At 62.3% G+C, this 115,343-nt stretch carries 80 protein-coding genes, 1 tRNA gene and 2 pseudogenes (1 of these 83 running past the window's edge); 40 read left to right on the forward strand and 43 right to left on the reverse strand.

The features are described from left to right. Positions 1-68: 68 nt before the first annotated feature. Entirely contained in the window at positions 69-425 is a 357-nt protein-coding gene (queD, locus tag ACSAMW_RS00005) for a 6-carboxytetrahydropterin synthase QueD (RefSeq protein WP_500592092.1), read from the reverse strand. Positions 426-583: 158 nt separating this feature from the next. On the opposite strand from queD, the gene ACSAMW_RS00010 reads away from it, so the two are divergent. The 8 genes from ACSAMW_RS00010 to ACSAMW_RS00045 all read left to right on the forward strand — a co-directional run bounded on the left by ACSAMW_RS00010 (position 584) and on the right by ACSAMW_RS00045 (position 8,920). Continuing rightward, a complete protein-coding gene (locus ACSAMW_RS00010) occupies positions 584-889 on the forward strand; it encodes a PepSY domain-containing protein (RefSeq protein ID WP_500592093.1) in 306 nt (101 codons plus the stop codon). Further along, on the forward strand, positions 890-1,558 hold the full coding sequence (locus ACSAMW_RS00015; protein ID WP_500592094.1) for a response regulator transcription factor: 669 nt from the start codon (positions 890-892) through the stop codon (positions 1,556-1,558). Beyond that, positions 1,555-2,895 carry an ATP-binding protein gene (locus ACSAMW_RS00020; RefSeq protein ID WP_500592095.1) on the forward strand — a complete coding sequence of 447 codons (1,341 nt, stop codon included), beginning with the start codon at positions 1,555-1,557 and terminating at the stop codon, positions 2,893-2,895. The genes ACSAMW_RS00015 and ACSAMW_RS00020 overlap by 4 nt, the downstream gene beginning before the upstream one ends. Positions 2,896-2,930: 35 nt before the next feature. Further along, entirely contained in the window at positions 2,931-4,610 is a 1,680-nt protein-coding gene (gene ctpM, locus ACSAMW_RS00025; protein ID WP_500592096.1) for a methyl-accepting chemotaxis protein CtpM, read from the forward strand. A 95-nt stretch (positions 4,611-4,705) separates the two neighbouring features. Further along, a complete protein-coding gene (locus ACSAMW_RS00030) occupies positions 4,706-5,782 on the forward strand; it encodes an AI-2E family transporter (RefSeq protein ID WP_500592097.1) in 1,077 nt (358 codons plus the stop codon). Between the two features lie 69 nt (positions 5,783-5,851). Then, positions 5,852-7,744: a penicillin-binding protein 2 gene (gene mrdA, locus ACSAMW_RS00035; protein WP_500592098.1), complete on the forward strand. Its 1,893-nt coding sequence runs from the start codon at positions 5,852-5,854 to the stop codon at positions 7,742-7,744. A gap of 140 nt (positions 7,745-7,884) precedes the next feature. Next, entirely contained in the window at positions 7,885-8,484 is a 600-nt protein-coding gene (gene wrbA, locus ACSAMW_RS00040) for an NAD(P)H:quinone oxidoreductase (protein ID WP_500592099.1), read from the forward strand. A 37-nt stretch (positions 8,485-8,521) separates the two neighbouring features. Next, on the forward strand, positions 8,522-8,920 hold the full coding sequence (locus tag ACSAMW_RS00045; protein ID WP_500592100.1) for a VOC family protein: 399 nt from the start codon (positions 8,522-8,524) through the stop codon (positions 8,918-8,920). An 83-nt stretch (positions 8,921-9,003) separates the two neighbouring features. On the opposite strand, the gene nuoN is transcribed toward ACSAMW_RS00045, so the two are convergent. The 24 genes from nuoN to cspD form a co-directional block, all read right to left on the reverse strand. After that, positions 9,004-10,473 carry an NADH-quinone oxidoreductase subunit NuoN gene (gene nuoN / locus ACSAMW_RS00050; RefSeq protein ID WP_500592101.1) on the reverse strand — a complete coding sequence of 490 codons (1,470 nt, stop codon included), beginning with the start codon at positions 10,471-10,473 and terminating at the stop codon, positions 9,004-9,006. A 6-nt stretch (positions 10,474-10,479) separates the two neighbouring features. Then, complete coding sequence (nuoM, locus tag ACSAMW_RS00055; RefSeq protein WP_500592102.1) at positions 10,480-12,012, reverse strand: NADH-quinone oxidoreductase subunit M; 1,533 nt, start codon at positions 12,010-12,012, stop codon at positions 10,480-10,482. Positions 12,013-12,052: 40 nt separating this feature from the next. Continuing rightward, positions 12,053-13,903 carry an NADH-quinone oxidoreductase subunit L gene (gene nuoL / locus ACSAMW_RS00060; RefSeq protein ID WP_500592103.1) on the reverse strand — a complete coding sequence of 617 codons (1,851 nt, stop codon included), beginning with the start codon at positions 13,901-13,903 and terminating at the stop codon, positions 12,053-12,055. Next, positions 13,900-14,208 carry an NADH-quinone oxidoreductase subunit NuoK gene (nuoK, locus tag ACSAMW_RS00065; RefSeq protein WP_181117782.1) on the reverse strand — a complete coding sequence of 103 codons (309 nt, stop codon included), beginning with the start codon at positions 14,206-14,208 and terminating at the stop codon, positions 13,900-13,902. The genes nuoL and nuoK overlap by 4 nt, the downstream gene beginning before the upstream one ends. 3 nt (positions 14,209-14,211) lie before the next feature. Next, positions 14,212-14,712 carry an NADH-quinone oxidoreductase subunit J gene (gene nuoJ, locus ACSAMW_RS00070; RefSeq protein ID WP_500592104.1) on the reverse strand — a complete coding sequence of 167 codons (501 nt, stop codon included), beginning with the start codon at positions 14,710-14,712 and terminating at the stop codon, positions 14,212-14,214. 9 nt (positions 14,713-14,721) lie between these two features. After that, positions 14,722-15,270 (reverse strand): NADH-quinone oxidoreductase subunit NuoI, encoded by a 549-nt coding sequence (nuoI, locus tag ACSAMW_RS00075; protein ID WP_168080283.1) that lies wholly within the window; start codon positions 15,268-15,270, stop codon positions 14,722-14,724. Between the two features lie 11 nt (positions 15,271-15,281). Further along, positions 15,282-16,283 carry an NADH-quinone oxidoreductase subunit NuoH gene (gene nuoH / locus ACSAMW_RS00080; RefSeq protein WP_168080285.1) on the reverse strand — a complete coding sequence of 334 codons (1,002 nt, stop codon included), beginning with the start codon at positions 16,281-16,283 and terminating at the stop codon, positions 15,282-15,284. Beyond that, the gene (gene nuoG / locus ACSAMW_RS00085; RefSeq protein ID WP_500592105.1) at positions 16,280-18,997 is read right to left on the reverse strand and encodes an NADH-quinone oxidoreductase subunit NuoG; all 2,718 of its coding nucleotides are present in this window, start codon (positions 18,995-18,997) and stop codon (positions 16,280-16,282) included. Before nuoG ends, nuoH begins: the two co-directional genes overlap by 4 nt. 104 nt (positions 18,998-19,101) lie before the next feature. Continuing rightward, on the reverse strand, positions 19,102-20,469 hold the full coding sequence (gene nuoF / locus ACSAMW_RS00090; RefSeq protein WP_168080289.1) for an NADH-quinone oxidoreductase subunit NuoF: 1,368 nt from the start codon (positions 20,467-20,469) through the stop codon (positions 19,102-19,104). After that, positions 20,466-20,963, reverse strand: a complete 498-nt coding sequence (gene nuoE / locus ACSAMW_RS00095; protein WP_168080291.1) for an NADH-quinone oxidoreductase subunit NuoE — start codon at positions 20,961-20,963, stop codon at positions 20,466-20,468. The genes nuoF and nuoE overlap by 4 nt, the downstream gene beginning before the upstream one ends. Before the next feature lie 2 nt (positions 20,964-20,965). Continuing rightward, the gene (gene nuoC / locus ACSAMW_RS00100) at positions 20,966-22,750 is read right to left on the reverse strand and encodes an NADH-quinone oxidoreductase subunit C/D (RefSeq protein WP_500592106.1); all 1,785 of its coding nucleotides are present in this window, start codon (positions 22,748-22,750) and stop codon (positions 20,966-20,968) included. 85 nt (positions 22,751-22,835) lie between these two features. Beyond that, positions 22,836-23,522 carry an NADH-quinone oxidoreductase subunit B gene (locus tag ACSAMW_RS00105; protein WP_168080295.1) on the reverse strand — a complete coding sequence of 229 codons (687 nt, stop codon included), beginning with the start codon at positions 23,520-23,522 and terminating at the stop codon, positions 22,836-22,838. A gap of 10 nt (positions 23,523-23,532) precedes the next feature. Then, a complete protein-coding gene (locus ACSAMW_RS00110) occupies positions 23,533-23,946 on the reverse strand; it encodes an NADH-quinone oxidoreductase subunit A (protein WP_168080297.1) in 414 nt (137 codons plus the stop codon). Between the two features lie 495 nt (positions 23,947-24,441). Continuing rightward, on the reverse strand, positions 24,442-26,517 hold the full coding sequence (locus tag ACSAMW_RS00115; RefSeq protein WP_500592107.1) for a M10 family metallopeptidase C-terminal domain-containing protein: 2,076 nt from the start codon (positions 26,515-26,517) through the stop codon (positions 24,442-24,444). Positions 26,518-26,820: 303 nt separating this feature from the next. After that, positions 26,821-28,146: an isocitrate lyase gene (gene aceA, locus ACSAMW_RS00120; protein WP_168080301.1), complete on the reverse strand. Its 1,326-nt coding sequence runs from the start codon at positions 28,144-28,146 to the stop codon at positions 26,821-26,823. Positions 28,147-28,623: 477 nt separating this feature from the next. Further along, positions 28,624-29,364, reverse strand: a complete 741-nt coding sequence (locus tag ACSAMW_RS00125) for a secretin N-terminal domain-containing protein (RefSeq protein ID WP_500592108.1) — start codon at positions 29,362-29,364, stop codon at positions 28,624-28,626. 83 nt (positions 29,365-29,447) lie between these two features. Beyond that, on the reverse strand, positions 29,448-29,873 hold the full coding sequence (locus tag ACSAMW_RS00130) for a GNAT family N-acetyltransferase (protein ID WP_500592109.1): 426 nt from the start codon (positions 29,871-29,873) through the stop codon (positions 29,448-29,450). After that, complete coding sequence (locus tag ACSAMW_RS00135) at positions 29,866-31,032, reverse strand: ribosomal protein uL16 3-hydroxylase (RefSeq protein ID WP_500592110.1); 1,167 nt, start codon at positions 31,030-31,032, stop codon at positions 29,866-29,868. The genes ACSAMW_RS00130 and ACSAMW_RS00135 overlap by 8 nt, the downstream gene beginning before the upstream one ends. A 76-nt stretch (positions 31,033-31,108) precedes the next feature. Then, positions 31,109-32,479: an adenylosuccinate lyase gene (gene purB, locus ACSAMW_RS00140; RefSeq protein ID WP_500592111.1), complete on the reverse strand. Its 1,371-nt coding sequence runs from the start codon at positions 32,477-32,479 to the stop codon at positions 31,109-31,111. 103 nt (positions 32,480-32,582) lie between these two features. Further along, positions 32,583-33,209, reverse strand: a complete 627-nt coding sequence (hflD, locus tag ACSAMW_RS00145; protein WP_500592112.1) for a high frequency lysogenization protein HflD — start codon at positions 33,207-33,209, stop codon at positions 32,583-32,585. Next, complete coding sequence (gene mnmA, locus ACSAMW_RS00150; RefSeq protein WP_500592113.1) at positions 33,206-34,351, reverse strand: tRNA 2-thiouridine(34) synthase MnmA; 1,146 nt, start codon at positions 34,349-34,351, stop codon at positions 33,206-33,208. The genes hflD and mnmA overlap by 4 nt, the downstream gene beginning before the upstream one ends. A gap of 68 nt (positions 34,352-34,419) precedes the next feature. Then, positions 34,420-34,860: an NUDIX hydrolase gene (locus ACSAMW_RS00155; protein WP_500592114.1), complete on the reverse strand. Its 441-nt coding sequence runs from the start codon at positions 34,858-34,860 to the stop codon at positions 34,420-34,422. Positions 34,861-34,920: 60 nt separating this feature from the next. Next, positions 34,921-37,146: an NADP-dependent isocitrate dehydrogenase gene (locus tag ACSAMW_RS00160; protein ID WP_500592115.1), complete on the reverse strand. Its 2,226-nt coding sequence runs from the start codon at positions 37,144-37,146 to the stop codon at positions 34,921-34,923. 357 nt (positions 37,147-37,503) lie between these two features. Continuing rightward, positions 37,504-37,755, reverse strand: coding sequence for a cold shock domain-containing protein CspD (gene cspD / locus ACSAMW_RS00165; protein WP_500592116.1), 252 nt, complete (start codon positions 37,753-37,755; stop codon positions 37,504-37,506). 225 nt (positions 37,756-37,980) lie between these two features. Between cspD and clpS the strand changes: the two genes are divergently transcribed. Both clpS and clpA read left to right on the forward strand, forming a co-directional pair. Then, positions 37,981-38,388, forward strand: a complete 408-nt coding sequence (gene clpS, locus ACSAMW_RS00170; protein WP_168080321.1) for an ATP-dependent Clp protease adapter ClpS — start codon at positions 37,981-37,983, stop codon at positions 38,386-38,388. A 31-nt stretch (positions 38,389-38,419) separates the two neighbouring features. Next, positions 38,420-40,690 carry an ATP-dependent Clp protease ATP-binding subunit ClpA gene (clpA, locus tag ACSAMW_RS00175; protein ID WP_168080323.1) on the forward strand — a complete coding sequence of 757 codons (2,271 nt, stop codon included), beginning with the start codon at positions 38,420-38,422 and terminating at the stop codon, positions 40,688-40,690. 98 nt (positions 40,691-40,788) lie between these two features. On the opposite strand, the gene infA is transcribed toward clpA, so the two are convergent. The 3 genes from infA to aat form a co-directional block, all read right to left on the reverse strand. Continuing rightward, positions 40,789-41,007, reverse strand: a complete 219-nt coding sequence (gene infA, locus ACSAMW_RS00180) for a translation initiation factor IF-1 (protein ID WP_002553999.1) — start codon at positions 41,005-41,007, stop codon at positions 40,789-40,791. A 99-nt stretch (positions 41,008-41,106) separates the two neighbouring features. Beyond that, positions 41,107-41,814: an arginyltransferase gene (locus ACSAMW_RS00185; protein WP_500592117.1), complete on the reverse strand. Its 708-nt coding sequence runs from the start codon at positions 41,812-41,814 to the stop codon at positions 41,107-41,109. A gap of 57 nt (positions 41,815-41,871) precedes the next feature. Further along, the gene (gene aat / locus ACSAMW_RS00190) at positions 41,872-42,552 is read right to left on the reverse strand and encodes a leucyl/phenylalanyl-tRNA--protein transferase (RefSeq protein ID WP_500592118.1); all 681 of its coding nucleotides are present in this window, start codon (positions 42,550-42,552) and stop codon (positions 41,872-41,874) included. A gap of 421 nt (positions 42,553-42,973) precedes the next feature. Here aat and ACSAMW_RS00195 point away from each other — a divergent pair, with 421 nt between their 5' ends. From ACSAMW_RS00195 to cysG, 6 genes are read left to right on the forward strand one after another with little or no spacing between them, the layout of a single operon-like run. Continuing rightward, on the forward strand, positions 42,974-45,769 hold the full coding sequence (locus ACSAMW_RS00195) for a DNA translocase FtsK (RefSeq protein WP_500592119.1): 2,796 nt from the start codon (positions 42,974-42,976) through the stop codon (positions 45,767-45,769). A 51-nt stretch (positions 45,770-45,820) separates the two neighbouring features. Then, positions 45,821-46,444 carry an outer membrane lipoprotein periplasmic chaperone LolA gene (lolA, locus tag ACSAMW_RS00200; RefSeq protein WP_500592120.1) on the forward strand — a complete coding sequence of 208 codons (624 nt, stop codon included), beginning with the start codon at positions 45,821-45,823 and terminating at the stop codon, positions 46,442-46,444. A gap of 15 nt (positions 46,445-46,459) precedes the next feature. After that, complete coding sequence (locus ACSAMW_RS00205) at positions 46,460-47,785, forward strand: replication-associated recombination protein A (protein WP_500592121.1); 1,326 nt, start codon at positions 46,460-46,462, stop codon at positions 47,783-47,785. Further along, complete coding sequence (crcB, locus tag ACSAMW_RS00210; protein WP_500592122.1) at positions 47,782-48,156, forward strand: fluoride efflux transporter CrcB; 375 nt, start codon at positions 47,782-47,784, stop codon at positions 48,154-48,156. Before ACSAMW_RS00205 ends, crcB begins: the two co-directional genes overlap by 4 nt. A 16-nt stretch (positions 48,157-48,172) precedes the next feature. Next, positions 48,173-49,453, forward strand: a complete 1,281-nt coding sequence (serS, locus tag ACSAMW_RS00215; protein WP_500592123.1) for a serine--tRNA ligase — start codon at positions 48,173-48,175, stop codon at positions 49,451-49,453. Continuing rightward, positions 49,454-50,839 carry a siroheme synthase CysG gene (cysG, locus tag ACSAMW_RS00220; protein WP_500592124.1) on the forward strand — a complete coding sequence of 462 codons (1,386 nt, stop codon included), beginning with the start codon at positions 49,454-49,456 and terminating at the stop codon, positions 50,837-50,839. Here cysG and ACSAMW_RS00225 read toward each other — a convergent pair. The 6 genes from ACSAMW_RS00225 to ACSAMW_RS00250 form a co-directional block, all read right to left on the reverse strand. Continuing rightward, a complete protein-coding gene (locus ACSAMW_RS00225; RefSeq protein WP_500592125.1) occupies positions 50,836-51,837 on the reverse strand; it encodes a glycosyl transferase family protein in 1,002 nt (333 codons plus the stop codon). The genes cysG and ACSAMW_RS00225 overlap by 4 nt on opposite strands. Next, the gene (locus tag ACSAMW_RS00230) at positions 51,834-52,169 is read right to left on the reverse strand and encodes a TusE/DsrC/DsvC family sulfur relay protein (RefSeq protein WP_500594105.1); all 336 of its coding nucleotides are present in this window, start codon (positions 52,167-52,169) and stop codon (positions 51,834-51,836) included. The genes ACSAMW_RS00225 and ACSAMW_RS00230 overlap by 4 nt, the downstream gene beginning before the upstream one ends. After that, positions 52,166-52,459, reverse strand: coding sequence for a sulfurtransferase complex subunit TusB (gene tusB, locus ACSAMW_RS00235; protein ID WP_500592126.1), 294 nt, complete (start codon positions 52,457-52,459; stop codon positions 52,166-52,168). Before tusB ends, ACSAMW_RS00230 begins: the two co-directional genes overlap by 4 nt. Then, the gene (tusC, locus tag ACSAMW_RS00240; RefSeq protein WP_168080344.1) at positions 52,459-52,818 is read right to left on the reverse strand and encodes a sulfurtransferase complex subunit TusC; all 360 of its coding nucleotides are present in this window, start codon (positions 52,816-52,818) and stop codon (positions 52,459-52,461) included. The genes tusB and tusC overlap by 1 nt, the downstream gene beginning before the upstream one ends. A gap of 1 nt (position 52,819) precedes the next feature. Continuing rightward, the gene (tusD, locus tag ACSAMW_RS00245) at positions 52,820-53,212 is read right to left on the reverse strand and encodes a sulfurtransferase complex subunit TusD (protein WP_168080346.1); all 393 of its coding nucleotides are present in this window, start codon (positions 53,210-53,212) and stop codon (positions 52,820-52,822) included. A 134-nt stretch (positions 53,213-53,346) separates the two neighbouring features. Continuing rightward, on the reverse strand, positions 53,347-54,018 hold the full coding sequence (locus ACSAMW_RS00250; RefSeq protein WP_168080348.1) for a Bax inhibitor-1/YccA family protein: 672 nt from the start codon (positions 54,016-54,018) through the stop codon (positions 53,347-53,349). 233 nt (positions 54,019-54,251) lie between these two features. On the opposite strand from ACSAMW_RS00250, the gene ACSAMW_RS00255 reads away from it, so the two are divergent. Next, positions 54,252-54,342 (forward strand) — tRNA-Ser (locus ACSAMW_RS00255). A gap of 314 nt (positions 54,343-54,656) precedes the next feature. Here ACSAMW_RS00255 and ACSAMW_RS00260 read toward each other — a convergent pair. After that, positions 54,657-56,744 carry a M10 family metallopeptidase C-terminal domain-containing protein gene (locus ACSAMW_RS00260; protein WP_500592127.1) on the reverse strand — a complete coding sequence of 696 codons (2,088 nt, stop codon included), beginning with the start codon at positions 56,742-56,744 and terminating at the stop codon, positions 54,657-54,659. A gap of 101 nt (positions 56,745-56,845) precedes the next feature. On the opposite strand from ACSAMW_RS00260, the pseudogene ACSAMW_RS00265 reads away from it, so the two are divergent. Beyond that, positions 56,846-57,100 (forward strand): annotated as a pseudogene (locus ACSAMW_RS00265) (DNA polymerase V subunit UmuC); the annotation flags it as partial. Positions 57,101-57,179: 79 nt separating this feature from the next. Here the strand turns inward: ACSAMW_RS00265 and ACSAMW_RS00270 are convergent. Beyond that, positions 57,180-59,306 carry an ATP-binding protein gene (locus ACSAMW_RS00270; protein WP_500592128.1) on the reverse strand — a complete coding sequence of 709 codons (2,127 nt, stop codon included), beginning with the start codon at positions 59,304-59,306 and terminating at the stop codon, positions 57,180-57,182. A gap of 221 nt (positions 59,307-59,527) precedes the next feature. Next, complete coding sequence (locus tag ACSAMW_RS00275; protein WP_500592129.1) at positions 59,528-61,195, reverse strand: cyclic peptide export ABC transporter; 1,668 nt, start codon at positions 61,193-61,195, stop codon at positions 59,528-59,530. A 196-nt stretch (positions 61,196-61,391) separates the two neighbouring features. On the opposite strand from ACSAMW_RS00275, the gene ACSAMW_RS00280 reads away from it, so the two are divergent. From ACSAMW_RS00280 to ACSAMW_RS00350, 15 genes and pseudogenes are all read left to right on the forward strand, one after another. Then, positions 61,392-63,293 carry an amino acid adenylation domain-containing protein gene (locus tag ACSAMW_RS00280; RefSeq protein WP_500592130.1) on the forward strand — a complete coding sequence of 634 codons (1,902 nt, stop codon included), beginning with the start codon at positions 61,392-61,394 and terminating at the stop codon, positions 63,291-63,293. After that, positions 63,277-71,169, forward strand: coding sequence for an amino acid adenylation domain-containing protein (locus ACSAMW_RS00285; protein ID WP_500592131.1), 7,893 nt, complete (start codon positions 63,277-63,279; stop codon positions 71,167-71,169). Before ACSAMW_RS00280 ends, ACSAMW_RS00285 begins: the two co-directional genes overlap by 17 nt. 170 nt (positions 71,170-71,339) lie before the next feature. Next, the gene (locus ACSAMW_RS00290; RefSeq protein WP_500592132.1) at positions 71,340-73,514 is read left to right on the forward strand and encodes a TonB-dependent siderophore receptor; all 2,175 of its coding nucleotides are present in this window, start codon (positions 71,340-71,342) and stop codon (positions 73,512-73,514) included. Beyond that, the gene (locus ACSAMW_RS00295; RefSeq protein WP_500592133.1) at positions 73,511-74,305 is read left to right on the forward strand and encodes an ABC transporter ATP-binding protein; all 795 of its coding nucleotides are present in this window, start codon (positions 73,511-73,513) and stop codon (positions 74,303-74,305) included. Before ACSAMW_RS00290 ends, ACSAMW_RS00295 begins: the two co-directional genes overlap by 4 nt. Beyond that, complete coding sequence (locus ACSAMW_RS00300) at positions 74,281-76,323, forward strand: iron ABC transporter permease (RefSeq protein WP_500592134.1); 2,043 nt, start codon at positions 74,281-74,283, stop codon at positions 76,321-76,323. The genes ACSAMW_RS00295 and ACSAMW_RS00300 overlap by 25 nt, the downstream gene beginning before the upstream one ends. Beyond that, a complete protein-coding gene (locus tag ACSAMW_RS00305; RefSeq protein ID WP_500592135.1) occupies positions 76,323-77,210 on the forward strand; it encodes a (2Fe-2S)-binding protein in 888 nt (295 codons plus the stop codon). The genes ACSAMW_RS00300 and ACSAMW_RS00305 overlap by 1 nt, the downstream gene beginning before the upstream one ends. After that, on the forward strand, positions 77,179-78,141 hold the full coding sequence (locus ACSAMW_RS00310; protein WP_500592136.1) for an ABC transporter substrate-binding protein: 963 nt from the start codon (positions 77,179-77,181) through the stop codon (positions 78,139-78,141). The genes ACSAMW_RS00305 and ACSAMW_RS00310 overlap by 32 nt, the downstream gene beginning before the upstream one ends. Before the next feature lie 128 nt (positions 78,142-78,269). Next, positions 78,270-78,724 (forward strand): annotated as a pseudogene (locus ACSAMW_RS00315) (REP-associated tyrosine transposase). Between the two features lie 703 nt (positions 78,725-79,427). Beyond that, on the forward strand, positions 79,428-87,365 hold the full coding sequence (locus ACSAMW_RS00320) for an amino acid adenylation domain-containing protein (RefSeq protein ID WP_500592137.1): 7,938 nt from the start codon (positions 79,428-79,430) through the stop codon (positions 87,363-87,365). 47 nt (positions 87,366-87,412) lie between these two features. Further along, positions 87,413-95,860: an amino acid adenylation domain-containing protein gene (locus tag ACSAMW_RS00325; protein WP_500592138.1), complete on the forward strand. Its 8,448-nt coding sequence runs from the start codon at positions 87,413-87,415 to the stop codon at positions 95,858-95,860. Between the two features lie 2 nt (positions 95,861-95,862). Next, the gene (locus ACSAMW_RS00330) at positions 95,863-97,215 is read left to right on the forward strand and encodes a lysine N(6)-hydroxylase/L-ornithine N(5)-oxygenase family protein (RefSeq protein WP_500592139.1); all 1,353 of its coding nucleotides are present in this window, start codon (positions 95,863-95,865) and stop codon (positions 97,213-97,215) included. 2 nt (positions 97,216-97,217) lie between these two features. Then, the gene (locus ACSAMW_RS00335) at positions 97,218-98,291 is read left to right on the forward strand and encodes a GNAT family N-acetyltransferase (RefSeq protein ID WP_500592140.1); all 1,074 of its coding nucleotides are present in this window, start codon (positions 97,218-97,220) and stop codon (positions 98,289-98,291) included. Between the two features lie 8 nt (positions 98,292-98,299). Beyond that, positions 98,300-99,052: a thioesterase II family protein gene (locus ACSAMW_RS00340; protein ID WP_500592141.1), complete on the forward strand. Its 753-nt coding sequence runs from the start codon at positions 98,300-98,302 to the stop codon at positions 99,050-99,052. Between the two features lie 2 nt (positions 99,053-99,054). Next, the gene (locus ACSAMW_RS00345; protein ID WP_500592142.1) at positions 99,055-100,068 is read left to right on the forward strand and encodes a TauD/TfdA family dioxygenase; all 1,014 of its coding nucleotides are present in this window, start codon (positions 99,055-99,057) and stop codon (positions 100,066-100,068) included. A 223-nt stretch (positions 100,069-100,291) separates the two neighbouring features. Then, a complete protein-coding gene (locus ACSAMW_RS00350; protein WP_168080380.1) occupies positions 100,292-100,498 on the forward strand; it encodes an MbtH family protein in 207 nt (68 codons plus the stop codon). Between the two features lie 7 nt (positions 100,499-100,505). Here ACSAMW_RS00350 and ACSAMW_RS00355 read toward each other — a convergent pair whose 3' ends face one another. Then, on the reverse strand, positions 100,506-101,039 hold the full coding sequence (locus ACSAMW_RS00355; RefSeq protein WP_500592143.1) for an RNA polymerase factor sigma-70: 534 nt from the start codon (positions 101,037-101,039) through the stop codon (positions 100,506-100,508). Between the two features lie 238 nt (positions 101,040-101,277). Here ACSAMW_RS00355 and ACSAMW_RS00360 point away from each other — a divergent pair, with 238 nt between their 5' ends. Beyond that, complete coding sequence (locus tag ACSAMW_RS00360; RefSeq protein WP_500592144.1) at positions 101,278-103,686, forward strand: glucose/quinate/shikimate family membrane-bound PQQ-dependent dehydrogenase; 2,409 nt, start codon at positions 101,278-101,280, stop codon at positions 103,684-103,686. A gap of 113 nt (positions 103,687-103,799) precedes the next feature. Here ACSAMW_RS00360 and ACSAMW_RS00365 read toward each other — a convergent pair whose 3' ends face one another. From ACSAMW_RS00365 to ACSAMW_RS00375, 3 genes are all read right to left on the reverse strand, one after another. Next, positions 103,800-104,615 carry a DeoR/GlpR family DNA-binding transcription regulator gene (locus tag ACSAMW_RS00365; RefSeq protein ID WP_500592145.1) on the reverse strand — a complete coding sequence of 272 codons (816 nt, stop codon included), beginning with the start codon at positions 104,613-104,615 and terminating at the stop codon, positions 103,800-103,802. Positions 104,616-104,660: 45 nt separating this feature from the next. Then, positions 104,661-106,010, reverse strand: coding sequence for a GntT/GntP/DsdX family permease (locus tag ACSAMW_RS00370; protein WP_500592146.1), 1,350 nt, complete (start codon positions 106,008-106,010; stop codon positions 104,661-104,663). A gap of 67 nt (positions 106,011-106,077) precedes the next feature. Then, a complete protein-coding gene (locus tag ACSAMW_RS00375; protein ID WP_500592148.1) occupies positions 106,078-107,451 on the reverse strand; it encodes a hypothetical protein in 1,374 nt (457 codons plus the stop codon). Between the two features lie 216 nt (positions 107,452-107,667). On the opposite strand from ACSAMW_RS00375, the gene otnK reads away from it, so the two are divergent. Beyond that, positions 107,668-108,963, forward strand: coding sequence for a 3-oxo-tetronate kinase (otnK, locus tag ACSAMW_RS00380; RefSeq protein ID WP_500592149.1), 1,296 nt, complete (start codon positions 107,668-107,670; stop codon positions 108,961-108,963). After that, positions 108,960-109,598, forward strand: coding sequence for a 3-oxo-tetronate 4-phosphate decarboxylase (otnC, locus tag ACSAMW_RS00385; protein ID WP_500592150.1), 639 nt, complete (start codon positions 108,960-108,962; stop codon positions 109,596-109,598). Before otnK ends, otnC begins: the two co-directional genes overlap by 4 nt. A 37-nt stretch (positions 109,599-109,635) precedes the next feature. Here otnC and ACSAMW_RS00390 read toward each other — a convergent pair whose 3' ends face one another. Then, positions 109,636-110,304 carry a class I SAM-dependent methyltransferase gene (locus tag ACSAMW_RS00390; RefSeq protein ID WP_500592151.1) on the reverse strand — a complete coding sequence of 223 codons (669 nt, stop codon included), beginning with the start codon at positions 110,302-110,304 and terminating at the stop codon, positions 109,636-109,638. Between the two features lie 190 nt (positions 110,305-110,494). Between ACSAMW_RS00390 and rbsK the strand changes: the two genes are divergently transcribed. The 3 genes from rbsK to ACSAMW_RS00405 are packed head-to-tail and all read left to right on the forward strand — an operon-like array spanning position 110,495 to position 113,858. Beyond that, positions 110,495-111,421, forward strand: coding sequence for a ribokinase (rbsK, locus tag ACSAMW_RS00395; RefSeq protein ID WP_500592152.1), 927 nt, complete (start codon positions 110,495-110,497; stop codon positions 111,419-111,421). Between the two features lie 41 nt (positions 111,422-111,462). Continuing rightward, complete coding sequence (fucP, locus tag ACSAMW_RS00400; RefSeq protein ID WP_500592153.1) at positions 111,463-112,794, forward strand: L-fucose:H+ symporter permease; 1,332 nt, start codon at positions 111,463-111,465, stop codon at positions 112,792-112,794. Then, a complete protein-coding gene (locus ACSAMW_RS00405; protein ID WP_500592154.1) occupies positions 112,791-113,858 on the forward strand; it encodes an aldose 1-epimerase family protein in 1,068 nt (355 codons plus the stop codon). The genes fucP and ACSAMW_RS00405 overlap by 4 nt, the downstream gene beginning before the upstream one ends. Positions 113,859-113,862: 4 nt before the next feature. Here the strand turns inward: ACSAMW_RS00405 and deoR are convergent, their stop codons facing one another. Further along, positions 113,863-114,627, reverse strand: a complete 765-nt coding sequence (deoR, locus tag ACSAMW_RS00410) for a DNA-binding transcriptional repressor DeoR (RefSeq protein WP_500592155.1) — start codon at positions 114,625-114,627, stop codon at positions 113,863-113,865. Positions 114,628-114,725: 98 nt separating this feature from the next. On the opposite strand from deoR, the gene deoC reads away from it, so the two are divergent. Further along, a protein-coding gene (deoC, locus tag ACSAMW_RS00415) for a deoxyribose-phosphate aldolase (protein ID WP_500592156.1) crosses the window boundary here: on the forward strand, positions 114,726-115,343 show its 5' portion. The gene runs 63 nt beyond the window's last position; the window shows 618 of its 681 coding nt (coding positions 1-618); it begins with the start codon at positions 114,726-114,728; its stop codon lies off the right edge, out of view.

Here is a 115,343-nt window from a genome sequence, read left to right on the forward strand (position 1 = left end):
TAAGCATTTGCCTTCAAAGTTGCCCTGAACCGTAACGAGAGTCACGGTTTGGCAATGGTTTTCAGCGTTCAGTCGCCGGTGTATTCACACCCGCTGGTACAGGTTTCGTGAATGCGAACCTTGCTTAGCTCGGGCAGCAATGGCTTGAGGGCCTCCCATATCCACACAGCCAATACCTCGCTGGTTGGGTTTTCCAAGCCAGGTATGTTATTCAGGTAGTTGTGGTCCAAGCGCTCATAGATCGGTTTGAAGATAGCTTTTATTTCCGAAAAGTCGCGAATCCAGCCAGTGTGGGGGTCCACTTTGCCGGACAAATGAATCCCTACCTTGAAAGAGTGGCCATGCAGGCGGCCGCACTTATGCCCCTCTGGCACATTCGGCAGTTTATGCGCCGATTCAAACGTGAATTCTTTGAAAATTTCCACAGGCTTACCTATTGCAGATACCAAAGAAACCATTCTACCAGCATCACGTTGTACCACACGCCCACCTGTTCAGCTTGGTTTAAGGCCACACCGGTACGCTGCTATACGCTCTACAGGCTAATGTGACCTGACCGCCTTGAACCCTTAGAGGATCCGGCATGCGTGTATTACATACAGTTGGCGGGTTAATGGCCTTCTTGTGGGCTGCACAAACGGCTGCCCATGATCTGACCCAGGACGAGGCGTTGCACCTCCGGGAGCAGGGGGTCATCCTGCCCTTGGCTCAATTGACCGAGCAAGCGTTGGCCCGTTATCCGGGCGCCACTTTGCTTGAAGTGGAGCTGGAAAAAGAGCACGGTCGTTATGTCTATGAAATTGAGCTTGTGCTCCCTAGCGGCCAGGTACGTGAGCTTGAATTCGATGCAACAGGTGGTGACTTGCTTAAAGACAAGGAAGACGACTAAATGCGCCTGCTACTTGTAGAAGACTCGGTACCCTTGGCAGATGAACTGCTCGCGTTGCTGATCAACAATGGCTATGCCGTCGACTGGCTGGCCGATGGCCGGGATGCCTTAGTGCAAGGGCAGACAGAGCCTTATGACTGCGTAGTATTGGACCTGGGGCTGCCAGGCTTGCCAGGGCTGAATGTGTTGGAGCAGTGGCGGCAAGCCAGGCTGAGCACACCTGTATTGATCCTGACGGCGCGTGGCTCATGGGCTGAGCGCATCGAAGGCTTGAAAGCAGGGGCAGATGACTACCTTGGCAAACCTTTTCACCCGCAAGAGCTACTGCTACGCATACAGTCGTTAGTGCGTCGCTCCAAGGGTATTGCCAACCAACCCCAACTGCAGGCAGGCGGGCTGGCTTTGGATGAGTCCACCCAAAGCGTTGCCAGTGGTTCAGACCTCGTCAGCCTTACGGCCGCTGAATTCCGCCTGTTGCGTTACTTCATGCTCCATCCTGGGCAAATCCTGTCCAAGGGGCACCTTGCCGAGCATTTGTACGATGGTGAAACCGAGCGCGATTCTAACGTTCTGGAAGTGCATGTGAACCACCTCAGGCGCAAACTTGGCAAAACCATTATCGAGACCCGGCGCGGGCAGGGCTACCGGTTCGGTGGGCAGGTAACGTGAAGTCATTGCAAGGGCGACTGAGCGTTGGCCTGCTAAGCGTACTTGTCATCGGCGGGTTGATTTTCGCACAGGTGGGATTATGGCTGTTCGAGCGCGGCGTTGAAGGCTATCTGGAAAGCAACCTACGCAGCCAGAGTGAAACCCTGCTGTTGGCCTTGAGCAAGCAGCCACTAAGGATCGAACTTAATGAAGACCGGGTATTGCCCGCTTACCAGCGCGCCTTGTCGGGCTATTACTTTCAGGTCACGTTGCCAGACCGGCAACTGCGTTCACGCTCTTTGTGGGATGCTCAGTTGCCTGCGCTACAGGCACCAGGCTTGACACGAGCAAACGGCCCCGATGATCAACAATTGATCGTGCTCAGGTCCCATTACCGACGGTTTGGTACGGCTATCGATATAACTGTGGCGCAGGATTACACGCCTATCCGAGAAAGCTTCTCCCAACTCAGGCGGTGGGGGTTGGGCTTTGGCGTGCTATTGCTTTTGGCGGTTCTGGTATTGCAGCGCTGGATCGTCAAGCGTGCACTCAAACCCCTAGAGGCCACCCAGGCTCAGGTTGCACAACTCCAGCAGGGCCAACGCTCCCAACTCCAAGTGGAGGTGCCTGTGGAGCTGGAACCTTTGGTGACCCAGATCAACCATCTACAGGCACATACCGAGGACAGCCTTAAAAAAGCTCGCACAGGCATTGGTAACCTAGGACATGCCCTCAAAACACCCCTTGCTGTACTACTAAGCCTGGCCAACAGTGCGCGATTGAGTGAAGCACCGGCCGTGCGGGACACCCTGTTGGAGCAGTTGCACCACATACAAGCCAGGCTGGACAAGGAGCTTGCACGCGCACGTCTGGCCGGCGATGCCTTGCCTGGTGAGCCTTTTGACTGCGCCAGCGAGCTATCCTCACTCTTCGCTATCTTACAAACAGTGCACGGTGAGCACCTTCGATTGGAATGGCAGCTTGCCGAGCCCATTGTGCTCCCTTGGGACCGCGAAGACATGCTGGAATTGCTGGGTAACCTGTTGGACAACGCCTGCAAATGGGCAGATAGCCATGTTGTCCTGACCGTGGCCGCTCAACCGGCCACCTACCTCCTGCTGGTCGACGATGATGGCCCCGGCATTCCCGCCCATGCCCGTGAGCATGTGTTGTCCCGGGGGGAGCGCCTGGATGAACAGGCTCAGGGTCATGGGCTGGGGTTGGGCATCGTCAAGGACATCATCGAGGCCTGCCATGGCCAGTTGGGCCTGACCCAGAGCCCGTTGGGCGGGCTACGCGTCGAGGTTCGGCTGCCTGTTCGCGGTGCTAATTCAACTTTACGGCAGCATGGCCGATAAGCCGGGTACTCTTTTCTTGCTCATGAGATTTCCCCATGCGACTAAGCTTAAAGGGCAAGGTCCTGTCCGTTGCCGTTCTGCCCGTAGTGCTCTTTGCGCTCATCATTAGCCTGTGCACGCTGTATATCCTGCGCCAGCAAGCCGCGCAGGAAGTTCAGGACACGCGAGAGCGCTACCTGGTGGACGCTCGTGCGTCCTTGCAGAACTATGTCGCGGTCGCCCTAGGCACGGTAAAGCCTATCTACGACGCAGCCGGTGCCAACGATGACGCTGCCCGTGCGCAGGTCATCCAGATGCTCTCCAAAGTGACCTACGGCAAGGATGGCTACTTTTTCGGCTACGACTCCAAGGCCGTGCGCCTGTTCAAAGGCAATAGCCCGGAAGGTATAGGCAAAAGCTTCATCGATGCACAGGACCCTAATGGCGTATACGTGAACCGTGAACTGGTGAACGTGGGTAAAAACGGTACCCACTTCGTGAGCTACTCCTCCACGTTGCCAGGTACTCAGACACTTGTCCCCAAGTTGGCTTATACCGAGTACTTGCCTAAGTGGGACATGGTGATCGGCACGGCCGTCAACCTGGATGGTATTGATGCGCAACTGGCGGAAGTACGGGAGGCCGTTCATGCCCGTACCCTCGACATGTTGATGACTATCGTGGGCATTGCCGTGGTACTGCTGCTGGTAATTGGTGCGGTTGGCCTGGTGCTTGCCCGGAATATCCTGCGGCCGTTAACCCTGATGAAACAGAGCCTGGATGACATCGCTGCGGGCGAAGGTGATCTCACCCGGCGTTTGCCAGTGACCAGCCAGGACGAATTGGGCGACCTTGCCGGCTCATTCAACCGCTTTGCCGAGAAAATCCATACCCTGGTTCGGCAGATCGCAACCATGACCCATGAGCTAACGGGCCTGGTCAGCGACGTGAATGATCAGGCGCAGCGCTCGGAGCGTGCCATGGAACGTCAGCGCCAGGAGACAGACCAGGTCGCTACCGCCGTGAATGAAATGTCAGGGGCTGCTCAAGAAGTGGCGCGCAGTGCTCAGGGCGCCGCTACCGCTGCCCAGGAGACAGATGAAGAGGGCCGTCAGGCCAAACGTGTGGTAGACGGCAGCGTGACCCAGATTCATGCGCTGTTGGCTGATATCCGCCTCAGTGGCAACTCCCTGGACACATTGCAGACCGACGTCCGCTCCATTGTGAGCGTGCTGGGGGTTATCCGCTCCATTGCCGAGCAGACCAACCTGCTGGCACTCAACGCCGCCATCGAAGCAGCCCGCGCGGGTGAAGCGGGCCGTGGTTTTGCAGTAGTCGCTGACGAAGTACGGGCCCTGGCTAGCCGCACTCAGCAAAGCACCCAGGAAATCCAAGGCATGATCGATCGTCTTGAAAAAGGGACCCACGAAGCGGTGGACGCTATGCGCCGGTCCAGCGAGGCGGGTGAGGGCACTAGCCTGCGGGCTAACGAAGCAGGCCGATCGCTGGATGCCATGGGTAGCTTGATTGCAACGATCAGCAACATGAACGCCCAAATCGCCACAGCCGCCGAGGAGCAGACGGCCGTTGTAGAAGAGATCAACCGCAGCGTGCACCAGATCGCCAGCGCAGTGGACCAGGTCGCGGACGAAACCCGCCACGGTGCTGAGACCTCTCGCAAGCTTGAAGCACTGGGCCAAGGCCTGGGCAAGCTGGTTGCGCAATTCCGTATCTGATCCGTGTCACTGGCACGGCACTTCCCCGGGTGCCGCCGGACTAACCTTCAGGCGTTCCATACGGAGCGCTGAAGGCTAGCCGACATGGAACGCGCATGAACGAAACCAACCTTCAATACAAGACCCTGCTCCTGCTGCTTGTATTGGTCACCCTCGCTTTTATCTGGATTCTGCTGCCCTATTACGGTGCTGTGTTTTGGGCCATCATTCTCGGTATCCTTTTTGCCCCCTTGCAACGCAAACTGATACAGCGCTATCACTGGTCCCGCAACGTCACCTCCATCACCACACTCGCCATTTGCGTGGTAGTGGCGGTACTCCCTGTCATCATCATCAGCGCATTGCTGGTTCAGGAGGGCACCAACGTCTACAAGGGCGTGCAAAGTGGCGACCTGGATGTGGCTGGCTATGTAAATCATTTCAAGCATGCACTGCCAGAGTCCATGCAGCACCTGCTCGATCGCCTGGGCATGGGCAACCTCGACGGGCTGCGTGAAAAAGTCACGGCCCGCGCCATGCAAGGCAGCGAAGCCCTTACGTCGCAGGCCTTTAGCTTTGGCCAGGGCACCCTGGATTTCATCGTCAGCTTCGGCATCATGCTGTATTTGGTGTTCTTCTTCCTGCGCGACGGTCCAGAACTGGTGCGCAAGATTCGCCAGGCCGTCCCCTTGGCCGAGCACCAGAAGCGCCGCCTGCAACTGAAATTCACACGGGTAGTGCGTGCCACCGTGAAGGGCAACATGCTGGTTGCCATTTCCCAAGGGGCGCTGGGTGGTTTCATCTTCTGGGCGCTGGATATCCCCAGTGCGCTGCTCTGGGCCGTATTGATGGCTTTTCTTTCATTATTGCCTGCGGTAGGTGCCGGGGTAGTATGGGCGCCGGTGGCGGTTTACTTCATGCTTGATGGCGAAATGTGGCGCGGCGTTGTGCTCACGTTGTTCGGTGTGTTCGTGATCGGCCTGGTAGACAACGTGCTGCGCCCCATTCTGGTGGGCAAGGATACGAAGCTTCCCGACTACCTGGTGCTGATCTCTACATTGGGTGGCCTGGCAGTATTCGGGCTCAACGGGTTCGTGATCGGGCCCTTGATCGCAGCCTTGTTCATTTCCAGCTGGAGCCTATTCGTAGGGGACCGTCCTACCATACAACTGCCCCCCGATCTGAAGACGTGACCGCATGATGTATCGATCGAGCGCCTCGCAGGTCGGGGGCGCTTCGATCTGTACCTGTGAGCCGTGCCAATGCCTGATCCGATTCCCTTAAAAGACCACGACAAAGAAGGACGCCTGGTCAACGGCCGCCTGATTGCTTGTGCGGTCCTGGTGATAGGCCTGGCCTTTGCACTGGTCAGTCGGCTGTATTTTCTGCAGGTGATACAGTACGACTACCACTCCACCATTTCTGAAAACAACCGCGTGCACGTGTTGCCCATACCGCCAGAACGCGGCGTGATCTACGACCGCAATGGTGTGGTGCTGGCCAGCAACCGTCCCAGCTTCAACCTCACCCTCACCCGTGAGCGGGCAGGTGACAGTGCGCAGGTACTGGATACCCTGGCCCAGATTCTTCAATTGCCTGATGAACAACGTCGGCAATTCGACAAAGACATGCGCCGCGCACGGCATCCGTTTGAGCCGGTTACGTTGATGTATGAGCTGACCGAGGCCCAGATTGCGCTGATCGCCGTCAATCAGTTCAAGTTGCCAGGGCTCGATGTAGAGGCTCAGTTCGTGCGTGAGTACCCGTTGGGTGAGCAGTTTGCACATTCGCTGGGCTACGTAGGGCGCATCAACGAACGCGAGGCCAAGGTGCTGGACCCTGTGGAGTACCGGGGCACTCAGTCAGTAGGGAAAACAGGCGTAGAGCATTTCTACGAACCTCAACTGCATGGGCATGTGGGCTTTGAGGAGGTGGAAACCAACGCGCAAGGGCGTGTGATGCGCGTGTTGCGCCACACAGACCCGGTCGCCGGCAAGAACATCACCCTCACGCTGGACGCCAACCTGCAAGTGGCGGCGGAAAAAGCCCTTAATGGGCGACGTGGCGCCATTGTTGCGCTGGACCCAGCAAATGGTGACGTACTGGCCATGGTCAGCGAGCCCAGTTTTGACCCCAACCTTTTCGTGACCGGCATCAGTTTCAAGGAATACACGGCGCTACGGGATTCCATCGACCGCCCCCTGTTCAACCGGGTACTGCGTGGCCTGTACGCGCCTGGTTCTACCATCAAGCCTGAAGTGGCCATTGCTGGCCTGGACAGTGGTGTGATCACCCCCAGTTCCCGAGTGTTTGACCCTGGTTACTACGAGCTGCCCAATTACGACCATAAGTACCGAAACTGGAACCACAGTGGTGATGGCTGGGTGGATATGTACGCGGCCATCATGCGGTCCAATGACACCTATTTCTACGATACAGCCCACCGCCTGGGCATTGACCGCCTGCATGACTACCTGAGCCGCTTTGGCATTGGCCAGAAGGTATCGCTGGACATGCTGGAGGAAGCACCCGGCCTTATGCCCTCAGAGCAGTGGAAGCGGGCGACCCGACGCCAGCCGTGGTTCCCAGGGGAAACGCTGATTCTGGGGATCGGGCAGGGCTACATGCAAGTCACGCCGTTGCAACTGGCTCAGGCCACGTCGCTGATCGCCAGCAAAGGCGTGTGGCATCGTCCCCACTTGGCTGAAACCGTAGGCGGGGAGCCACCGGTCGACACAAACCCTATGCCTGACATCGTGCTCCACGACAGTAACGAATGGACGCTGGTCAACCGCGGCATGCAGGCCGTTCTGCACGACCCGCGCGGCATTGCGCGCCAGTCCGCTGTGGGTGCCCAGTACCGAATCGCGGGCAAAAGCGGTACCGCACAGGTGGTCGCCATTCGCCAGGGCGAACGCTACAACCGTGCGAAAACCTTGGAGCGCAACCGTGACAATGCCTTGTTCGTGGGCTTTGCACCGGCAGAGAACCCTAAGATCGTGGTGGCGGTCATGATCGAAAACGGAGAGGCGGGTGGCCGGGTAGCAGGTCCAGTGGTACGTGAAGTGCTGGATGCCTGGCTCCTGGACCAGACCGGGCACCTCAAACCCCAGTACGCTAGCCCCAATGTGCCCGTGAAATCCCCGGCTACCTGACACCCGACTACACTGACCGCCAGGGGTTGATCCAGGGTTTCGATCAAACCGTTCGAATCAACCCGTTTTTATCTTGCAGGCGAGTGTGCGAAGTTTGCGAGTCCGCGCCATTGGGGCGCGGCACTGTCAGGAGCGTTTTCATGGCTAAAGTACTTGTGTTGTATTACTCCACTTACGGGCACATCGAAACCATGGCCAATGCGGTCGCTGAAGGCGCCCGTGCGGCGGGTGCCACGGTGGACGTGAAGCGTGTACCGGAAACCGCCCCCTTGGACGTGGCTCAAAAAGCCCATTTCAAACTTGATCAAGCTGCGCCGGTGGCCACTGTGGAGGAGCTGGCCAACTACGACGCTATCATCCTGGGCAGCCCAACGCGCTTCGGCCGTGTGAGCAGCCAGATGGCCGCTTTTCTGGACCAGGCCGGTGGCCTATGGGCTTCGGGCGCACTTAATGGCAAAGTCGGTGCAGCCTTTACTTCAACCGCCAGCCAGCACGGCGGCCAGGAAACTACGCTGTTTTCGCTGATCACGAACCTGATGCACTTCGGCATGGTGATCGTGGGCCTGCCCTACAGCTACCAGGGCCAGATGAACATGGACGAAATTGTTGGCGGCTCACCCTACGGCGCAACCACGCTGGCAGCGGGCGATGGCTCGCGTCAACCTAGCGAAATCGACCTGGGTGGAGCACGTCATCAAGGTGAATTGGTCGCCAAGGCCGCAGCCAAGCTGTTCAGCTGACAGTTATCCCTTACGTCCTTTCCGGGAGCCCACGGCCATGTTTTCACACATCATCGTAGGTGCCCGGGATCTGGACCGGATGACGCTGTTCTACACGCCTGTGTTGGCAGCGGTGGGCTTAGTATCGATGCCAGATGAGGAGGACGGTGGTCCGGCAGGGAAAGGCTGGCACCGGCCAGGCACCCGTTGGCCGCAGTTCTATATCCAGCAGCCATTCAATGGCTTGCCAGCCGCACCGGGCAACGGCAATCAGGTCAGCTTTGCCTGTGCCAGCCGAGCGCAGGTAGACGCTGCCTGGGCGGCCGCCCTCGCCAATGGGGGCACCGATGAAGGTTCGCCCGGTGTGCGTGCCCACTACGATCCAGATTACTATGGCGCGTATTGCAGAGACCCTGAAGGCAACAAGCTATGTTTCGTGCATGCCAACGCACTGTAGATACGGGCGCCAGCCCACCAGTGGGCCTATAAAAAAACCTCGCTCGGATCACCCGAGCGAGGTTTTTTATTACAGCAACCGGTTTAACCCACCAGGCTGATCCCGGCGTGTTGCACCAAGTCCACCAAGGGCTGTGGGTACACGCCCAACACGAAGGCCAGGATGGCAATGGCCAGCAGCATTACGCCGCCGGTACGCTGTTCCCAGTTCATGGGTGCATCATGCTTACGCAGGTTCTTCTCCATCAGGTACAGCGTGACCATCACGCGCAGGTAATAGAACAGGCCGATGGCGCTGCCCAGTACCAATGCGCCGACCAGCCACCACAGGCCGGACTCGACGCCTGCCGCCATCACGTAGAACTTGCCGATAAAGCCTGCGGTCAGCGGAATCCCTGCCAGGGACAGCATCATTACGGTCAATACGGCAGTCAGGTATGGTCGGCGCCAGAACAGGCCACGGTATTCGTACAGCGCGTCCGCATCCCGGCCGTTATAGGGCGAAGACATGAGGGTGATCACGCCAAACGCGCCCAGGCTAGTGATCACGTAGGTCACCAGGTACACGCCGATGGCTTCCATGGCCAAACCCTTGCTGGCAACCAACGCGATCAGCAGGTAACCGAAGTGGGCAATGGACGAGTAACCCAGCAAGCGCTTGAGGTTGGTCTGGTTCAACGCCAGCAGGTTGCCCACCACGATGGAGGCCACAGCGATCAGGCTCAGCACCGTGCTCAGTACGCCACTGCTTGCCACAGGGGAGAGCTGGAACAACCGCACGATCACCGCAAACACCGCTACCTTGCTGGCGGTGGCCAAGAAAGCGGCTACCGGGGCCGGAGCACCCTCGTACACGTCTGGGGTCCAGAGGTGGAAGGGCACCAGCGACAATTTGAACGCCAGCCCCACCAACATCATGCTCAGGCCCAGTTGTGCCAGCAGGCTGGGCATACCGGTAGCAGCCAGGGCGGTGCCGATCCCCGAGAAGCTCAAGGTGCCCGCATCGGCATACAACAGCGCCATACCGAACAGCAGGAACGCAGAGCCTGCAGCCGACAGCACCATGTACTTGATACCGGCTTCCAGGGAGCGCTTGTTGAAGTAGGCATACGCCACAAGGCCATACACGGGCACGGAAAGCAGCTCCAACCCAATGAACAGGGCAGAGAGCTGCTGGGCGCACACCAGCACCATGCCGCCAGCCGCCGCCAGCAGAATAAGCAGGTACAGCTCTTCACGGTTGCCTGGGTAACCCGTACCGCCTTCACCCAGGTAAGCGTGGGCCAGGGTCACGCATGCCAATGTAGCAATCAGGATCAGCGCCATGTACAGCGCTGCAAAGTTGTCCACCTGCAACAGCGTGGTCACGCTCAAGGGGGTGATCTTGAGCACGGGCAGAATGGACAGCAACGCCAGGTTCAAGCCGGCGCAGGACAGCAGGAAGGTCTGCGAATGGTTGCGGCGCCAGGCGATGGCCAGCATCACCACCACGATGGTGACGCTGGTAATCAGCAGCGGCGCCATTGCCAGAAAGTGTTGAGAGGTCAGTTCCATTACAGGTTACCGGGCCGATGCAAGTTGAGAGAAAGCCGTGCCGAACCATTGCTGAACGCCCGCCATGGTCGCCGCAGACGTATCCAGAATGGGTTGCGGGTACACGCCCAGCAGCACCAGCAATACCGCCAGGAAGAGGATCATCGCCAGCTCGCGACCGTCCATGCCCTGCAATACCGTGTCCGACTTGGCAGGCCCGAAGTACGCCCGGTGGATCATGATCAGGGCGTAGACCGAGCCCACCACCAGGCCGAAGGTAGCAATCGTGGTCACCCATGGCGCCACGTTGAAGCTGCCCAGCAGAATCAGGAACTCGCCTACGAAGTTGCCAGTGCCGGGCAGGCCTAGCGACGCCGCGGCGAAGAACAGGCTGATCGCTGGCAGGTAGGCAATGCGGGACCACAGGCCACCCATTTCACGCATGTCCCGCGTGTGCAGGCGTTCGTACAGCTGGCCGCTGAGAATGAACAGGGCAGCGGCTGACAGGCCATGGGCCACCATCTGTACCACGGCGCCCTGCAGTGCCTGCTGGCTACCGGAGTAGATGCCGATCAGCACAAAGCCCATGTGGGACACGCTGGAATAGGCAATCAGGCGCTTGATGTCGGTTTGTGCGAACGCCAGGAAGGCGCCGTAGAAGATACCTATCAGGCCCAGCCCCATGGCGATCGGCGCAAACTCGGCCGAAGCGTTGGGGAACAGCGGCAGGGCAAAGCGCAGCAGCCCGTATGCCGCGGTCTTCAACAGGATACCGGCCAGGTCCACCGAGCCCGCAGTAGGGGCCTGGGCGTGAGCGTCCGGCAACCAGGAGTGCACCGGTACAACCGGCAGCTTCACTGCGAAGGCGATGAAGAAGCCCAGCATCAGCAAGTATTCCGTGCCAGCTGGCAGGTTCGCTTTCAGCAGATCGCTGTAGTTGAACGTGATCACGCCCGTGTTGTTGAAGTTGACCAGTACCAGGCCGAGGATGGCCACCAGCATGATCAGGCCGCTGGCCTGGGTGAAGATGAAGAACTTGGTGGCGGCGTAGATCCTGGTGCGTTTTCCGTCCGACGAGCTATGGCCCCAGAGCGCGATGAGGAAGTACATCGGGACCAGCATCATTTCCCAGAAGAAGAAGAACAGGAACAGGTCCAGCGCCAGGAACACGCCAATCACGCCACCCAGAATCCACATCAGGTTGAGGTGGAAGAAGCCAACGTGGCGCTGGATTTCTTTCCATGAGCACAGTACAGACAGTACCCCCAGCAAGCCGGTCAGCAGGATCATCAGCAATGACAGGCCATCAAGGGCCAGGTGCACGCTGATGCCGAACCGCTGAATCCACGCCAGCTTGAATTCGACGGCCCACACCGGGTCGGCCCCTGGCGCAGGTGCCAGGGAGTAATCGCCCTGGGACCAGAGCCAGAGCCCTAACGCCAGTTCCAGGGACATGGTCAGCAACGCGATCCAGCGGGGCAGGGTGGCGCTAGAGCGCTCAGCCATCCAGCACAGAAGGCCGCCAATGAAGGGAATCAGGATCAGCCAAGGCAAAATCATGACGGGTTCGTTTCCTTTCGCAAAGTCGCAAGGTTCATAGTCAGGCGCCCATTACCACAATGCCCAGCACCACTACGGCGCCGAAGGCAAGGGAAGCGGCATACCAGCGCAACTGACCGTTCTCGGTGCGGCTCATGGCGGCATTGCCACCCTTCACCAGCCGAGGCACGAGGCCGATACCGCGGTCCATTGGGTCCCTGCGCAGCACATGACTGATCCACAAGTACGGTTTCACCAGCAGCTTGTCGTAGATCCAGTCAAAGCCCCAGGCTGCAAACCACCAGGCCGACAGCACGCGCCCAAGGCCACTGTTGGCGATGGCAGTGACGAACCGGCGCTTGCCCAGGAACAGCAATGCCGCCAGCAAGATGCCAGCCAGGGCGATGGCGCCCGAGGCAATTTCCAGGCTGTGCTTGGCTTCCCCACCGGCATGGCCGGCACTTTCCGGCAGTACGCCGGCCAGTGGCGGATGAATCCAGGCGCCAATGAACGTAGACAGCACCAGCAGGATACTCAGAGGCAGCCAGTGGGAGATGCCGTGGCCCGCATGGGCGTCGGTCTTGGGTTCGCCATGGAAGGTGATGAAAATCAGGCGGAAGGTGTACAGCGAGGTCATGAAGGCACCGACCAGGCCAGCGTACAGCAGATAGTCATGACCGCTGGCGAATGCTTCCCAGAGGATCTCATCCTTTGAGTAGAAACCGGCGGTCACGATGGGCAGCGCAGACAGTGCGGCACCGCCCACGATGAAGCAGGCGTAAGCCAGCGGCAGCTTCTTCCACAGGCCGCCCATCTTGAAGATGTTCTGCTCATGGTGGCACCCGATGATCACGGCACCGGAGGCCAGGAACAGCAGGGCCTTGAAGAACGCGTGTGTCATCAGGTGGAAGATCGCGCCATCCCAGGCCCCTACGCCCAGGGCCAGGAACATGTAGCCGATCTGGCTCATGGTGGAGTAGGCCAGAATCCGCTTGATGTCGGTTTGTACCAACGCCGCGAAGCCCGCCAGCACCAAGGTCACCGCACCGACAATGCCTACCAGGTGCAGGATTTCAGGCGCCAGAGTGAACAGGCCATGGGTACGGGCGATCAGGTAAACCCCAGCCGTGACCATGGTCGCCGCGTGGATCAGCGCCGAGACCGGCGTAGGGCCCGCCATGGCGTCAGCCAGCCAGGTCTGCAGCGGAAGCTGAGCGGATTTCCCCACCGCGCCGCCCAGCAGCATCAGCGTGGCCAGAACGATCCAGAAGTCGCCTACCTGGAAATGCTCAGGTGCACGCACCATCAGTTCCTGAATGTTCAACGTGCCCAACTGGTGGAACAAGATGAACAGGCCGATGGCCATGAACACGTCACCAATACGGGTAACAATGAACGCCTTCAGTGCAGCGTTGCCGTTGTTGCGATTGCTGTAATAGAAACCGATCAGCAGGTAGCTGCACAGGCCTACACCTTCCCACCCGAAGTACAGGAACAACAGGTTATCGCCCAGCACCAGGAACAGCATGCTGGCGATGAACAGGTTGGTATAGGAGAAGAAGCGGGAGTAGCCGTCTTCCCCGCGCATGTACCAGGAGGCAAACACGTGGATAAGGAAACCAACCCCTACCACCACACCTAACATGGTCACGGACAGCCCATCCAGGTACAGGGTGAAGGTAGGCGTGAACGTGCCTACCGACATCCAGGTCCAGAGCAGGTGGGTGTACACGCCGCCCGGTGGGGGGGCCACGTTGAATTGCCAGATTACATAGGCAGCCACGATCGCCGACAGGCCAACGGAGCCCACGCCGATCAACGCCGAAGTGTTTTCCGAAAGGCGGCCGCGGGAGAACGACAGCACCAGCCAGCCCAGCAGGGGAAAGACGAAAGTCAGAAAGAGTAAGTTCATCCGCGCATCTCACTGGCAGCGTCGATATCGAGCGTATGGAACCGGCGATACAACTGGATCAGGATGGCAAGGCCAATACTGGCCTCGGCGGCTGCCAGGCTGATCACCAGAATGAACATGATCTGCCCATCCGGTTGCGCCCAGCGGCTGCCTGCCACAATGAACGCCAGAGCCGAGGCGTTCATCATGATTTCCAGGCTCATCAGCACAAAAAGAATGTTGCGGCGCACTAACAGGCCCACAAGGCCAAGTACAAACAGTACGCCGGCCACGGCCAAGCCGTGTTCTAGAGGAATGGCTGGCATGGGTTACTCCTTCGCCTCGTTACGGCCAATGTGGAAGGCCGTGATGGCCGCAGCCAGCAGTAGCATGGAGGCGAGCTCCACCACCAGCAGGTAAGGGCCGAACAGGCTGACGCCCACCGCCTTCGGCCCAACGGTGGTTGCACCCACTGGAATGTCGCCAGGGCCGGAAAACAGTACATACATTAGTTCTACCAGCAGCAGCACGGCCAGCAGCATAGGGCCGGCCCAGATACCCGGTTTGAGCCATTCCCGTTCCTGATGCGAGGATTCAGTGCCCAGGTTGAGCATCATGACCACAAACACGAACAGCACCATGATTGCACCGGCATAGGCGATAACTTCCAGCGCACCGGCAAAGGGCGCACCCAGTGCGAAGAAGGTCATGGCGACCGCGATCAGGGAAATGATCAGGTACAGCAAAGCATGAACCGGGTTGGTGCCAGTAATTACCCGTAGGGTCGCCAGCACCGCAACGCCAGAGGCGAAATAGAACGCGAATTCCATCTTTTATCCTTAAGGCAGCAGGCTTTTCACGTTGATCGGCTCGGCTTCGTTCTGCGCGGCGCCTTTCGGCTTGCCGGCCACGGCCATGCCTGCGACGCGATAGAAGTTATAGTCCGGGTTCTTGCCGGGGCCCGAGATCAGCAGGTCGTGCTTCTCATACACCAGGTCCTGACGCTTGTAGTCAGCCATTTCAAAATCAGGCGTGAGCTGAATGGCGGTGGTAGGGCATGCTTCTTCGCACAAGCCGCAGAAAATGCAGCGTGAGAAGTTGATGCGGAAGAACTCCGGGTACCAGCGACCATCGTCGGTTTCAGCTTTCTGCAACGAAATGCAGCCTACTGGGCAGGCGACCGCGCACAGGTTGCACGCCACGCAGCGTTCCTCACCATCGGGGTCGCGGGTTAGCACGATGCGGCCACGGTAGCGGGGCGGCAGGTATACGGCCTCCTCGGGGTACTGCAGGGTGTCACGCTTGCGGAAGCCATGGCCGAACACCATGATCAGGCTGCGTAGCTGGGTATAGGTGCCATGGGCGATATGGCCGATATATTTGAACATCAGGTCTGTCCTCAAGCACCAGCCGGCGTGTTCAACAACACGATCGCGGCGGTGACCAGCAAATTGATCAGGGTCAGCGGAAGGCAGAACTTCCAGCTGAAATCCATCACCTGGTCATAGCGCGGCCGCGGAATCGACGCCCGCAGCAGGATGAACAGCATGATGAAGAAACAGGTCTTGAGGGCGAACCACAGGAACGGGACCTGCGGCAGGATATCGAACGGGCCATGCCAGCCACCGAAGAACAGCGTGACCAGCAGTGCCGAGATCAGCACGATACCGATGTATTCGCCCACAAAGAACATGCCCCATTTCATGCCGGCATACTCGATGTGGTAACCGTCGGCCAGTTCCTGCTCCGCTTCGGGTTGGTCAAAGGGGTGACGGTGCGTCACGGCTACGCCCGCGATGAAGAAAGTACAGAAGCCGAAGAACTGCGGAATGATGAACCACAGGTTCTGCGCCTGGTACTCCACGATGTCACGCATGTTGAACGAGCCAGCCTGAACGATCACGCCCATCAGGGCCAGGCCCATGAACACTTCGTAGGACACCGTTTGCGCCGAAGCGCGTAGGCTGCCGAGCAAGGCGTACTTGTTGTTGCTGGACCAGCCAGCGAACAGCACCGCATACACCGACAGGCCCGCCATGGCGAAGAAGAACAGCACGCCGATGTTCAGGTCTGCCACGCCCCAGGTCGGGGTAATCGGGATTACCGAGAACGCGATCAGCAAGGCACTCATGGCCACCACGGGGGCCAGGGTGAAGATCGCGCGGTCCACGAACGGCGGGTTCCAGTCTTCCTTGAAGAACATCTTGAGCATGTCGGCCGCGATCTGGAACATCCCGAAGGGGCCAACACGGTTGGGGCCGTAGCGGTCCTGCCACCAGCCCAACAGGCGCCGCTCCACGAAACTGAGCAGTGCGCCGCAGACCACCACGGCCAGCAGAATGACGATGGATTTCAGTGCCGACACAATGATGTCGATCACATCAGGGGTAAACCAGGTCATTGCGCAGCCTCCTGCAGGCGTTCCACGGTTTGCCCGCTAAAGGCCGGCGGAATTCCGGCGATACCTTTGGGCAGGGCAACCAGGCCAGCGGCTAATTGATCATCCACACGCAACGGCAGGCGCAGGTCCACACCGGCTACCGAAAGGCTGAGCAAAGCGCCTTCGTTCACACCCAGGCGATCCGCCTCGGCTTTGGCCAGGGCGACGTACGGGGCAGGAATACGAGACTCCACGGGGGCGGCACGTGAGGACATTTCCTCGCTGCCAAACAAGTGGTGGAAGGGAACGGCTGTCCAGGTACCCCGTGCCGGTGCAAAGGCAGCTGGAATGCGGGTGAACCAGTTCAGGTTGTCCCCACGGGGCTCGATCAAGCGTATGCCAGGGTCACCCGCACGCAGGTGGCCCCCGACTTCATCCTGAAACTTGTTCCAGGCTTGTGGCGAGTTCCAGCCTGGCGACCAGGCGAACGGGACCTGTTGGCGTGGCTCCTTGCTGCCGGAGTAGCCTTCCATGGAGAACGCAAACGCCGTGTCCTTATCCTGGCTGGTGCGGGGCTCGTGAACGCTGATGTTGGCGCGCATGGCCGTACGGCCTGAATAACGCAGGGGTTCGCGGGCCAGCTTCAAGCCTTTGATACGGAATGCAGCCGAAGGGGCTGCTTCCACAATGCGGGCCAGTTGTGGCGCGCTGGCAGCACAGGCTGCTGTCACGTGGTCCAGTTGAGTCCAGTCCAACTTGCGCTCAAGCAGCGTAGCGCGCAGCGCATGCAGCCAGCGCCAGCCCTCATGGGTGAAGTTCTGCGGGTCCAGGTAATTGGGATCGAACACCTGGAAGAAGCGCTGAGCACGGCCTTCCTGGCTGACCAGGGTGCCATCGCCCTCGGCGAAGCTGGCCGCTGGCAACACCAAATGCGCACGGTCGGTGGTCGCGGTCTGTTGATGGTCGGCCACGATAATCACCTTGGCGGCTGCCAGGGCGGCATCCACCTTGGCTTTCGGCGCGCGGGTATACAAGTCGTTCTCCAGCACCACCAGCGCATCGGCACGGCCTTCGATCAAGGCGTCCAGGGCCGCATCCAGAGAATCACCACCTAGCATGGCCAGGCCCAGGCTGTTGGCCTCCGGCACGATCAGGCTGAGCGAACCGGCCTTGGCACGCAGGGCCAAAGCCTTGGTGATGTTGGCGGCCGCTTCGATCAAGGCATCGCACCCCAGGGACGTACCGGAAACCACAAGCGGACGCTTGGCGGCAATCAACGCTTCGGCAATGCGCTGGGCCAGGCCCAAGGCTTCGTCGTCCAGGCCAGTAACTGCTGGGGCACTGGCGTCGATGGCGTGGGCCACAGCAAAACCGATGCGGGCCAGGTCTTCAGGCGAGGCATGAACGCATTCTTCGGCCACGTCGTCCAGGCGGGTCGCCGTCACGCTGGCGATGAACAGCGGGTACAGTTCGTGCTGGCCGATGTTCTTGACGGCAGCGTCCAGCCAAGGCTGTACACGCATGGCTTCAGCCATGGCCTCGGCCTTGCCCTTCACGGACTGGCGCAGGGCCAGTGCCATGCGCGCGGCGGTCTGGGTAAGGTCTTCGCCCAGCACGAACACGGCATCGTGGTCTTCCACGTCGCGCAGGCTCGGGATCGGCAGAGGGCTGTTGTTCAGCACGTCCAAGGCCAGGCGGATACGGCGCAGCTCACCCGCCTCAATACCGGTGTGGTACCAGTCCGCCCCGACCAGTTCGCGCAACGCGTAGTTGCTTTCAAGGCTGGCCCGTGGCGAGCCTATGCCCACGATGTTACGGCCGCTGAGCAATTGAGCGGCCTTGTCCAGCGCGGCGTCCACGCCCAGCATGGCGCGTTCCTGGCCGAGCATAGGGTGCTTGGGGCGGTCTTTACGGTTCACGTAGCCATAGCCGAAGCGGCCACGGTCGCATAGGAAGTAGTGGTTCACCGAACCGTTGTAACGGTTCTCGATACGGCGCAGCTCGCCGTAGCGCTCGCCAGGGCTGATGTTGCAGCCGCTGGAACAGCCATGGCAGATACTGGGGGCAAACTGCATGTCCCACTTGCGGTTGTAACGTTCGGAGTGGGTTTTGTCCGTGAAGACACCCGTCGGGCACACTTCCGTCAGGTTGCCCGAGAACTCGCTCTCCAGCACGCCGTCTTCAACGCGCCCGAAGTAAACGTTGTCGTGGGCGCCATACACGCCCAGATCGGTACCGCCCGCGTAATCCTTATAGAAGCGAACACAGCGGTAGCAGGCGATGCAGCGGTTCATCTCATGGGCGATGAACGGGCCAAGGTCCTGGTTCTGGTGGGTGCGTTTGGTGAAACGGTACCGGCGCTCGTTATGGCCGGTCATCACGGTCATGTCTTGCAAGTGGCAGTGGCCACCTTCTTCGCACACCGGGCAGTCATGTGGGTGGTTGGTCATCAACCATTCCACCACACTGGCCCTGAACGCCCTGGATTCATCATCGTCGATGGAAATCCAGGTGTTGTCGGTGGCAGGGGTCATGCACGACATCACGATACGGCCGCGGGTGTCGTTTTCATCGGTGTACTGCTTTACCGCACACTGTCGGCAGGCACCGACGCTGCCCAGCGCCGGGTGCCAGCAGAAGTAGGGGATGTCGAGGCCAAGGGACAGACAGGCCTGTAACAGGTTGTCTGCGCCATCGACTTCGAGCGCTTTGCCGTCTACGTGGATAGTGGCCATGGTTCAAAGGTCTTCGTTGGCCCGGTTGCCCGGGCGTGGCTAATGGAAATCTTGTTCTATGCCTGTGTGGCCCGGGCAAGGCGGCCTTGCCCTCGGCTCATGGATCAGGCGCCCGCAGGGATCGGCCGTGGTTGGCCAAAGCCCGGTGCCAGGTTCGCCGCTCCCGTGGGGGCGATACCGGCCTCGAATTCCTCGCGGAAGTATTTGATGGCACTGCCCAAAGGCTCAACGGCCCCAGGTGCGTGTGCGCAGAACGTTTTGCCTGGGCCCAGGAAGCCTACCAGCCCAAGCAGGGTATCGATGTCCCCTTGGGTGCCTTGGCGGTTTTCCAGTGCGCGCAGCAGCTTCACTGACCATGGCAGGCCATCCCGGCAGGGTGTACAGAAACCGCAGGATTCACGGGCGAAGAATTCTTCCATGTTGCGCAGCAGCGACACCATGTTCACCGTGTGGTCCACGGCCATGGCCAGGCCGGTGCCCATACGGGTCCCCACCTTGGCGATACCGCCGGCATACATCTGGGCCTCCAGGTGCTCGGGTAGCAGGAAACCCGTACCCGCGCCCCCTGGCTGCCAGCACTTGAGGGTATAGCCGTCGCGCATGCCTCCGGCATAGTCTTCGAACAGCTCGCGTGCAGTCACGCCGAACGGCAGCTCCCACAGGCCTGGATTCTTCACCTTGCCGGAGAAACCCATCAGCTTGGTGCCGTGGTCTTCGCTGCCTTCGCGTGCCAGGGCCTTGTACCAGTCCACACCGTTGCCGACGATGGCAGGCACATTGCAGAGGGTTTCCACGTTGTTCACGCAGGTCGGCTTGCCCCACACGCCCACGGCGGCCGGGAAGGGCGGCTTGGAACGCGGGTTGGCACGGCGGCCTTCCAGGGAGTTGATCAGGGCGGTTTCTTCGCCGCAGATGTAACGGCCGGCGCCGGTGTGCACGAACAGTTCGAAGTCAAAACCGCTGCCCAGGATGTTCTTGCCCAATAGGCCCGCAGCCTTGGCTTCCTCCACCGCACGGTTCAGGTGCCGTGCGGCCGTGGTGTACTCGCCCCGCAGGAAGATGTACCCGCGGTAGGCCTTCAATGCCCTGGCGCTGATCAACATGCCTTCGATCAGCAGGTGGGGCTGCTGCTCCATGAGCATGCGGTCTTTCCAGGTATTGGGTTCCATCTCATCGGCGTTACACAGCAGGTAACGGATGTTCATGGACTCGTCCTTGGGCATCAGGCCCCACTTCACCCCGGTAGGGAAGCCGGCACCGCCACGGCCCTTGAGCCCCGAATCCTTCACCGTCTGAACGATCTCGTCCTGGGACAGCTGTGCCAGGGCCTTGCGGGCCGCCGTGTAGCCGTCCTTGCGTTGGTATTCTTCGAGCCACACAGGCTCGGCGTCATCACGCAGGCGCCAGGTGAGGGGGTGGGTTTCAGGGGCGCGGGCAATCCGGTTGGCCGGGCCAAAGGAAGTCAGGGTCATACGTAGGCCTCCAGCAGGCCGCTGACGCCGTCAGGTTTCACGTCGCCAAAGGTATCGTCGTCGATCATCAGGGCCGGTGCCTTGTCGCAGTTGCCCAGGCAGCACACCGGCAGCAGGGTGAAACGGCCATCGGCCGTGGTCTGGCCCAGGCCAATGCCTAGTTCCTGTTGGATCTGCGCCACCACCGATTCGTGCCCGCCGATATAGCAGACCATGCTGTCGCATACCCGAATGATGTGGCGGCCTACGGGCTGGCGGAAGATCTGGCTGTAGAAGGTAGCGACACCCTCCACGTCACTGGCGGGAATGCCCAGCAGTTCACCAATGGCATACAGAGCACCGTCAGGTACCCACCCCCGTTCCTTCTGCACGATCTTCAACGCTTCGATCGACGCCGCACGCGGGTCTTCGTAGTGGTGCAACTCATGCTCGATGGCCGAGCGTTCGGTTTCGCTGAGGGCGAAACGGTCAGTCTGGATCAGCGTAGTGTTCATGCTTAGCGGTCCACATCGGCCATGACGAAGTCGATACTGCCCAGGTACGCGATCAGGTCGGCGACCATGCTGCCACGGATCACCGAAGGGATCTGTTGCAGGTGCGGGTAGCTGGGGGTACGGATACGGGTACGGTAGCTCATGGTGCCGCCGTCGCTCGTCAGGTAGTAACTGTTGATGCCCTTGGTCGCCTCGATCATCTGGAAGGACTCGTTGGCCGGCATTACCGGGCCCCACGAAACCTGCAGGAAGTGAGTGATCAGGGTTTCGATATGCTGCAGGGTGCGTTCCTTGGGCGGCGGCGTGGTCAGCGGGTGGTCCGCCTTGTACGGGCCAGCTGGCATGTTGCGCATGCACTGCTCGATGATACGAAGGCTCTGACGCATTTCTTCAACGCGTACCAGGCAGCGGTCGTAGGCGTCACCGCTTGAAGCCAGTGGCACTTCGAACTCGAAGTTTTCGTAGCCGGAGTAAGGGCGGGCCTTGCGCAGGTCGAAGTCGCAGCCGGTAGCCCGCAGGCTAGGGCCGGTCACACCCCACTCCAGCGCTTCACGCGTGTTGTAGGCGGCCACGCCCTTGGTACGGCCGATCAGGATGCTGTTTTTCAGGGCCGCCTTGGTGTATTCGTCCAAGCGCTTGGGCATCCAGTCAATGAAGTCCTTGACCAGCTTTTCCCAGCCGCGTGGCAGGTCATGCGCCACACCGCCAATGCGGTACCAGGCCGGGTGCAGGCGGAAGCCTGTGATGGCTTCGATCACCGTGTAGGCACGTTGGCGGTCGGTGAAGGTGAAGAACACCGGCGTCATGGCGCCCACGTCCTGGATGTAGGTGCCCAGGAACAGCAGGTGGCTGGTGATCCGGAAGAACTCGGCCATCATGATGCGGATGGTGTTTACCCGGTCTGGCACTGTGATGCCGGCCAGCTTTTCCACCGACAGCACGTAGGGCAGGTTATTCATCACCCCGCCCAGGTAGTCGATACGGTCGGTGTAAGGGATGTAGCTGTGCCAGGACTGGCGCTCGCCCATTTTCTCGGCGCCACGGTGGTGGTAGCCGATGTCGGGCACGCAGTCGACGATCTCTTCGCCGTCCAGCTGCAGAATGATACGGAACGCACCGTGGGCCGAAGGGTGGTTCGGGCCAAGGTTGAGGAACATGAAGTCCTCGTTGGCGGTGCCACGCTTCATGCCCCAGTCTTCAGGGCGGAAGCGTGCAGCCTCTTCTTCATGGGCCTGCTTGGCCAGCGTAAGGCTGTAGGGGTCGAACTCGGTGGCGCGTGCAGGGTAATCCTTGCGCAGCGGGTGACCTTCCCAGGTCGGCGGCATCATGATCCGGCTCAGGTTGGGGTGGCCGGTGAACGTGATGCCAAACATGTCCCAGACTTCACGCTCGTACCAATTGGCGTTGGGCCAGATGTCGGTAACGGTGGGCAGGTTCAGGTCCGCTTCGTCGAGGGCGACCTTGAGCATCACGTCGCTGTTACGCTCGATGGACATCAGGTGGTAGAAGACAGTGAAGTCTGCATCCGGCAAGCCGCGGCGCTGGGTGCGCAGCCGTTCGTCCACGCCGTGCAGGTCGTACAGCATCACATAAGGCTTGGGCAGGTTGCGCAGGAAGGCCAACACTTCCTTGACCTGCGCCCGTGCTACCCACAGCACCGGCATGCCGGTACGGGTAAGCTGCACGGTGAAGCATTCGGGGCCAAAACGTTGGGTCAGTTCAACGACCACATTCTGGTCGTCGGCCTTGTAAGGCGGGATATACAGAGCGGTGTCCGCTGTTGTCATGGTGTCGGTCGCTTTCGCTTTCGGTCAACGTCAAGAATGAGGGCCAGAAGCCTGCCCAGCCCACACAGACAGGGCAGGAACCGGATCACACTTCGTCTGGGCTGCGCAGGTTGGTGACCTGGATACGCTGTTCGCGGCGCACGTCTTTCTGGGACGGCATCTCGGCGCGGTATACACCTTGATCGCCGACCACCCAGGACAAGGGGCGCCGTTCCTGACCGATGGATTCCTGCAGCAGCATCAAGCCCTGCAGGAATGCCTCAGGCCGGGGAGGGCAACCTGGCACGTACACGTCTACAGGCAGGAACTTGTCCACGCCCTGCACTACGGAGTAGATGTCGTACATGCCGCCGGAGTTGGCGCAGGCGCCCATGGAAATTACCCATTTGGGTTCGAGCATCTGTTCATAGAGGCGCTGGATCACAGGCGCCATCTTGATGAACGGGGTGCCCGCAATCACCATGAAATCGGCTTGCCGAGGCGAAGCCCGGATCACTTCCGCACCGAAGCGGGCAATGTCGTGAGGCGCGGTGAACGCCGTGGTCATCTCCACATAGCAGCAGGACAGGCCGAAGTTGTAGGGCCAGAGCGAGTTCTTGCGACCCCAGTTGACTGCACCGCTCAGGACGTCTTCGAGCTTGCCCATGAAGACGCTACGGTGCACCTGGTCTTCAAGCATCTTGTCATCAACGACACCTTGCTTGCCCAGGGGATAGCGCTGTTCCGGATCCTGAGGGGCATCCGGGTCAATCTTGGTAAGGTTATATTGCATTGCCAAAGCCTCATTGTTTCAGCTTCGCCTGCCGCTTGTGGCGACCTTCGGGTGCCCAATCCAGCGCACCCACTCGCCAAAGGTAGACAAGACCTGCCAACAGAATTGCTATGAAAACGAGTGCTTCGACAAAGCCCGCCCAGCCGCTTTCGCGGACGGACACGGACCAGGCGAACAGGAAGAGGGCTTCGATATCGAAGATCACGAATAGCATCGCGACCAGATAGAACTTGGCGGACAGCCGCAGGCGTGCGCTACCGACAGGCAGCATGCCGGATTCGAAGGGGTCGTTCTTGCTGCGCCCCCAGGCCTTGCCGCCCAAGAGGCTGGACAGGCCAAGCATGAAGGCACAAAGCCCTACTACACCCAGGAGGAAGATGGCAAAGCCCCAATTGTGGGCAATGAGTCCTGCTGTTGGGGTCATGCTGGCAGTCCTTAACAGAGCCGCAACGCTCTGAATCGAAGAAGGGTAAAGCAGTGACTAAATGTCGCAGCCATAGGATCGGCGGATTTTATGGGCAAACCCGCAGCAAGTAAATTTGCTATATCAAATTAATTCGACCAATTCCTATGCAAGAGCCCCTCTATGGCCCTAAGGGCCCCGAAAACAGGGGGTTTAGGCTATTTGGCCAATACTGTTTCTTTTTGGGCGTAACAAAATGTTTGAATGATAATTAATCTCAATAAAATACTTGCTTGGCGTTTCATCTTCTCCAAACCACTATAGTCCCTGTTTGAGTGTAGGCCGATTTCAATTCGGCATAAGGGCCTGGGTCAATGTTTTGCATGGTTGCAATACGGCTCATGCCTCTGGCAAATAAAAAACCGCCCGAAGGCGGTTTTGAGCGTACTAAAACAAGGTTGCGTAAAGGCTCCGTTTGAGAGTGCCAGCTACGCCGTGATACGTAATTAAGGGGCGTTACCCGGCCAACTGTTGCTGCTCCGCATCCTGTGCCACGCCGACCAAGGTCACCTGCGGCTGGGCGAACACCACCTCTTCCTTGTGGAGGTCGTTCAGCCAATAGCCGGTGAGCGCGATCTCGAACCGATGGCCTTGGGCATCGGCGTCTAGGTCCTTGAAGTAGGTGCGGTCGTTCTCACGGTCATAGACCAGCTTCAACGTGCCGTGGGTCCCATCCCCAAAGCCGGTGTAGCCCAGCGCCGAGACGTCGATACTGTCTTGGCGTTCCTCGAATCTATCGATCAGGTCCACGAAACTCTGGTTAGCGGTGCGGTAGCTGTCGTCAGTGGAGGTGTAGCGAAAGACGTCCTTGCCCTCGCCGCCGGTGAGCCAGTCCGCACCACTGCCGCCGATCAGCACGTCATTTCCGGCGCCGCCGTCGATACGGTCGTTGCCCGCACCGCCAAGAAGAATCTCCGCCAGCGCACTGCCCGTCAGCACATCACGCCCCGCTGTGCCTTCGATAGTCGGCGGGGTGAAAACCAGGTTGCTCGTGTTCAGCTGCCCCACCAGGTTGCCGTCCAGGGCCAGTTCGAAACGGTGGCCGGAGGCATCAGCCTCGAAGCTTTTAAGGTAGGTGCGGGTGCCCTCGGCGTTCGCTTGAATGGCCAAGGTACCGTGACGGCCATCGCCAATGCCGGTAAAGCCCAGCCCAATCAGGTCGATGCGGTCTTGGGTGGCATTGAAGTCCTGGATCAGGTCGCTGGCGTTCTGGGTCGCGGTACGGTAGCTGTCGCTCACTTGAGTGAAGCGGAAGATGTCCGCGCCGGCCCCACCCAGCAATACGTCGCGGCCGCCATTGCCTTGCAGCACGTCATCGCCAGCCTGGCCGTGGATGATCTCGGCGCTGTCTGTGCCTAACAACGCGTCGTCGCCAGCGTAGCCGTCCAGGTGAACCTTACCGTCCTGGCTGCCGAAGGTAGTGTCTACGCTGCCATCGGCATTCAGGCGGGTGATGCTGGCGCCGCCGATGCCCTTATCGCTGCTTTGCCCGGCCACCAGGATTTTTCCGTCCGCTTGCACCGTGACTGAATCCGCGGTATTGGAACCGTTCGGCAATACCGAGAACCCGGCGATGCCGTGGCTGCCAAAGCTCTCGTCGAAAGACCCATCGGCATTGAGGCGGATGATGCTCGACACATGGAAGTCGGTGCTGTCCCCGACCACAAGGATCTTGCCGTCGGCTTGCACAGTTACGGCTCCAGAGTAGGGCTCGACCAAGGCTTTGTCGAAGTGCAGCACGCCGTTGTCCCCAAACCGGGTATCCACGCTGCCATCGGCCTTGAAGCGCTCCAGGCTGTACACTGGGAAGCCCGGGTTACCGCCCACATAGAGGGTGCTGCCCAGCAACACTCCGCCATCGGCCAGCACATGGCTGGTAACCTCGGCGTTGTAGTATTTTTCGGGAGAACTGATCCGCAGCTCGCCGTGATCTCCAAAGCCATCAATCAGCTTTCCGCTTGCGCTGACCTTGGTGACGGTGACTTGGGTCTCGCTGCGGGCCGTGACGTAGAAGGTGCCATCGGCATTGACGGTCAGCCCGTAACCGTCATACACATAGGGCACGTCCAGGATCAACGCGCCGCCTTGGCCGAAGCTGGTGTCCAGGCTGCCGTCGCCGTTGTAACGCTCCACAGTCAAGCCATCCAGGCCGCTGTGGGCCGCAAGCACCTTGCCATCGGCTTGGACGGCCATCGTGGCTAGAATGCCCTCGTCCGAGTCGTAGGGCACCTTGTCGCCGTTAGCCGGGTCGAAAATATCGACGCCACCTGTGCCGTAACGGGTATCCAGGGTGCCATCGGCGTTCAGTCGCATGACCGAATGCTCTACCGCGCCGGAATACGGATATTCCCCTGGGCCCCCTACATAACCGTCGTCGATGTAGTAGCTATAACCACCTACCAGTATCTTACCGTCGGCTTGCACGATAAGGCTGTCGTTGGGGGCGCCGATGCCGCTTAGCTTAACTATTATGCTGCCGGGGGCCGTGCGGGTAATTGGGGTCGTCACGGTGTTGCTTGAAGAAGTTGCCACGATCGAATCCTTTGAAAGTGCTGTTGGAGCACCCACTGTAGCTGACAGTTAGCCCCTTTACGGCCCAAGGCCACATAAGCGCAACGGTATCCGAGCAACGGTCAGCCTTTTCAGATGACTTGCTGCCCATTCTGAAAAAGCAGTTTCGGATGATCCGGTACTTTGGGCTTTTGGCCAGCTGGGTCTGCGGGCAGTACCTGGCGAAGGTGTATGGAGGCGCTGAAGAGTGCTACGCCAGGGTGGGCGCTTTCACTTGATGTGTAGGAAAGTTTGAAATTCCTACACATCGAAGGCAGGCATGATTCAGTGGAACTGTTCTTCTTCGGTTGACCCGGTAAGGGCTGTAACAGACGAGGCGCCGCCCTGGATCACCGTGGTCATGTCGTCGAAATACCCGGTGCCTACTTCCTGCTGGTGCGCCACAAAGGTATAGCCTTTAGCGGCATCGGCAAATTCCTGCTCCTGAAGCTTCACGTAAGCGGTCATGTCATGACGGGCATAGTCGTGGGCCAACGAGAACATGCCGTGCCACATGTTGTGAATACCGGCCAGTGTGATGAATTGGTGCTTGTAGCCCATGGCAGACAGCTCGCGCTGGAAGCTGGCAATGGTGGCGTCGTCCAGGTTTTTCTTCCAGTTGAAGGAAGGGGAGCAATTGTAGGAGAGCAACTGGTCGGGGTATTCCTTCTTGATGGCTTCGGCAAAGCGACGGGCCTCTGCCAGGTCCGGCTTGGCGGTCTCGCACCAGATCAAGTCGGCGTAAGGCGCGTAGGCTAGGCCGCGAGCAATGGCCTGGTCCAGGCCTGCACGCACCTTGTAGAAGCCTTCGGGTGTGCGAGTACCCGTGACAAAAGGCTGGTCATAAGGGTCGCAATCCGAGGTCAGCAGGTCTGCCGCATTGGCGTCAGTGCGCGCCAGGATGATGGTCGGCACCCCGGCCACGTCCGCCGCCAGGCGTGCGGCGACCAGTTTCTGTACGGCTTCCTGGGTGGGCACCAGCACCTTCCCGCCCATGTGCCCACACTTTTTCACCGACGCCAATTGGTCTTCGAAGTGAACACCGGCGGCACCGGCTTCAATCATGTTTTTCATCAATTCATAGGCATTGAGTACGCCCCCAAAGCCTGCTTCGGCATCGGCCACGATGGGTGCAAAGTAGTCGATATAGCCCTCGTCGCCGGGGTTCTTGCCCGCCTTCCATTGAATCTGGTCTGCCCGCCGGAACGCATTATTGATGCGTTTGACAACCGTTGGCACCGAATCCACCGGGTACAGGGATTGGTCCGGGTACATGGCCTCTGCACTGTTGTTGTCGGCCGCTACCTGCCAGCCGGACAGGTAGATGGCCTGAATGCCGGCTTTGACCTGCTGTACAGCCTGCCCGCCTGTGAGTGCTCCCATGCAATTCACAAAATCCTTGTCTGGGCGAAAGGCCGGGTGGGCACCCTGGGTCACCAGTTTCCACAACTTTTCAGCACCCAGGCGGGCGAGGGTGTGCTCGGGCTGCACCGAACCTCGCAGGCGTACCACATCAGCAGCCGTGTAGGTTCGGTTCACCCCTTTCCAACGTGGGTTTTGCGCCCAATCCTGTTCAAGGGCTGCAATCTGTTGTTCGCGTGTCTGTGCCATGGGGTAAGCCTCTTGCATAGGTCTTGTGGGGATGTCCAGCTCCACCAGAAAGGCAGGCGCCAATCACCACCAGCACAGCAGGCTAATGCCAGGGTGTAACGAAAGATGCATTTGGCCAGGCTACGGTCAACGCGGGAAAAGGTGTGGTACAGGCTGCATGTAGTGCAGCTCTATGCTCACTCCAAAACTGCATCGCCCGGCTAACCTGTCAGCGACTGAACGTGTCCTTTCAGGCCTGCCCCTTTCATCACAACCTACAAAACTGCCTGTTTAGGCCGTACTGATCCAAACACGGCCCTACGGCTAGGAAGGGCACGTACCGGTGGCCTCTATCTGAGGCCATTGATTAGCGGGAGCGAGGCCATCATGCCTACGGCTTAAGAAGGCGTCAAACGATTTGTAGTGCTTTTTAAAGGTCACTACATACTCTGAAGATTCAGAACCGATCGGTCACTAAAAGGCTCTGGGGTCGGCCTTTCAGGGCAGGGCATCTACCCTTACCCGGAGGGTCATGTCATCCCGGCCAGCGGTGCCGTAGTAACGCGTGCTGCCGTTACGCTCAGCCTGGCTCTGGCTGTTGATACCTGCCACTGTAATCCATTGGCCAAGGGGGCCGCTCACCTGGGTGCCGGTGCTCTGAACATTGATGACATCCGGGCGCTCCTGGCTCATGTGGTCGTTATTGGTGTTGATGGATAAATGCACCGTCTCGCCTGTCACGCTGGCGGTCACATAGAAGCCTTGGGTGACATTGCGGTATTCGGTCTGGGTCTGCAGCCGGCCGTAGCTGTCCGTCTGCCCGGTAGTCAAAGGGACGCTCTGGCCAATCTGTATCAGGGCTGGCGACCCTTCGCTGGCTTGAACCTGCTGCACACCGCCCGTTCTGTTGGCCGTACCGTAGCGAATCACCCGCCCATTGCCTGCGCCGGCGCCACTGCTGTGGTTGCTGTCACTGGTATCTACGCTGATCAGCAGCCTTCGCGCCGGGGCGTCGATGCGCTCCAGCAGGGCGCTGAGTTCATCCAGCTTGCCAGGGTCTGCATTCACCACCAATTGGTTGCCTAGGGCGCTAACGGTACCTTGGTTGCCTAAAAACGAGCGCACCAGTGGCAGCAGTTCGTCACTGGTGCGGTAATGCAGTTCCAGTACTTGGGTGGCAGCTTGTGTAAGCGGGGTGAATACAAGCAGTAGGAGGAGAAGCAAGGGGCGTAGCGGCATGGCTAGTTACTCCGCAAGGTTAGGCCATGAGTATGACTCACGGCTGTGCCTTGCGGGTGATGAAGCCGTCGAATCCCAGCCCCTTAGATGACAGGGCGAAGCATATCGACGTGGGGCAGGCCGGCTTCGACGAATTCGTCGCTGACCACTTCAAAGCCGAACCGCTGGTAGAACGCCGTGGCATGCACCTGCGCCGTGAGCTTGAGTGCACCGATGCCACGGCCTTGGGCCTGGGCGATCACGGCTTGCATCAGGGCATCACCCACGTGAAGGCCACGCCAATCCTTGAGCACTGACAAGCGGCCGATATACCCTTCAGCGGACAACCGGGCGGTGCCGATGGCAAAGCCACCGGTTTCGGCCAGGAAGTGCAGGGCCGAGTCGTCTTCCGAATCCCATTCCTGCTCTGGTGTTACGGCTTGCTCAGCCACGAATACGCTTTCGCGGATGCGGTGAATGTCGGCATAGTCGCGGTGCCAGTCTGCAAGGCGCACACGTAGGTCATTCATCGGCAAACCCCAGGCTGCCCTGTATCATCAACTGGTTGAGCAGCGTCACCGCTTCGTCGTCTTCCAGCCATGGCCCTAGGTTGGTCTGGTGCAAGGCGTCGGCAGAGCACACCAATTGCAGCAGAGGCCGCAGGTTGCCGGGCAGCAAGCGGCTTTGTCCGCTGGCAAACAGCATCAGCTCGCTGCCCATTTCCGACCAGGCCAGGCGTGCGCTGGGGTTGCGGATAATCACGGCACCTTGGGCCAAGGCATCGAGGAATTCGTCTTCGGCCAATTCGCTGCCGGCAACCCGTTCGGCATAGCGAGGTTCGGTCATGAACTGGCCGAACCAGGTGAGCAGCAGGCGGTCGTCGCTCATGTGCTGGGCCAGCAAGCCTTTGAGGCGGTCCAATGCATCGTGCTGGATCTGGTTAGGGTCGGCCGCCGGTGTGATATCAGCATCGCTGTAGCGCTCGTCATCAGGGATGAACTGGCTCAGGAAATCGGTGAAGTGGGTCAGTACCTCACTGGCGCTAGGGGCGCGGAAGCCGATGCTGTAGGTCATGCAATCATCCACTGCCGTGCCGAAGTGAGCCAGCCTTGGGGGCAGGTACAGCATGTCGCCGGGTTCAAGGGTCCAGCTGTCGGTTTCCTCGAAGCCTGCGAGGATGCGCAAGTCGGCGTGCTCAAGCAAGGAGCTGTCCGAGTCGCACATCTGCCCCACGCGCCAGGTACGCTGGCCCAGGCCCTGCAATAGGAACACATCGTAGTGATCGAAGTGCGGACCGACACCACCGCCGGGTGCCGCGTAGCTGATCATCACATCGTCGATGCGCCAGGTGGGCAGGAAGCGGAAGGGTTCGAGCAGGGCGCTCACCTCTGGTACGAACTGGTCCACGGCCTGTACCAATAGGGTCCAGTCCTTGGCGGGCAGGCTGGCGAAGGCATCCTCTGCAAAGGGGCCACGACGCAGTTCCCAAGGGTGCTCGCCATGTTCGAGCACAAGCCGGGACTCGATTTCTTCTTCCAGCGCCAGGCCTGCCAACTCATCAGGGCTGATGGGGTTTTCAAAGTCCGTAAACGCTTGGCGCACCAATAAAGGCTTCTTCTGCCAATAGTCGCGAAGGAATTCCTGCGCGGTCAGGCCGCCCAGCAGTTGAAGTGGTTTATTGGAAGCCATGGTTAACTCTTTGAAAAAAGTAGAGACGTTGAATAAAAAACGCCCGGCCAGGCCGGGCGCTCTCGAGCCGTACAGGTCAGATACGGCGTGCCTGTTCTGCTGCATTGCCAATGTAGGTGGCAGGCGTCAGGCGGATGAGTTCTGCCTTGGCAGCCTCGGGCATGTCCAAGCCCTCGATGAATTCCTGCAAGGCCTGGGCGGAGATCCCCTTGCCGCGGGTCAGCTCCTTGAGCTTCTCGTAGGGGTTCTCGATGTTGTAGCGGCGCATCACTGTTTGGATGGGCTCTGCCAGTACTTCCCAGCAGGCATCCAGGTCGGCAGCGATACGCTGAGCGTTGATTTCCAGCTTGCCAATGCCCTTGAGGCTGGCTTCGTAGGCAATCACGCTATGGGCAAAGCCCACGCCCAGGTTGCGCAGCACGGTGGAGTCCGTAAGGTCGCGCTGCCAGCGGGAAATCGGGAGCTTGCTGGCCAGGTGCTGGAACAGCGCATTGGCAATGCCCAGGTTGCCTTCGGAGTTCTCGAAGTCGATGGGGTTGACCTTGTGGGGCATGGTCGAGGAGCCAATCTCGCCAGCGATGGTGCGCTGCTTGAAATAACCCAGGGAGATATAGCCCCAGACGTCACGATCTAAGTCGATCAGGATGGTATTGAAGCGGGCGATAGCGTCGAACAGTTCGGCGATGTAGTCGTGCGGCTCGATCTGAGTGGTGTAGGGGTTGAACACCAGGCCCAGTTCGCCCTCGATGAAGGCACGGGCGTTGGCTTCCCAGTCGATGTCCGGGTAGGCCGAAAGGTGGGCATTGTAGTTGCCCACGGCACCGTTGATCTTGCCCAACAGCGGAACGGCAGCGATCTGAGTGATTTGCCGTTCCAGGCGGTACACCACGTTCGCCAGTTCTTTGCCCAGCGTCGTGGGGGAGGCAGGTTGCCCGTGGGTGCGTGACAGCATTGGCACGTCGGCGAAACGGTGGGCCAGCTCGCGAATAGCACCGGCGATCTGGCGCATCAGGGGCAGCAGCACGGTGTCGCGGCCTTCGCGCAGCATCAGCGCATGGGACAGGTTATTGATGTCCTCGCTGGTGCAGGCAAAGTGGATGAATTCGCTAACCTTGGCCAATTCTGGCAACCGCTCGGCCTGCTCCTTGAGCAAATACTCGATGGCTTTCACATCATGGTTGGTCGTGCGTTCGATCTCTTTCACACGCTCGGCATGCTCCACGGCAAAGCCAGTGGCCAGTTCGTTCAGCAGGGCATTGGCACCCTCTGAAAACGGCGGCACTTCGGGGATTTGCGCATGTGAAGCCAGGCGTTGCAGCCAGCGTACTTCGACGAGGGCACGAAAACGGATAAGGCCGTATTCGCTGAAGATGGGGCGCAAGGCCTCGGTTTTGCCGGCGTAGCGGCCGTCAACAGGGGAAACCGCAGTGAGCGAAGAAAGCTGCATAGGGTGTTCTCGGGCAGTCGGGCAACGAAAAGGGCGCATAGCATACATGAAAAACCATCAGGCCCGCTGGCTGATCCGCCAGTGGGCCCGGTGGGCGTCAGGATCAGTCGTTGCCGCGAAGCAAAGGGTACAGCTCGCTGAGCAACTTGCGCCGGCTGAACAGCAGTTGCCAGCGGTGCCCGCCCAGTTGGCGCCACAGCCGTGCGCAACGGATACCGGCCAGTAGCAAGGCGCGGATTTTCGAGGCGTTGTTGGGCTGCTGCAGGTGGCGCATGTCACCTTGTACCTGAATGCGCTGGCGCAAGGTGCTCAGCGTGTCCTGGTACAGGCCACCACTGGCGGCTACCACGTTTTCGTGGGCGATGCCGAAGTGCTCGACCTGGGCCTGGATCTGCGGTAGGCGTTTGCCGATGATCTCTAGCATGGCGGGGCGCTTTTCCAGCTGGCGTTCCAGGGTCACCATGGACAAGGCGTAGCGCAACGGTTCGCGCTGCAGGCTGGCCGGGTCCCGTTCTAGGGCTGCCGCCAGGGCGCGATACCCTTCATGTAGCTGGCTGTCATTGCCGCCGAACACGTCAAGGGTGTCTTTCGGATCGCGCACCAGCAGGGTACCCAGCATGCCGCCCAGCTCGCCTTCGGTGATCTGCCCGGTTTTCGCAAGGCGGTCCACCAGCACAGCCGCCTGGAAGACCGCACCCAGTGCCATGAGTTGTTCCTGGCGGGTGCTCATGCTGCCGCACTCTGCTGCGCGGCAGACTGAACTGTTTCGATCACGCCACCGCCCAAGCAAATCTCACCGTCATAGAACACCACCGACTGGCCGGGCGTGACCGCACGCTGTGGCTCATCGAAGGTCACGGTGTAGCCATGGGCGCCCAGCGCCAGCGTGCAGGGCTGGTCGGCCTGGCGGTAGCGCACCTTGGCCGTGAGGCGGCGGGGGCTGGAAAGGTCCACAGGGTTGACCCAGAAAATAGCCGACGCCTGCAATGATTCTGCAAACAGCCAAGGGTGATCGTTGCCTTGGCCCACGATCAACTCGTTGGTGGACAAGTCCTTGGCCAGCACGTACCAGGGCTCATCGCCTGCACCCTGGAGGCCGCCGATGCCCAGCCCTTGCCGCTGACCAATGGTATGGTACATCAACCCGTGATGGCGGCCGATCACGTCCCCGGCGGTAGTCTTGATCTCGCCAGGCTGCGCAGGCAGGTATTGCTTGAGGAAATCACTGAAGCGGCGTTCGCCGATAAAGCAGATACCAGTGGAATCCTTTTTCTTGGCCGTGGCCAGCCCATGCAGGTCGGCAATGGCACGAACCTCGGGTTTTTCCAGCTCGCCCACCGGGAACAACGTGCGAGCGATCTGCTCGCCGCCTACCGCATGGAGGAAATAGCTTTGGTCCTTGTTCGGGTCCAGGCCTTTAAGCAGCTCGGTAACCCCGTCCCGATCCCGCCGGCGCACATAGTGCCCCGTGGCGATCAGGTCTGCGCCCAGGCTCAGGGCGTAGTCCAGGAAGGCCTTGAACTTGATTTCCCGATTGCAGAGGATGTCCGGGTTAGGGGTGCGCCCCGCCTTGTATTCGGCCAGAAAGTGCTCGAACACGTTGTCCCAGTATTCGGCTGCGAAGTTGGCGGTATGCAGCGGGATACCGAGCCTGTCGCACACGGCCTGGGCATCGGCCAGGTCCTCGCGGGCGGTACAGTACTCGGTGCCGTCGTCTTCTTCCCAGTTCTTCATGAACAGGCCTTCAACCTGAAAACCTTGTTGCAGTAGAAGAAGCGCTGAAACGGACGAGTCGACGCCGCCGGACATGCCGACGATCACGCGCGTATTTCGAGGATCCCTGTAGGGATCGGAGAGGGCAGGCTCACGCATGGGCTTGGGAACATTCTGGTGAAAAGCGCGACATTCTAGCAGGCCCGGGCCGCCCTGGGAAAAGGGCGTTAGTCGCGAACAACGTCCAGTGGATAAACCGGCCCTGCCAGGTAATCGTCCAGGCAGCGCAGCACTAGGTCGCTGCGCCAGCGGGCCGGGTCTGCCGCCAGTGCATCGCGGGTCAGCCAATGGGTAGCCGTGATATCGCGGTCCAGCGGGTGATCGCGCCGGCGCAACGGGCGGGCGCTGAAGCAGACACGTTGATAGGTCACGCCGTTATGGGGTGCTGTATACAGGTAAATGCCTACAACACCGGTCAGCTCGACTTCCCAGGCGGTTTCCTCACGGGTTTCGCGCAGGGCCGCCTCGCGCAGGGTTTCGCCTTTTTCAAAATGGCCGGCGGGCTGGTTGAGCACCAAGCGGCCACCTTTGTGTTCTTCCACGAAGAGGAAGCGCCCCTCGTCGTCTTCGATTACCGTCGCAACGGTGATATGGGGTTGCCAGGTCATAAGAAATCCAAAAGGTTGGAAAATAAAAAACCCCGGCCTGGGCCGGGGCTGTAACGCGTTTTACTTCAGCGAAGCGATGGCCTCATTGAGTGTCGCGCTTGGGCGCATGGCCTTGCTGGCCAGCTCCGGTGTCGCGAAGTAGTAGCCGCCGATGTCCACGGGCGCCCCTTGAGCATTGTTCAGTTCGTCGACGATGGTCGATTCCTGGGCAGTCAAGGTTTCGGCCAGCGGCTTGAAGCGTGCCTGCAGGTCGCTGTCGGTGGTCTGCTCGGCCAGGGCCTGGGCCCAATAGGTCGCCAGGTAGTAGTGGCTACCACGGTTGTCGATACCGCCCACCTTGCGCGAAGGCGACTTGTTGGTGTCCAGGAACTTGCCGGTGGCCTGGTCCAGGGTGTCGGCCAGTACCTGTGCCTTGGCGTTACCGTAAGTGGTCGCTAGGTGCTCCAGCGACGCTGCCAGGGCCAGAAACTCGCCCAGTGAATCCCAGCGCAGGAAGCCTTCTTCATTGAACTGCTGAACGTGCTTGGGAGCAGAACCGCCTGCACCGGTCTCGAACAGGCCGCCACCATTCATCAGGGGCACGATGGACAGCATCTTGGCGCTGGTGCCCAGTTCCATGATGGGGAACAGGTCGGTCAGGTAGTCGCGCAGCACGTTGCCTGTGACCGAAATGGTGTCCATGCCTTCACGGATGCGTGACAGGGACAGTTTCATGGCTTCGACTGGCGTAAGGATCTGGATATCCAGGCCGTTGGTGTCGTGGTCCTTGAGGTAGGTCTGTACCTTGGTGATCAGTGCGGCATCGTGGGCGCGGGCAGCGTCCAGCCAGAAAATGGCAGGGGTGCTGCTGGGACGGGCACGGTTGACCGCCAGCTTGACCCAGTCGCGAATCGGTGCGTCCTTGGTCTGGCACATGCGGAAGATGTCGCCGGCTTCGACCGGTTGCTCCATCAGCACAGCGCCATCGGCGGCCACCACGCGCACCACGCCATCGGCCTTCACTTGGAAGGTCTTGTCGTGGGAGCCGTATTCTTCGGCTTTCTGAGCCATCAGGCCAACGTTGGGGACACTGCCCATGGTCGTTGGGTCGAAGGCACCGTGGGCCTTGCAGTCCTCGATCACAGCCTGGTAAATGGTGGCGTAGCAGCGGTCCGGGATAACAGCCTTGGCATCTTGGAGCTGGCCTTCGGCGTTCCACATCTTGCCCGAATCACGGATCATGGCCGGCATCGAGGCATCGACGATCACGTCGCTGGGCACGTGAAGGTTGGTGATGCCTTTGTCGGAGTTGACCATGGCCACCGCAGCGCGCGCGGCGTAGACGGCCTGGATGTCAGCCTCGATCTCTGCCTGCTTCTCGGCAGGCAGCGACTTGATGCGGGCATACAGGTCGCCGATGCCGTTACCACTGTTGAAGCCGGCGTCGGCCAGCACAGCTTCGTGCTTGGTCAATGCGCTCTTGTAATACTCTTCCACGAACTGGCCGAACATGATCGGGTCCGAGACCTTCATCATGGTGGCCTTCAAGTGGACCGAGAACAGTACGCCCTGAGCCTTGGCATCTTCGATCTGGGCTGCGACGAATGCGCGCAGGGCCTTGCGGCTCATCACGGCACTGTCGATGATTTCACCGGCCTGAACGGTGGTCTTCTCCTTCAGGACAGTTGTGTTGCCGTCCTGACCGACCAGCTCGATGCGGACAGTGCCATCGGCACCGATCAAGGCTGCTTTTTCACTGCCGTAGAAGTCGCCGTTGTCCATGTGGGCCACATGGGCCTTGGAGTCGCTGGCCCAGGCACCCATTTTGTGTGGGTGCTTGCGGGCATAATTCTTTACCGACAGCGGTGCGCGACGGTCGGAGTTGCCTTCGCGCAGCACCGGGTTCACGGCGCTGCCTTTGATCTTGTCGTAGCGGTTGCGAATGTCTTTGAGGTCGTCGCTGTCGGCGGCATCCGGGTAGTCCGGGACGTCGAAGCCCTTGGCCTGCAGTTCCTTGATCGCGGCCTTCAGCTGCGGCACCGAAGCGCTGATGTTCGGCAGCTTGATGATGTTGGCCTCTGGCGTGGTGGCCAGGGTGCCAAGTTCACCGAGGTCGTCAGCGACGGCCTGCTTTCCAAGGCGCTCGGGGAATGCCGCAAGAATGCGGCCAGCGAGCGAAATGTCGCGCGTTTCCACCGCGATGTCGGCGGTCTTGGTGAACGCCTCGACAATTGGCAGCAGGGAATAGGTGGCGAGGGCAGGGGCTTCGTCGGTGAAGGTATAGATGATCTTGGATCGGGTGGGCATGTGGGGTTAACTCTCTGTTTTGCTGAGCATGCTAAGCATCTCGTTGCGCGGGATAGGCGCTTTCGGCGTAGGTGATGCGACGAAAGTCGAGAGGCCGTGCGGTGATGTTGGGTGCATCAGTCGAGCGTCAAACGGCCGGGCCAAGGTACGGGCCCGAACGGGTTCACGTTTACCGGTGGCGACACTTGCATAGGGTAAGGCGCCGCTATGACTCCATAGTCACCGGCGGAGTATATCAAACCCGTGGAAAGGCGCACCTAGGTTCGGCACAGTGCCTGAAAGGGGGGGAAGGAAGGGGAAAGCGAAGAAGGACTGACCACCCTGAAGGGGCAGCCAGTCACCGGGTAAGGCGCTGCGTCAGGCGTGCGAAGTTGAAGACGCGGGGGTGGAGAGGGTGGCCGTCTCGGTTACCGATGAAATGTCCACGGCGTGCATGCCCTTAGGACCTTGAATGATGTTGAATTTAACGGGTTGCCCTGCCTTGAGCGTTTTGTAGCCGTCCATTTTGATCGCCGAGAAATGGGCGAACAGATCCTCGTCCTTCCCGTCCTCGATGATGAACCCGAACCCCTTAGCATTGTTGAACCACTTGACTTTACCGCTTGCCATACTCATATCCCTCTGCAAAGGACCCCATCTCTGGAGTATCATCCACCTCGGTTCACGCATCGGCCGAAAAATTAATTTGACTGTGCGGACCTTTCTTACCCAATGTGGGCTCTACTGTTTGTAACACCGTTTTGCCGATAGTCAAGGTCATGCGGCGGCCGAGTATCATTCTGGACACACGTCTAACCACACACCTTCACTCGCCTAACGACGAACACTTCCGAAATGCATGCAATCAATCATATTCGACTAACCTTCAAGCAGGAACGGCCAGGCCTTGATCAGCCTCGGTCAGGCAGGCTCGGCCCGGACGACGCCGCTCCGCTGGATGATGATTCAGCAGGCGTGGCGTTGCAGGAGTCCAAGCCGGCGCTGCAGGCGCCGCCGATGTATAAAGTGGTGCTGTTCAACGACGACTACACCCCGATGGATTTCGTGGTAGAGGTGCTGGAGCTGTTCTTCAACCTGAATCGCGAGCTGGCGACCAAGGTGATGCTGGCGGTACATACGGAAGGGCGTGCAGTCTGCGGGCTGTACACCAGGGACATCGCGGAAACAAAGGCCATGCAGGTCAATCAACACGCCAGGGACAGCCAGCATCCGCTACTCTGTGAAATCGAGAAGGACGGTTGAAATCCGGCCACTTGGGTTATGAGGTGAAGCAATGTTAAACCGCGAGCTCGAAGTCACCCTCAATCTGGCCTTCAAGGAAGCTCGGTCGAAGCGTCATGAATTCATGACGGTCGAGCACCTTCTGCTGGCCCTATTGGACAATGAGGCCGCCGCTACCGTGCTACGGGCGTGCGGTGCCAACCTTGACAAGCTCAAGCACGACCTTCAGGAGTTCATAGACTCCACCACGCCATTGATCCCTGTTCATGATGAAGACCGCGAAACCCAGCCTACGCTTGGGTTCCAGCGCGTGCTTCAGCGTGCAGTGTTCCACGTCCAGAGCTCAGGCAAGCGTGAAGTGACGGGCGCCAACGTGCTCGTCGCCATCTTCAGCGAGCAGGAAAGCCAAGCCGTATTTCTGCTTAAGCAGCAGAGCGTTGCTCGCATTGACGTTGTGAACTACATCGCTCACGGTATTTCCAAGGTGCCTGGGCATGGCGAGCAGTCCGAGGGTGAGCAGGAAATGCAGGATGAGGAAGGTGGAGAGTCTTCGTCGTCCAGCAACCCGCTGGATGCCTATGCCAGCAACCTGAACGAGCTGGCTCGTCAAGGCCGTATCGATCCATTGGTAGGCCGGGAAACGGAAGTTGAGCGGGTTGCACAGATCCTGGCACGGCGGCGCAAGAACAATCCGCTGCTGGTAGGCGAAGCAGGGGTGGGTAAAACCGCTATCGCCGAAGGCCTGGCCAAGCGCATCGTAGACAGCCAGGTGCCCGACCTGCTCGCCAACAGCGTGGTGTACTCCCTTGACCTGGGCGCGCTGCTTGCCGGTACAAAATACCGCGGCGATTTCGAGAAGCGCTTCAAGGCCTTGCTGGGTGAGTTGCGCAAACGCCCGCAGGCCATCCTGTTCATCGATGAGATTCACACCATCATTGGCGCCGGTGCTGCCTCTGGCGGGGTCATGGATGCCTCCAACCTGCTCAAGCCGCTGCTGTCGTCGGGTGAAATCCGTTGCATCGGCTCAACCACCTTCCAGGAATTCCGTGGGATCTTTGAAAAAGATCGCGCACTGGCACGCCGTTTTCAGAAGGTGGACGTCAGCGAGCCTTCGGTGGAAGACACCATCGGTATCCTGCGGGGGCTCAAGAATCGCTTCGAGCAGCATCACAGCATCGAGTACAGCGATGAGTCGCTTCGCGCTGCTGCAGAGCTGGCCTCGCGCTACATCAATGACCGTCACATGCCTGACAAGGCCATCGACGTTATCGATGAAGCGGGTGCCTACCAGCGCCTGCAACCGGTGGAGGCGCGTGTCAAGCGCATCGACGTAGCGCAGGTTGAAGACATCATTGCCAAGATTGCACGCATCCCCCCAAAACACGTCAGCACGTCCGACAAGGAATTGCTGCGCAACCTGGAGCGTGACCTGAAGTTGACCGTGTTCGGTCAGGATGCGGCCATCGACTCCCTGTCGACCGCCATCAAGCTCTCTCGGGCCGGCCTCAAGGCACCTGACAAGCCTGTTGGTTCGTTCCTGTTCGCAGGCCCCACCGGTGTAGGTAAGACAGAAGCGGCACGCCAGTTGGCTAAGGCGCTGGGGATTGAACTGGTGCGGTTCGACATGTCTGAATACATGGAGCGCCATACGGTGTCACGCCTGATTGGTGCCCCGCCGGGTTATGTAGGGTTCGACCAAGGTGGCCTCTTGACGGAAGCCATCACCAAGCAGCCTCACTGTGTGTTGCTGTTGGACGAGATCGAAAAAGCTCACCCGGAAGTGTTCAACCTGTTGCTGCAGGTCATGGACCACGGCACGCTCACGGATAATAACGGCCGTAAGGCGGACTTCCGTAACGTCATCCTGATCATGACCACCAACGCGGGCGCCGAAACGGCTGCACGGGCGTCCATTGGCTTCACCCACCAGGATCATTCTTCCGATGCCATGGAAGTGATCCGCAAGAGCTTCACACCTGAGTTCCGTAACCGCCTGGATACCATCATTCAGTTTGGCCGCTTGAGTCACGAGGTTATCAAAAGCATCGTTGACAAGTTCCTTACCGAACTTCAAGCCCAACTGGAAGATAAGCGGGTACTGCTGGAGGTCTCCGAGGCTGCTCGTAGCTGGCTGGCTGCCAGTGGCTACGATGTTCAGATGGGTGCTCGCCCAATGGCAAGGCTTATCCAGGACAAGATCAAGCGGCCTCTGGCCGAGGAAATCCTGTTCGGTGAGCTTGCAGAGCATGGGGGTGTTGTTCACATCGATGTCAAGGAAGGCGAGATGACCTTCGACTTCGAGACAACGGTGGAAATGGCCTGACCCACAGGCGCTGGAGGTTTACTCCGGCGCCTGTACTTTTTTCAGGTGCAAACGAAAAGCCCGGCTGTTATTGCCGGGCTTTTTCGTTTTTGAGCGTGTCAGCGAGCGCGGTAGGTGATCCGGCCCTTGCTCAAATCGTAGGGGGTAAGTTCCACACGGACTTTATCGCCAGTAAGGATTCGGATGTAGTTCTTGCGCATTTTTCCAGAAATATGCGCGGTAACGACGTGCCCGTTTTCCAACTCCACGCGGAACATGGTGTTGGGCAGGGTGTCGACGACAGTGCCTTCCATTTCGAAGCTGTCTTCTTTCGACATGCAGTAAAGCCCTCGGTATCCAGTAAGTGGCCCGGTGCAACTGCGCCAGGCAAAACCGGCGCATAGTGTGCCCGAAAAACAGACCGTGCGCCACGGGCTTCAGTTCAGCAGCACCCACCTTTGATTTATCAGCAGCTCGATAGGCCGGTATTGGGTCTTGTAATTCATTTTTTTGCAGTTCTTGATCCAATACCCCAAGTACACAGCATTCAATTCCAGGCGTAGCGCTTCACCGATTTGCCACAAAATGGCGAACCGCCCAAGGCTCCTGCGTTCCTCCTCAGGTTCGTAGAAGGTGTAGACCGCCGACAGCCCATTGGGCAAGAGGTCAGTGACGGCCACTGCAAGCAGGCGCTCACCTGCACGGAACTCGTAGAAGCGGGAAAAAGGCAGGTCGCGTACCAGGAACGTCGCAAATTGATCACGGCTAGGCGGATACATGTCTCCGTCCGAATGGCGCTGCTCGATATAGCGCCTGTACAGGTCGAAATACTCTTCTGTGTACCGGGGGCTGACAGCCGTCACCTGAAGGTCGGCATTACGTTTGAAAATACGTTTCTGCTGGCGGCTGGGCTGAAAGCGCACGACCGGGATGCGGGCAGGAACACAGGCATTGCAGCGCTGGCAGTGAGGGCGGTACAGGTGGTCCCCACTTCGCCTGAAGCCGAGCTCCGACAAATCGGCATACAGGCCAGTGTCCATCGGCTGGCTGGGGTCCAGAAACAATGTGGTTGCCTGTTCATCCGGCAGATAGCTGCAGGTGTGAGGTTGAGTGGCATAAAACTTCAAGCGCGCCAACTCGGTCATGGCCAACCCTCTTTATAAGCTTACAGGTGGAGTGTAAGCCAGCGCAGAGCAACTCGCCTACCTGGCCCAACAGACCGCGGCTGGAGCATCAAGATAGGTATCGAGGTACTGTGCGAATGCTGAGCGGCTGATTTCCCTTGCACCCAAGCTCTCCAAGTGACGGGTATGCATCTGGCAGTCGATCAATACAAAGCCGGCCTGTTGAAGATGCTCCACTAGCGTAACGAAGGCCACTTTCGAAGCCTCCGTTACCCGGCTGAACATGGACTCTCCAAAAAACAGCCGCCCCATGGCGATGCCATACAGCCCTCCCACCAATTCATTGCCCTGCCAGGCTTCTACGCTATGAGCGATCCCGCGCGCATGCAGGTCTATGTAAGCCTGTTCAATGGCAGGTGTAATCCAAGTGCCCTGAGCGTAGGTACGTGGCGCGGCGCAGGCACGGATCACAGCGGGGAAGTCCTTATCAAGCGTCACCTTGAATCGTTCTTCGCGTATGACCTTTCGAAGGCTGCGTGATACATGGAGCGCTTCCGGCAGCAGGACCATGCGTGGGTCCGGGGACCACCACAACACGGGCTGGCCTTGCTCATACCAAGGAAAACAGCCATGTCGATAGGCCGCTATCAGGCGCTCGGGGCTCAGGTCCCCCCCAGCGGCGAGCAGGCCGTTAGGGTCGCGCAAGGCGCGATCAAGGGGCGGAAAGGTGAGGTCATCTCGGGTAAGCCAGGTCAGCATGGTGTGGCTGTAACAATGATCAACGGGGAGGAGGGCAGTATTGCGCCAACCAGGTGCCAGCGTCGAGGGTGGCCATTTGCCGGGCCAGCATCGAGAGGCGATAAGGGACGACTGTTTTGCGTGGCCTGAAGGCACAGGGAACCAGGCCGTGTGAACAAAGTCCATGAAGCTTCGCGCAGTTGCGCAATTTATTCACTTAAGCCTTTGTCAGCACAGGTAAAGCGTGGTGAAATCGAGGCCTACCTTATTGCCTTGTAAAGTGGCTTACGCCCTGAGCTGAACGCCCTTGAGCGCACTGGTGAGGTAGCCAATGGCCACCCTATGACATTGGTACTGTAAATCCGTACAATAGTCGGCCATGAACGGAACCGGCCGCGATACAGCCCTCTGATCGCGCGCCCCGCGCAGGAAAGAATGCGTTTTGAAGAAGTCCACTGTAAAACCCGTCCCCGTGCCTCTCTGGCGGCAGCAGATCAACTACCGCTTGAAGGAAGGCGCGCTTATCGCAATAGCAGCGTTGTGCCTCTATTTGTGGATGGCGTTGCTTACCTATGACCAGGGCGACCCTGGCTGGAGCCACACCGCCACCAGTGCGGACCAGGTGCAGAACGCTGCAGGCCGCGCCGGCGCGTACGCTGCGGATATCCTGTTCATGGTGCTAGGCTACTTTGCCTATATTTTCCCATTATTGCTTGGCGTGAAGGCCTGGCAGATCTTTCGGGAGCGGCATCAGGCGTGGCAGTGGAGTGGCTGGCTGTTTTCCTGGCGGCTAATCGGCCTGGTGTTCCTGGTGCTTTCCGGCGCTGCGCTGGCGCACCTGCACTTCCATTCAGCCACCAACCTGCCGGCTTCGTCAGGGGGTGCCCTGGGCGAGAGCCTGGGCGACCTGGCGCGTAATGCCTTGAACGTCCAAGGCAGCACATTGCTGTTCATTGCCTTGTTCCTGTTCGGCCTTACCGTATTCACGGATCTGTCGTGGTTCCGGGTCATGGACACCACGGGCAAGATCACCCTCGACCTGTTCGAGCTGGTAACGGGCGCTGCCAGCCGCTGGTGGGCTGAGCGTACCGAGCAGCGCAAGCTTGTGGCGCGGTTGCGTCCAAAGGAAGCGGCTTATGTGCCTGACGTGGCTGACGAGGTGGCTGCACCTCGCAGCGAAGGTCGAATGGAGCCCCGCGTCGACGCCAAACCTTCATCGGGGGCAGAGGCTGCAACGGCTACACCTGTGCGCCAGGAACCTGTGTATCAGCCACGCTTCCAAGCACCACCTCCCACGGTACGCGCACCGGTCATCGTTCCACCGCCGTCTGTCGTGGCCCCTGCGCCTGTGGTGTCCGCACCCGTGCCGCCGCCAGCGCCTGTACCCGTGCCCGCTTTCACGCCAGCGGCCGTGCCTGCGGCAGCCGTCAAAGCGCCCACGCCCGTGCCGTCTGCTATTCAGCACCATGCCCCGGTCGTTGCCTCGCGCATGCCATGGGATGACGAAGACGAGGAGGAAACGTTCGAAAGCTTCTCGGCCACAGACCGGGACCCTGTGCTTGAAGCGCCTCGCCTGGCAGTCGAGCGCAGGCCCGCGCAAGTGGCCGCCCCTGTGATGCCACCCATTGTCGCGCCTTCGGCTCACCCACCTGCAGTTGCGCCACCGGCCCCCAGGGTCGAGCCGCCGCGGCCGGCTTTCCTCCACAAGCCAGAGCCTACCAAGGTAGATGCGACGCTGGAGGGCACGCTGCCGCCACTGTCCATCCTGGACCCGGTGCAGAAGAAGGAAGTTCAGTATTCACCCGAATCCCTGGCAGGCGTAGGCCAGCTCCTGCAGATCAAGCTCAAGGAGTTCGGTGTCGAGGTCCTGGTGGATTCGATACACCCCGGCCCGGTGATTACCCGTTATGAGATTCAACCGGCGGCTGGCGTGAAGGTGAGTCGGATCTCCAACCTGGCAAAAGACCTCGCGCGCTCCCTGGCAGTGACCAGCGTCCGTGTGGTGGAAGTCATCCCCGGTAAAACTACCGTAGGGATCGAGATCCCCAACGAGGACCGGCAGATCGTGCGCTTCTCGGAGGTGTTGTCCACGCCACAGTTCGATGAAGCGCCCTCACCGGTCACCCTCGCCCTGGGGCATGACATCGGCGGCAAACCGGTCATTACCGACTTGGCCAAGATGCCACACTTGCTGGTGGCCGGTACCACCGGGTCTGGTAAGTCCGTCGGTGTGAACGCAATGATCCTGTCGATCCTGTTCAAGTCGTCGCCTGAAGACGCCCGTTTGATCATGATCGACCCCAAGATGCTGGAATTGTCCATCTATGAAGGCATTCCGCACCTGTTGTGCCCGGTGGTCACTGACATGAAAGACGCCGCCAATGCCCTGCGCTGGAGCGTTGCGGAAATGGAGCGCCGTTATAAGCTGATGGCGGCCATGGGGGTACGTAACCTGGCGGGCTTCAACCGCAAGGTCAAGGATGCCGAGGAGGCCGGTTACCCCTTGGGCGATCCCCTCTACCGTCGCGAAAGCATGGAAGACGAAGCCCCCTTGCTGAAGACCCTACCAACGATTGTGGTAGTCGTTGACGAATTTGCCGACATGATGATGATCGTCGGCAAGAAGGTTGAAGAGCTGATCGCCCGTATCGCGCAGAAGGCGCGGGCAGCCGGTATTCACCTGATCCTGGCGACCCAGCGGCCGTCGGTAGACGTGATCACTGGCCTGATCAAAGCCAACATCCCTACCCGCATGGCGTTCCAGGTGTCGAGCAAGATCGATTCCCGGACCATCATCGATCAGGGTGGGGCCGAGCAATTGCTCGGCCACGGGGACATGCTGTACATGCCGCCAGGCACCAGCCTGCCGATTCGGGTCCACGGCGCCTTTGTGTCTGACGATGAAGTCCACCGTGTAGTGGAAGCCTGGAAACAGCGCGGCACGCCTGACTATAACGACGACATCCTTAATGGCGTTGAGGAGGGCGGTGGTGCCGGGTTTGAAGGGTCAGGCGGTGGTGACGGAGATGACAGCGAAAGCGATGCCTTGTATGACGAAGCCGTAGCTTTCGTCCTGGAAAGCCGCAGGGCGTCCATTTCCTCCGTTCAACGCAAGCTCAAGATCGGCTATAACCGTGCTGCACGTATGATCGAAGCCATGGAAATGGCAGGGGTGGTAACGCCCATGAATACCAACGGCAGCCGCGACGTCATTGCACCCGGCCCGTCCCGCGATTGACCATTGGCGCCTGTGAAGGCGCCGGTTCGCTTATCTGACACGAGGATTACCATGCGCCTGATTCGCATGTTGTTGCTATCTGCGCTGGCCATGACCAGCCTGTCTGCCTTGGCAGATGACCAGGCAGTGAAGTCCCTGACTCAGCTGCTGGAAAAATCCCAAACCCTGACCGGGCGTTTCTCTCAGCTCACGCTTGACGGCGGTGGTACGCAGTTGCAGGAAACCAGCGGCGAAATGGCCCTTCAGCGCCCAGGCCTGTTCAATTGGCACACCGATGCGCCCCAAGAACAACTCATGGTGTCTGACGGCAAGAAGGTGTCGCTCTGGGACCCGGACCTTGAGCAGGTCACCATTAAAACCCTGGACCAGCGGCTGACACAAACCCCCGCGCTGCTACTGTCCGGTGATGTATCGAAAATCAGCCAAAGCTTTGACATCACCTATAAGGAAGCCGGTGACGTGATCGACTTCGTGCTCAAGCCCAAAACCAAGGACACGTTGTTCGACTCCCTGCGCCTGTCGTTCCGCCGTGGCCTGATCAACGACATGCAACTGATTGATGGCGTGGGGCAGCGTACCAATATCCTGTTCATGAATGTGAAGGCCAACGAGCCTGTGCCTGCTAGCAAGTTTACGTTCGTTCCCCCCAAGGGTGCCGACGTGATTCAGGAATAGGGCACTGCTGTCGTGGTGGACCTGTTCAGCTCGCCGCCGCCGGCCCAGCCTCTGGCGGCCAGGCTGCGCGCCAGTACGTTAGATGAGTACGTGGGGCAGGACCACCTGCTGGCACGTGGCAAGCCCTTGCGCGAGGCCCTTGAGCAGGGTGCTTTGCATTCCATGATCTTCTGGGGGCCGCCGGGCGTGGGTAAAACCACCCTGGCCCAGTTGCTCGCGAAAGTGTCCGACGCCCATTTCGAAACCGTGTCCGCCGTGCTGGCGGGCGTGAAGGAAATACGTCACGCCGTGGACATGGCTCGGCAGCAGGCTGCCCAGTACGGCCGCCGTACGCTCTTGTTCGTGGATGAAGTGCACCGGTTCAACAAGTCTCAGCAGGATGCATTCCTGCCCTACGTCGAAGATGGAACGCTCATCTTCGTAGGCGCTACCACCGAGAACCCTTCCTTCGAGCTCAACAATGCGTTGCTATCCAGGGCCCGGGTGTATGTGCTCAAGAGCCTGGACGAAGCCGCGATGCGGCAGTTGGCGCAGCGGGCGTTAACCGAAGAACGCGGCCTGGGCAGCCGCCGCCTCACCCTCGGTGAAGGTGCTTTCTTGCTGCTTGTGGCGGCGGCCGACGGCGATGGCCGACGCTTGCTCAACCTTTTGGAGAATGCCTCCGACCTGGTCGAAGACGGTGAAGAAATCGGTACCGAGTTGTTGCAGAGCCTGCTGGGGGATACCCGTCGGCGCTTCGACAAGGGTGGCGAGGCGTTCTACGACCAGATATCTGCGCTGCACAAGTCGGTGCGCGGTTCCAACGCCGATGGCGCGCTGTACTGGTATGCCCGCATGTTGGACGGCGGTTGCGACCCCTTGTACATCGCCCGTCGCGTGGTGCGCATGGCCAGTGAAGACATTGGCAATGCAGATCCGAGGGCGCTGGCACTGTGCCTCTCGGCCTGGGACGTACAAGAGCGCCTGGGTAGCCCCGAAGGCGAGCTGGCTGTAGCCCAGGCCATTGTGTATCTGGCCTGCGCGCCAAAGAGCAACGCGGTCTACACGGCCTTCAAGGCCGCCAAGGCGGACGCTGCAGCCTTGGGCTCTCAAGAGGTACCGTTGCACCTGCGCAACGCCCCTACCAAGCTGATGAAACAACTGGGTTATGGGGAACACTACCGTTATGCCCACGACGAGCCCGATGCTTATGCCGCCGGTGAAGACTACTTCCCTGAAAGCATGGCGCCACGGCATTATTACCAACCGGTGCCACGCGGCCTTGAGCTGAAAATTGGCGAAAAGCTGCGCCACCTTGCTGAACTGGATCAGGCCAGCCCCTTGCAACGGAGAAAGCCATGATTCCTGTAATCGTGTCTGTGGGGCTTTTCGGGATTCTAGGTGGGCTGCTACGGTTCGCCACAGGATATTGGGTCACAGCCCATTACCCCCGGCATTTTTTCGTGGGAACCTTGGCGGTAAACATCGTCGGTTGCCTGGTCATTGGCTATCTTTACGGTGCGTTTCTGACGCGACCTGAGGCGCCGCTCTACCTCAAAGCCGGGCTGATCGTGGGCTTTGTGGGTGGGCTGACAACGTTTTCATCCTTCTCCCTGGACACGTTGCGCCTGCTAGACAACGGGCAGGTGCCCCTGGCAATTGGCTATGCCGTTGCCAGTGTGTTCGGCGGCCTGCTGGCAACCTGGGCAGGCCTGTACCTGACAAAACTCTGATTAACGAGAACCCTACATGCTCGATTCAAAACTGTTACGCGGCCAATTGCATGATGTTGCCGAGCGCCTTTCAACCCGCGGCTTTGCCCTGGATGTTGCGCGCATCGAGGCGTTGGAAGCCCAGCGCAAGGTGGTGCAGACCCGCACCGAGCAATTGCAGGCCGAGCGCAACAGTCGTTCCAAGTCCATCGGGCAAGCCAAGGCCCGAGGCGAAGACATTGCGCCGCTAATGGCCGATGTTGAGCGTATGGCGCAGGAGCTGGCCCAGGGCAAAAGCGAGCTGGATGATATCCAGGCCCAATTGGACAGCATTCTGCTAGGGCTGCCAAACCTGCCGGACGCCTCTGTCCCCGTGGGCAAGGACGAAGACGACAACGTGGAAGTGCGCCGCTGGGGCACACCGCCGGCCTTTGATTTCGTGGTTCAGGACCACGTGGCACTGGGCGAGCGCTTTGGCTGGCTGGATTTCGAAAGTGCTGCGCGCCTCTCCGGCGCCCGCTTCGCCGTGTTGCGGGGCCCCATTGCCCGGCTGCACCGTGCGTTGGCCCAATTCATGATCAACCTGCATGTGGCCGAGCACGGTTACGAAGAGGCCTATACCCCCTATCTGGTTCAAGCGCCGGCGTTGCAGGGCACTGGGCAATTGCCCAAGTTCGAGGAAGATCTGTTCAAGATCGCCCGTGAAGGTGAAGCAGACCTGTACCTGATTCCAACGGCCGAGGTCTCGCTCACCAACTTGGTCGCCGATCAGATCCTTGATGCCAAGGCCTTGCCGCTCAAGCTGGTTGCCCATACCCCCTGCTTCCGCAGCGAGGCAGGTGCGTCGGGCCGTGATACCCGCGGCATGATCCGCCAGCACCAGTTCGACAAGGTAGAAATGGTGCAGGTGGTGGAGCCGGCCAAATCCATGGAGGCCCTTGAAAGCCTGACGGCCAACGCTGAGCGTGTGCTGCAGGCACTCGAACTGCCTTACCGCGTGCTATCGCTGTGCACCGGGGACATGGGGTTCAGCGCCACCAAAACCTATGACCTCGAAGTGTGGGTGCCTAGCCAGGACAAATACCGGGAAATCTCATCCTGCTCCAACACCGGTGATTTCCAGGCAAGGCGCATGCAGGCCCGTTGGCGCAACCCGGAAACCGGCAAACCTGAGCTGGTTCATACGCTCAACGGCTCAGGCCTGGCAGTAGGCCGTACCTTGGTGGCGGTGCTGGAGAATTACCAACAGGCCGATGGTTCGATTCGTGTGCCTGAGGTGCTTAAACCTTACATGGCTGGCCTTGAGGTCATTGGCTGAATGGATTACCTGCCGCTGTTTCACAAGCTCACCGGGCGGACTGTGCTGGTGGTGGGAGGGGGCGAAATCGCCCTTCGCAAGTCTAGGCTGATTGCCGAGGCGGGCGCACGGCTGCGGGTCGTTGCACCGGTGGTGGACAGTCACTTGGCCGTGCTGGTACGTGATAGTGGCGGTGAGGTGCATGAGCGCGGGTATGCCGTGGCAGACCTGGCCGATTGTGTGTTGGTCATCGCGGCCACGGACGATACGCCCCTCAATGCCCAGGTTTCTGCCGATGCCCAGGATCGCTGCATCCCGGTCAACGTGGTGGATGCGCCGGCCTTGTGTACGGTGATCTTCCCAGCCATCGTCGACCGTTCCCCGCTGGTGGTCGCCGTGTCCAGCGGAGGCGACGCGCCCGTGCTGGCCCGCTTGATCCGCGCCCGGCTGGAAACCTGGATTCCACCCACCTACGGTGCACTGGCCAAGCTGGCTGCTGGTTTTCGAGACAGGGTCAAGCAGCGCTATCCCGACGTGACTCAGCGGCGTGCGTTCTGGGAGGAAGTCTTCCAGGGGCCCATCGCCGAGCGGCAGTTGGCGGGGCGTGCCAGCGAAGCAGCACGGATGCTGGCCGAACGGGTGGAAGGTGCACCCCCCCATGCGCCAGGTGAGGTTTACCTGGTAGGAGCTGGCCCTGGAGATCCGGACCTGCTCACCTTCAAAGCCCTGCGCCTGATGCAGCAGGCTGACGTGGTGCTCTACGATCGCCTAGTGGCACCTGCCATTCTGGACCTGTGTCGGCGTGATGCCGAGCGTGTCTACGTAGGCAAGCGCCGCGCTGACCATGCATTACCTCAGGACCAGATCAACCGGCAATTGGTTGACCTGGCTCAGCAGGGCAAGCGGGTGGTGCGCTTGAAAGGCGGTGATCCTTTTATCTTCGGCCGGGGTGGCGAGGAAATCGAGGAGCTGGCAGCACACGGCATTCCCTTCCAGGTGGTGCCCGGCATCACGGCAGCCAGTGGGTGCGCAGCCTATGCAGGTATTCCGCTCACTCACCGCGATTACGCACAGTCGGTGCGCTTCGTGACTGGCCATTTGAAGGATGGCAGTACAGACCTGCCTTGGAGTGACCTGGTGGCACCTGCGCAAACCGTGGTGTTCTACATGGGGCTGGTGGGGCTGCCGCTTATCTGCGAAGGCATGATCCGGCATGGGCGTTCGCCTGATACGCCGGCTGCGCTTATCCAACAGGGCACTACGGCACACCAGCGCGTGTTTACCGGCACACTGGCGGATTTGCCAGCGCTGGTCGCACGCCATGAAGTGCATGCGCCAACGCTGGTCATCGTGGGTGAAGTGGTACTGCTCAGGGAAAAACTGGCCTGGTTCGAAGGCAGCGCTTAAGCAGCGCTGTCACGTTGAGCCCACCACGTGCGTGCAGTCTCGAACGCATCATCCCGTGGGCTGCCCAAGCCACGCAAGGCCAGGGCCATGGTTGCTACCACGGCAAGTTCGCCGTAGCGGTCTTCGGTTTCCCGTCGCCATACGGCTGCTAACTGTGCGGGGTCGAGGAAGCCAGGCTTAAGGTGGCGCTGGGCAGACAGCTGAGGCCATTCTTCATCCCAGGGCTCTCCGCCGCTTGCCCCATAAAGATGGCAGGCCGCGTCCGGGTTCACCTCAAGCTCACCACCATCGCCCTTGATCACGATGGAGGTGTCTCCCAATAACCGGCTGGCCTCACGATGAACAGGCTGGTAACCGGGATGGAAGATGCTCTGCAAGCCGCAGCGGGCGCCCAATGGGTTCAACACCCGTGCCAGTGAATGAATAGGGGAGCGCAGGCCCAGGATATTGCGCAGGTCAATCATGTGTTGAAGCGGGCCGGCCCAGTCTGACAGCGGCGCGAAGGCCACTCCCGTAGTATCCAGGGCTTGGCCTACCTGGGCCCAATCGCGGCAGAGGGGAATACCCAGGTCGCCCAGCAGGTGCTCGGTGTACAGCCGGCCGGCCGTATGGGCGCCGCCGCCGTGCATGAAAATCCGCAGGCCGTTCAGGCCCAGGCACTTTACGGCCAGTGTGTACCAAGGCAAGTGCCGCTTTTTGCCCGCATAGGAAGGCCAGTCCAGGTCCACGTTCAGGGCGGGGGCCGCCACACGTGCGCGCACGGCTTCGGTGAACCCTGCCAGTTCTTCCGCGCTTTCTTCCTTGTGACGCAACAGCATAAGGAACGCACCCAGTTGGGTGGCTTCCACCTGCCCATCCAACACCATGCCCATGGCCCGGGCCGCCTCTTCGCGTGTGAGTGGGCGGGCGCCGCGTTTACCCTTGCCCAGAATACGCACGAACTCGGCAAACGGATGTTCTTCAGGCGTCGTAAGGCGAAGGGGTTCGAGGGTGGTCATATGCAATTCGCCGGTTTGGGCAGGCCCGCAAGCTTGGCGGCAAGCTTGGCGGGGGTGCCTTTGAAAAGATGGTTGAGGTAAGCGCTGTTGCCTTTTTCCGCCCCCAGGTGAAGGGCCACGTACTTGACCAGTGGCCGGGTCGCGGGCGAGAGCTGAAACTCGGCATAGAAGCGCCTGAGCACGTCCAGTACTTCCTCGTGGGCAGGTGTAAGTACAATGCCTTCCCCTTCGGCCAGTGCCCTGGCAACCGCCGGGGACCAATCGCTAAGGTCCAGCAGAAACCCTTGCTTATCGACAGCAATGTCCCGGCCGCCCAGGTGCAACAGGTTCATAGCCATGTGTTTACACGGTCATAGGCCAATGACAGCGCCACAAAGGCGGTGTAGTCCACTTGGCATGCCAGGGTTTGCTCAAGCCCACGCGCGTCGCAGTCCTCACCTAGCGCATACAGGGCGCCAGCGGGCAGGGCACTCAGCGTTTGCGCCATAGGGCTAGGCTCACGCAATGCCTGCACCGCCTCTCCGCACAAGAGCAGGGCATCGCCGGGGCCCAGCACGCGCAGGCAGCTGTTCAAGCGGCTATCGGTGAACGGCGGGCTGGAGACCACATGCAAGGTTGCCATCAGAGGGTGATTACCTCGTTGTATTGGTTGAACAACATTGCCAGGTCACTGGCTTGCAGAATGCGTGCATCCAGCGCTAGGTGTTCTGCGCTTAGGCCACGCTCAGCCAGGCTGGCACCACATACGAACAGGGCTTCTATGCCGAACAAGGGCAGGGCTTGCAGGTTCGCACCGAGGTTTTTCTGCTCCAGCAGCTGGGGCGCCTGGCCCTTGACCAGCTGGAGCACGCCATCGTCCATGAACAGCATGGCCAAGGGAAGCTCGTAAGCCCCACCTGCCAGCACAATGTCCAGTGCTTCCCGTGCGCCAAGGCCCGACCAGGGGGCTCGACGGCTGACCATCAAAAGGGACCTGGCCATATCAATCGCCTCCAAAGCACATCAAGCGATCAGCGCCCTGCACGGCTTCGTGCAACTGGCCCAGGCCCGACAGTTCCAGCGTTGCCACTGCATTGGCGGCAGGCCGCGCCCAGCGGGTAGCTTCTTCAGTGTTTAGCACCCCCCGGCGCAAGGCTGCTGCAATGCAGACCACACCATCAAGCGCATGTGCGTGTATCAAGGCCTGCCATTGCGCGCCAATGTTCTGTTCATCTTGAGGCACCACCAGGTTGGCCGATGCGTTATGCACGCCTTCGCCGTAGAAAAACACCCGCACGATTTCATGCCCTGCCGCCAGCGCCGCCTCGGTAAAGCGCAACGCCCTGCGAGTGGCTGGAGCATAGGGGGGGGAGAACACCGCAATGGCGAATTTCATGACAGCCTCGATCAGAGTAACGGCCTGATTCTAATCCCTCGTGTTGAAAAAAGCCCGCTACACACGCCAGCCCTAATGCCCCCTAAACAAAAACCCCCGCACAGGGCGGGGGTTGTGATGCAACGCAGTGCGAATCAGTCGTCGCGGCCCATCAGGCCAAACAGCTGCAGCAGGCTTACGAACAAGTTGTAGATCGATACATACAGGCTAACGGTCGCCATGATGTAGTTACGCTCGCCACCATGGATGATCGCACTGGTCTGGAACAGGATGCAGACCGAGGAGAACAGCACGAAGCCAGCGCTGATCGCCAGGTGCAGGCCGCTTATGTTGAAGAACAGGCCGGCGACAGTGGCGCCCAGCAGCACGAAGAAGCCGGCGGTGATGAAGCCCGACAGGAACGACATGTCCTTGCGGGAGATCAGCACGTAGGCCGACAGGCCACCGAACACCAGTGCCGTCATGGCGAACGCCGAACTGACGATTTCAGCACCGCCCGCCATGCCCAGGTAGCGATTGAGGATCGGCCCCAGGATAAAGCCCATGAAGCCGGTGAGGGCGAAGGTGGACACGATGCCCCAGACTGAATCCTGCAGCTTGTTGGTGAGGAAGAACAGGCCGTAGAAGCCGATCAGCACCACGAACACGTTAGGGTAACGGACGTTCATCTGCTGTGCCACGAAGGCCATGAGGGCGCTGAACGCCAGGGTAAGTGCCAGCAGGCCATAGGTATTGCGGAGCACTCGGCTGACTTCCAGCTGAGTACCTTGTGCGCCTTGTCGAAGGGCGTAATCCTGTTCGCGCATGGCGAAACTCCTTTAGGTCGTGAATGAGGCGATTGAACAGGCCTTTCGGCCCGGGGGCAAGCGCCATATCCGCCCCTGAAATTTCTAGTCGCAGATGAGCATACCAAAGCTGCGCGTCAACACCAGTAACAGAGTTTGACAGGTTGTTTCATTCGGGTATTATGGCGCCCGCACCACAGGGCATACGCCGGTCAGCCAATATGGACCGAACGTCGGAATGCCCGGGCGCCTACGGGAAATTGGCAGAGTGGTTGAATGCACCGGTCTTGAAAACCGGCGGACGTTAATAGCGTCTCCAGGGTTCGAATCCCTGGTTTCCCGCCAACACAGATAGAAAAGCCCTGCGTATGCGGGGCTTTTTTGTATCTTCCGGTTAGCGATGAGGATGAGGGCACGCCTAGCCGTTTCCCCGAGTTCCAAAGCGGCCTATCGCTTCGAGTGGCAATCCGGCGAACGTCTTTTCCTACCTTGCTAGAAAGCTGCTCCATGTCTTGCCCAGCGCCAATCCTGACAGCAGCTAGCAACCTATAAAGAGCGTTTTCTGAATGCTTCAGTCCTGGCAGGCGCTGGCAGCGCGCGGAACGTGAAATGCACCACGCTGCCTCAAGGCAGCGCAGTGCTAGTGAAGCAGTGCTCAATCAGGCAATGTGATGGCCTTGGTCTGGCGTGGAGGTCGCCACGCCTACCAGCTCCACAGGCACCGCGGGCGCGAATACCATGTTGTCTTCGTTCAAGACATCGAGCCAGTTACCGGCCAGCGCGATTTCGAACTTATGGCCTTGGCTGTCTGCTTCCACATCCTTCAGGTAGGTACGGTCTAGATCCCGGTTGTAGGCCATCTTCAACGTAGTCCCGGTACCATCGCCAAATTCGGTGTAGCCCAACTGCGACACATCGATCTTGTCGCTAGGGCCTGCAAACCTCACGATAAGGTCGACAAAGCTTTTGGAGTCGGTGCGGTAGCTGTCGTCGGTAGACAGGTAGCGGAAGATATCGTCGTCCTGGTGGTCATCAACCCAGTAGGTGAAATCGCCTCTGTCGCCGCCATTGAGTTGGTCAGCGCCTTGCCCGCCAATCAAGATATCGGACCCTGCTCCACCGTTGATGCGATCGTTGCCATCCAGGCCATAAATCACTTCCGCCAGCGCCGACCCGGTAAGGGTATCTTTGCCCGATGTGCCTTCAATGACGGGCCGTTCAGTCACCACATTATCGCTGTTCAACTGACTGGCCAGGTTGCCGTCCAGCACTAGCTCAAAGCGATGCCCGGCGGCGTCGGCATCGTAACTCTTCAAGTACGTGCGGGTACCTTCGGCATTCGTTTGTACAGCGAGCGTACCATTATGGCCATTGCCAAGGCCGCTAAAACCAAGCCCGGTCAGGTCAATGCGGTCCTGCGAGGTATCGAAATCCAGAATACGGTCACTGGCATTACCCTTACTCGTGTGATAGCTGTCTGCGATGTCCGTGAAACGGAATATGTCCGCCCCGGCACCGCCGGTGAGGACGTCCCGCCCGCCATTGCCTTGCAACACATCATCGCCCGCAAAGCCTTTGATGAGCTCAGCGGCCTCCGTACCTCGCAGGATGTCCTGCCCCACATAGCCGTCGATATGCACCTTGCCGTCCTGGCTGCCAAAGGTGGTATCTAGGCTGCCATCTGCATTGAGACGCGTAACATTGAAGTCGAGGTTGTGCAGGCCCGCTACCACGATTTTGCCGTCTGCTTGCACCGTAACAGCCTCTGGCGAGCTATCGTCGATAGTGACCACGCCCTGTTCGCCGAAGGTGGTATCGAAGGAACCGTCGGCATTGAGCCGCAGTACACTTGCCACGGAATTTTCGACGTTATGGCCTACCACGATGATTTTGCCGTCCTCTTGAACAGTCACGCCAGAGTCGGCTGTAAAACCCAAGGCTGGGTCCAGGTAGAGAATTCCCTGGTCCCCAAAGCGCGTGTCCAGTTCACCGTCCGGTGTAAAACGCTGGAGTCCGTAGACCTGAACAAAGCGGGTGCTCATAGACGATTCTTGCGGATCCTCGACAGAATAGATCGCGCCGAACAGAACACTGCCATCAGGCTGGACATGGGTGGTGATATCACCGGCCCAGGGGTCTGGTGTGGTATTTAATGTGAGTGTCCCCTGGTCACCAAAGCCTGTGACCACGGTGCCGTCGCTATTCAGTTTTGTCACCTCCGCTTGACCCGTGTCGCGAATACTCACATACACGGTGCCATCAGCCTGGGCTTTGAGATCCATGCCGCCGCTGAGGCTGGTAGCGATTATCTGTGCACCGTTCTTACCGAATGTGCTGTCGAGCGTACCATCACTGTTGAATCGCTCTACCCGTATGCCGCCCTCTACCGAATTGGCAGCCACCACTCGCCCGTCGGCCTGAACAGCCATGATGTCGTAGTCCCACTCAGGCCATATGTTGTCCGGAACAACATCCACGCCTCCCACGCCGAATGCGGTGTCCAAGCTACCGTCCGTATTTAGCCGTACTACGGAATGATCAAGATTGTAGCCATAGCTTTCCTCGCCTGGCGCTCCGGGATAACCCCAGGCCAGGTGCTGGCTATAGCCACCTACCAGGATCTGGCCGTTGGTGTTTACTAATACGCTTTCTGCATAATCCAGCTGCCCTGTGAGATCGACACTGACTGTCCCGACACCGGTGGTGACAGTGTGAGTAAGTACTGACGTGCTAGCGCTAGTGTTCACGGGATAATCCTTTAATGATGCGGGTTGGATCCTCCACTGTAGTTCACCCTTTGCCTTTTAGATTGGCCAAACCAGACAAGGCATATAACGATCGCTGGACGGATTTGACTGCATTCGGACGGATGGTTTGCTCGACGATTCACACCGGCATTCCTGTTGGGGTAGGCATTGCGTGTACAAAGACCCTGGCCCAGTTCGCGAATCACAAGGAAAAGCGTCTCTAGGACGCCACGGGTGGTGTGGTGGACATATCCGATCCGTTCAAGCGGAACTGGGTGTTGCGCAACACAGTGGTGAAAGAGGTCTGGGAGATTGGCAAGCGGATGACTGCCCACCTGCAGGCGATGGGCATCAGGCCTTGAGTCCAATCCGGGCAAACGGCTCATAAGCCGAGCGTTCGATCTGTAAAGAGGTCCGTAGGCTTCGCGCCCGGCTTTAACCTACCGTCACGCCGTCCCCAGCCGCTTCATTCAGCAGCAAGCGGTGGAGCGTAGCGTTCAATGCGTCCAGTTCGAAAGGCTTTCTCACCAGCACCGCACGGTCAATAGCCTCTAGCTGCAGGGTGTCGGAGTATCCGCTGATAAATACGATCGGCAGGTCAGGCTGAATGCCTCTGGCGGCCTTGGCCACCTCGGCTCCGTTTAGGCCTGGCATCAGGAAATCTATCACGGCGGCTGCGCAGCCTGTGGCCTCCAGCTTGGCCAGGGCATCGGTGCCGTCACTGGCTTCCAGTACGTCATAACCCCGCGCGCGCAAGTCATCGGCTACCACGGCACGCACCATGTCATCGTCATCTACCACCAGAATCGGGCGGGTTATCACGCCTTGAACCGTAAGCGTCGGCCTAACCGGGCCCTGCTGGGTGATAGGTGCTGTGCTGGCAGCAGGTAGCCGCAATTCGAACGTAGTGCCTTTGCCCAGCGTACAGCTGATACGCAATTCGCCCCCGCATTGGCCGCACAGGCCGTACACCTGTGCCAACCCCAGGCCAGTGCCTCGGCCTTGTTGTTTGGTGGTGAAGAACGGTTCACAGGCCTTGGCCAGCACCTCGGGCGACATACCCGTACCGGTATCGCTAACGCTGATGGAAACCAGCCCCGCCGTATCAGGTGACGCTATGCAGGTGACAGCGAAGCATCCCCCATCAGGCATGGCGTCCCGGGCATTCAAGGCCAGGTTCAAGATGGCCATTTCCAGTTGCAATGGGTCGGTTTGAACCCGCAGGTTTTCATCTGGTGGCTGCATGTCAATGGTGATGCCAGGGCCCAGCGCGTTAGACACCAGATGGAAGGCCGCCGCGATGCTGTCCTTGAGTTCAACGGCCACAAGGTTGAGCCGCTGGGTACGGGAGAACGCGAGAAGCTGGCTGGTCAGGCGAATGCCCTTATCAGTCGCCAGAGCGGCTCTATGTAGATGCTTGAGGGCTCTCTGATCCTCTCCAGCATGGCGCTCCAAGAGTTCGAGGTTGCCTGAAATACCCATCAGCAGGTTGTTGAAGTCGTGTGCTATCCCACCCGTGAGCTGCCCTATGGCTTCAAGACGCTTGGCCTGGTTCATCGCCTGCTCGACCGCCAGGCGTTGGGCAGCCTCGTGTTCCAGTGCTGCGCGCTTCTCTGCCAGCTCCAATTCCAGGCGTCGCCGGATGGTGCCCTCAAGCTTTTGCTGTTTATAGCGCTGGCGGTCGAGGCGATCGTTGGCGCGGCCGTCCTTTATGATGAGCACAGTTAGCGGCAGAAATACGGTAGCTACCACTAAGGTGAGGGCAGCAGAAGGGCTTACGGCGCCACTGTTCACCGCCCATAGCAGCAACCAGCCAATGATTGGTAACACGGCAGTCAAGGCCAGTTGCCGCCGGGTTGTTGAGCCCGCTCGGTTGTTCAGGGTGATAATCCTGAACCAACCCTTGTCCACTTGATGCAGCATGATCGATACGGACAGGCAAAGCAGGGCTAATGCCGTATGGAACGCCATCAAGCTAAAAATAGGGACCGTGTAGAGGTCCCTTACACCATATACGTACCCCAGCAGGCCAATACCCGCCAGGCTGAACGCCGCAGTGGCCAGCATGTCGCAGGGTTTTGGTCGCTGGCAGAGCCGAGCGCCAGACGCCAGTGACAGCAGCAGAAGGCAGGTCGCCGTAGCCGGCGACATTCGCCCAATAGGGACGTGGGAGCTGGCTAACATCACGTTAGCCAGGGCAGGGCTGATCCGGTCCTCGCCTACCAACAAATGAGAGAACAAGGCACATAGGGCTATCGTCAATCCAAGCGCCACAAGTGCCCCACACAACCGGCGCTGCGGATACAGCAGAGGGGCTAGCGCCGTGATGATCAGGGCCAGCGCCGTAAGCGGCGACATGCGTGTCGAGCCCGGCACTATCTGGTCGAGGATATGCACAGAGGCTGCGTACTCAACCCAGGTGATAAAGCCGATGGCTATGGGTATGGCCGCCAGAAACCAGGCAACTACCTGAACGTTGTAGCTGCGAGGGGCATAGTGATCGTAAGGCTCATCAGGGTGGCCGGAACCTTCTTTGAAGTGGGGGTCTTCAAGTGTCTGCATCTAGCCTATGCCTGTGTGGTCTTCCTTGCCAGGGCCTTTGGCGCTCACACTTGGCAGGCGCGCCATGTAGCTTAACCCATGCGGTACACCGATTTCGAAGCCTCTTCTGAACAAATGGTTCCTGTTTCGTGACTAGGGGCTAGCCCTATGGGGGTAGGCGCCAGCCTGCGAAAAGATTCGTTCACGTCGTTCTAGGCGCCTGCCAAGGTTTTTAGCTGCCGTCAGGCCATGCCGCCCTCACGCATCACACCCTGCAGCGTCTCGTCCGCTACCAGCTGCCCGTCTTCGAGCTTGAGCAGCCGATCTGCGAGGTGGAAATAACGGTCATCATGACTGATGGCCAACACCGTTTTGCCACGGGCGCGCAGTTCAGGCAGCAAGGTCTGGTAGAACACCTCCTTGAAGGTGGGGTCTTGGTCGGCAGCCCATTCGTCGAACAGGTAGAAGGGGCGATCCTCCAGATAGGCCACCACCAGTGCCAGCCGCTTGCGCTGGCCCTGAGACAGGTCGCGGGTGGAGAACGCCCCGTCCACCACCTGCACCTTGTGGTCCAGTTGCAGTTTTTTCAGCAGCTCGTTCCCCAACTGGTCCAAGCCTGCGGCCGGCAACCCGGCCAGGGAGTCGAACAGGTGGAAGTCCGAGAAAATCGCGCTGAAGTGCTGGCGGTAGGCATCGCGGTTGGTGGCATCGACCGCTATGCCATCCAGGCGCACTTCGCCTTCCTCGGCCACGTACAGCCCGGTCAGCAACTTGGCCAGGGTGGTCTTGCCGCTCCCGTTACCGCCCACCAGGAAGACCAATTCACCGGGCACAAAGGCCAGGTTCATGGGCCCTAGGTGGAACAGCCCCTCCGTGCGCTCATGGTAGTAGCGATGGCGCAGGCCTGTGATGTCGATCCGCTTGAAGCTCGCGGGTGCAGGGGCATCGCTGGGGGTTTCGTCGTTGGCCATGGAGGCCACAGCGGTCTCGATACGTTCCAGCGCCACACGGGCCAACTGAACCTGGGGCAGGTTATTGAGCAGGCTGTCCAGCGGCACCATCAGGTAGAGAAACACCACCACAAAGCCTGAGCTGATGTGTGCATCCAGCCCGGCATAACGGGTGAAGAAGAAGGTGGTCACGCCAATGATCACGTACAGCAGGAACAGGCCGAAATTGCTGGCACCGGTGTAGATCATCATGCCGCGCACGCGAATGCTGCGAACCGAGTCCAGGGTAGGGCTCAGCACCTGCTCGACAAAATCATCCCCACGGGCACGGTTCAGCTTCAGTTCCTTGGCCCCGGCGATCAGCGCGCTGAAGTTGCCCAAGGCCGCATCCTGCTGACGGCCGGCGGCGCGCAGGTGAACCATCGCCCGCCCGTGGGCCAGGTGAAACGCCAGGGACCCCAGGCCCAAAGCCACAGCCACAAATAAAAGGGTGGTGAAGGACAGCATGCCCAGGTAGATCAGGCTGCCCGCGACAATGGCGCCGTTCATGGCGATCAGGGGCAGGCTGGCAAAGAGCGTGGCCACCAAGGTGGCGTCGTCGCTGGCCAGTGACTGCAGGCGCGCGGCACCCATGCTTTCTAGCTGTCGGTATGGGGCGCCCCGAATCTTGCGTGCCAGGTGCCGGCGCAGGTTCGCCAGGGTGGCCTGGGTCAGCTTGATAAAGATCGAGCTGGCCACCAGGCGCAGGCACAAGGCGGCCAGGCATAGGCCCAGGAATTGCCAACCCAGCCCAGGCAGCTGCTCGGGGGCAGCGTTGAGGGCGGCGTTGAGCAAGGCGACGAGGGCGACCCCGGCCAGGCCACTAAGGATGCTGGCAACGGTGGCCAGGGCCAGGGGGCCGCGTACTTGGCCCAGCAGGGTAGCCAGAACGCGCCGGGGCGGGGTGTGGATCGAGTGCATGACGTACCTATCAGCATGAAGAAGGGGTAGGGCCGCAGGGCGGTGCGGCGGGCTATCTGTAATGACGAATCAGGCACGAAAAAAACAAACAGGGAAACCCTCTCCGAAAAAACCGCCCGCTGTCCTTAAATTTTTGCCCTGCAACTCGTCCCCCTTGGCATATCCCGCTTTCTTGCCGGCCGGGGGCCGGATCACTATGGCCACACACCACATGCACCCCTTCGCAGCACCCACGACCGTCGCATTCTCAGGTGCCGAGCACGCCAGCTTGCCGGTTCACGCCCTTATCCAGCAGCGCGCCCAGGCCCACCCCCAGGCGCTGGCCGTCAGTGACGGCAGCACCCGGCTGACATTTGCCGAGCTGGACCAGAGGGCCTGCGAGCTGGCCGCAGGCCTTCAGCGCCGGGGTGCTGGCCCTGAAACCCTGGTCGGGGTCAGCGTGGCGCGCTCCACGGACCTGTTCGTGGCCCTGCTGGCCGTGCTCAAGGCGGGCGCTGCTTTCGTGCCGCTGGACCGTACCTACCCGGTGGAGCGCTTGCGTTACATGGTCGAGGATGCCGGCATTGCGGTCTGGCTTATGGGGCAGGGCGTCGAACCGCTGGACGGTTTCGACCGCGCCAACGTGATCGTCATGGGCCAGGCCATGGCAGCCTTTGCCGAACCCCTGGCACCGGCAGCCGTGCACCCTCAGCAGTTGGCCTACCTGAGCTACACCTCCGGCTCCACTGGGGCACCCAAGGGCGTTGCCGTGGAGCATGGGCCGCTGGCGATGCATTGCCAAGCCATCGTGGAGCGCTACGGTGTACGGGAAGGTGATGTGGTACTGCACTTCGCCTCGGTAAATTTCGACGGCGCCCATGAAGGCTGGTTGGCGCCTTTGATCGCGGGCGCGGCCATCGTGGTCACCGGTGACGCCCTCTGGGACCCGGAGCAGACGGTAGCCACCCTGCAGCGCGAAGCGGTCACCATCGCCGCGTTCCCGCCGGCCTACCTGCGCACGCTGGCCCACTGGTGCGCCGACCACCAGGTACGCCTCCCCGGGGTGCGCTCCTGGACCACCGGTGGCGAGGCCATGTCTCGCCAGGCCTGTGCCGTGATCCAGGCAGCACTGGCGCCACAGCGCCTGGTCAACGGCTATGGCCCTACCGAAACCGTTATCACGCCGTTGCTCTGGACCAGCGATGACCCTACCGAATTGGGCGACCTGGCCTGGCTGCCGATCGGTACGCCGGTGGGCGCGCGCCATGTGGCGCTGCAGCCGCTGGAGGCAGACGGCCCTGCTGACGAGGGTGAACTGCTCATTGGTGGCTATGGGCTGGCGCGGGGCTATCATCGCCGACCGGCGCTGACCGCCGAGCGTTTCCTTCCAGACCCAGACGGGCCGCCCGGGGCCCGGCGCTACCACACGGGTGACCGGGTGCGGCGGCTGAGTGACGGCGCTTATGCTTATCTGGGCCGCACCGATGACCAGCTCAAACTGCGCGGCCTGCGTATCGAACCGGGAGAAATCGAACGCTGCCTGCTGGACAGCCCAGGGGTACGTGAAGCTGCCGTGGTGCTGTGCCAGACCCAAGCCGGGCCTCAACTGGTGGGCTTCTTCAGTGCCGAAGGCGGCCACGACCGCATCGATGCCCTGCGCCAGGCGTTGGAGCACCGGCTGCCAGCCCATATGGTGCCTACGCACCTGGTGGCCCTAGAAGCACTGCCGCGCCTGCCCAATGGCAAGCTCGACCGCGGGCAACTGACGGCCCCCCGTGCGCACCGCCCTGCCTGGCGAGCGCCCCAAGGGCACGTAGCGCAGACACTGGCCGCCATCTGGGAGGCACAACTGCACGTGATCGACGTGGGCCTGGACGACCACTTTTTCGAATTGGGCGGCAACTCGCTGATTGCGGCTAGCGTTCAAGCCCAGGTGCGCGAGCGCCTGCACCCCGATTTTCGCCTGGCGCTGCTGTTTGAAGCCCCGCGCCTGGCCGACCTGGCCGAGCTGATCGAGCGCGACGCCCAGGCCGCCGAGCACGACGAAGCCCAGGCCTTGAGCCTTCTTGAAGCCATGCTGGACCTGGCAGAGGAGCACAACAATGTCGTCGCCCGATAAAGTCGCCCTGGCCCGCCGGCTCGCGGCCCTTCCTGAAACCACCAAGGCGCGCCTGCTGCCAACCCTGGCCAGCCAGGGCGTGGACTTCAGCCGCCTGCCCATTGTCCCGGCCCCTGCGCGTGAGCACTGGCCCTTGTCGTTCCAGCAGCAACGGCTCTGGTTCGTGTCACGCCTGGGCGGCGCCGAAGCCGCCCTGCACATCAGCGGCCTGCTCCGGCTGGAAGGGGCGCTGGACCGGGTACGCCTCCAGGCCAGCCTTGATGCCTTGGTGGCGCGCCATTCCGCCCTGCGTACCCACTTTGGCGAAGACGCGCACGGCGTACCCTGGCAGGCCGTGGCTGACCTGGCCAGCGTGCCCATGGCCTTTACCGACTTCACCGGCCAGCCAGCGGCTACCCGCGAAGCGGCCGCCCTGGCCTTGGCACAACAGCAAGCCAACCGCCCGTTCGACCTGGCCACGGCGCCCTTGATTCGCTTGCATTTGATCGCCCTGGACACCACCCACCACTGGCTGGCGCTAACCCAGCACCACCTGATTTCCGATGGCTGGTCTGGCGAGTTGCTGCTGCGCGAACTCTGCGCTCATTACGAGGCGGGCACCGGCGTACCTGAGCCGGAACAGCCGCTCAAACCGCTGGTGATCGGCTATCACGACTATGCCGCTTGGCAGCGGGACCTGGCCGCCACCGGCCTGTTCCAGGAGCAACTTACGTACTGGCGCCAGCAACTGGGTAGCGATAAAGGCGCCGCTGGCGCGCAGGCCAGCCTTGCCCTGCCCACGGACCATACCCGTAGTGCAGCCCAGAGCTTTGCTGGCGAGCGCCTGCGGCTGTCCCTGTCCCCAGAGGTGTCTCAAGGCTTGCGGGCGCTGGCCCGGTCCCGTAGCACTAGCCTGTTCAACCTGTTGCTGGCGGTGCTGCATTGCACCTTGGCCCGGTTGGGCGGTAACCCAGATGTGCGGATTGGGGTGCCCAGTGCCAACCGGGCGCGTGAGGAAGTCGCGCCAGTGGTGGGCTTTTTCGTCAACACCCTGGTGATTCGCGCCAAGGCCGCGCCAACGGCCACGTTCTCTGAGGTGCTCGACGCCTTGGAGCAGGCCATGCTGGGCGCCCACGCTCACCAGGACGTGCCGTTCGAGCAATTGGTCGAGGCGCTTGAACCTGAGCGTAGCCTGGCCGCCAACCCGTTGTTCCAGGTCAAGTTCACGCAGCAAATGCCCTTGCTTACCCAAACCCTTGCCAGCGGCCTGCGCGTTACCCCGCTGGCCCTGGATGATGCCGCCACCCGCTTTGACTTGGGCCTGGACGTCACCGACTGGCCTGACGGCATCGAGGCGGTGTTTACCTACGCCACCGCGTTGTTCGAGCGGCAGACCATCGAGCAGGTATCCAGCACCTTCGCCGCCTTCGCCGAGCAAACCGTTCGCGCCCCCGACCAGCCCGTCGCCGCGCTGACCTTGCCCGGTGCCCGACCGGCTGCCTGCGGGGTGGCCCGCCCGTGGCCGCACCACACCTTACTGAGCCTGTGGCACCAGCACGTGACCGCCGACCCTACCGCACTGGCCGTGTTCAGCAATACAGGCGGTGCGGTGAACCGGCAGGAACTGGACCAGGCCAGCGAACGCATCGCCGCGCACCTGCGCAGCCTCGGTGCAGGCGCCGAAACCCGTGTGGCCCTGTGCGCGTCATCGTCACCGGCCTTTGTCATGGGCTTGCTGGGCGTACTCAAGGCCGGTGCGGCCTATGTGCCGCTCGACCCCGCCACGCCAGCCGCACGCCTGGCAGACATACGCCAGGATTGTGGTGCAGTGATAGCCCTGGGCCATGGTGCAGGCGTAAGCGCCCTGCAGGGGGCGGGCTGGGAGGTGATCATGCTCAGCGGTAACGTGACGCAGCCTCTGGCAGGCGTGGACGCGACCCCGCTCGCGCCCGACCCAACGCCCGTGTTCCCAGACCAAGCGGCCTACCTGATCTATACCTCCGGCTCCACCGGCAAGCCCAAGGCCGTAGTGGTCAGCCATATGGCCCTGGCCGACTACACCCAAGGCATCATCGAGCAGTTCGGCTGGCGACCCTCGCTGCGCATGGCCCTGGTGTCCACCGTGGCAGCAGACCTGGGCCATACGGTGCTGTTCGGGGCGCTAGGTAGCGGCGCATCGCTGTACCTGCCGGGCCCAGATTGTGCGTTCGACGCCTCGCGGCTGGGCGACTTCATGCAGCGCCACTGTATCGACGTGTTGAAAATGGTACCCAGCCACCTGGCGGCCCTGCTCCAGGGGGAGGCGCCTGAGGCAGTGCTACCCCGTTATGCGTTGGTGACTGGCGGCGAGGCACTGGTTCCAGCCCTGGCCGCTGAGGTGGCGCGGCTTGCGCCGGCATGCAAGGTGTTCAACCACTATGGCCCGACGGAAACCACGGTTGGCGTGCTGGCCTGCCAGGTCAGCGGGCAGGGCGCCGACATTCCCCTGGGCCTGCCCTTGCCTAATGCCCGTGTACAGGTACTGGACGAACAGTTGCGCCCGGTACCTGCCGGGGTGGCCGGTGAACTGTACCTGGGTGGCCCCGGCGTAGCTCGGGGGTACCTGGACCGGCCAGGGCTGACGGCCGAACGCTTTGTGCCAGACCCCCACCTGCCAGGCCAGCGGCTGTACCGCAGCGGCGACCGGGGCCGCTGGAACGCCGATGGCACGGTGCAGTTCCTCGGGCGCATAGACGAGCAGGTCAAAATCCGTGGCTACCGTGTAGAACCGCGCGAAGTCAGCGCGCTGCTGCGCCAGCACCCCGAGGTGGCCCAGGCCGAAGTGATCGCGGCGTTGCGCGAGGATGGCGCCACCCAGCTGCTGGCCTATGTGGTGTGCCGTACATTGGCGGCCGACACGGCTGGCCTACGGGCCTGGCTGGCCGAGCGCGTACCCGATTACATGGTGCCTGCTCAGGTTGTGCAACTGGCCAACCTGCCGCTGACCGCCAATGGCAAACTCGACCGGCAACAGCTGCCAGCGGCCAGCCCCGTGGTGCCTCAGGCCGGCGATGAACCGCCCCAGGGCGATGTGGAGTGCCTGCTGGCCGACATCTGGCAGCAGGTACTGCGTCAGGACTACATTGGCCGCCATGCCAACTTCTTTGACCTGGGCGGCGACTCTATCCTCAGCCTGCAGATCATTGGCCGCGCCCGCCGTGCCGGGTACAAGCTCACGCCGCGGCAGGTGTTCGAGCAGGCCACCCTGGCCCAGCTGGCCCAAGTGGCCAAGCCCTTGAAAGCTGCTCCCACGCCGTCAGCTGCCCCCGTGCATGCTGCCACGCCTGCCCAGGCGCGCTTCCTGCGCCTGGCACTGGCGCACCCGGCCCACTGGAACCAGTCCGTGTTGCTCACCTGCCAGCAGCCGATTGCGGCTGAGCACCTGCGCACTGCGCTGAGCACCTTGGTGGCCCGACACCCCAGCTTGCGCCTGCACACCACGGCCACGGGCCTGGTAGTGCGTGACACCGTACCGGCCGACCTGTTACAGGTCACTTCGGTAACCGATACACAGGCGTTTGCGGACTTGTGTGAGCAGACACAGCGCAGCCTGGACCTGGCTACTGGCCAACTGGTAAAGGCCCTATATGCGCCAGCCCTGGCCGATGGGCCACAGCTGCTGCTGGTCATCCACCACCTGGCCGTGGACGGCATGAGCTGGCGCGTGCTGATTGACGAATTACAGCAGCAGTGCCAGCACCTGGCGGCCAACGAACCTGTGTCACTGGCTGCACCTGGCCCGAGCGCACAGGCTTGGGCCGGGCGCTGGCAGCAGGCGCTGGCCACGGGTGCGCTGGCCGAGGCGTTAACGGCCTGGCAAGCACATACCAAAGGGCTGCAGCCCTGGCCCCTGGCTGGCTTAGCGAGTACCCAAGCAGCTTCACATAACGGCACCGGCTACTGGCACAGCCAGCTGAGCCGCCGCGATACCGAGGCCTTGCTGGCCCTGACCGGCACCCAGCGCCGCTTGCACATCGACGACCTGTTACTCACCGCGTTTGCCCAAGCGCTCGCCCAAGTGGAAGGCGTTGCCCAGGCCCGCCTGTGGGTGGACATGGAAGGCCATGGCCGTGACCCGCTGGCGGGCGATGACAGTGACCTGGCCACCAGCGTGGGGTGGTTCACCAGCCTGTACCCCGTGGCCGTAGAAGCGGGCCCCGAGCTACGCCATGTACTGGATACCAACCGCCAGCAGCGCCTGGCGGTGCCAGACCAGGGCGTCAGCTACGGGCTGCTGCGCGAGCTGGGCACGGCAGCGCAGCAGGCCGCTTTGGGCCAGATCGCCTCGCCGAACCTGCGCTTCAATTACCTCGGCGTGCTGGATGCAGGCTTCGCCCAGCAGGCCTTGTTTGGCTTGGGTGACGGCCCGCGGGGCGCCGAACGGGACCCCCAGGCACCGCCCACCCATACGCTGGCCCTGGACGCCCACGTGCAAGGTGGGCAGTTGCACCTGGCGTGGGGGTTTGATCCCCACCAGTGTTCGGCAGCCGGTGTACAAGGGCTGGCCCAAGCCTTCGAACAGGCGGTGGGGCAGTTGATCTCACTGTGTACATCCACGGCCTTCGCGACCTTGGCGGCGCTGGACTTCCCCCTGGCCCACCTAAGTACGGCCCAGTTAGCGGCGCTGGACATCGCCCCAGTCCGCCTGGAGGACCTGTACCCCTTGTCGCCAATGCAGCGCGGCATGCTGTTCGAAGCGCGCTATGCGCCAGAGCAAGGGCGCTACCTGAACCAGTTGGCCCTGACCCTTCACCACCTGGATGTGCCCCGCTTTGCGGCGGCTTGGGCTGCCACCGTGGCACGCCACCCGGTGCTGCGTACGGCCATCGTGGCCGGTGGACCGGGCGAGGCGCCCTTGCAATGGGTGGACCGCCGGGCACACCTGGCCATTGAACAGCACGACCTGAGCACGATCCAGGCCGTTGATGAACGGCTGGAGGCACTGACCCGGGAGCAACGGCTGACGCCGTTCGACCTGTCCCGCCCCCCCTTAATGCGTGCAGCCCTGGTACGCCTGCCAGGTGACCGCTACCGCTTCCTCTGGACCCGGCATCACCTGTTGATGGATGGCTGGAGCAGCGCGGCCGTGCTGGCCGAGGTGCTTGAGCGTTATCAGACACCCGACGCACCCGGCCTGCAGGCCGCCGTGCCACGCTACCGAGCGTACATCGGCTGGCTGCTGAGCCAGCCAGGGGTCATGGACGGTGACATCGATCCCCAGGCCAAGGCCTTCTGGCAGCCTCGTGTCAACGCCGCTGCCGAGCCCACTTTGCTGGCAGCCGCGTTGCCGGCGCCCGTTACGGCGCCCGTTACGGCGCCCGTTACGGCACCGGCCTGCGAGGCGCACCATGGGTTCATCGACACCCAGTGGGGCGCCGAGGAGACTGCACGGCTTGAGCGCTTTGCCCGGAACCACCGGCTCACCCTCAATACGCTGGTGCAAGGCGCCTTGCTGGTGGTGTTGCAGCGTTGCACGGGGCAACCTACGGTAATGCTGGGTACCACAGTGGCCGGGCGGCCCGCCGCGCTGGCCGACGCACAGCAGATGGTCGGCTTGTTCATCAATACGCTGCCGCTGGCCAGTACACCATCTCCCGCCTTGGCGCCGGTCCCTTGGCTGCAAGCGTTGCAGGCTGAAAACCTGGCCATGCGTGAGCATGAGCACGTGCCACTCTCCGCCCTGCAGCGGCTGCGCGCTGGCGGTGGCCCGCTGTTCGATACCTTGCTGGTGTTCGAGAACTACCCCTTGGACACGGCGCCCGCAGCGGCCATAGCCGACCCGCGGGCTCTGGACTACAGCGACGTGGCCATTGCTGAAACCACCGGGTATCCGTTGACCTGTGTGGCCACGTTGCAACCCGCGCTGAACCTGCGCCTGGCGTTCGATACCCAGCTTTTCGAGACCTTCGGGGTCGAGCACCTGGCCAGCCAGGTACGCCAGGTGCTGGGCGCATTGACCGATGAAGGCACTCAACGCCTGGGCGACATCAGCCTGCTGGACCGTGCCAGCCAGGCCCGGTTCGAGCACAACAGCCAAGGCCCGGCGCTCGCTAGCCCTACAGAAAGCGTGGCGCTGCGGGTGGCACGCCAGGCCGGGCATACGCCTACCGCTACCGCCGTGCGCTGCGCGGGAACGGCCTTGGATTACGCCACGCTGTTGCAACGCAGCCACGGCCTGGCTGAGCAACTGCGAACTCATGGCATCGGTGCCAAAGACCGTGTGGCCATTGCCCTGGCCCGCGGGGTGGAACTGCCGATGGCCATGCTGGCGGTGTGGCAGGTTGGCGCGGCCTACGTGCCCATCGACCCTGAGTACCCCTTGGACCGGATTGCCTACGTGCTGGAAGATGCAGGCGTGGGCGCGGTGATCGCCGACGCCGAAGGCCATGCCCGGCTGCCCGCGCTGCCAGGGGTCGCGCAGGTTACGCCAGGCACCTCATTGGCAGCGGTGCAGCCCTTCGAGCCTGCCATATTGCACCCTGAGCAGGCCGCTTATGTCATCTACACCTCCGGGTCTACGGGTCGGCCCAAGGGGGTGGTGGTCACCCAAGGCGCGCTGGCCAACTTTATCGAGGCCATGCGCCAGTCACCCGGCCTGCGCCCCCACGAAAGCCTGCTGGCGGTCACGTCCCTGTCGTTCGACATTGCCGTGCTGGAGCTGATGCTACCGCTGGTGGCAGGCGCTGAGGTGGTGATCGCACGGCACCTAGAAGCCCGTGACGCGGCATTTCTTTCTGCATCCTTGGACGTGGCCCAGCCAGGCGCTAGCAGCGTCATGCAGGCCACACCGGCCACCTGGCGCCTGTTGCTTGAGGCCGGTTGGCAACCTCGGCCAGGCCTGCGCATGTTCTGCGGCGGTGAAGCCCTGCCGGCGGACCTGGCCAAGGCGTTGCTTCACCCCGGCGCCGAACTGTGGAACCTCTATGGGCCCACCGAAGCCACAGTCTGGACCAGTGCGGCCCTCATCACCCAGGTGGCGCCCATCAACCAGAGCATTGGCCGGCCCATTGGCAACACCACCTTGTACGTCCTGGACGATGCGCTGCAGCCATCGCCCACCCATGTGGCCGGTGAGCTGTACATCGGTGGCGCAGGCCTGGCGAGCGGTTATCACCGTCGGCCTGGGCTGAGCGCGGAGCGTTTCGTGCCAGACCCCTTCGCGGCACGCCACACACCGGGCGCGCGGATGTACCGCAGTGGTGACCTGGTGCGCTGGCGCAGCGATGGGACCCTAGAATACCTCAGCCGCCTGGACCAGCAGGTCAAGGTGCGTGGGTTCCGCATCGAACTGGGCGAGATCGAAGCCGTGCTGTGCGAGCACCCGCAGGTGCGCCAGGCAGCTGTGGTGGCCCGAGAAGGGGCAGGGGGCGTACGCCTACTGGCTTATGCCTGCCCGTTAGCAGGGGTAACGCTGGACATTCCGGCGCTGCGCAACCTGCTGGCCAGCCGGCTGCCAAGCTATATGCAGCCTGCTCATATCCAAGCCTTGAACGACATGCCTCTGACCCCGAACGGAAAGCTGGACCGCCATGCCCTCCCGGAGCCGGCACTTGAACCTGCAACCCCGCCGGCCCCTTTGACGCCCCTTGAGCAGCGCATGGTGGCGGTGTGGGCGCCTTTGCTAGGCGTTACCCAAGTAGGACCGGACGATGACTTCTTCGCGCTCGGCGGGCATTCGCTGTTGGCCACACGGCTGATCGGAGCAGTCGCGCAGGCCTTTGAAGTGGAAGTAGCCCTCAGGGCCGTGTTCGAAGCGCCCACGCTGCGGGGGTTCACCGCCCATGTGCATACCCTGACCCAGGCGGTTTCCGACCTGGATGCCATGGACGCGCTGCTGGACGAATTCGCCTTGGAGTAAAGGCGATACAAAAGGGGGGATGCGAATGAATTCGATTGCACTTGATAACAATTCGTATTTAAATCCCCCGCCATTGCCTCGGGGTCTCGTTTTCAGCAGCGCCGGCAACACGCAGTCGAACTACCTTAGGCGCCGGTCGAGCGCCCTGGAACATTGGGGGAACAAGGGACATGAAAGCAGGGTTTCAACGCAACACGCTGGCGGTAATGATGGGCGTAGGCCTGGGTGCTGCACCTGTATGGGCCGCCACAGCACCACCTGCAACAAGCGAGGCCCAGAGCAGCGGTGTGACGCTTCCCATGATCAACGTTCAGGATCAGCAGGTGCAGGAGCGCGCCGATGGTCCGGTCCCTGGCTTCGTAGCCCGCCAGGCCGGTGCCGCCACCAAGACCGATACCCCCATCAAGGAAACCCCCCAATCGATCTCGGTTATCGGCCGCGAGCAGCTCGATGACCGCAACGTGGTAGACCTGAACCAGGCCCTGCACTACACCGCCGGGGTCAACACCTCCTACAGCAACGACACCCGCAACGATGCCTTTACCATTCGCGGGTTCAGCAGCGACTTCTTCTACCTGGACGGCACCCGCCTGCCGGCGGTGCCAGGCCGCGCTCTGGACCAGTTCCGTGTAGACCCGTACCAGCTGGAGCGCATCGAGGTGCTCAAGGGGCCGGCCTCGGTGCTGTACGGCCAGGGCGAGCCAGGCGGTGTGGTGAACATGGTGTCCAAGATGCCTACGGACTACACCCGTGGCCAGATTGACGCCCAGGCCGGCAGCCATGACCGCTACCAGTTGGGCGTGGACCTGTCTGGGCCGGTGGCCGACAACGACAACCTGCTGTACCGGGTGATCGCCCAGCAGACCACCAGCCGCAACGAAGTGGGCTCGGTGCACGGCACCCGTACGCTGCTGGCACCCTCGCTGACCCTGCGCCTGAGCGAGGCCACGTCCCTAACGGTGATGGCCAGCTACTTGCGCGACAACACCATGGACTCCAACAACTTCCTGCCGTACTACGGTTCGGTGCACCGTACCGACCGCGGCCAGCGTATCCCCACCAGCCTGGCCACCAGCAACCCCAGCTACGAGAACTACGACAAAACCCAGTATTCCCTGGCCTACCTGCTCAAGCATGACTTCAACGAAGACTGGTCCTTCCGACAGAACTTCCGCTATTCCCATGTGGACCTGGACAACCAGGCGCTGTTTGGCTATGCGCTGAGCGCTGACCAGCAGACCATCCAGCGCGCGGCCATGAACCTGGGTTCGAGCTTCAACAACATCGACTTCGACAACCAGGTGGAAGGCCACTTCGCCACCGGCGAGGTGGACCATACGTTGCTGGTAGGGCTGAACGTCACCAACCAGAACTTCTACGACAGCGAGGGGTACGACTACGGCTACGCCCTCGACCTGTACAACCCCACCGCGTTGCATGACCGCATCAGCAAGCCGGACTACAACGACACCCAGACCCACCAGGTGCAGACCCAGACCGGCCTGTACCTGCAAGACCAGATGAAACTGGACAAGTGGGTGCTGGTGGTCAGCGGGCGCCAGGACTGGGTGGATACCACGAACGAGGACAACCTCAACGATACCCGCCACGACACCAGCGACCAGGCGTTCAGCGGCCGGGTAGGGTTGATGTACCAGTTCGATTCGGGCATCTCCCCTTATGTCAGCTACTCCACCTCCTTCCAACCGGTGCTGGGCACCGATGCCAACGGCAGCGCGTTCGTCCCGCTCAAGTCCAAGCAATGGGAAGCCGGTATCAAGTACCAGCCGCCCGGCCTGAATGCGACTTTCTCGGCAGCCGCTTTCGACCTGCGTCAAGACAATGCCCTGACCGACGCCGCCGACCCCAGCGTCATCGGCAGTGTGCAGAACGGCCAGGTGCGCAGCCGCGGTGTGGAGCTGGAAGCCACGGCCGAACTGACCCGCAACCTCAAGTTGCTGGCGGCCTACACCTTGCAGAATGTGGAAGTGACCAAGGGCGGGCCCGCGGACGCCACCGTGGGCAACGCCCCGGCCGCCACGCCGCGTCATCTGGGTTCGCTGTGGCTGGATTACACCCTGCACGATGGCCCGCTCTCGGGCCTGGGCTTCGGTGCGGGTGCGCAATACGTAGGCTCAAGTTATGCTAATAGCACCAACACCCTGAAAGTGGATTCCTTCGCCGTGGTCGACGCTGCCGTTCACTACACTTTGCCAGACTGGCGCTTCGTGCTGTCAGCCAATAACCTGCTCGACAAGCAGTTCGTGGCCCGCTGCGGCAGCCCCACCCGCTGCCAGTATGGGGACCGCCAGGAGCTGCTGTTGTCCGCCACCCGTTCGTGGTGAACCCCGCCCCGCCCACACCGGTATTGAAGGCAGAAGGGCTCAGCGTACAGCTGGGCCAGCGACCGGTGCTGCACAACCTGTCCGTGGCGTTCCAGGCGGGTTCCATTACCGCCCTGTGCGGGCCTAATGGCTGTGGCAAAAGTACCTTGCTGCGTACCCTCGGTGGGCTGCTCAAGCCCGCCGCTGGGGAGGTATGGCTGGACGGCCAGCCCTTGCACACATTCGCGGTGCGCGAGCGTGCGCGGCGCCTGGCCATGCTGGCCCAGAACCCCCTGGTGCCTGAAGGCATGCAGGTGCAAGAGCTGGTGGCCACGGGGCGCTATTGCCATACCGGTATTGCCGCGCGGCCCGGCCCCGAAGACCGCGCCGCCATCGAAGCCGCCATCGAGCGCACACATTTGCAAGGCCTGCGCACACGCGACCTCAGTCAGTTGTCGGGGGGAGAGCGCCAGCGTGCCTTTATCGCCATGGCCCTGGCCCAAGGGGCCAAGGTGCTGCTGCTGGACGAACCCACCACCTTCCTGGACATTCACCATCAGGTGGACGTGTTGCGGTTGATTCGCGACCTGGCCCAGGACATCGGCCTGACCGTGGTGTGGGTGCTGCACGACCTCAACCAGGCTGCCGCTTTCAGCGATGAGATGATCCTGATGAAGGCGGGCGCCTTGCAGGCCCGCGGTGCACCCGAGGCCATCCTGCAGCCTGTTGTGCTGGAACCGGTATTCGACACCCCCATGCACCGCATCGACGCCGATGGCGAACTGGTGTGCCTGCCCCGGATGCGGCTGTGAGCCGGGGCGTGGAGAGTCGCCGGGTTGGCGTCACGCCGGTCCGCGCCTGGTTGGCAGTGGGCCTGTTGGCACTGCCGGCCCTGTTGCTGTGGAACAGCGTAGGGGCCTTCGGCAGTGCGCCGTTTGGCACGCTGGTTACCCCTGATTCACCCGCCTGGCTGCTGTGGATGGACCTTCACCTGCCGCGCGCCCTGGCCGGATTGCTGGCCGGGTTGGCGTTTGGGCTGGCCGGGGCCCTGCTGCAAACGGTCACCCATAACCCGCTGGCGTCTAGCGACTTGCTGGGCGTGACCACCGGCGCCCAACTGGGCCTGGTCGCCACCTTCATCTGGAGCAGCCTGCCCCTGGCCCCCACGCTGTTCGTAGGGGGTTTGCTGGCGGCGGGCCTGACCTTTGCCGTCGCCGGTGGCTGGCGAGCCTCACCCTTGCGCATGACCCTGGCCGGTGCTGCCACCGCCCTGGCACTGAACGCGTTGCTTATGCTGGTGCTGACCGTCAGCGACGATTCAGCCGTCAGCCTGGTGCAATGGAGCACCGGCTCGTTGCAGCAGGTGGGCACTGAGGGCGTCACGCTGGCTTGGCTGCTGGCGTTGCCCGCCGTGCTGGTGGTGCTGTGGCTAGTGCCAGGCCTGAACCTCATTCGCCTGGGCGACGAGCAGGCCAGCTTGCTGGGGCTGCGCCCGGCGGTGGTGCGCGCAGCCTGTGTGCTGCTGGCCACCTGGCTCACGGCGCTGGCCATCGGCCGGGCCGGACCGGTGGGCTTTATTGGGCTGATCGCCCCCAACCTGCTACGCCTTTCTGGCGTTCACCGGCCGTCCCGATTGATTCCCTTGTCCGGGCTATGGGGCGCTGTGCTGCTGCTGGTGGCCGATGCGGTGGTGATCGCCGCGGGGGATGACGGCCTGTTGCCGCTGGGCGTCATGACCGCGTTGATTGGTACTCCAGTGCTGCTGCTAATTCTGCGTCGTACCCTGGCACCCACTACCGCACGGCTGTCCATGGCCCCTGCGCAGGTGCAGCGCCGCCATGCCCGGCCCAGCCGCTTGTTTTTGGCCCTAGGCGCGGGGCTGCTGGCCGTGGTGCTGGTCACGGCCAGCCATGGCTCCAGTGGCACTACGCTACTGTCCTTGATGCAGGGCAGTGTGCAGGGTGACGCCCAGGCATTGCAGGTGCTCGGCCTGCGCCTGCCCCGCGTGTTGATCGCCATGCTGGGGGGCGCCTTGTTGGCCGCCAGCGGCATGCTGTTGCAGGGCATGACCCGCAACCCGTTGGCAGGCCCGGAAATGTTTGGCAGCACGGCGGCTGCCAGCCTGGTAGTGCTGCTGATGCTGCTATGGGTACCGGCGGCCAGCGACCTGATGGCCTGGTGGGGGGTGCCATTGGCCTGGGCGGCCTCGGCGGGGGTATTGGGCGTGGTGGTAGGGCTCAATTGGCGCAGTGGGCTGGAGCCCATGCGGGTCACCCTTACGGGCCTGGCCTGCGCTGCGCTGCTGGCCGCCGCGCTGAACCTGGTGCTGCTGCAATTCCATGTGCACATCACCCAGGCGCTGAGCTGGATGGTGGGCAGCACCTACGGCCAAGGCTGGGGCACACTGCTGTCCATTCTGCCCTGGGCGGTGGTCAGCCTGCCCCTGGCCTGGCGTGCCGGGCGCTGGCTGGAACTGCTGGCCTTGGGCGATGCCAGCGCCGCCTCGCTCGGGTTGAACGTGGCTCAAGCCCGGTTGGCCCTGCTGGCCGTCGCCAGCCTGATGACCGCCGCTGCCGTGGCGGGTACCGGGCCGGTGGCGTTTGCTGGGCTGATCGCGCCCCATGCAGCGCGCCGTCTGGGCCTGCAAGGGCAACGCCAGCAGATAGGCGCGGCCATGCTGATCGGGGCCTTGCTGCTAGGCCTGGCCGATTGTGTAGGGCGCGTAGCCTTCGCCCCCCGAGACCTGCCCTTAGGTATCATCACCGCCGCCATTGGCGCGCCGTATTTTCTCTGGCTACTGGCACGCAGTTACCTGCGCAAGGCACCCTGATGGACTTTCCCACCCTGCTGGCCCGGCCTGCCTTGGCCGAGCTGCGCGCCTACTGCACCTTCCAGGACGACGGCCGCCGCCGCGTCGGTGGCCAGGTGTTGCTCGACCCGCAGGCCTTGGCACTGGAACTGGCCTGCAGCGCCGAGCTGGACCATCAGGCCGGTGAGCGTACGGTCAGCACCGCCGCGGCGTTGTCGGCGTTTACCCAGGTGCCTCCAGGTCGCAACCTGCACAGCCGGGCCTATGCATCCGAGTGGTCGATCTACCTGGCGGGCACGTTGTTGTATCTGGTGGCTGTGCCGGCGTTGCTGGTGCGGGCCGTGCCGAACCTGTCCCTGGCCAGCCTGCGTTTCGATCCCCAGGGTTACCCCAAGCAGGTGCTGCTGGCGCCTACCCTGGTGGCGGCCAGCGATGTGCGCAGCCGCTACGGCGCGTTACTGGAGGAGGTGTTTCCAGCCATGGTAGAGGGGATTTACCAGGCCAGTGGTGTGAGCCGTGACATCCTCTGGGTGAACGTAGCCTCGCGTATCGATACGGTCTTCCTGGCCCTGGCCGAGCACCTGCCCAGCCTGGCCGAGGCGGCCCTGGCAGAACGAGCGCAACTGCTGGAAGCGCCGCTCAGCCTTGATGGGCTGTCGCCCAACCCTTACCGCAATGCGTTTCTCTTTCACCAGGACGTACACCCGCTGGCACCTCAACCCCTGCGCGTACGGCGCAACTGCTGCCTGCGTTATGCCTTCGAAGATCATTTCAAATACTGCACCACCTGTCCCTTGCTAAAAAAACGGCCCATGGCCGAGCGCCAGGCCCACTTCGAACGGCTGACCGATCACGATCACGACCATGACCATGACCATGACCATGAGGCTCCGCACCATGAGCCGTGAGGTGGACCGTACCCGCCGGCTGCTGCTTGGCGCCGCCCTGGCCTTGCCGTTGGCAGGGTGTTGGGGTGGTGCGCCCAAGGTCTTGCACACGCCCTTGGGCCAGCGCTCGCTCAGCCTGCCCACCCAGGCCCAGCGGGTGGTGTGCCTAGAGTTCGTGTTCACCGAAGCGGTGCTCAGCCTGGGCCTTACGCCTGTAGGCGTGGCCGACCCTGACGTGTATCGGCGCTGGGTGGGTATCGAGGCCCAACGGCTGGAGCAGGTGGTCTCTGTGGGCACGCGCCAGCAACCGGACCTGGAAGCCATTGCCGCCCTGCAACCGGACCTGATCATTGGCTATGCCCAACGCCATAGCCGCATCGCTGACCAATTGGCAACCATCGCCCCCACGCTGGTCTACGACCTGGAGCCGGCGCCGGGGCAGGGCGATGCCCTTACGCGGCTGCGTGCGGTCTGCGATGACCTGGCTACCTATGTGGCTGCCAACCTCGCTGCTGAGGTGTTGGCCCGCCGCCTGGACGACGCCTTGGTAAGTACACATGCCCAAGTGGAACACCTGCAACTGGCCGGGCGCCCAACCGCATTGCTCAACCCGCTCACCGACGACGGCAGCTTCTGGGGGTTCGACCGCCGCAGCTCCGTGGGCGCGTTACTGGACAAGGTCGGCCTGAGCAATGCCTGGGCGACCACGTCCGAACGGCAAATGGGTGTGCGCTTGTCCATGGATGCCTTGTTCGCCCATCCGGACTGGTTGCTGCTGCTGATCGACCGCCCTGATCGGCCCCTGTATCAGCAGCGTTTGTGGCAGGAAGTGCCTGCGGTAAAGGCCGGCCGGGTCGGCTTTTTACCTCGGGATACCTGGACTTTCGGTGGCCTTACGGCCATGACCACCTTTGCCGAGCGTGTTGGGCAGGCGTTACCGGGCTTGCGATAGTTCGGTGAAGGCCCTGTAGGGGCAGGCGGTTTACCGCGCTCGCTCGCCACACAGCGTGTAACGCTATTGACGATCATGCAGAGCAGTGGAGCGGGTACCTTTCCGGGGTCAACCAGGAAGGGTGTTCAATGCAGCGCTATCACAGTAAACGTCTACGGGCTGGGCGGTGGTCCGAAGTGGGTAGGGTCTACCTGATCACCACGGCAACCCTAGGCCGTATGCCCTTGTTCGATCGCTGGCAAACCGGCCTCCCTGTGGTGCAGGCTTTTGTCAACAACAGGACAATGGCAAGGCAGACAGCATCGCCTGGGTCGTGATGCCCGATCATATTCACTGGTTGGCCAGGCTTACGTCCGGGTGTCTCGAACAGTTGGTCGGTCAAGTGAAATTGCACGCGGCACTGTCGTTCAATCAACAGACAGGCAGGTCTGGCCCCCTTTGGCAAAAAGGCTTCCACGACAGGGCCATGCGCCGAGAAGATGACCTCAAGGCCGCCGCCCGTTACATCATCTACAACCCGGTCAGGGCCGGGCTTGTGCAAACCCCTGGGGACTATTGCCTATGGGATGCCATGTGGCTATGAAGCCCATGCTGGCTAGGCACAGGTGTTCGGCCTGTTCACAAAGCTGGCGCCGACCCCCTGTGGGAGTTCGCGCAGCGCGGGCGCAGCGCGGGCGCAGCGCGGGCGCAGCGGACGAACCGGACACCCGGCCACACCGCCGTGGCCCTGTTCCCGGTCTCCGCCTTCGGCTACGCCCGGTCCCACAGCAACCAAATCCGGCGCCGACCCCCTCTGTGGGAGTTCGCGCAGCGCGGGCGCAGCGCGGGCGCAGCGGACGAACCGGACACCCGGCCACACCTCAATGGCCCTGTTCCCGGTCTACGCCTTCGGCTACGCCCGGTCCAACAGCAACCAAATCCGGCGCCGCCCCCCTCTGTGGGAGTTCGCGCAGCGCGGGCGCAGCGCGGGCGCAGCGGACGAACCGGACACCCGGCGACACCTCAATGGCCCCGTTCCCGGTCTCCGCCTTTGGCTACGCCCGGTCCCACAGCAGCCAAATCCGGCGCCGCGACCCCCTGTGGGAGTTCGCGTAGCGCGGGCGCAGCGCGGGCGTAGCGGACGAACTGGCCACCATCGGCTACACCCAGTCCCATAGCAAGCAGCGAGTAGCTTCGAACCTGGGCGCTTTTTATTACTGAAGATTTCCACACGCGTTTCGTCTCCCAGATAAGACACTTTTAGCTGCCCCTGCGGTGGCTGCCCATGGACTTATCACGACGCGCCCATGAACCAGTCAACTTCATCGAACACCGCTCCCCCTGTCGCCGCCCCCCGAGACCGCCAGGCCATCTCCGCACGTTATGCTGCCTTGCCGGTGGAAAAACGCAGCCAGTTTCGTGCTCGGCTGGCGGAGCTGAACATGGAGGCCAGCCAGTTACCGGCGGTGCCGCTGCTGGTGCGTGCGGCAGATGGCAGCGCCCGTGGGCCGCTCTCAGCCATGCAACAGCAGCTGTGGTTCCTGGCCCGGTTGGACGGTAACAGCAGTGCCTATCACATGACCGGAGGCTTGCGCCTGGACGGGGCGCTGAGCCGCGAGCGCCTGCTGGCCGGGATTGCCGGGCTGGCCCAGCGCCACGACACCCTGCGCACGCGCATCCTTGAAGAGCAAGGTGCGCCGGTACAGGCCATCGATGCCTTTGACCCGGCAGCGGCCCAAGCGTTGTGCGAGTTCCACGACCTGCGTGATGCGAGCGGTACAGCACCCTCTGGCGCCTTGGAAGGCTTGGCCGAAGCCTTTTACCTGCGCCGCTTCGACCTGGAACAAGGGCCGTTGTGGCGCCTGGCACTGGTCACGGTAGGTGAACAACGTCATGTCCTGCTCTTGACCCTGCACCACGTGATCGCTGACGGCTTCTCCATGGCCGTGCTGGTACGCGAGTTCGCTAAGGGCTACAGCGGCCAACAGCTTGCCGCGCCGCTGGCCGTACAGTTCGCCGACTGGGTGCAGTGGCAAGCCGACTGGCACAGCCCGGCAGCCCACGCCGCCGACTTGGCCTACTGGCGCGATCGCCTGGCCGAACCTCTGGACCCGCTGGCGCTACCGTTGGATCGCCCGCGCACCGAGCTGCGCAACGGTCATGGGGCCCGGACCCTACACCGGTTGCCGACCGAGTCGTTGGCAGGCCTGCGGGCTTTGGCGAAGGCGCAACGCAGTACCCTGTCGGCCATCCTGCTAGCGGTGTATCAACTGGTCCTGAGCCGGCACAGCGGCCAGCCCACGGTCCGGGTGGGCATGCCCCTGGCTAACCGCGACCGTTCTGAAACCGCGCCCTTGATCGGGTGCCTGGTCAATACCGTGGTGATCGAGGCCCAGCTGGCCGGGGCGCTGCCGTTCACGGCCTTGCTCCAGCAGGTGCAGCAGCGCCTGGGTGAAGCCATGGCCCATGGTGGCGTGTCCTTCGCCGACCTGGTGCAGGCCCTGCGGCCCACGCCGGCCCCGGGCGTTACGCCCTTGTGCCAGGCCCTGTTCAACTTGCTGGAAGTGCAGGGCACCGGCCTGCCGCAACTGCCCGGTGTGCAGGTTACCGAGTGGAGCCCGGCGCACCCCGTGGCCCGGTATGACCTGAGCCTGGATATCCGCGACCAGGGCGACACCCTGACGTTTGCGTTCATCTACGCCACGGACATTTTCAACGCCGACACGGTGCAACGCCTGGCCGACGATTACTTCCACCTACTTGAACAGGTGATCCTCCGCAGCCATGCACCGCTGGGCCGGCTGACGCTGGCCGGGCCGGCGCCGGTGGCCCGGCCGATACCAGCGGCGCCTTTCGTGCCGCTGGCCGACCGCCTGTTCAAGCAAGCCCGTAAGCAGCCTGATAGCACCGCCGTGGTCGCCGGTGACGTCACCCTCAGCTACCAGCAACTCAGCACAGCCGCCCAAGGGCTGGCCGCTCGCTTGCAAGCCCAAGGCGTGAAGGCCGGCGAATGCGTGGGCGTGTGCGTGGAACGCTCGGTGGCGTTGCCTACGGCCTTGTACGGTGTGCTGGCCAGTGGTGCCGCCTATGTACCGCTAGACCCCGACTACCCCCTGGACCGTCTGCAGTACATCCTCGCCGATGCCGGTATCACACGCGTGGTCGTGGACCAAGCATGCCAGCAGCGTCATCAAGCGCTGTTCAACGGCCTGGCCTGCGTCACCGTCGAGCAAGCAGGGCAGTCAACGGCACTGAACCCAGTGCACAGCCACCCCGACCAATTAGCCTATGTGATCTACACCTCCGGCTCCACTGGCCAACCCAAAGGGGTGGCCGTGACCCAGCGCAATGTGGCACGCCTGCTGGATGTCACCCTGGCGCCGTTTGCCTTCAACGAAAAGGACGTGTGGAGTTGCTTCCACTCCTACGCCTTCGACTTCTCGGTATGGGAGCTGTTCGGGGCGCTGTCCTCCGGCGGGCAGGCGGTGATCGTACCGTACTGGGCCGCCCGTTCAGCTGAGCAGTTCCACGCGCTGGTGCACGCCACCGGCGTGACAGTGCTGAACCAGACCCCCTCGGCGTTCCTGCCGCTGATCCAGGCCGAGCAGGACCTGCGGGCACCGTTGCACAGCCTGCGCTGCGTGATCTTTGGCGGAGAAAAACTGGAGCCCCAGGCGCTGGCCCAATGGCTGGCCTGGCGAGGCGAGACAGCCCCTCGGCTGGTGAACATGTACGGCATCACGGAAACCACCGTACATGTGACCGCCAGGGACATTACCTTGGCCGATACCCTAGGCCATGCCCCCAGCCTGATCGGCAAGCCACTGGCCGACTTGCAGCTGTACGTGCTGGACGCGGACCTGAACCCTGCGCCCCTGGGCACCGTGGGTGAACTGTGCGTCGGCGGTGCCGGCTTGGCCAGGGGTTACCTGGGGCAACCTGCGCTCACCGCCAGCCGCTTTGTGGCCGACCCTTTTGGGCCATCAGGCGCACGCCTGTACCGGTCCGGCGACCTGGCCCGGCGCCTGCCCAGCGGCGAACTGGAATACCTGGGGCGCAACGATGCCCAAGTGAAGATCCGAGGCTTTCGTATCGAGCCGGGCGAGATCAGTGCCCAGTTGCGGGAGCACCCTCAGGTGCGTGCGGCCGTTGTAGTGGCGCGCCCGAACGGGCAGGGCGACCTGCGCCTGGTAGCCTACCTGGTGGCGGCACCGGACGGCGCCCCGCTGGATACCGCCTCCCTGCAAGCCTACCTAGCGTCACGCTTGCCAGCTCACATGGTGCCAAGCGCCTTCGTCTGGCTGGAGGCGTTACCGCTTACCGCCAACGGCAAGCTGGACACCAAGGCTTTGCCCGACCCCCAGGCGCAGCAGGCCGAACGGCCGTTCCTGCCGCCGGAAGGCCCCTATGAAGAGGCGCTGGCAGCGATCTGGCAAGACGTGCTGGGCGACGTCACCGTCGGCCGCGATGACAACTTCTTCGAGCTGGGCGGCCACTCCCTCAGCGCCGTGAAGGTGACCACCCGTGTGCGTGAGCGCCTGCACCTGACGCTCCCGCTGCAGCAGGTGTTCAACCTGCCCACCTTGCGCCAGTTCGCCGCGGCCCTGGCCGACCTTCAGGGCGGTGTCAGCGACGTTGCGCCTGCCAACACCTTGCGGCCGCGGGCCCAGCGTGAAGAGTTCGACCCCGCACAACCGCTGCCGGTGTCCCAGGCCCAGGCACGGTTGTGGGTGCTATGGCAGCTGGAGCCTGAAAGCAGCGCCTACCATGTGCCCGGTGCGGTTCGCTTGCATGGTGAAGTGAATGCCGAGCGCATACGCCAGGCCTTTACCCAAGTGGTGGCGCGCCATGAAGCCTTGCGCACCACCTTCCACCTGGTAGACGGCCAGCCGTGCCAGCGCATAGGGCTCGACACCCGCTTCCAATGGCACACCGCGACCTTCGACGCCACAAGCCCCGGCGCCCTGAACGAGGCCTTGCGCGAGCAGGTCTCCCGGCCATTCAACCTGGCCCAGGGGCCGCTGCTGCGCGTGAGTTTGCTGTCCAGCAGCCCCACCGAGCATGTGCTGGCGGTGGTGATGCACCACATCATTGCCGATGGCTGGTCCATGAACCTGTTGATCGACGAGTTCTGCGCCGGTCATGAAGCCCTGCGCCAGGGCATGAGTGCACAGTGGCCAGCCTTGCCGATCCAGTGTGCCGACCACGCCCTGTGGGAACGTTCGCAGCAGGCCCAGCAAGCGGCGGACCTGCACTGGTGGCAGGCCACCCTGGGTGACGAACAGCCCGTATTGGAGCTGCCCCTGGCCCGGCCACGCCCCGCCGTGCGTGACGGCGCTGGTGCACGCTATGTGCACGCCCTCAGCCCCGAACAGACCCGCGCCCTGCGCCACCTGGCCCAAGCCGCCGGCACCACCTTGTTCAGTACCTTGCTGGCGGCCTACCAGGCGCTGCTGTACCGCTACAGCGGCCAGGCTGACCTGCGCATCGGCATTCCAGTCGCCAACCGCGAGCAATTGGAGGTGGAAAGCCTGATCGGGTTCTTCACCAATACCTTGGTGATACGCGCCCAGGTGCACGGCCAGCAGCTGTTTGCCACGTTGCTTGACCAGGCCCGCACACAAGTGCTCGATGCCCAGGCCCATGCCAGTGTGCCGTTTGCGCAGCTGGTGGACGCCTTGCAGCCCCAGCGCGAGCTGGGCCTGTCCCCCCTGTTCCAGACCATGTTCAACCTGCAAGTGACCCCGCCTGGGCAGTTCGCAACCCTGGGCGGCTTACGGGTGAGCACCTTCGAGTCACCGGCCATGGGCGGGGAGACCGCGCCCTTTGACCTCACTTTGGACGTCACCGACCGCGGCGACACCCTGCGCCTGTCCTTCGGCTATGCCACCGATGTGCTGGAGCCTTCCACCATCGAGGCCATGGCCGACCACTATGTGAGCCTGCTCAGCCAGGTCGTGGCGCAGCCTACCCGGGCCATAGGGAGCTTGGTGCTGGGTACGCCAGTGGCACCTCGTGCGGCCAGCCGGCCTTACCACGGCGTACTGGCCCGGTTTGCCGAACAGGCCGGTGCCAACGCGCAAGCCTGCGCCCTGCGCTCGCCAGACACGCCACACTACGCCACTGTGTCCTACGGCGAGCTGGCCCATGATGCTGGCCGTGTTGCCGCACGGTTGATGGCCGCCAACAGCCCGGCCGAAGCCCGGATCGGGCTATGTGTGAGCCGTTCACCCGCCATGGTTGCTGCCTTGCTCGGCATCTGGCGCGCCGGTGGGGCCTTTGTGCCCCTGGACCCTCACTACCCACCTGAGCGGCTGGCCCACATCGTGGCGGACGCCGGTATCGAGCAGGTGGTAGTGGACCGTGCCAGCGCAACCCTGCTGTCGACGGTGCTTAAGGGCCTGACCTTGCACGTGCTCGAAGACGATGACCACACGGCCCCCGTCTCCCTTGATGGCCAGGCGCCTGCGTCCACTGCATTGGCCTACGTGATGTACACCTCCGGCTCCACCGGCGCGCCTAAAGGTGTGGCGATGACCCACGGTGCCTTGTCTGTGCACATGGAGGACGTGTTCGCGCGTTTTGCCCTCAACGCCCAGGACCGCGTGCTGCAGTTTTCCACCATCAACTTCGACGCGGCCCTGGAGCAATTGCTGCCCGCCCTGTGCGTAGGTGCCCGTGTGGTGCTGCGTGGCCCCGAGCTGTGGAGCTGGCCTGAGTTCAACGCGGTGCTGGCTGAGGAAGCCGTGACGGTGGCGGATTTGCCCACGGCCTTCTGGCAGCAATGGCTGGGTGACCTGCCCGCGGCGCTGCCGGCCATGCGCCTGGTGACCGTGGGTGGCGAGGCGCTGAGTGGCCAGGCCTTGGCCCGGTGGCGGGCCAGTGGCCTGTGCAACGTACGTTTCGAGAACACCTATGGCCCTACCGAGGCCGCCATTTCAGCCATGAGCCGCCACACCCGTGCTGCCGACACCCAGGAGGCCGTGGTCACCCTGGGTACTGCCTACCCAGGCCGCTCGGTTCATGTGCTTGATGCCTGGGGCAACCGGGTGCCTGACGGTGCCACGGGCGAACTATGCATTGGAGGGGAGGGGTTGGCACGGGGCTATTTAGGCCGCCCTGCCGCCACCGCCGAACGCTTTGTGCCCGACCCCTTCGGCCTGCCCGGTGCGCGCCTGTACCGTACCGGCGACCTGTGCCGCGTGCGGCCCGGCCAACAGGCTGAACCTGTGATCGATTACCTGGGCCGTGGTGACCGCCAGGTCAAGCTACGCGGCTACCGTATCGAACTGGCCGACGTGGAAAGCGCCGTCGGTGCCTTGCCAGGTGTGTGCGATGCAGTGGCCCAGGTGCGCGGTGAAGGCGAAGCCCGCCGTTTGTACGCTTGGGCTGTGGTAGGGGACGCGGCCATAACCGGCGCGCAGTTGCTGGCGCAGCTGGCCGACCGCCTGCCCACCTACCTGATGCCCACGGCTGTTGTTCCGCTGTCAAGCTTGCCGTTGACCCCCAATGGCAAGGTAGACAAGGCAGCCTTGCCGCTGCCCACCCTGTCGCCTGTAGAAGACCAGCGGGAGCGGTTGGCGGCGCGCAATGAGCGCGAAGCGAGCTTGCTGGCCACCTGGCGTGAGGTGCTGGGCCGGGACGACATCAGTATCGACGACAATTTCTTCGCCTTGGGCGGTGACTCGATCCAGGCCATTCAAGTGATCAGCCGGGCCCGCGCCAACGGCCTTACACTCAGCGTGCGCGACCTGTTTGCGCACCAGACCGTCGCAGCGCTGGCCGAGCAAGTGCCACACGCCAGCACCGCTGTGCGTTACCAGGCGGTAGAGGGCCCTGTACCGCTCACGCCTATCCAGCATTGGTTCTTCAGTGAACATCCAGAAGGGGCGAACCACTGGAACCAGTCGGTGCTGCTGGCCGCCGACCAGGCCCTGGCTGTGGCGCCATTGCGCCAGGCCCTGGACGCTGTGATGCAGCGCCACGATGCCTTGCGCCTGCGCTATCAGCGCGACGCTCACGGCCACTGGCAGGCCCACAGCCTGCCCGCCAATACGCCCACCCAAGTGCTGGAACAGGTTGACCTGAGCCAGCACGAAGAACCCGCAGCGGCCCTCAATGCCTTGGGCGACGAGGTACAGGCCTCCCTGGATATCCAGAACGGGCCCCTGTGGCGCGCCGTGCTGGCCACCCTGCCGGGCGATGCTTCGCGGTTGCTGCTGGTGGTCCACCACTTGGCTGTGGACGGGGTGTCATGGCGCATCCTCCTTGAAGAACTGGCCCAGGCCTGGGACCAGGCCCAAGCGGGCACGCCCATCGCGCTGCCGGCCCAAAGCCTGAGTTGGGGCCAATGGGCACAGGCCCTGCAGGCCCATGGGCAGTCCCCGGCGGTGCGCGAAGAGTTGCCCCGCTGGCAGCGACAGTTGGCGCCGACCCGGCACTGGACGGCCGAGCATCGAGCACGGGGCGGTTTGCCCCTGGCGGCAGCCCCTAGGGACGTAAACCGTACCCTGGCCGCCAGTCAGGTCCTGCGCTGGCAGCTGGATCAGCCACACACCCAGGCACTCCTCCACCAAGCCACCGGCACCTGGCAGTGCCGGGTCGACGAACTGCTGCTGGCGGCACTGGCCCAGGCCTTGGCTGGTTGGGGCGCCACGGCGGGTGTGCTGCTGGAACTGGAAGGCCATGGCCGCGAGGAGGTGATCGACGGCCTGGACCTCACCCGCACGGTGGGCTGGTTCACCACCCGCTACCCCCTGTGGCTGGCCTGCGACACCGCCCTTGCGCAGACCCTGGCGCAGGTGCGCCAGAGCCTTCGCGGCCTTCCATACAAAGGCATGCACTACGGCGTACTGGAAACCCTGAGCGATGCCTCGACACAGGCCGCCATCGCGGCGCTGCCCAAGGCCCAGGTGAGCTTCAACTACCTGGGGCAGTTTGGCCAGGGCGAGCAGGGCGGCGCCCTGCGGCTGGCCACGGGCGAGCAAGCTGGCGCGGCCTTGGGGCCACAGACCCTCTGCTCCTACGCCCTGGAAATGAACGCCCTGATTGTGGACGGCTGCCTGTCCGTGGACTGGCGTTACCTGCCCGGCTTGATTGCCCCAGCTCAGGCGTCGGCGTTGTCGGCCCAGTTTCAGGAGCTGCTACGCACCCTGCTGGTACCGCCGCAGGCGCAGCCCGGCGCCTTTGCCAGTGACGTTCAAGGCGATGACCTGGAGGCCCTGCTGGGGTCGATGGACGACTGAGCCAGGCCGCCCCGCTGGGGCCCAATCGATTATTAAAGTGAATGACTATGTCTATGACCAGCGATGCCATGCCCACGGGCAGCCCGTTCCGGCGCAAGAGCAACATCGAATCCGTCCAGCACCTGGTAGGGGTGCAGCCGGGCTTGTTAAGCCAGGCGCTGCAAGCCGGGGGCGATGACCCTTATTTTTCCCAATACGTGTTCGAGCTGGATGGCACCTTGGACATCGCCGCGTTTGATGCAGCCTGGCGCGACGTGATCCTGCGCCATGAAATCCTGCGGGCGGATTTCCGCTGGCAAGGCCTGAGCCAGCCGGCGATGGTGGTCTACCGCGATACCGGCCTGGGCTGTACGCACCTGGATTGGAGCACCCTTGGCGCCGCCCAGCAGCAGGCTCAGCTTGAGGCTGCCTGGGCACAGTGCCGCGCCCAGGGCTTTGACCTGGAAAACGCCGCTGACCTGCAGCTGCAATTGATTGCGCTGGGGGAGGGCCGTTACTGGTTCGTGTGGCGCCTGCACCACGTGCAACTGGACGGCTGGAGCCTGCCCATTGTGTTACGCGACGTGATGGCGCTGTACACCCAGGCGGTGGGGGAGGCCTCTGGCAATGAACCCCTTGGTGCACACCCGGCACCCCGCCTGAAAGCCTATCGCCAATGGCTGGATGCCCAGGACCGTGGCGCAGCCGAGCAACGCTGGTGCGACGCCCTGGCGCCGTTTTCGGTGCCCACTCCGCTGCCGGTCAGCGCGGGTAACGCCCCGGCAGGCAAGCGCCGCTACGCCGAATGGCGCTGGCGCCTGGCCGGTAAGGACACTCAAGCACTTGCAGCTTTTGCCCGCGAACAGCGGGTCACCTTGGGCAGCCTGGTGCAGGCGGCCTGGGGCCTGCTGCTGGCAAGGCATGCGGATCGTGACGAAGCCGTATTCGGCGTGACCGGCTCCGGTCGCCCGGCCGAAGTGGACGGCATGCAGGCCATGGTCGGTGTGTTTATCAATACCGTGCCCATGCCCGTCCACATCCCTGCAGCTCAGCCGCTGGGGGAGTGGCTGCGCACCGTGCAGGCCCAGGCCTTTGCACTGCGGGCGGTGGAGCATGTGCCGCTGGCGCAGATTCAGGCCGTCAGCAACGGCGGCCGTGCCGTGTTCGAGAGCATTGTGGTGGTGGAAAACTACCCGGTGGAAGCCGGTGGCGCACAGGCCGCCGGCCTGCGCGTGCGCTTGCTGGGCCTGGGGGATAAGCCGGCCTTGGGCCGGCGTGACACCGATGGCCGCAACCCGTACCCCTTGAGCCTGATCGTGGCCGCGGGCGCCACCTTCGATTATGTGCTGGCTTACGACACGCGCCGTGTGGACCACGCCACCGTTGAGCGCCTTGGCGAGCAACTGGGCGCCTTGCTGCGCACCTTCGTCACCCACGGCAACACCCCGGTGGGCGACTTGGGCCTGGGGCTGGCCGAGGCGCCCGCCAGTGCCACAACGCCTGTGGTACCAGGCCTACTGGCGCGTATGGCCCACCATGCCACCACCCAGCCCCAGGCTGCCGCCCTCAGTGATGGCGAGCAGGTCCTGAGCTGGGCGAACTTGTGGCAGCGCGCCGGTCAGCTGGCGGCTCAGTTACACAACCTGGGCGTTGCGCCGGAGCAGCGTGTGGCTCTGGCCTTGCCCCGCGGCCCGGCATTCGTTACCGCCATTGTGGCCGTGTGGCGTGCCGGCGGCGCCTATGTGCCGCTGGATGTTGACGCCCCCGGCGAGCGGCTGGCCTGGCAAACCCAGGACAGCGCCTGCGTATGCGTGTTGGCTGCACAGGGCGCGCCGGCCTGGCTGCCCGAGGGCATGGCGTGCCTGGACCTTCAGGCAGCGGTTGACGCACCGTGGCTCACTGCCTTGCCAGCCGATACCTTGCCAGGCGATGCGGGCCCGCTGCCTGGCCAACTGGCCTATGTGATCTATACCTCCGGGTCCACCGGGCGCCCCAAAGGGGTCGCGGTGCCTCACCAGGCCCTAGACGCTTACCTGGCGGCCTTGATGGCGCGCCTGCCTGAAGGGATCGAGCGGGCGGCCTGCCTGTCTACCCCGGCGGCCGACCTAGGCCACACCACGCTGTTCGGCGCGCTGTGGGCGGGTTGGACCTTGCACGTGCCGCCTCAGGCGGTGAGCCAGGACGCCGACTTGTGTGCGCAGTACATGGCCCGTGAGCGGATCGACCTGCTGAAAATCGTACCGTCCCACTTGGGTGGCCTGCTGCAGGCGGCCGAGCCGGCGCAGGTATTGCCAGCTCGTTGCCTGGTGCTGGGGGGCGAGGCTGCCAGCCCGGCCTTGCTGGCGCAGCTGGACACCCTGGCGCCCCACTGCCAGGTGCTGAACCACTACGGCCCCAGCGAAACCACGGTGGGCGCACTGACCTGGCACCGTGTGCAGGGCAGCGCCAGCCAATGGCCCCTGGGCCAGCCCTTGAACCATGCGCAGGTGCAGTTGCAAGACGCCCATGGCAACCCGGCCGGGGCCGGTGCGCGGGGCGAACTGTGCATCGGTGGCCAGGGCGTGGCCCGTGGTTACCAGGGCCAGCCCGCCCTGACCGCCGAGCGGTTCACCCCGGACCCGCTGGGCCAGGGCACCCGCGTCTACCGCACGGGCGACCGGGCCTACCAGGACGCCGACGGCCAGTTCGTGTTCCTGGGCCGGCGCGACGATCAGGTGAAAATCCGCGGGTATCGCGTTGAGCCTGAGGAAGTTGCCCACTGCCTGCGCGCCCAGCCCGGCGTTACAGAGGCTGTTGTGATTGCCCGCTGCGATGACGCCGAGCGACAGCAATTGCACGGGTTTGTGACTGGCCAGGAGCTGGATGCCGCCCACCTGCGCAGTGCCTTGCAAGCCCTACTGCCCCCGGCCTGGGTGCCCGATACGCTCACGGTGCTGGCCAGCCTGCCCTTGACCCGCAATGGCAAGGTGGACCGCCAGGCTCTGGCACCGGCGCCCACCTTGGCCGCCCCTCAAGCCGCCCCCGCCGCGCCTGGCAATGCCACGGAAGCGGCCCTGTTGGACATCTGGCAGGGCACGCTGGGCCGGGCGGATATCAGCGTGAACGACAACTTTTTCGAAATCGGCGGGGATTCCATCCTTAGCCTGCGTATCATTGCCAAGGCCCGTCAGGCTGGTATCGGCCTGACGCCACGCCAGCTGTTCGAGCACCCCACCATTGCCGGTTCGGCAGCGGTGGCCAAGGCCGTCACGCCCAAAACCCGCGCCACCGTTGCGGCGGCTCCGACTGTCAACCAAGGCCAGCCCCTCACTCCGATCCAGGCACGGTTTTTCGAGGAACACCCCCAGGCGCCCAATCACTGGAACCAGTCCCTGTTGCTGGCCTCTACCAGCGCCTTGTCATGGGACGCGGTCCAGGTCGCTGTCACTGCCGTCATGGCCAGCCACGATGCGCTGAGCCTGCGCTTCTCCCGTGACCCCCAGGGCCGCTGGCAGCAGCAGGTGGCGCCCCAGGCGCCCGCGAGCCTGGCGCGTGTGGACCTGCGGGCCAGCGAAGACTGGCGTGCCGACCTGGCGCAGGCGGGCGAACAGCTGCAGGCCTCCTTGGACCTGGCCAACGGGCCCTTGTGGCGCGGGGCACTGTTCGACCTGCCGGATGGCAGCTCGCGGTTGCTGCTGGCCGTGCACCACCTGGGTATCGATGGGGTGTCCTGGCGCATTCTGCTGGAGGACCTGGAGCAGGCCTATACCCAAGGCCTTGCGGGTGTAACGCCTCAGGTGCCGGCCCCTGGCACCACTTGGGCCGAGTGGGCCACTGCCTTGGCACGCCACGCTCAGCAGCCGGCGGTACAGGCCGAGCTGCCGTTCTGGCAGCACCATCTGGCGGCAACCGCTGCCTGGGACACCCCCACCCAGGCACGCGGCGGCCTGCCCTTGGCAGCGCCCCTGGCCGAGGTGGCCCATGCCTTGGGCAGCACCCAGACACTGACGCACACGCTGGACGCCAAACGCACCCAGGCGCTGTTGGTTGACGTACCGGGCGCCTACCGCACCCGTGTGGACGAGGTGTTATTGGCCGCACTGACCCAGGCCCTGACCCACTGGAGTGAAACAGCCGGTGTGCTGGTAGAGCTTGAGGGGCACGGCCGCGAGGACGTGCTGCCTGAGCTGGACCTGAGCCGCACCGTGGGCTGGTTTACCACGCGCTTCCCCACCTGGCTGGTCGCCGGCACCAGCCCGGTACACACCCTGGCCAACGTCAAGCGCACCCTGCGCGGGCTGCCCCACAAGGGCCTGCATTTCGGGGTGCTGCGTTACTTGGGCACGCCTGACACACAGGCAGCCCTGGCGCGCCTGCCTCGGCCGAGCGTGAGCTTCAACTACCTAGGCCAGTTCGGCCAGGGCCAGGAAGGGGCAAGTATCATGCGCATTGCCAGCGGCGAAGCGGCGGGGCGGGCGGTCAATGGGGCCGAGCCTTGCGAGCACGCCCTGGCGTTCAATGCCTGGATCGTGGAAGGCCAGTTGACCGTAGAGTGGCGGCACCTGCCCGCCGTGCTGGCGCCCGCGTTAGCCAAGGTGCTGGCCGATGATTTTGATAACCGCCTGTACCACTTGATCGACCACTGTGCTCAGGCACCCCGTGGCGCCACGGCGGAAGACTTCCCCCTGGCCGGCCTGGACGCCGCTGGGTTGCAGGCGCTGAACCTGCCCTTGGGTGACGTGGCCGATATCTATCCGGCCACTTCACTTCAACAGGGGCTGATCTACCACGCCCAGCGCCGTCAGGGCAGCGGCACCTACGTCAACCAGTTGCGGTTGCGGCTGGAAGGGACGCTGGATGCCGCACGGCTTGTTCAGGCCTGGCAAGCCGCGGTGGCGCGCCATGACATCCTGCGCACGGCCTTCCACCACCGAGCCGACGGCGAGCTGCTGCAAGTGGTGCTACGCGAGGTGCCCTGGGCCCCCCAGGTCCATGACTGGCGTGGCACACCGGCAGCACAGGCTCCCGAGGCCTTGGACACCTGGTGCCGCGATGACCTGGCCCAGGGTGTAGCCATCGACCAGGCACCGCTGATGCGGGTGAACCTGTTCCAGTTGGCAGATGGCACCCACGAGTTGGTGTGGACTAGCCATCACGCCCTCACCGATGGCTGGAGCAGCTCACGGGTGCTGGACGAAGTGGCCGCACACTATGCCGCCGAGGGGCGTGCGAACCTGCCAGCCCCCGGGCGTTATCGGGATTACGTGGCCTGGCTGGCCCGCCAGACCACCGGCGAAGCCTTCTGGCAGGCACGCTTTGCCGAGGTGGATCAACCGGCGATGCTGGCCAGTGTACTGGGCAGTGCCGCCCAGCCCAGCCCCGGCATCGGCCACCTGGAGCAGGCACTGCCTGCGGCCCTGGACAACGCCGCCCGTGCAGCGGCGCAACAGGCGCGGGTGACCCTTAACACACTTATTCAAGGCGCCTGGGCACTGCTGCTGGCCCGTTATGGCGGCCGCGACAGCGTGCGGTTCGGCGTGACCACCTCCGGCCGCAGCATGGGCGAGGCGCATGTGCCAGGTATTGAAAACATGCCTGGGCTGTTCATCAACAGCTTGCCCCTGAACCTTCAGGTGCCGGCGGCCGTCGCCCCAGGTGCGTGGCTGCGGCAGGTGCAGCAGGCCAACGCCGAACTGCGCGAGCATGAACACAATGCCCTGGCACAGGTGCAACGGTGGGTCGGGTTACGCGGCGAGGCGTTGTTCGACAGCCTGCTGGTGTTCGAGAACTATGACACCGGGGACACGGCCAAGCGCGCTGCCCACGGCGATGCGCAACCTTTACACATCCGTACCGCCCAGGCGGTCAACCGCACCCACTACCCTTTGACCCTAAGCGTGACACCTGGCGCGCCCTTGGCACTGGAATGGGCCTGGGACAGCCAACTGCTGGACCGCGACCTGGTCCAGCGCCTGTCACAGCACTTCCAGCACCTGCTGGCCCAACTGAGCCAGCCCGCCTGTGGCGCCCTGGGCACGTTGAGCCTTGCTGGCCACTCGCCTGCTGCGCCTGTGGCACTGGCTAGCCCCTTTGAAGCGCTACCGCAGCGGCTGGCTACGGCCGCCCAGGGCTGGCCTGGCCGCGTGGCCATGAGCAGCGGTGAGCGACACCTGACCTACCTGCAATTGCAGGGCGCCAGCCACGCGTTGGCCCGGCACCTGCTGGCCTTAGGGGTACAGGCCGAGGCGCGGGTGGGCGTGTGCATGGCCCGTGGGGTGGACCTGCCCGTGGCCCTGATGGGCGTGCTGGCCAGCGGTGCCTGCTATGTGCCCCTGGACCCGCACTACCCGGCGGCCCGTTTGCAACTGATGATGGAAGACGCCAGTGTGCAGGTCATTGTGTGTGATGCCGCCAGCCGCCAGCACCTGCTGGACGAGAACGCGCTGCCTGCCCATGTCACACTGGTCAGCCTTGAAGACCTGAGCCCTAGTGCGGCCAAGGCGCCCTTACCGGTGTTGCACCAGGACCAGCTGGCGTATGTGATCTACACCTCCGGCTCCACCGGTACGCCCAAGGGCGTTGCCATCAGCCACGGGGCACTGGACCGTTTCCTGCGCGCCATGGTGCAGGCGCCGGGGATCACCACAGACGATGTGCTGCTGTGCGTCACTTCACCGTCCTTCGATATTTTCGCGTTGGAGGCCTACGCCCCGTTGCTGGTAGGCGCCCGTGTGGAGGTAGCGGCCCGCGCCGACGTGCTGGACGGCGAGCGCCTGGCCCAGCGGCTGGCGGCCTGCGGAGCTACCCTGATGCAGGCCACGCCCAGCGGCTGGAAGCTGTTGCTGGCCAGCGACTGGCACGCCCCTGAGGGCTTCCGTGCCCTGTGCGGGGGAGAGGCGTTGCCGCAGGACCTGGCGGCCGCCTTGCAGGCCCGTGGCGCGCAGGTCTGGAACCTGTACGGGCCCACTGAAACCACAGTGTGGTCCAGCGTGGCTCAGGTGGCCCAGGGGGCTGATATTCATTTGGGCACCGCTGTGGCGCACAACAGCCTGCAGGTGCTGGACGCCCATGCCCAGGCCGTCCCTGCCGGTGGTGTCGGTGAGCTGTACATCGGCGGTGACAACCTGGCCCGTGGCTACCTGGGGCGTGCGGCGCTGACCGCCGAACACTTCCTGCCAGACCCCTTCGGTGCTCCCGGTGCGCGCCGCTACCGGACGGGGGATAGCTGCCAGGTCGGCCTCGATGGCCGCCTGCAGTACCTGGGCCGCCTGGACCAGCAAGTGAAACTGCGTGGCCAGCGCATCGAACCGGGCGAAATCGAAGCTGTGCTGCGTGCGCAGCCGGGTGTCACCGATGCGGCCGTGCTTGTGGTAGACACTGGCGCCGGTGTCGCGCGCCTGGCCGCGTTTGTCGCCCCCGTGACGGCTGTACCTACAGACCTTGAACAGGCCCTGGCCGCGCAACTTCCGGCGCACATGGTCCCCAGCTTGTGGCACCTGCTGCCCAGGCTTCCCCAGACCCCCAATGGCAAGCTGGACCGCCGGGCACTGACGCAGCAAGGGGCCGAGGCACAGCCTACCGGCCTGGAGCGTCGCGCACCGGTTACGGCGTTGCAAGCACGCATCGTTGAGCAATGGCAGGCGTTGCTGGGCCTGCCCGCCATCGGCATCGACGAGGACTTCTTCCAGCTGGGCGGCGACTCCCTGTTGGCCATGCGCGCCATGGCCCAATTGCGCAACAGCGGCATCACCAGGGGTTCGCTGGAAACCTTGTTCGTACAGCGCACCCCCAGCGCCCTGGCCGCGGCGATCGAACAGGCGACCGTCGGCTTGCCTGACAACCTGGTGGTGCTGGAGGAGGGCGACGCGGGCGCGCCGACCCTGTTCTGCCTGCACCCTGGGTTTGGCCTGGTGAACCGCTATGGCCCGTTGGCCAAGAAGCTGGGCCGCCAGTGGCGAGCGATCGGCGTGCAGTCACCCCGTTACGCCGACCCCCACTGGGCACCCGCCGATTTCGCCGCCTGGATCGCGGACTACGCGCGTCGCCTTCGCCAGGCCCAGCCCCGTGGGCCTTATCGGCTGCTGGGTTGGTCCTTGGGCGGGCTATTGGCCACGCACCTGGCTCAGGCCCTGGCGGCAGAGGGTGAATCCGTGGCGTGGGTGGGCGTGCTGGACAGCGACCCGCAACCCCTGGCCGTGGACCCCGCCGAACAAGCGCTGGACCCTGCCACGCTGGCGGCCTATCTCGCACCGCACCACGGTAGCGGCGGTGACACCGTACAGGCCTTGCAGGCTGTGATACAGCAACACCGGCGCCTGCTGCCGGGGCGCACACCCCTGTGCCTGGCCCAGGACATTCACGTATGGCGGGTGGCCGACGGCGAGCGGCACACCGCCGCTGCCTGGGCCGCGACCACCCACGGCACCGCCCATGCGGTGGACGTACTGGCCACTACCCACGAAGACATTGTCGATCACCCGCAGGTACTGCAGGCCGTTGCCCAGGCCTTGCACTCCGATTTGAAGAGGACTTTTTAAACATGAAACTCGATCATCTCGCGTCAGCCCAGCCGCTGGACCTGTTGGGCATCGGCTTTGGCCCCTCCAACCTGGCACTGGCGATCGCTTTGCAGGAAAGCAGCACGCCGGAGCGGCGCCTGAACACCGCCTTTGTGGAAAAACGCGAAGGGTTTGCCTGGCACAGTGGCATGCTGCTGGCCGACAGCCGCATGCAGATTTCCTTCCTCAAAGACCTGGTCACACTGCGCGACCCGTGCAGCCCGTTCTCCTTCCTCAAGTACCTGCACGTGCAAGGGCGCCTGGAAGACTTCGCAAACCTGCGCAGTTTCTTGCCCACCCGCATCGAATACGAAGGCTACTTGCGTTGGGCGTCGTCGTTCTTCAACCCGCAGACCCATTACGGCGAAGCCGTTCAACAGGTGCGCCCGCGTACCGAAAACGGCGTGGTGCGCGCATTGGAAGTGGTGTCCCAGCGTGAAGACGGCAGCGAAGTCCGCCGCGTAACCCGCAACCTGGTGCTGGCCGTCGGCGGGCGCCCGCTATTGCCTGAGCCGTTGGCAGCGCTGGGCGCCGACGGCGCGGCACGGGTGGTGCATTCTTCGGCCTACCTGCCCAGGATCGAAGGGGCCTTGGCGGCGGGGCGTGAACAGGCCCACCGTGAAGGCCGGCGCCTGCGCGTGGCCGTGCTGGGCGGTGGCCAGAGCGCGGCGGAAATTTTCCAGGACCTGGTACAGCGGGCCGACGATGCTCTGGACGTGAGCCTGGTGATTCGTGGGTCTGCCCTCAAGCCCGCTGACGATAGCCCCTTCGTGAACGAGATTTTCCACGCCGACTTCACGGACGCGATCTACCAGCGCAATGCCGAATCCCGCCAGGCGTTCATCGACGAATACCGGGGCACCAACTACGCGGTAGTGGACGTGGACCTGCTGGAACGGCTGTACACCCTGTTCTATATGCAAAAAGTAAGCGCTCAGCCCCGCCACACGCTGCTGACCCAACGCCACCTGGTAGCTGCGCGTGCCAGTGGCCAGCGCGTGGAGCTGACCCTGGAAGACACCGAACAGCAGAAGACCGAAACGCGGCATTTCGACGTGGTGGTGGCCGCGACCGGGTATCGCCGCGATGACCATCGCCGCCTGCTGGGCGAACTGGCACCGCACTTGGGCGATTTCGAGGTGGGCCGGGATTATCGGGTGAAAACCAGCGAAGGGTTCCAGCCCGGTATCTGGCTGCAAGGCAGCTGTGAGGCCACCCATGGGCTGAGCGATACGCTGCTGTCGATCCTGGCCACCCGCTCCATGGAGATCGCCCACTCCGTACAGGCCGCCTGCGCCCGGCCGTCTGCTCGCCCTGACACGGCGGTGGCCTGACCATGCAGACACACGCGATTCACACCGCCGCTCACGTGGATGACGCCCTGTACCGCTCACCCTTTACCTACGTGCTGGCCGACGGCCGCCGCTGCTCGCTCACCTTGAGTCAGGCTCAGTTGACCCTGGCGGTAGGCGACCTGCCTGCGCTACGGCTGGACGTGCACCTGGATGGGCAGCAAGTGCGGCTGCGCGCCACCCATCCGCTGGCCGAACCTGTTCCGGCACAGGCCCTGTTGCCCATGCTGGCCGAGTTCTTCTGCCGGCCCGCGCAGCTCGACACCCTGTCACTGGAGCTGGCCGTGGCCCCTGCATGGGCCGTGCAGGCTGTCCGGGAAGGGGTGTTCGACCAGGTAGAGACCCTGGCCGATGGCTGCCGCCTGCAGGTGCGCCGTGCCAGCTTCTGGCAGCACCCGGCCCTATGGCTGCGCCAGGGCGCCAGCGGCTTTGCCCAGCGCTTCACCCTGACCGCCAACCACCGCCACCCGGTACGCCCGCCCAAGCCGGAAGGCGTGGTGTACGAACGGCACCTGCCGCACCTGGACCTGACCTTTTCGCTGCGCACGCTAGACATTGAGCAGGACCTGATCACCTTCAACCGGTGGATGAACCTGCCTAATGTGGCGAGCGTGTGGGACCAGGCGGACGATACCCAGACCCACGCCCAGTTCCTGGCTGCCCAGCAGGCCGACCCCCACACCCAGACCCTGTTCGGCTGTTTCAATGGCGAGCCCTTTGCCTACTTCGAGCTCTATTGGGTCAAGGAGGACCGGCTGGCGCCGTTCTGCCAGGCGGGAGACTACGACCGCGGCATCCACATTCTGGTGGGCAACCGCCGGCACCAAGGGCCGGCCAAGCTGGAAGCCTGGCTGCGTTCCCTGTTCCATTACGCCTTCCTGGACGACCCGCGTACCCAGACGGTGTACGGCGAGCCGCGCGTGGATAACCAACGGTGGATCGCCTACATGCAGGAGCAGGGTGGGGTGAAACTGCGTGAATTCGACTTCCCCCACAAGCGCGCCGCCCTCATCAGCCTGGCACGGGAAACCTTTTTCCAGGAGTACGGCCCTCGATAGGCCTCGTCATGACGATCAAACGCAACCTGTTCTGCTTGCCATTCGCCGGTGGCAGCGCTGCCATCTTCCAGCCCTGGCAGCGGCTGGCACCGGCCGACACCGCCGTGCACCCCATGGCGCTGCCGGGGCGTGGTACTCAATGGGGCCGGCCGTTGTTGTGCGAGTGGGGTCCTCTGCTGGACCTGTTGCTGGCTCAAATAACGGCCCAGGCCGACCTGCCGATGGTCCTGTTTGGTCACAGCATGGGCGCCTTGCTAGCCTTCGAGCTGGCCCACGGCCTACGTGACCGCGGGCTGCCTGCGCCGGAGCTGCTGGTGCTGTCGGCCAGCCGCCCGCCACGGCCCCGGCATCGCCTGGTGGACACTCCGTGGCTGACCTGTTCCACCGACTGCCTGATGGCTGAGCTGGACGCCATCAGTGGCCCCAGTGAGGCCTTGGCCAACCCCGAACTGCGCGAGCTGATGCTGCCTATTCTGCGTAACGACTTCCAGCTCTGTGCCAACTACCGCTACCTGCCTCGCCCCCCATTGGAGGTGCCGATGCTGGTGCTGGCCGGCAAGGGCGATGCCGGCTGCCCGCTGGCGCCTGCTCAGGCAGCCTGGGCCCAGGAAACCACCGAACCTGTCACGGGCCTGGACATCGACGGCGGGCATCTGTTTATCACCGAGCGACCTGCCGACGTCCTGGCCAGTGTGCTGGCCGCACTGCCCACACGTACCCGGTCGGCATCCCCTTCCTTATTAAACGCTTACAGGAGCTGATCATGTCGGTTGCCCTTTCTTCCGCACCCCAGGCGTTGCCATTGGCCGCCACTGCCTTGCCTGAGCAGCAGCTGAGCCACGGCGGCACGCGCCTCACCGTGCTCACCGCGCCAAGCCCGGAGGTGGACCTGCTGGACCCCGGCCTGCACGCGCAAATCAACGCGGCCCTGGCCCGCGACGGCGGTGTGTTGCTGCGCGGCTTCAGCGCCATGAGCATCCAGCGCTTCCATGATTTCGCCAAAGGGTTCGGCGCGCCGCTGCTGTCCTACGAATTCGGCTCTACCCCCCGTAGCGAGGTGGAGAAGGGGGTGTACTCTTCGACCGAGTACCCCAAGCACCAGTGGATTCCGCAGCACAATGAACAGGCCTATACCACCCAGTGGCCCATGAAAATCTGGTTTTACTGCGACGTGGCACCCGCCGACCGTGGCCAAACCCCTGTAGCCGATTCCCGCGCCATTTTCCGCTACCTGGACCCAGCCCTGCGCGAACGCTTCGAAACTCGTGAGCTGATGTATGTGCGCAATTTCGGTAGCGGCCTGGACCTGCCCTGGGAGCAGGTGTTCAACACCGAAGACCCTGCTCAGGTAGAAGCCTACTGCCGCGAGCACGGCATTGAGTGGGAGTGGTTGGAAGACGACTGCCTGCGCATCCGCCAGCGCTGCCAGGCGGTCACCCGCCACCCCCAGACGGGTGAAAAGGTGTGGTTCAACCAGGCCCACCTGTTTCATATCTCAGCCTTGGACGCGGCTACGCGCGAGGCGCTGCTGGAGATCGTGGACGAGGAAGACTTGCCGCGCAACGTGTTCTACGGGGACGGCGAACCCATTGCCGATGCCGACCTGGATCACGTCCGCGCCGTGTATGCCGCCCACCGGCTGGACTTCGCCTGGCAGCAAGGTGACGTGATGATGCTGGACAACATGCTAATGACCCACGGCCGTGCGCCCTTCAGCGGTGACCGCCGTGTGGTGGTGGCTATGGCGCAAGGGCACAGCTGGGACAAACAGGCCTAATTTGCAGCAAGGCTGGCTCGTCATCTTTATGAAAGGCCACTAATGGCCGCTAGGCTGTGTACGAAATGTTCTGACGCGAAGGTCAGGCAAGGCGAAAACAGCTAAGGAAGCGGAGTTTACTGATTGTAAATGAGCATTCCGAAGCTGTTTTCAACGCAGCATCACCGAGTGTCAGGGCTTTTCGTACATAGCCTAACGCTCAATGTTTTAGGACACGCAAAACATGGCATTCGATCGCGACGACGCATTGTTTCTGGTGGTAATCAACGAAGAGGAGCAGTACTCCATCTGGCCCGAGTTCAAGGCCGTACCCGCAGGCTGGACCCCGGTAGGGGAAGCCGCACCCAAAGCCCAGTGCCTGGAATACATCGAAACCCACTGGACCGACATGCGCCCGGCCAGCCTGCGGCGGGCCATGGGCGCTGCCTGACCATTGCTCAGGCCGGCGTCGCGCAGTCACCGGCCTGGCGGCACAGCTGCACGGCATCGCGAATCATGAAATTGACCAGGGTAGGGGATACACCCAATTCGCTGGCAATGACCTTTTGAGGGATGCCATGCAGGCAGTACATCTCGAACGCGTACTGCGTGCGTTCAGGTAGTTGGGTCAGTTGTTCGGCAATCACTTCCAGAGTGGCCTGGTTCAGGTGCAAGGCTTCAGGCGAGGCGCCATGCACGGCTACATTGAAGCCGTCTTCCTCAGGGCTGTAATAGCGTTTTTCCGACACTTGCTTACGGTAGTGGTCGATCGCCAGGTTGCGGACCGTTTGGTAGATGTAGCTCAAATGCCCACGGATGGACGCTGCAGAAGGGGAACGTCGAAGGCGGAAGAAGGCGTCCTGAACCACATCCTCGGCCCGTGACCGGCACCCCGTGATTCGGGTGGCAATTTTGATGAGGGTCGTACGGTTGTCCAGAAAAGCCTGGATCAGGGAAGACTCTTCGGTAGTGCAGAACAGGGGTTCGTGCATGGCCAGCTCCTTGCTCGAAAAGTGAGGCCTGCGCGTTTGGGTCGCAGGCGGAGCGCAAACGGTAGTGAGAACGATTCTCAGTGTCAAATAAAATGTTTCAAAATATATGGCTTGTGCTGCCTGGCAGGTGAGAGCGAGGAGGCATAGGCATTTGGCCACCTTTTTGGTCGCTGCTGGATTGTTGGAACCAAGTTTTAGCGGGGCAGTCCAGTCAGCAGGGCTATCAGAGAAAACACCCATGAACACAGTGTCAAACCCATCGGGCTTAAGAAATTTCACCGTCTTTATTGCCGCCTTGTTTGGCCTGGCACTGCTGATCGGGGGTGGCTGGCTGATCACACTGGGAGGGTCGGCGTACTACCTGATCGCCGGTGTGGTACTGCTGGTATTTGCGGGTTTGCTAGGGCGTCGGTCCCCCGTATCGCTATGGCTGTACGGCTTGCTGATGCTGGCCACGGTCGGCTGGGGCCTGTGGGAATCGGGTACTGACTTCTGGGCGCTGGTGCCTCGGCTGGACATCCTGGGTGTGCTCGGCCTGTGGCTGCTGATCCCGGCCATTACGCGAGGGTTTGGCCCGGCGCTTAAGGCAGGTAAGGGGTTCCTGGCCTTTACCCTGGCATTCGCCATCTGCGTGCTGGTGTATTCCATCTTCAATGACCCTCAAGAAATCAACGGCAGCTTTGCAGCGGCCCAGCCCCAGCAAGCGCAGCCCATTGAAGGGGTCAACCCAGCTGATTGGCCCGCCTACGGGCGCACTCAAGCCGGCGAGCGTTATTCGCCGCTTAGTCAGATCAACGAAAAAAATGTGAAAGACCTGAAAGTGGCCTGGACTTACCGCAGTGGTGAGTTCATGACCAGCAATGACTCGGGTGAAACCACTAACGAACTGACGCCCATCAAGATTGGCGACAACATGTTCATTTGCACCACGCACCAAGTGCTGGTGGCGCTGGACCCCGCTACCGGCAAGGAAAAATGGCGCTTTGACCCCAAGCTCAAGGCAGACCCTTCCTTCCAGCATTTGACCTGCCGCGGCGTGTCCTATTACGACCAGGCCAATACCGCTGAATTTGCGGCCAGCCTGGCCAATGTGGCGCCTGCCCAGACCAGCTGCCCACGCAAGGTATACCTGCCGGTCAACGATGGCCGCCTGTTCGCGATCAACGCTGACAATGGCCAGCGTTGCAGCGAGTTCGCAGACAACGGCGAGCTGGATCTCAAGCAGATGCACCCCTACACCTACCCAGGTGGCCTGGAGCCTACCTCGCCCCCGGTGATCACCGGCACCACTATCGTGATCGGCGGGTCGGTCACGGATAACCTGTCTGTGCACGAACCCTCGGGTGCACTGCGCGGCTACGACGTGAACACCGGTGAACTGAAGTGGGTGTTCGACACGGGCGCTGAAAACCCCAACGCCATTCCTGGCCCAGGCCAAACGCTGGTGAACAACTCGCCCAATGCTTGGGCACCGCTGGCCTACGACCCCAAAATGGACGTTGTGTACGTGCCAACGGGCAACCCGACGCCCGATATCTGGGGCGGCAACCGCACGCCTAATATGGAGCGCTATGCCAGTGCAGTTCTGGCGCTCAACGCCACCACCGGCAAACTGGTGTGGAGCTTCCAGACTACGCACCATGACCTGTGGGACATGGACGTACCGGCCCAGCCCACCCTGGCTGATGTGAAGACAGCTTCAGGCGAAACCGCACCGGCCGTGTACGTACCCACCAAGGCTGGCAACCTGTTTGTACTGGACCGCCGCGATGGCAAACCCATCGTACCTGTGACGGAAATGCCTGTGCCTGCCGGCGAAGCCGCACCCGGTGACCGGGTAAGCCCGACTCAGCCACGTTCTGCGTTGAACCTGACGTCCATTCAGACCCTCGCTGACAAAGACATGTGGGGCGCCACCATGTTTGACCAGATGGTCTGCCGGGTGATCTTCAAGCGCCTGTCATACCGTGGTCAATACACCCCGCCTTCGGAGCAGGGCACCCTGGTGTTCCCAGGCAACCTGGGTGTGTTCGAATGGGGCGGTATTTCGGTGAACAGCGATCGCCAAGTGGCGTTGATGAACCCCATGGCATTGCCATTCGTATCCAAGCTGATCCCGCGTGGGCCGAACAACCCGCTGTGGCCTAAAGAGGGCCTGACCGGTACAGGTACTGGCACCGAGCTGGGCATTCAGCCCCAGTACGGCGTGCCTTTTGGGGTGGAAATCAATGCGTTCCTGTCACCCTTTGGCCTGCCCTGCAAGGAGCCGGCCTGGGGTTACGTGGCGGGCGTGGACATGAAGAGCCATGACGTGGTGTGGCGCAAACGCATCGGTACCATTCGTGACAGCCTGAAAGGTATTCAGCTGCCACCGCTGAAGATCGGCGTGCCCATGCTGGGCGGCCCGATTTCCACAGCAGGTAACCTGATGTTTATCGCCGGTACCCAGGACAACTACATTCGCGCCTACAACGTGACCAATGGTGACCTGGTGTGGGAAGAGCGTTTGCCCTATGGAGGCCAGGCCACACCCATGACCTATGAGATGAACGGCAAGCAGTACATCGTGATCATGGCGGGCGGCCACGGTTCGTTCGGCACCAAGATGGGCGATGCGTTGATTGCCTACGCTCTGCCTGACAAGTAACCCGCACCACCTGATTACCAGGTTCGCCCGCTGCCGCAGGCTCCCACAGTGCAAGGTATTGCCTGCCCTGTGGGACCTGGCGAAGCCAGGGAACAGGCTCTGAAGTTGCAGACTCAGTCAAGCCCAGGCACGTTCACTAGTGCCAACTCCACCCCTTCCTGTGCCACCCCCCCAGCAGCAGCTTCCGCTAACCCTACATCCGTAATGATCAAGTCGAAGTCTTGCAGCGGCGCGATCTTGTACATGCCAAAGGTGCCGTACTTGCTGCTGGTAGCGATCAATATGCGCTTGGATGCCCCTGCCATGGCTGCACGCTTGACGGCCACTTTGGCGGGTGAGGGCGTAGTGATGCCGCGCTTGAGGTCCCAGGACGCCGTTGACATGAACGCCACGTCGGTCGCGATACGTGAAAGGGTTTCAGCGGCCAGGTCACCTACCCCGGAGAGGTTGGGATGGTCAAGCACGCCGCCGGTATGGATGACCGTAACGTGTTGCGCGTCGGCCAGCGCCATCACGATGGAGAAGTCGTTGGTGACTACAGTCATGCCGGCCAGTGCAGAGATGTGAGGCACCAACGCCAGGGTGGTAGTGCCCGCGTCCAGGTAGAGGGTCATGTTCGGACGCAAGGCCTGTGCCGCTTGTGCCGCCATGGCCTGCTTGTGCGGCAGCTCGGCAACGGCTTTGCTCTGGTGGCTGGGCTCGGTGGCCACGGCACTGGCAATGCGTACTCCGCCAGGCACCGAATAGGCCTGGCCGTCTTTTTCTAGCACAGCGATGTCACGGCGGATGGTCATGTGGGAGCAGTCGAACATGTCCATCAGTTGATGGACCGACAGTACCTGGTGGCGGCGCAACTGGCGCAGTATCTGTTCGCGGCGTTGATCGGGAATGATCGGGCCGGAGGGCGGGGTGGGCAAAGGGTCTTTCACGTGCGGTAGGCTCCTGCGCCCCACGGGTTGTGGGGCGCGGCCATGTTAGCCGATCACAGCTTCGATCGTCAGCACGCCAATCAGGCCTACCAATGATTGCAGGCACAGCATCAGCGTCCAAGTGCGGAACGTCTGAGCCACGGATAACTGAAAGTACTCCTTGAACAGCCAGAACCCTGAGTCATTGACGTGGGACAGCATCACCGCACCCGAGGCTGTGGCCAGCACCAGCAGCTCCGGTGACAGGCCTGGGTTGGCTAGCGCGAAGGGCGCGACGATGCCGGTAGCAGCTACAGTAGCGACCGTGGCCGAGCCGATGCAGATACGCAGCAGGGCGGCGATGCCCCAGGCCAGAATCAGCGGGTTTATCAACCAGCCTGAGGCGTGATGGGTAATCAACTGATCCAGCTCAATGGCGCTGAGCATTTGCTTGAAGCCGCCACCAGCGCCCAGGATCAGGAGAATGGCCCCAAGGGGCGCCAGGCCTTTGTTGGCCATTTTGCCGACCTGCCCAAGGTTGAAGCCAGACCGCAACCCTAAGGCGAAAAAAGCAAAGATGACGGCGGCCAGCAGGGACAGAATCGGGTTGTTCAATCCTGTATAAATCCCATAAGCCAGCGTGCCTTTCACAGTAAAGGCCATGCCCAAGGTGCCGATCAGCATCAGGCCAGGGGGTAGCAGCACGGCCACGATGGCCGGCAACAGGCCTACCGGGTTGGCCGTGGCACTGTCGTCACGCGCGCCCACCGGGCCTGCGCTCAGGTCAGGCGCCGGGCCGAACCAGGGCGCTATCAGCTTGGTAAACACCGGCCCCGTCAACAAGGCCGCTGGAATACCGATCAGCAGGCCGTAGAAAATGGTCAGGCCAGTGTTGGCATGGTAGGCCGTCACGGCCAGCATGGGCGCCGGGTGCGGGGGCAACAGGCCGTGGGACGTATACAAGCCTGCCGCCAGGGGCAGGCCGATGTACAGCAGGTGAGTGTGGGTGCGCTTGGCCACGGTGTACACCAGCGGGGCCAGCATGATGAAGCTGACGTCGAACAGGTGGGGCATGCCGATCAGCAGCGCCGCTGCGCATACGGCATAGGGTACGTACTGCACCGGGCGCTTGCCGATAAAGGCGTTGGCGATACGGTCTGCGCCCCCAGAGCCCAGCAATATCCCGCCCAATAGCGTGCCCAGGCCGATCACCGGGCCGGTTTTGGCCAGTGCTGCGCCAAAGCCTTTGGCAAAGTGCTCGATGCTGTCGTTGGCACCCACGCCCGCGGCGATCCCTAGGCCCAGCGCCGTCAACGTGAGGGCCAGAAAGGGGTTGAGCTTGAAGCGGGTGATCAGCAGGATCAGTACCACAATCGCGCCAGCCGCAAGGGCCAGGGTAAGCAGTTCATTATTCATGTTGTTGTAGAACCTGAAGGCAGTGGGTGGGCGCACCCAGGGGTGCGCACCGGCAGAGGCAGCGGGATCAGGCCGGTTGCAGGCCCGCCTCCCAGGCGGCTCGCAGCACCGGGCTGTAGCCCTTTAGGTCATCCAGGGTGATCAGCGCCCCGGTGGCGATGTCCCGGGCTGCCGTGGCATGTGCGGCCAGGTACAGCGGTGCCACGTCAGCCGGGGCGCCTGCCCTAGGCAACAGCACGGCTTGTACGCCGGTCACATCGTGGTGATGGCCGCCCATGTTGAGGACGGTGCCGGCGGCAATGGCCGAGGTTGCCCGGCCTGCCAGCACTACGCACTGGCTAGGGGTTGCGCTGCCAGAGGCCCTGTTGTGCAACACCGCATTGAGCAGAGTGATGGGGGTTTCAACGCCCATGAAGTGGTAGGGCAGGTAGAGGCAGGCATAGCGGCGGTTGCGGCTGACCACATGGCCCTTTTGCGCCAGCAGTTCCCAGGTCGGGGCGTCGTGGGTGCGTACCACCACAAATACGCCGCCAGCAAAGCTGGCTTCTTCGGGCAAGCGCAGCACGTTGAACACGTCGATCACACCCGTGCTGCCCAGAATGCCGCCGTCTTCGCGCAGCGCGTACACATCGGCCAGTTCGGCCGTGCGGGCAATGGGGTAGTGCATCAGCTCCACATCGGTCACCAGCTCGGTGTTGGTGCCCACCACGCTCATTTCGCAGTAGTCCGCTGTGGCGCTGGTCTTGCGCCCGTTCAGGGCGGCGCGGCGTGCGGCCAGGGTGGCTGGAATGTCGTCGCCCAAGGTCAGCAGGCTGGCCATGGCGGGTGCTGCAAAGGTCTCATCCAACTGCGTGATCAGGCCCGTGGCGGGATCGAACACCAGATCGTATTCGCTGGACTTGCCCGCAGCGACGATCTCCAGCCCCAGGGTGCGGGCCCAGCTCACCCAGCCGATCAGATTGGCAGGCTGGTCACCGTCGGCCGTGGTGTAGACCACACCCTGTTTGGCCGCCAGCCGTGACAGGGCAATGCCGGCCACTGAATCCACTTCTTTGCTCACCATGGCTACGTGGCGTTTGGCGTCGAGCGCGGTGACGGCGCAGGCATGGCCGATGGCCGGGTTGCCTGTGGCTTCTACCAGAATGTCATAGCGCGCGGTGTCGAGCAGGGCGACGTCGGCGACCAACACAATGGCGTCCGCAGCGGCAGCGGCAACGGCTTGGGCGCTGCTGCATTCAACCAGCTGCGCCTCACTGAAGCCTAGCTCCAGGCACAACGCCCGCAAACCTGGTACGTCCAGGTCACACAGCAAGGCAGGTACTAGGTTGGGCATCAGGCGGGTCTGCGCCAGCAGCGTGCGGGAAAAGCCGCCCTTGGCGCCCGTCAGGGCATATCGCACGGGTGTGCGGGCATGGTCGGCAAACAGCAGCTGGAAATTCATAGGCATCCTCGTTAGGGCGCTTGTTGTAGTAGGCAGCCACACCAGGGATGGCCAACCGATGGCTAACCATAGTGAGGAATTAACATATAAGTCAAATTATTTAACAAATAATAACGTAATAAGGTAGCATGCGTTAAATCAGCACTTAGCAGCAGCGTTTTCACCTGTGGTGATGTGCATATTTGTGAACGCCTGGCATATACCTGAGGACCCCCAATGACCTCCAGTCACACCCAACCCCTGCTGGGGTGCATTGCCGACGATTTCACCGGCGCGACTGACCTGGCCAACATCTTGGTACGTGGCGGCATGCGCACGGTCCAGACCATTGGCATCCCAGCCCCCGGTGAAGCTTTTGCCGCTGATGCCCAGGCGCTGGTCATTGCGCTCAAGTCGCGTACCGTTTCGGCCGCTGATGCCGTAGAGGCCGCGCTGCACGCGTTGCAGTGGCTTCAAGCCCAAGGCTGTCAGCAGTTCTTTTTCAAATACTGCTCAACCTTCGATTCCACCGCCCAAGGCAATATCGGGCCGGTGACCGTGGCGCTGATGAAGGCCTTGGGCGAACGCTTTACCATCGCCTGCCCGGCCTTTCCTGAAGCGGGGCGCACTGTGTTCCGCGGCCACTTGTTTGTGCAGGACGCGCTGCTGAGCGAGTCCGGCATGGAGCACCACCCACTGACACCCATGACCGACGCCAACCTGGTTCGGGTGCTGCAGGCACAAACCGAAGGCGTCGTGGGCCTAGTGCGTTACGACCATATTGCCGAAGGGGTGAAAGGCGTCGCCGCACAGTTCGAGCAATTGCGCCAGGAAGGGGTAGCAGTGGCTATTGCCGATGCGATCAGCAACCCAGACCTGATGACCCTGGGGGAAGCCTGCGAGGCATTCAGGCTGATCACGGGTGGTTCCGGAGTAGCACTGGGTTTGCCGGCGAATTTCCGCCGTAAAGGGCTGCTCAACAACGGTGAGGCCTCTGAACTGCCAGGGTCTACCGGCCCTGGGGTGGTACTGGCCGGCAGCGCCTCCAAGGCCACCAATGGCCAGGTCGCGGCCTGGCTTGCTGCCGGGCGGCCAGGCTTGAAACTCGACCCGCTGGCCCTAGCGGCGGGTGAACCCGTTGTCGCCGAGGCCGTGGCCTTTGCCACAGCTCATGAAACGCCTGTGCTGGTGTATGCCACCAGCCAGCCCGATGAGGTGAAAGCGGTACAGGCCCAGTTGGGGGTGGCCCGTGCAGGTGAACTGGTGGAGCAGGCCTTGGGCGACATTGCCCGTGCCCTGTACGCGCAAGGCATTCGTCGTTTTGTGGTGGCCGGTGGCGAAACCTCCGGCGCCGTGGTGCAGGCATTGGGGGTAAAGGCCTTGCAGATCGGCCGTCAGATCGACCCAGGCGTGCCAGCCACCCTGGCGCTGGGGCCAGAGGCGCCCTTCGCGCTGACCCTTAAATCCGGCAATTTCGGTAGCGTGGATTTCTTTGACAAGGCGCTGCGTCGCCTGGCGGGGGACTGGGCATGAGCCAGGAAGCACAGTTGCGCGAAGAAATCTGTGTGGTGGGCCATAGCCTCTACGGCCGTGGTTATACGGTCGGCAGCGCTGGCAACATCAGTGCGCGGCTGGAGGATGGCTGGCTGATCACACCCACCGATGCCTGCCTGGGCCGGCTGGACCCTGCCCGAATCGCCAAGGTGAACCGGGCCGGTGAGTGGGTCAGTGGCGACAAGCCCTCCAAAACCCTGGCCCTGCACCGCCAGGTGTACGACCGCAACCCCACCGTGGGGGGCGTGGTGCATACCCACTCCACCGCCTTGGTGGCCTTGACCCTGGCCGGGGTGTGGCAGCCCGGCTGTATCCTGCCGCCCATCACGCCTTACCAGGTCATGAAAGTAGGGCAGATACCCTTGGTGGGTTATCAGCGTCCCGGGTCGCCCCTGGTCGCCGAGCAGGTAGCGCAGGTCGCGACCCTGGTCCGTGGGGTGATGCTGGAGCGGCTGGGGCCAGTGGTGTGGGAAAGCTCTGTCAGCAAGGCCAGCTATGCCCTAGAGGAACTGGAGGAAACCGCCAAGCTCTGGTTGAGCACCCAGCCGCGCCCGGCGCCGTTGAGTGATGCGGCGTTGGCCGAGTTGGAGGAGCAGTTCGGCACGCGTTGGTAAACCTGGCCCTTGCGCGGTGCGAGGGCCAGGCTTGGGGTTACAGCCGCTGAATCAGGTAGCTGTTCTCGAACCCATTCACGGCGCCGAGAATGTTGAAGCCTTTGAAGTACCCGCCGGCCCGCAGCAGGTCGACCGCAGGGCCTACCTCTGGCGAATGGGTGAAGTCCCGGTAGTCGTCGAACACGACAAACCCGCCTGACACCACGCTGGGTGCGTAGAGCAGAAAGTCCAGCAGCACGTTGCGGCCCTCATGGCCGCCATCGATATGCAACAGGGCAACGCTAGGTGACAACGCCTGGAACCGTTCGGCGCACAGTTCCGAGAACCCACGCAGAATATGCGCATCGGGTAGCAGCAGGTTCTTGTAGTGGCTGAACTCCTCAAACTGCTTAGGCAGCACGAACGGGTCGATCCCGATCACCCGTCGCTCGTGGTTGCAGATTTCGTTCATCAGCACCAAGGATTTGCCTTTCCATACGCCGATCTCGACAACGTCACCCGGCACGTCCGTCAGTAACAGCGCCAGGTAGCCCAGCAACCGCACATGGTCATGGAAGGACAGTTCTCGCCGGGCCATGGCGTGCTCGGGAGGGAGGCTGGCCTGCGCTTGCGCGTAATGCTCACCGATCAGGTCCCAGATTCTGCCGATGTCGTCGGTCAGCTCGGGGTTGGCGATAAAGCGCTTGAGGTCTTCAAGGGTAATCATGGGGCATCCAGACGGCTTATAAGGAAACATCCAAGGTGGTGTAGGAAAAGTAGCCCCAGCCGCCTAGGTCTGCAACGACGATGTAAAGGCGTCAGAAAATAAAGATTGAATACTCACACTAAATGTTATTTAAATAACACAAATACCAATGCTCAGGTGCACCTGCCAGGGCGTGTGAGGCTTCATAACAATGAAAAAAATTGCAGTCATTGGCAGCAATATGGTCGACCTGATTACCTACATCGATCGCATGCCCGCCCAGGGCGAAACCCTGGAAGCGCCACGTTTTGCCATGGGGTGCGGTGGAAAGGGGGCCAACCAGGCCGCTGCTGCTGCCTTGCTGGGGGCCAACGTGATGATGGTGACTAAGGTGGGTGACGATGCCTTTGCTGATACCACCGTGGCCAACTTCCAGCGGCTGGGGATCGACACCCGTTTTGTGGAACGCGTGCCTGGGGTGTCCAGTGGCGTGGCGCCCATTTTCGTGCAAGAGAATTCCCACAACAGCATCCTTATCGTCAAAGGCGCCAACGCCCACCTGACACCAGCAGACATCGACCGCGCCGAGCCGCTGTTGCGCGACTGCGCGTTGATCGTGCTTCAGCTGGAGATCGAGCTGGCCAGCGTGTACCACGCCATTGACGTGGCCCATCGGCTGAGGGTGCCTGTATTACTGAACCCGGCCCCTGCGGTGGCGGGGCTGAGCCGCGAACACCTGGGGCGGCTGGATTTTCTAGTGCCTAACGAAAGCGAGCTGGCCCTGCTCACTGGCCAGCCCGTGGATTCGGCTGAGGCTGCCGCCAAAGCGGCTCGCAGCTTGCTGGAGGAGGGCGTACGCCATGTGATCGTCACCCTCGGCGAGCAGGGTGCACTCTACGTGGGCGAGCAGGGTGAGTGGCGCGTTGAAGGCCACCGCGTGGATGCACGGGACACGTCGGGTGCAGGCGATGCCTTCATTGGCTGCTTTGCCCATCACTGGAGCCAGGACGGCGATATCCGCCGTGCCATGCAACAGGCCGTGGCCTATTCGGCCTGCTCCGTCACGGGCCTGGGCACCCAGTCTTCCTATCCGGATGCGGCGGCCTTCGCTCTTTTTAGCGCACCCTTGCCTGCCTGACCTGGCTAACACCTCTCAACTGCTTTTCGCGGAGAACAATAATGAACAAGCCTGCGCTGCAGCCCTCGGCGGACGGGTTCTACCTGAACCGTACCCCCTGGTTTGCCTTTTTCCTGCTGTGCTGCATCTTTGCCTTGTGGGCCGCTGCGGCCAGCATGAACGACGTGTTGATCGCCCACTTCAAGAAGGCGTTCCTGCTCAGTGATTTCCAGACGGCCTTTGTGCAATCGGCGTTCTACCTAGGTTACTTCTTTGTGGCGATTCCTGCGGCCATTGTGGTGCGTCGGTTCAGTTACAAGACCACCATTCTGGTGGGCCTGGTGCTGTACATGGCCGGCTGCTCGCTGTTCTTCCCGGCAGCGTCCATGGCCAAGTACAGCATGTTCCTGATGGCGCTGTTCGTGATCGCGGCAGGCCTGTCGTTCCTGGAAACGGCCAGCAACACCTATTCCACCCTGATGGGGCCACGGGAATCCGGAACCCGCCGCTTGAACATTTCACAGACCTTCCACCCGTTCGGTGCCATGACCGGCGTGTACGTGGGCAGCTTTGTGATGTTCAAGGACACCGACGCCACCCGTGAACAACTCACCCAGATGACGCCAGCTGATGCTGCTGTGCAACAGCTGGAGATGATCCAGTCCACCCTGTTGCCGTACCAGTGGATGATCGCGGTGCTGGCCCTGATGTTCGTGCTCATTGCCTTCACGCGCTTCCCCGCGTGCAAGGGCAACCGCACCGAGGCCACACCCAAGGCCAGTATCAGTGAAAGCCTTGGGCGGCTGCGTCGAAACCCGCGCTTCTGCTTCGGTGTGCTCACTCAGTTCCTATATGTGGGCGCTCAGGTGGGCGTATGGAGCTTTACCATTCGCCTGGCCATGCAGATGGGAGGTATGAATGAACGCAGTGCTTCCTGGTTCCTGCTGACCACGTTCGCGGCCTACTTCGTAGGCAAGATGGTCGCCAACCTGCTGATGCGCAAGTTGCACCCCGCCAAGGTGCTGGCCCTCTACGGCGTACTGTGCATTGTGTTGCTGGCCTATACCATTCTGGTGCCTAACATCACGGCCGTATACGCCGCCGTGGGCGTGAGCATTTTCCTGGGGCCGTGCTGGCCGACCATTTACGGCCTGACCATCGACGGGCTGGGTGAAGACACTGGCGTGGGCGGTTCGCTGCTGGTGATGAGCATCGTTGGCGGCGGCGTGATTCCCATCTTCCAAGGCCTGCTCAGCGATGCCAACGGCGGCAACATGCAAATCGCTTATAGTGTGCCGCTGCTGTGCTTCGTGGTGATCGTGGCCTATGCGCTGCGGTGCCTTCGTCAACCCCAGCCTCATGTCGCCACTGTGGCGGCTGCGGTGCCCCAATGAGCCGTGAAATGATGCGCCTGCCCCTGTACCCGCAACTGTGGAGCGATACCGCCAAGCCTGTTCTGGAATCGGAACGCTTGAGCGCTCACGCCTTTACCTACCCCAGCGGGGTGAAAGCGCTGTCCTTGGAAAACAGCCGTGGCCGGCTGGTGGTACTGCCTTGGCAGGGCCAGATGATCTGGGCTGCCGAGTTCGACGGCCATAACCTGACCATGCTGAACCTGTTCGACCAGCCACGGCCGACGCCGACCATCATGGGCACCTATGGGTGTTTCATGTTCCATGCCGGCCTGCTGCGCAATGGCTGCCCGGCCCCTGAAGACGATCATCCCCTTCATGGCGAAATGCCCTGTGCGCCCATGGACCGTGCCTGGCTGGAAGTGGGCGAAGACGAGGCGGGCGCCTACCTGCGCCTGACCGGGGACTATGACTATGTGCAGGGCTTCGGCGACCGTTACCGCGCCAGCCCCAGCGTGACCCTGCGCCCGGACAGCGGGCTGTTCGAGATCGGTATGCAGGTGCTTAACCAGGCCGGCAAGCCCATGGACCTGATGTACATGGCCCACATGAATTATGCCTATGTGGAAGGTGGGCGCTTCAGCCAGCCATTGGGGTTCGAGCGCCAGCGGATGCGTACTAGCGTGCCGGCCCATGTACACCCTACAGAGCACTGGAAGGCCTACATGGCCGACTTGACCGCGGACCCGGCCAGGCTGCAGGTGCTGGACTCCCCGGCACTGTATGACCCTGAAGTGGTGAGCTTCTTCGAAGGGGTGCAGGCCGATGCACAGGGCCAGGCGCATTTCTTCCTGGAGCACCCCGACGGCGCGGCGTTCTACACCCGTTACAGCCCCGAACAGTTCAGCCATGCCACGCGCTGGGTATTGCACAATGTGGACCAGCAGGTGGGCGCCTTCATACTGCCGGCCACCTGCGAGCCAGAGGGCTACCACGCCGAACGCGCCAAAGGCACGGTACGCAGCCTGGCGCCAGGGGAGCGGGCGGTGTTCAGCCTGACCACCGGCTACCTGAGTGCCAGCGAGCGGCAAGCCCTGGCAATTTAAAACGCTAGATAACCAGCTGCGCCCCCTGGGCTTCAATGGCCTCACGGTAGGCCCGGGGGATTTTCTTGTCGCTGACCACGCAGTGGAAGTTTTCCAGCGCACCGAAATGGGCGGTACGCACTGCATCGAACTTGGAGTGATCCGCCAGCAGCATGCATTGCCGTGCCTGGCGCATCACCTGCTGCTTGACGCCTACTTCATGGAAGTTGAAGCAGGTTACGCCCAAGTCCAGGCTTACGCCGGCGGCAGAGATGAACGCCCAGCTCAGCCGCAGCTCGTTGAGGATGCTGGCCTCGGCGCGGCTTTCGAACACCTGGTTCTGCCGGTGGAAGCTGCCCCCGCATAACACAAGGGTGCAGTTGGGCTTTTGCTGCAGCTTGAGCAGTACGTTCAGGGAGTTGCACACTGCGGTGAAGGCCAGGTCATCCGGAATGAAATCCACAACAAAAGGCACTGTAGTGCCGCAGTCGAAGAACACGGTGTCGCCCGGCTGAATGAAACTGGCGGCAAGCTTGCCGATCCGGCGTTTCTCTTCCACATGCCGGGTGCCTTGCTCGGTGACACGGTAGTCCCCTGGCTCCGCTTCGTCGTGGGCGCGGGTGATGTAGCCCCCCAATAGCCGCAGTTGCTCGGGGTGGCGACTCAGGTCGCGGCGCAGTGTCATCTCGGACACCTCAAGCAACGCGGCCATTTCACGCAAATGAATGGCTTTCTGGTCCTGTAGTGCCTGCTGGATTATGCGAATCCGATCGGTTTTTTTTACGTGCATTGAGCATTCCAGCCGTAGGTCATGTATGTTGTAATACTAACATCTTATGTTAATCCAATAACGTGCTTGCACGTCCGCCCATTGATCAGGACCGCCCGATGACCACGTATTCCCCCGCTGAACTCGCCAAGATGATCGATCACACCTTGCTCGCCGCCGACGCCAGCCGTGCCCAGCTTGCCACATTGTGTAACGAAGCCCGCACTCACGGGTTCTACTCGGTGTGTGTGAACTCTGCGAACGTGCCTTATGCAGCCGAGCAGCTTCAGGGTGCCGATGTAAAGGTATGCGCCGTGGTGGGCTTCCCCTTGGGCGCCGGGTTGTCCGCCAGCAAAGCCTATGAAACCCAGCAGGCCATTGCCGCCGGTGCGGGTGAAGTCGATATGGTGCTGAACATTGGCTGGCTCAAGGACGGGCTGTTCGATGCCGTGCGTGACGACATTGCCGCCGTATTGGAAGCGTGCGGCGAGGTACCGCTGAAAGTGATTCTAGAAACCTGCCTGCTGAATGACGCGCAGAAGGTGCGCGCCTGTGAGATCTGCCGCGACCTGGGCGTAGCCTTTGTGAAAACCTCTACCGGTTTCAGCCGCAGTGGCGCAACGCTGGAGGATGTGGCACTGATGCGCCGTGTGGTCGGCCCGGACCTGGGTGTGAAAGCTTCTGGGGGCGTACGCGATGCTGCTACGGCACAGGCCATGATTGAAGCCGGTGCCACC

Source organism: Pseudomonas sp. AB39(2026) (assembly GCF_059831485.1).

What these genes read in the sequence shown, in the direction of transcription:
- nuoF (WP_168080289.1), bottom strand. Translation starts at nt 20,469, where the DNA reads ATGACCCTGACTTCCTTTGGCCCGGCCAACCGGATTGCCCGCGCCCCT.
- serS (WP_500592123.1), top strand. Translation starts at nt 48,173, where the DNA reads ATGCTCGATTCAAAACTGTTACGCGGCCAATTGCATGATGTTGCCGAG.
- ACSAMW_RS00230 (WP_500594105.1), bottom strand. Translation starts at nt 52,169, where the DNA reads ATGAACCTGTTGCACCTGGGCGGCCGGGACATTGCTGTCGATAAGCAA.
- ACSAMW_RS00185 (WP_500592117.1), bottom strand. Translation starts at nt 41,814, where the DNA reads ATGACCGAGTTGGCGCGCTTGAAGTTTTATGCCACTCAACCTCACACC.
- ACSAMW_RS00125 (WP_500592108.1), bottom strand. Translation starts at nt 29,364, where the DNA reads ATGCCGCTACGCCCCTTGCTTCTCCTCCTACTGCTTGTATTCACCCCG.
- ACSAMW_RS00330 (WP_500592139.1), top strand. Translation starts at nt 95,863, where the DNA reads ATGAAACTCGATCATCTCGCGTCAGCCCAGCCGCTGGACCTGTTGGGC.
- hflD (WP_500592112.1), bottom strand. Translation starts at nt 33,209, where the DNA reads ATGAGCACCCGCCAGGAACAACTCATGGCACTGGGTGCGGTCTTCCAG.
- ACSAMW_RS00390 (WP_500592151.1), bottom strand. Translation starts at nt 110,304, where the DNA reads ATGATTACCCTTGAAGACCTCAAGCGCTTTATCGCCAACCCCGAGCTG.
- cysG (WP_500592124.1), top strand. Translation starts at nt 49,454, where the DNA reads ATGGATTACCTGCCGCTGTTTCACAAGCTCACCGGGCGGACTGTGCTG.
- aat (WP_500592118.1), bottom strand. Translation starts at nt 42,552, where the DNA reads ATGCTGACCTGGCTTACCCGAGATGACCTCACCTTTCCGCCCCTTGAT.
- ACSAMW_RS00030 (WP_500592097.1), top strand. Translation starts at nt 4,706, where the DNA reads ATGAACGAAACCAACCTTCAATACAAGACCCTGCTCCTGCTGCTTGTA.
- wrbA (WP_500592099.1), top strand. Translation starts at nt 7,885, where the DNA reads ATGGCTAAAGTACTTGTGTTGTATTACTCCACTTACGGGCACATCGAA.
- ACSAMW_RS00375 (WP_500592148.1), bottom strand. Translation starts at nt 107,451, where the DNA reads ATGAATTTCCAGCTGCTGTTTGCCGACCATGCCCGCACACCCGTGCGA.
- ACSAMW_RS00320 (WP_500592137.1), top strand. Translation starts at nt 79,428, where the DNA reads ATGAACCAGTCAACTTCATCGAACACCGCTCCCCCTGTCGCCGCCCCC.
- aceA (WP_168080301.1), bottom strand. Translation starts at nt 28,146, where the DNA reads ATGGCACAGACACGCGAACAACAGATTGCAGCCCTTGAACAGGATTGG.
- ACSAMW_RS00325 (WP_500592138.1), top strand. Translation starts at nt 87,413, where the DNA reads ATGTCTATGACCAGCGATGCCATGCCCACGGGCAGCCCGTTCCGGCGC.
- nuoL (WP_500592103.1), bottom strand. Translation starts at nt 13,903, where the DNA reads ATGAACTTACTCTTTCTGACTTTCGTCTTTCCCCTGCTGGGCTGGCTG.
- otnC (WP_500592150.1), top strand. Translation starts at nt 108,960, where the DNA reads ATGAGCCAGGAAGCACAGTTGCGCGAAGAAATCTGTGTGGTGGGCCAT.
- deoR (WP_500592155.1), bottom strand. Translation starts at nt 114,627, where the DNA reads ATGCACGTAAAAAAAACCGATCGGATTCGCATAATCCAGCAGGCACTA.
- mnmA (WP_500592113.1), bottom strand. Translation starts at nt 34,351, where the DNA reads ATGCGTGAGCCTGCCCTCTCCGATCCCTACAGGGATCCTCGAAATACG.
- ACSAMW_RS00405 (WP_500592154.1), top strand. Translation starts at nt 112,791, where the DNA reads ATGAGCCGTGAAATGATGCGCCTGCCCCTGTACCCGCAACTGTGGAGC.
- ACSAMW_RS00270 (WP_500592128.1), bottom strand. Translation starts at nt 59,306, where the DNA reads ATGCAGACACTTGAAGACCCCCACTTCAAAGAAGGTTCCGGCCACCCT.
- tusD (WP_168080346.1), bottom strand. Translation starts at nt 53,212, where the DNA reads ATGAAATTCGCCATTGCGGTGTTCTCCCCCCCCTATGCTCCAGCCACT.
- nuoG (WP_500592105.1), bottom strand. Translation starts at nt 18,997, where the DNA reads ATGGCCACTATCCACGTAGACGGCAAAGCGCTCGAAGTCGATGGCGCA.
- nuoC (WP_500592106.1), bottom strand. Translation starts at nt 22,750, where the DNA reads ATGACAACAGCGGACACCGCTCTGTATATCCCGCCTTACAAGGCCGAC.
- ACSAMW_RS00350 (WP_168080380.1), top strand. Translation starts at nt 100,292, where the DNA reads ATGGCATTCGATCGCGACGACGCATTGTTTCTGGTGGTAATCAACGAA.
- ACSAMW_RS00275 (WP_500592129.1), bottom strand. Translation starts at nt 61,195, where the DNA reads ATGCACTCGATCCACACCCCGCCCCGGCGCGTTCTGGCTACCCTGCTG.
- cspD (WP_500592116.1), bottom strand. Translation starts at nt 37,755, where the DNA reads ATGGCAAGCGGTAAAGTCAAGTGGTTCAACAATGCTAAGGGGTTCGGG.
- infA (WP_002553999.1), bottom strand. Translation starts at nt 41,007, where the DNA reads ATGTCGAAAGAAGACAGCTTCGAAATGGAAGGCACTGTCGTCGACACC.
- nuoM (WP_500592102.1), bottom strand. Translation starts at nt 12,012, where the DNA reads ATGATTTTGCCTTGGCTGATCCTGATTCCCTTCATTGGCGGCCTTCTG.
- ACSAMW_RS00305 (WP_500592135.1), top strand. Translation starts at nt 76,323, where the DNA reads ATGGACTTTCCCACCCTGCTGGCCCGGCCTGCCTTGGCCGAGCTGCGC.
- ACSAMW_RS00335 (WP_500592140.1), top strand. Translation starts at nt 97,218, where the DNA reads ATGCAGACACACGCGATTCACACCGCCGCTCACGTGGATGACGCCCTG.
- tusB (WP_500592126.1), bottom strand. Translation starts at nt 52,459, where the DNA reads ATGGCAACCTTGCATGTGGTCTCCAGCCCGCCGTTCACCGATAGCCGC.
- purB (WP_500592111.1), bottom strand. Translation starts at nt 32,479, where the DNA reads ATGCAGCTTTCTTCGCTCACTGCGGTTTCCCCTGTTGACGGCCGCTAC.
- ACSAMW_RS00340 (WP_500592141.1), top strand. Translation starts at nt 98,300, where the DNA reads ATGACGATCAAACGCAACCTGTTCTGCTTGCCATTCGCCGGTGGCAGC.
- ACSAMW_RS00110 (WP_168080297.1), bottom strand. Translation starts at nt 23,946, where the DNA reads ATGACCCCAACAGCAGGACTCATTGCCCACAATTGGGGCTTTGCCATC.
- ACSAMW_RS00135 (WP_500592110.1), bottom strand. Translation starts at nt 31,032, where the DNA reads ATGGCTTCCAATAAACCACTTCAACTGCTGGGCGGCCTGACCGCGCAG.
- clpS (WP_168080321.1), top strand. Translation starts at nt 37,981, where the DNA reads ATGCATGCAATCAATCATATTCGACTAACCTTCAAGCAGGAACGGCCA.
- fucP (WP_500592153.1), top strand. Translation starts at nt 111,463, where the DNA reads ATGAACAAGCCTGCGCTGCAGCCCTCGGCGGACGGGTTCTACCTGAAC.
- tusC (WP_168080344.1), bottom strand. Translation starts at nt 52,818, where the DNA reads ATGGCCAGGTCCCTTTTGATGGTCAGCCGTCGAGCCCCCTGGTCGGGC.
- ACSAMW_RS00105 (WP_168080295.1), bottom strand. Translation starts at nt 23,522, where the DNA reads ATGCAATATAACCTTACCAAGATTGACCCGGATGCCCCTCAGGATCCG.
- nuoE (WP_168080291.1), bottom strand. Translation starts at nt 20,963, where the DNA reads ATGAACACTACGCTGATCCAGACTGACCGTTTCGCCCTCAGCGAAACC.
- ACSAMW_RS00370 (WP_500592146.1), bottom strand. Translation starts at nt 106,010, where the DNA reads ATGAATAATGAACTGCTTACCCTGGCCCTTGCGGCTGGCGCGATTGTG.
- ACSAMW_RS00015 (WP_500592094.1), top strand. Translation starts at nt 890, where the DNA reads ATGCGCCTGCTACTTGTAGAAGACTCGGTACCCTTGGCAGATGAACTG.
- mrdA (WP_500592098.1), top strand. Translation starts at nt 5,852, where the DNA reads ATGCCTGATCCGATTCCCTTAAAAGACCACGACAAAGAAGGACGCCTG.
- nuoK (WP_181117782.1), bottom strand. Translation starts at nt 14,208, where the DNA reads ATGCCAGCCATTCCTCTAGAACACGGCTTGGCCGTGGCCGGCGTACTG.
- ACSAMW_RS00250 (WP_168080348.1), bottom strand. Translation starts at nt 54,018, where the DNA reads ATGCGCGAACAGGATTACGCCCTTCGACAAGGCGCACAAGGTACTCAG.
- ACSAMW_RS00130 (WP_500592109.1), bottom strand. Translation starts at nt 29,873, where the DNA reads ATGAATGACCTACGTGTGCGCCTTGCAGACTGGCACCGCGACTATGCC.
- ACSAMW_RS00360 (WP_500592144.1), top strand. Translation starts at nt 101,278, where the DNA reads ATGAACACAGTGTCAAACCCATCGGGCTTAAGAAATTTCACCGTCTTT.
- ACSAMW_RS00285 (WP_500592131.1), top strand. Translation starts at nt 63,277, where the DNA reads ATGTCGTCGCCCGATAAAGTCGCCCTGGCCCGCCGGCTCGCGGCCCTT.
- nuoI (WP_168080283.1), bottom strand. Translation starts at nt 15,270, where the DNA reads ATGTTCAAATATATCGGCCATATCGCCCATGGCACCTATACCCAGCTA.
- ACSAMW_RS00160 (WP_500592115.1), bottom strand. Translation starts at nt 37,146, where the DNA reads ATGCCCACCCGATCCAAGATCATCTATACCTTCACCGACGAAGCCCCT.
- ACSAMW_RS00290 (WP_500592132.1), top strand. Translation starts at nt 71,340, where the DNA reads ATGAAAGCAGGGTTTCAACGCAACACGCTGGCGGTAATGATGGGCGTA.
- ACSAMW_RS00310 (WP_500592136.1), top strand. Translation starts at nt 77,179, where the DNA reads ATGACCATGAGGCTCCGCACCATGAGCCGTGAGGTGGACCGTACCCGC.
- clpA (WP_168080323.1), top strand. Translation starts at nt 38,420, where the DNA reads ATGTTAAACCGCGAGCTCGAAGTCACCCTCAATCTGGCCTTCAAGGAA.
- otnK (WP_500592149.1), top strand. Translation starts at nt 107,668, where the DNA reads ATGACCTCCAGTCACACCCAACCCCTGCTGGGGTGCATTGCCGACGAT.
- ACSAMW_RS00355 (WP_500592143.1), bottom strand. Translation starts at nt 101,039, where the DNA reads ATGCACGAACCCCTGTTCTGCACTACCGAAGAGTCTTCCCTGATCCAG.
- ACSAMW_RS00345 (WP_500592142.1), top strand. Translation starts at nt 99,055, where the DNA reads ATGTCGGTTGCCCTTTCTTCCGCACCCCAGGCGTTGCCATTGGCCGCC.
- rbsK (WP_500592152.1), top strand. Translation starts at nt 110,495, where the DNA reads ATGAAAAAAATTGCAGTCATTGGCAGCAATATGGTCGACCTGATTACC.
- nuoJ (WP_500592104.1), bottom strand. Translation starts at nt 14,712, where the DNA reads ATGGAATTCGCGTTCTATTTCGCCTCTGGCGTTGCGGTGCTGGCGACC.
- ctpM (WP_500592096.1), top strand. Translation starts at nt 2,931, where the DNA reads ATGCGACTAAGCTTAAAGGGCAAGGTCCTGTCCGTTGCCGTTCTGCCC.
- lolA (WP_500592120.1), top strand. Translation starts at nt 45,821, where the DNA reads ATGCGCCTGATTCGCATGTTGTTGCTATCTGCGCTGGCCATGACCAGC.
- crcB (WP_500592122.1), top strand. Translation starts at nt 47,782, where the DNA reads ATGATTCCTGTAATCGTGTCTGTGGGGCTTTTCGGGATTCTAGGTGGG.
- ACSAMW_RS00280 (WP_500592130.1), top strand. Translation starts at nt 61,392, where the DNA reads ATGGCCACACACCACATGCACCCCTTCGCAGCACCCACGACCGTCGCA.
- nuoN (WP_500592101.1), bottom strand. Translation starts at nt 10,473, where the DNA reads ATGGAACTGACCTCTCAACACTTTCTGGCAATGGCGCCGCTGCTGATT.
- ACSAMW_RS00155 (WP_500592114.1), bottom strand. Translation starts at nt 34,860, where the DNA reads ATGACCTGGCAACCCCATATCACCGTTGCGACGGTAATCGAAGACGAC.
- nuoH (WP_168080285.1), bottom strand. Translation starts at nt 16,283, where the DNA reads ATGACCTGGTTTACCCCTGATGTGATCGACATCATTGTGTCGGCACTG.
- ACSAMW_RS00010 (WP_500592093.1), top strand. Translation starts at nt 584, where the DNA reads ATGCGTGTATTACATACAGTTGGCGGGTTAATGGCCTTCTTGTGGGCT.
- ACSAMW_RS00045 (WP_500592100.1), top strand. Translation starts at nt 8,522, where the DNA reads ATGTTTTCACACATCATCGTAGGTGCCCGGGATCTGGACCGGATGACG.
- ACSAMW_RS00225 (WP_500592125.1), bottom strand. Translation starts at nt 51,837, where the DNA reads ATGACCACCCTCGAACCCCTTCGCCTTACGACGCCTGAAGAACATCCG.